The organism is Rhizobium sullae (assembly GCF_900169785.1).
Classification (GTDB): domain Bacteria; phylum Pseudomonadota; class Alphaproteobacteria; order Rhizobiales; family Rhizobiaceae; genus Rhizobium; species Rhizobium sullae.
Map to the genome: position 1 here is coordinate 1 of NZ_FWER01000014.1, position 113,783 is coordinate 113,783.

Consider the following 113,783-nt stretch of genomic DNA (forward strand, 5'->3'; position numbering starts at 1 on the left):
CGAGCGATCCCCGGGCAATGCTGCGGATGTCGGCGCGGTCGATACCGAGGTCCTGCAGTTCACGGCTGGACATGCGGCCAAGTTCGTTAACGGTCTGACGGAACTTGCGCCAGTTGTTGAAAGAGCGTGCGACGTTCATGATAATCCCCTTTCCTGAGGGCTGTCTGACGTCAGCAACCTTGCTTGGCTCCGGCGTCGTTTCGATGATTGGAACATAGGCGTTTCAATCGGTTTAAAAAAGTGACAATCCCTCACTGCACCTATGCACAAGACGCATAGGCATGTCCGTGCCAAGGCGCAAACCTTCCGCATCCCGCCAACAGCGGATGCGCCGGGCAAGTCGCTGTTCGGCGGCAATTGCCCGGGCTACTTGGCCACGGTGGAGGAAACCTCCAAGCGAGTTTGCCGTGAGGGCCTGCTAAGGCCGGTACATGGTTCTGAGAGTATTGTTGCCATAGTTGGCGGCGGAAGCAGAGGTGTGGATGAGACGCCGCCAGATCGCGGTAGACGGAAACAACGTATTCTATTACCAGGACGGGCCCTGCCGACGCGCCGGTGCTGCTGCTGCCGCACGGCTATCCCCGTTTCTCATGACAGTTTCGAAGACTGATGCCCGCGCTCGCCGATCGCTGGTAGACGACAGCGCCGGACAGCTCGATGTTCCGACCGTTGATGGTCTTTACCGGAGCGTATGTTACGGGCGTTCAGCGCCGCATTTTCGTGCGGCCGCGCCGAGCAAGAAGGAAGGATTGCGGATATGTTTCGAATATCACGACGCTCCTTCGCGATAATGGACAATCACTTTGGAAAGAGGAACGTCAGCGCCACGCGGAAGCCGACCCCTTCAGGTCCGTTCGCGGGCGCATCGGCCCAATACCGGACGCCGGCCGTCAGGCTGATCGGATGCTTGTCGATGGTAATCAGCTTGGCGACCGTGAAGTTGATCGGCACCGACCAGTCGTTCGTTTCCCAGTTATAGGTGGACTCCGTGTTCAGCGAGAACGTCCAGGCGTCCTTGGTCGTGTAGGAGATGAACGGCTGGAGGAACGTCGAACTCACATCCTCCCGGTCGCTTTGACCAGCGAACGACCAGATGTGGTTACCGAGCATCCCGAACGTCCACGGGCCGTCCTGCTTGAGGACGACCGCTGTCGGACCCGCACCCCATTTGCCGCTTCCGAGTAATTCGTCCGTCGCCGTCGGAAGCAGGAACACGGGACCGACGCCCCAGACGATGCCGCTCTCGGTCGGCTTCGAAGGCGAGAAGAAGAAGCTTTGCGTTGTGTCGCCGAGACCGAACTGCGTTCCCGATGGCCCGGCGATGTCGTTCTGCCATGTGACTGGCAGGATGGTGCGCGAGATGATGTTCCAGTCCTCGTTTAACTCGAAGGGAATGACAGGCTGGATGTTCAGATTCGCCTTGTCGCCGTCGTTCGGACCATAGCCGTGGTCGTAGTTGAACTGGAACGGCACGCTGATGAGCGAGGCGATCGGATTTGAGAGCTTCTTCGCCAGGTCTTCATTCGACTGGGCGTATGCCAGCCCTGTACCGAGCCCAAGTGCCGTCAGGGTCATCACCGTCCGACCAGCTATGCTATTCATTTGATGCCATCCCCATTGAACATCGAATTTTCATGAGCCGCCGCCTAGAAGTGAAACGCGACGCCGATGATCGGACCCTGCTGGACGACGTCGAATACAAAACCATCGTTGTTATAGTTCACGCCTAACGCTCGGTAGCCGGCGACTGCAGAGATCGTGTCGGTGAACTTGTAGCCGAGCGCCAGGGAGACATCCCAGTCGACATCCGCGCCGCCGCCGCCGACAAGACCCCAGCCGGTGACGTAGATTTCAGGCGTGAAGAAGTAGTTCCCCTTGACACCAGCGAGGGCGTCGACCCAGGTCGCGCCATCGTCCGCTTCGCGGCCACCCAGGATGCCGCCGTTGAATCCGATGGTCGTATCGACCGACCAGACGCGAACGCCCCCGACGATGTCGAGATGACCCGACTGGCTCTCCAGCACCGAATATCCGGCCCCGAGCAGTCCAGCGAAGGTCTTCGAGGTCACATCGACGCTGTCTGCGAGAATGCCGTTTCGCGTGTTCGCGTCCGCTCCGAGCTTGGTGTAAATGATGTCGCCGAAGATACTGAAACGGTCGTACCGGGCTTCGCCTGCCGCCATGAAGGCGAAGTCGAGGTTCTCCAATAGGTCGCTGAAGCTGGAGTCGATATGGACTTCGGGCAGACCGAATTGCGCCACGTCTCCCGACAACCCCGCGGCCCAGAAGTAGGGGGCTGCGGTGTATGACCAGCCGCTTTCGCTTTCGACCACCTTGGCTTCCGGAATGCCAGGCGCGATGTCCGCGGTCCGTCCAGACGAAGCTACTGCAAGGCTCGCACAAAGAACCGCAGCGTGTACCAGAATTACCCTCATGAAAGTCCCCTTGAATTGCAGTCACGTTGGTATTGGCGAATCAAAGTATATCACTGGCCACCGAGGCTGGAATCTCGAATACTAGCGTTTGCAGTTCGGCGTCGGTCGTCCGTCCTCGCAGTGCTTGACCGTTGCTGCGCCCGGCCGCGCGCCATTCGTGCCTGCCACACTGCTGACGTGGCTCGCATAGTTGTCACGTGTGTCCTGATCGATCACGGCAACGGGCGCAGCTAGAACCAGACCCGCGACGTTGCCCGCCGCGGTCGCCGCCCCGCTGGTCGCCACCAAAATCTGGTCGCCAAGTCCGACGTGACTGTCGGTCAGCGTCTGCCCCTCCGAAATGCGCTGGCCTATGAGCTGGACGATCTGGGGAGATTCAGCAAATTTGCCGTGGTTCATGCTGTCGCCGGATTTGATCTTGGTGAGATCGATCACCATGATGTTGTTGTCCTCCAGCTCCTTCTTGTACGGAGCCTGCTCCGGATCGATGGCACCGAGCCGGGAAACGTCCCCCCAGACGCGGCGCGAAAACGCCAGCGCCTTGTCGTCGCGGGATACGAACAGCGTGAACTGCGGATGCTGCTTACCCATGTCGGCGATCTGCTGGCTGAACACATCGACGTCGACGTCGGGGGCCGCGAGCATGACATTCTTGAACTTCTCCGGCAGCCGGCCGTTGCGGATGGCCATTTGGCGCAGCGATTCCAACGCAAGCCAGTTACCCATCGAATGCGCCAGGATCGAGACTTCCTTCACCTCGGGATCCTTTGCCAGATACTGGAAGAGCGTCTCCAGGGCATTGCGGGTATAATTCGTGCTCTCACGGTCGTAGCCATATGCCAGCAGGCTGCCGCGCGAAGGCCATGTCACCAGCACTGGCGCGCTATGGACGCCGGAGTCATGGACGATCTGCGCGAAGCGGTAGACCGCATCCTCGAATCGGTTGTTGAAACCGTGAATGAAGACGAGAACGCTGCCGTCGGGGGTCTTCCTGACGGCAGCGCTCAGCCATCTCTTCGCTTCGTCGACGTCGAGGTCGTCGGCCTTCACGGTGGCGAAGTCCGTCGCAGGATTGGACGGCAGCCTCTTCGGCCAGGCGACCTGGCCTTCCTTGCGGACCTTGCTCGGAGGAATGGATATCGTCATGTCGGCGAAGGCGGGGGCCAGCGCACGTTCTCCGTTGAACATCTCTCCCGGCACGGTCGACCGGGTGCGGGTCGTCGCGATCAGCATGTCGACTTTCGGCGAGCCTGGAGACGTGTCGGCCACGGGGGTCAGCACATCCTTCGGATGGCCGCCACATCCGGGAAGTGCTGCAAGCACGGCACTCACAACAAGCCAACGAAGCCAGCCCTTCTTGGCCGACGCCCACCCAACGCAACAATGACTGCTCACCGATCGCCCTCATTCAACAAATGCTCACTGACAGACCCTCGACTGCCTCGTCCTAACAGTAGTAGACGCCCACCGCGCAGCGCCGGACGGTGCGCCGTGCCACTCCGGCGACGCTGACCGGAGTTAACGGCCGGCCGATCCGGGCTTCGGCCGGGGTCACGATCCCGATCCCGTCTGTCACGGGGATCGAAAGCTGCTCAGCGATCTCAAGACCGGAAATTCCGACGGCCGAGGCAATCAGGAGAACTCGCACGCGTTTGAACAGGGTCATTGCTTCGCTCCTTCTGCGAGGTGGTCGGGAAGCTCGTCGGTGTCCTTGAGCTTCGACAGATCGACCTTCTTGGCGTCCGTGGTGTTTTTGAACGTGTAGTCTGCCGCCGCAACGTCGGTGCCCGTCTTCCAGTCACTGATCTGGATGCTGTATTGCGGCCCCTGATCGACCTGGGTCGCGGTGATCACATACCTGCAGGGGTAGGGATGTTCGCCTTGCGCGATCCAGATCTGCCAGTCGACCTCCTTGGTGCGGAAGGCGAGGTGGTCGCACTCGGTACCGCCGATGACGCCGCTGCCGAGATCCTTCACGTCCGTCACGCCGTCCATCAACGTGCCGTAGACGTCGGGCAACAGAAGGTCGGCACCGGGAACAGGCCGATGCAGCTTGTCTCGCATCTCGTCGATCAGGTGAGCGATCGTTCCGGGCACCTCGGCCTGCGCATAGAGATTGGCGTCCTTGCCGAAGAGCGTCGCCGTCTTGCCATCGAATGTCACCTCGACGTTGGCAAACCCGCCATGCCGGGTGACGCGGAGCTTGTCGGGCCGGCCCATCTCCATCTTGCCGGAGCTTGCAAGCAGGATCTTTTGATGGTCGGGGGTTACGACCTCGAGATTGGTGTCGTAGTCAAATGAGATCGCCTTCTGCGAGGCGAGATAGTCCGACATCGCCTTCACCAGCTTCTTGGCGTCGGCTTCGTCAGCGCGGGTTGCCGACAAGGACCCGGAAACGATCAGGGCGAGGGTACCCGCCGCGAGCGCAGCCGAGAAACGATGCCGAAATTTTCGTGATTGTCTGGCCATCGACGCATGCCCTTCTGTATGGATCGTTGCAATCCGGCGAACTCTACAGTCGGGCGACGGCAAACGCCCGTAACATCTAGTAGCATCTGTACCGAAACGGCTCGGTGCACTGCCGTCCCACGGCGCTACCGTGGCACAAGTACAGCCGATCCTTGAGGCCGCCACAGCATCGCCTGCACCTCGTCGGACGCGGGAAGGCCAGCCTTTCTGATGTCCGCGATCAGTCTTGCCCTGTCGGCGGGTCGGAAGTTTCTCGCCTTGAGTTCGGCCACTACGTTGGGAATGAAATCCGGCTGCATCTCGTTGAAACTGAAAGCCTCGCGGCGCGCGTCGTCCATCATCCCCGCATTCACGTAGATCACCGCGGCGACGGCATGGAAGAGCGGAAACTTCTGGAGATCCGCCTGCTTGATCTCGATGACGGCGGTCTTGTTGTCATGCAGCATGTAGGCGGCGAGCGCTCGGGTGCCATGGTAGTAGCCGGCGCCGCCTGGGTTGAGGGCAAGAGCGCGGTCGAGCAGTTCAGCACCACGTTGCCATTCTCCACTCATCGCGACACGCGTACCAAACTCCCCGAGCAGTTCGGTATCATTTGGGTTGGTCGCCAACGCCTGTTCGCCAACGCGGAGGGCTTCGGAAACCTCCTGATGGAAGAATAACGCCGTCATCAGCGCCTGATGAGCGCGCGTGTTGTCCGGATCCAGTTGCACGGCGCGACGGGCCGCCTGCAAGCTGCGATTAATCGGAGGCGACCCGTTAATGTTCCGATTAAACCGGAACCGGTCCTCGTCGAGATAGATTATGGAGAGCATTGCCCATGCGGTTGCAAAGGATGGATAACGGGCGACGGCGCTTTCGAGGCACTCCCGCACGTCTAAGTGCCGCGTGGCGCTCAATTCCGCACGGTATCCATAGAAGCTCAGCGTGCAGCCATAGACACCGAGATCGTCAGGGGCCTGATTGGAGACGTCCGCCTGAGCCATGATGCCGTAGGGCTGGGCCACTGCGGTCGCCACCTTGTTAGCGACGTCAGACTGAATGCTCAACAGATCACCACTCTTGATGTCGTCGTCGTAGGTCTGCGACCACAGGATTTCGTCATTGTCGGTATCAAGCAGGCGCGCCGTCACGCGAATGCGGTCACCCGAAACACGAACGCCGCCCGCAAGGAGGAAGCTAGCGCCAAGCTCGCCACGCACCTGGGACGCCTCGACGCCGGACGGCAAGGACTTCGATGTCTCGCGACCGAAAACCCTGATTTCCTTGAAGCGAGGAAGGGCAGTCAAAAGCTCCTCGGTCAGGCCCGCGGTGTAAAGGGCTGCCTGCGGCCCGTCCCCGAGATTGGTGAACGGGGCGACGACGAGCGTCGGACCTTCCTTGATGGATCCCTGCGATGTAGAGCCCAACCTTGTGGGTAGCAAGCAGGCAGAAACGGCGAGCGCCACCATGACCACGCCGAGCATGATGCCAGCTCCAAGACCGAATGGCATCAATTTTTGTAATCGTTGACGCAGTGTGGCGGGCTGGTCGTAAGAAGACGCCGGAACCTCTTCGTTCCAGACGAAAGATGGCGCGTAACCGCCTTTGGGGATGTCGATTCTGATCGGATCATTTTGTCCGGCGACCAAGTAGTAGCGCTCCAGCGTGCGCCGCAGCCGACCAGCCTCTATACGGACTACGGGATCGTCCTGCTTAAACCCTTCGCGCCGCTTGAACACTTCGATGGCAATCGAATAGCCCTTGATGCGCTCGGCGCGGCCCGCAAGCGCCTCCTCCGTGACATAGGTGAGAAGGGCGGCGCTTCGGCCCACCTTCGGAAATTCGCAACTGGAAAAGATGCGCTCGAGCTGAGCGCGAATATCGTCCTGGTTCGGTGGAGCGCGTGACAAACACGTCGCAACATCGTGCGCCGCTGGCACTTGGTTCTGCACGGCTTACTCCTCACCCGCTCTTGAGGGTCGCGTATGCAAGAAAACGATTTTATTACCCCTATGGAATGTAACCTACACTAGAAATCGATCGCCGTCCATGACGATAAGATTGCGCCGGCGCAGTTCGTGCACGGCGAATTCAGGCTGGTGCTCTATCTGGAGTACTGCCCGATCAGCCGCACCATATGTCCGAGACGCGCGGCGCGATACTCGTATGTTACGGTTACATACTTGCGCTTTTACAGTGCCCGGTCACGATCGCGGTCGAAGGCAACCCCCTGTCTCCTGATCTGGATAGGGCGGGAAGTGCTGCCGAAGGGGATTTCGATAACTCATCGAATAATACAGGAGTACGGCAGATGTTGACGAAGCGAGATCTACTTCGCTCCGCCGCGGCGATCGCTGCCGGCGCCGCGATTGCAAGGCCAAGCCCGCTGATGGCGCAGAGCTACCCTGACATCATCGAGGCCAAGAACATCGCCGAGGAAGGCTTCATCTACGGCCTGCCGCTCGTGATGAATTATGCGGTCATGCACGAGTTCGCCGTCGACCCGAAGTCCAGCCAGTTCAAGGCGCCGTTCAACAAGATCGACAACCTCAACCACGTGGCGACCTACGAAGACACAGCAGTCGTCACGCCGAACAGCGACACGCCATACTCCATACTGTGGCTGGATCTGCGTGCCGAGCCGATGGTGATCTCCGTGCCGGCGGTGGAGAAGGAGCGCTATTATTCGGTGCAATTGATTGACGGCAACACCTACAACTTTGGCTACATGGGTAGCCGCGCTACGGGCAACGATGCGGGCTCCTATCTCGTTGTCGGACCCGACTGGAAGTCCGAAAAGCCCACGGGCATCAATCAGATCTTTTCCTCGACCACCCCGTTCGTGTTCGCCAACTTCCGGACCCAGCTTATCAACGTCGAAGATATGCCGAACGTGGAGAAGGTGCAGGCCGGCTACGACGTGCGGCCGCTGTCGACCTTCCTCAAGCAACCCGCACCCCCAGCCGCCCCGACGATCGATTTCCTGCCGGCCACGACGCAGGGCATCAAGGAAAACTTCTTCGATTATCTCGATGCCACCCTCGAGTTCGTGCCGCCCACGGAAGAGGACAAGGCCATTCGTGCCAAGCTCGCACGTATCGGTGTGGGTCCGGGTAGATCGTTTGCTTTCAAGGAGCTTCCGATCGCTCACAAGCTGGAAATCGGGCTTGGCATGAAGGATGGCGATGAAAAGGTCACCAAGTTTGCGGCCAGCGGAAACAAAACGATCAACGGTTGGAGCGTCGGTTCGTTCTTTGGCGACCGCACCTTTTACAAGGGAGATTGGCTAAAACGTGCCGCCGCTGCCAAGGCGGGTCTCTACGGAAACGATGCTGTGGAAGCCATGTATCCCTTTACCCGTACGGATGCGGCAGGCGAAACACTCGACGCCAGCAAGCACAACTACACGATCACCTTTCCCGCCGGGCAACTCCCGCCGGTGAACTCCTTCTGGTCGGTGACGATGTACGACGGCAAGAGCCAGCTCCTGATCAAGAACCCGATCAACCGATATCTCATCAACTCGCCGATGTTGCCGGGGATGAAGAAGAACGAGGACGGTTCGCTCACGCTCTATATCCAGAAAGACAGCCCCGGCGCGGACAAGGAGGCAAACTGGCTGCCTGCGCCCAATGACACGATCTATCTCGTGATGCGGCTCTACTGGCCGAAGACCGAAGCACCTTCCATCCTGCCGGCCGGCGAAGGCACTTGGCAGCCGCCCGGTATCAATGTGGCGCAATACTAAATCCACACCATGAATTATCTCGACCAGGGCTGACGCATGGCGTCGGATGCCGATGAGGAGAAAACAATGATACGCACGACGAGACTGCTTTGCGCCACCGTTTCGGTGGTGCTAATGGGCCTTACCCCGGCTTCCGCCGAAGCACCGACGATGAAAATGGCGACGCCAATACCGGATTCGATCGTCACGCCGGAGAGTGTGGACACCAGGATCGGCAAGCTGAATTTTTTCGATGGCTTCCCGGATGACGCCACTTCGGAGAAGATCTACGACAATCTCGATTTCATGCGCGGCGTCGATGCTTTTCTTAACGCCATGCCCGGTGCTTCGGTCGAAGCCCTGCGGGTTGGACTGGCCGGCCAGGGCGCGGACAACAATCAGACCATCCTGATCTTCGAAAATCTCATGGACTCGCGTTCGTTGTTCCTGACCGGCAACACGGAAAGCATCTACAATCTCATGTGGCTCGACACCAAGGCCGGTCCGCTGGTCATCGAGACGCCACCCAACATCCTGGGAATGATCGACAACCACTGGTTCGAATATGTCGGCGATGTCGGCAATGCCGGTCCAGACAAGGGCAAGGGTGGAAAATACCTGCTCTTGCCGCCGGGCTACGAGGGCAAGGTCCCCGAAGGTTATTTCGTGTTGCGCACGTCGACCTACGGAAACCTGTTTTTCTGGCGCGGCTTCCTCGAAAATGGCAGTACTGCAACTGCGGTCGAAAACACCAGGAAATTCGCCAAGGTGTATCGTCTTTCGGAAGCCGACAACCCGCCGCAGATGAAGATCATCAACGTTTCTGGCAAGGAGTTCAACACCATCCATGCCAATGATTTTCACTTCTACGAGGAAGTGAACAACATCGTCCAGTACGAGCCGAACGAGGCCTATCACCCGGAAGTGCTGGGACAGCTCGCCGCCATCGGCATCGAAAAGGGCAAACCCTTCGCACCCGACGAGCGGATGAAGAAGATCCTCACCGACGCCGTGGCCGTCGGCAATGCGACAGCGCGCACCATCACCTTCAAGGCCCGCATGAAAGACGCCTATTATTATCCAGACAGTGCCTGGTTCACCGGCTTTGTCGGCGGCAGCTACGCGTTTCTTCTGCAGCCCGGCGTTCGCTATCTGGATGCCCGTGTCCTGTTCCATTACTACGCGACGGGCATCACGCCGGCCATGGCGATAAAGCGGGTCGGCATCGGTTCGCAATACGCCGGTGCCACGACCGATAAGGACGGCAAGCCGTTCGATGGCAGCAAAACCTATAAGGTGCACCTGCCGCCAAACATTCCGGCAAAGGAATTCTGGTCGTTCGTCGTGTATGACAATCAGACGCGATCGATGCTGCAGACAGACCAGCAATTCCCCAGCATTGGAAGCGACAAGAAAGACATTGTTATAAACGCGGACTCCTCAGTCGATGTCTGGTTCGGCCCGACAGCGCCGGAGGGCCATGAGGCCAACTGGGTCCAGACGGTTCCTGGCAAGGGCTGGAACGTTCTTCTTCGCCTCTACGGCCCGCTGGAATCGTGGTTCGACAAGACCTGGAAGCCGGGCGAGATAGAACTGGTGGAGTGATCACAAAACGCCCGCTTGAGTAGTAGGAAGGTTGATTTTGTCAGCACGCGATGAGACGGGAATTGAAGCAATCAGGGGCTAGCTCGTTGAATGTGACAGTGATCCTGACGTCCATCAGCTGCTCGTGAAGGAGTGGCGTCCGATCGCCTGGCTTGGTCGTCATGCCGTCATGATGGCGACCTACGCGATCGGGGCGATGGCGACGTTCTGGTTCGTCGAGCGCGTGTCGACGTTCTAAGCAGGCGCGTCGGCCACGGGACCGTTGGTTACTGTAACATACGCTCCGAAAGGAGAGATTTGCATCATCATGTCCTGAGATCGCCTGCTGCCAGGCGACACATGCGAATGGATGAAACCGGATGGGGAACGGTGTTGGGTTCGTAAAGAGCTGCTTCCAGCAGCGCGCAAAAGTCATCGAGGAACTCGCCGCACGCAACGAGGAGTTTCGCGACCTCTGCGACGACTTCGAAATTGCGAACAACGAGGAAATGCAATGGGAACAGTCGACCGCTCCTGAGCGTGACGAGCGCGTCGCAGAGTATCAGGAACTCGTCGACAGCCTCCGGACCGAGATCGAGCAGTCCCTCGATAGAGCCTCGGTCGTCCCGTTCAAACCGCCACGATGATAACTGCCAAGCATTCGACGTAAATTCACCACTTCAGAACAATCGCTTCAGGAGGGACAATGATGATAGACAGAGTTGGCATCTTCGCAGGAACGGCGCTCGCCGCCTTCCTCGCCCTAACCGCGGTCGGTCGGGCCGACACGATCAGCTACGCCGATGCGGTAACGACGCTTGCCAAAGAGTGCGGCGCCGACATCAAGAAGTTCTGCAACGGAGAGAACCTCGGAAACGGTCGCATCCAGGCCTGCCTCGAGAAGAACGCGTCAAAGGTCTCCCCGACCTGCACATCGACGCTTGGAAGCGTCATGACATCGGTCGCGCAGCGCCAGGAAGCGCAGGCGTCGGTGTTCAAGGTCTGCCAGCATGACATCTCCCAGTACTGCAACAGCGTGAAGGGCGACGGGAACATTCTCTCCTGCCTCGTCGAGACAAAGCGCGTGGACAACAAGGCTTGCAACCAGGCAATCACCGACGCTGGATGGCGGTAAGCCATGACCGTAAACAGGGGGAACAAGATGATCACTCATGGCCTTCGCATTTCACTGGCAGCACTCGGCCTGCTACTGGCTCCGTGCATCGCTTCAGCCCAGCAGCTCGACAACACGCAGATCATGACCACTCTCGGACAGGTCAAGGCGGCAGCACCCGCCGTCGATGTCGCTCTGCTCGTGGAGGAAGCCAACGCCAATGTCGGGAAGGGCGTCGCGGCGCTCCCCAACTGGAGCAAGTTGTCAGAGCTCTCGCAGTTGATCGTCGAGATCGATTTCGAAAACAACTCGACTGCCATCGCGCCGAAATCCTACCGCACCGTCGGGCTCATCGCGGACGCGCTGCACCATCCGGACCTGTTCCGGTACAAGTTCCTGATCGTCGGACACTCGAGCGCGACGGGAACGGCCAAGCACAATCTCGAACTCAGCCAGAAACGCGCCGACGCGATCAACGAAGCGTTGTCGACCACGTTCGCGGTTTCGCCTGATCGCCTTTTTTCAGTCGGAGCTGGCGAGGAATGGCCGATCGATCCAGGTCACCCGGAGTCGGCAGACAACCGACGTGTTCAGCTGATCAATCTGGGACTGCTGAAATAATGCCACTCAGTGCAAAAACGGGAGGAAGCAGATGCTTAGAATGCCCCCGTCTGGCGTGGCGGATGGTATGCCCATCCTGGCGCATATTACGGAGCGGGCGTCGTTGCGGGGGCGGCAATCGGTGCTGCAGTCGCCGAGGATCGTCGCTATTATCCGCCTCCGGCGTGCGGATATTACCCGTATCCGCCCTGCTACTAGCACCAGGGTATAGCAACATGCCCGTGCTGGTTTCGGCCCGCTGGAAGGCTTGTTACGGGCCTTCCAGCGGTGGTTGCAAGACCGAGGACGTAGCAATTGGACCATCTATCGAATCCTGATCCACTTCTGGAAATACTCGTCGGCACTGTGTTTCTGATCGTGGTCATCTTCGTGCACGGCGCTGGTATCCGGAGCATCAGCCTTCGGTTCAGCAAGTCATGGGCAGGCGTCACGAATGCCACGCCGCATTGGCGGTTGAACCTGATGCTAGCGGTGACGATTGCTGCGCTGGCGATCCTGCATTTCACAGAGACGCTGATCTGGGCGGTACCTCTCTATGTCAGGGCCATCATCCCGTCGATGCGCGACAGCTACTACTACGTCCTGGAAAGCTATACGACGCTGGGGGAGGGCAACGTCACTCTCCCGGACCACTGGCGTCTGCTCGGGCCAATCATTGGGATGTCGGGGTTGTTCACCTTCGGTTGGACGGGGAGCGTCCTGGTCAGCATCATGACCGACTTCGGCAAGTTCGACAGACTGCAGGCGAAACGGGAGCAAAGGGAGGAGGAGAAGGCGGACTCATGAGGATGACCGCCTTCTCGAAGACGACGCCTGGAGATTCGATTGGCTGCAGCCGCCTCGTGGGACGGGGCCGATGACGACGGCACCGTCGACAAGTGGCTGACCAATTTTAACAACATGTTCAAGGAGTTCGGCACGGTGAAGGACCCGCTGCCACCCGCCAGCTACTACGAATCGAAGCTTTTCGCTTCGGCTTGAAGTGTCCGTTCTGCATGTGGTCAAGGATCTGCCGCCAATGAAAAACGCCAACCAAATGGGGCCTGCCGGCCTCCTTGCCGCCGTCATTGTCGAACAGAGCGATGAAAACTGGCACGACACACGTAGCATTTTTAAAGTTTTTATGTGAAAACATCGAGTTAGCTTATATGCATTCGAAGGCGCGACTGGAATTCGTGACGGAAAAGTGGAACGCAAAGTCAATCTCAAAGATGTCGCGCGCGATGCGGATGTGTCCCTGAGCACAGCCTCGCACGCCCTGAACGGAACCGCGCCTCTGACGATCGAGGTGCGCGAGAGGGTTCTGAACTCGGCGAAGCGGCTAGGCTATCTTGAGCGCAGGAGGGAAAAGGCGACGATTGCGGCGTTGCGCGTTTTGCTTCTGGCGATTCCTGACGATGCGGCTCCGCAAAGCGACCTCAACCTGGTGAGCTGGACGATCCTCAACGGTCTTCGAAGAGAGTGCGAGCGGCGCGGGATCAGGATAGTGCCCTTCGTCAGCACCGGCCGGAGAATTGATGGAGCGCAGGTAAGACAGATTGCGCTTTCGGAGCGTGCCGACGGTATTGTGATCTTGAACGACGATCACGCGGAACTCATCCGAAGCGTTGCCTCTGCCGGCATGCCTGTCGTCGTTATAAACGGTGAGGATCCGGCCATGCTTGTCGATACGGTCACGCCCGAAAATCGCTTCGGCGCGCGCTTGGGCATCGAACATTTGCTCGCGCTCGGACATCGCCGCATCCTGCACCTCACCTGGAAGGGCCGAACGACGATCCAGCGCCGATATGACGGCTTTTCCGACGCGTTTCTTGCCGCGCAGCTTCCTGTTCTGGACGACATGATCGTGGAAGCTGAAGGATATGAGCCCAGGCATGGCGAGGCTGCCATCAATGCACTGCTTGATCGGGATCCTTTAATGCGAGGGGCGACCGCCATATTCTGCGCCGCCGACAACTTGGCGCTTGGGTGCCTGAAGGCGTTGGCCGATCGCGACATTCGCGTGCCGGAGGCGATTTCGGTGCTGGGATTCGATGACATCGTGCGCGGCGAGTTCAGCCGTCCGCCGCTGTCGACGGTCAGCGTTCCGGCCGACAGACTCGGCGCTGCTGCCTTGTCCCTCATCGAACAGCGGCTGATTGCCAACGATCCGCAGCGGCCGGCACATCGCCTGGAACTCGGATGCCATCTCGTTTTGCGCGGCAGCGTTGCGCCGCCGCGCTGACCCAGATCACTTCATCCCTGTTCCGGCGATGCCTGTGGTGATGTATCTCTGCAGAAACACGAACACGATCGTGACAGGCAGCAGGCTGAGAAACGTCATCGCCAGGATGTAGTGCCACTGCACCGAGAACTCTCCCTGGAATGCATTCAGGCCGACCTGCAGTGTGAAGTTCTCGCGGCTGTTGAGGACGATAAGCGGCCAGAGGAAATCATTCCAGCGCCAAAGGACGGAGAAGATCGCCAGCACCGCCAAAGCAGGCGCCGTCAGCGGCAGGATGATGCGCCAGAAGATGCAAAATTCGCTTGCCGCATCAACGCGTGCAGCCTCGATGAGCTCATCCGGTATCGTCAGCATATATTGCCGCAACAGGAACACGGCTGTCGGGGAGGCGATCGTCGGCAGGATGACCCCCCAGAGGTTATCGGCAAGGCCAACTCCCACGATGACAAGATATGCCGGGACCATGACGACGGCGAGCGGGATCATCAGGGTTGAAATGATGATCACGAAAACCGTCGTGTCGCCGCGAAACCGGTATTTCGACAGCGCAAAAGCTGCCAGGGCATTTACCAGCAGCGTCAGAATCGTTGCGACGAACGTGACAAACACCGAGTTCTTGAGGAAGGTCAGGAAGTTGAAACGCGTCAACGGATCGGCGTAATTTTGCGTGGCCACGGTCAACCGCTGCACGGGCGTTATGCTCTTCACGTCGACGCCCACGGGCTTTCCCGGATTTGCAGGGTCAACCATCTGGGCTTTGAGGCCGATACGGCGAACCATGGCCATTTCGCGCTTCTCGCCGTCAATGGTGACTTGCCAGAGGCTGAGCGGCTTGTCGAAACCGGACACCGTCTGCTCGACGGCAGCGCGGGGTAGCAGCGTCGGCGGAAACCGGGTGATTTCGGCGGCCGGCTTTAGCGAGGAAAGGCCCGCCCAGACAACAGGAACGAGCACCGCAAGGGTGCCGGCGAACAACCAGACCCATGACAATATGTCGGTTACATCGACGCGTTCGGTCCGTCGCGTGCGCGTCAGAAATCGGATCGGATTCATAAGGCTGTTCATTTTATGACTCCATCCGCCGGCCAAGGCGCAGCTGTATGAGGGTCAGCACCAGGAGCACGGCACCCATCAGAACGGATGCTGCGGATGCAAGGCCGAAGAGGCGAAGATCGCTGCCGAAGGCCATCTGGTAGATGTATTGGACGATAAAGCTGTTGGCTGTGCCCGGGCCGCCGCCGTTCGTCAGAACCCAGGCTTCGTCGAAAATCTGGACGGACCTGATCATCAGAAGGATCAGAACGACCAGCAGGTTCGGCCCGAGGAGCGGCAGCGTGATCCTGAAAAGCGTGCGCCGAGGCGAGGCCGCGTCGATTGAGGCTGCTTCATAAAGCTCCTTCGGGATAGCCTGAAGGCCGGCCAGGAGGATGAGCGTATAAAAGCCCATGTGAAACCAGACGGAGACAACCACGACGAAGAAGCGCGACCAGCCGACATCCAGAAGAAAGATTTCCGGCGGCACGCCGAGCATCTGCAGGAAGGCGTTTAGCAGGCCGTTTCGATCGAGGAACCATTTCCAGATCAGGCCAATGACGACCGGAGACAGCAATACCGGATAGAAAAAGATTGCCCTGAAGAAGCCTCGCGCGGCAATCGCTCGATTGAGTATCAGTGCGGTGATGAGTGCCACGAGCAATGTGGCAACGACGTTGAATGCCACGAACCAAAGGGTATTCCACACAGCCGTCCAGAACAGCGATTCCCGGCACGTTCCGGGCCTCAGATAATCGTCGCAGGCAAGCAGGGTGCGGAAATTGTCGAATCCGACGAACGGCCGGTCCGATACGAAAAGATTCGTCCCGCCGGTAAAGGCGTAGCCGACTGCAATCGCGATGGGAAGGAATGTGAATATGCCGAACAGAACCAGGTTCGGCGTCAGAAACAGCCATGGCATGCGTTTGCGGCCAAGCACTCGCTCCATTGCATTCACGGGGGCCTCGACCACCCTCATGATTGTTTCGCCCGCCTGGTAAAGCAATGCGCCTCCCTTGAGCGTCGCCATGTCAGAGCCCCCCTTTTCCCTGCCGCCGGCCAAAAGCCAGACCGCTTTCGGGATCGAACAGATGAACGCGCTCAGGAGTGGAGTTGATCAGGATGCGATCGCCTGGGGATGGCGCGAAATGGCCTGCCTCATGAATGATGATCTGCGCGTCCTCACCCTCCAAGTGGCCATAGACGTAGGTTTCGGTTCCAAGACCCTCGTGATACTGAACGATGAACGGCAGGCCAGCCTGGCTGGAGCGTGCGAAGTGCGCGGGCCTGACGCCGGCCAGCACCGCCTGCCCGACGTTGAAGCCAGCAGGCTCCACGTCACTGGCGAGCTTGCCGCCGTTGCCGACGTCGATGGAGACGCCGTCTTCGCCGACACTGGCCACCTTGCCTTTCATGATGTTCATGCGCGGAGAGCCGAGAAAGCCGGCCACGAAGAGATTTCGCGGCCGATCGAACAGTTCCAGCGGGGCGCCGACCTGCTCCACCTGCCCGCTGCGCAAGACGACAATCTTGTCGGCCATCGTCATCGCCTCGACCTGGTCGTGCGTGACGTAAACCATCGTGGTCTTGATCTCGCGATGGAGCTTGGTGATTTCGGCTCGCGTCTGAACGCGCAGTGCGGCATCGAGGTTCGAAAGCGGCTCGTCGAAGAGAAAGATATCCGGTTCGCGCACGATCGCCCGGCCGATCGCGACCCGCTGGCGCTGCCCGCCTGAAAGTTGCTTCGGACGCCGGTCCAGATAGGGTTCGATTGCCAGCATTCTGGCCGCTTCGGCAATGCGCGCTTCGATCTCGCTACGCTTGAACTTGAGGTTCTCCAAGCCGAAAGCGAGGTTCTTGCGAACGCTCATATGCGGATAAAGCGCGTAGGACTGGAAGACCATTGCGATTTTGCGCTCGGCCGGCGAGAGCTGGCTTACATCCCGCCCGCCGATCGAGATTGCACCGGATGTTATGTCTTCGAGTCCCGCAATGATGCGCAGCAACGTCGACTTCCCGCATCCCGAGGGACCTACGAAAACGACGAACTCGCCATCTGTGATATCAAGGTCGACATCATGGAGGACTTTGACGGCGCCATACGATTTGTTGATAGTAGAAAGCTTCAGTTCTGCCATGCCCTGCTCCCATCAGGTGTCGCCGTTTCGAAGGCGACGTCTATCTTGTTCCAGCCCTGCGGCAACGGCGCCGGCCTCTTGATCAGCACCTCTTCCATAAAGATCCCGGTAATCCCGGCCAGGTATGCGGCTGGCATTCCTCCTGGATAGCGCTGCAGTCCGATCACCTGTCCGTCCGAACCGCGGGTCCAGGCATTGGCGCGGCCGCCTCCATCGGCCTTCGGCGCCAAATCCGCATTCGTCGGGCGCAGGTCGTAGGATTGCCCGGTGCCCAGCTGCCCCGCCTGCTGATCCAGCTTGATGCGCGCCAACCGGATATTTCGAATGCCGGCGGAAGACGTCGAAATCAACGTGATCGCTCCCTCCATCTCGCCGGTTATGTCCTCGACGATCAGATTCTCGATGGCACCGGCAGTCCGCTCCGCCACACGGTCGACGGCATTGATCGTAAGCGCCTCTCCAGAGCCCCAGAAGCCGTCGAGCGTCTCCCGGCACTCTACTGCAATTCTCGAAAACCTGACGTTCGATATTCGTCCGCCGTCGCGCGAGAAGACGCCCAACGCACGGTTGGAGGCCGAGACGTTGCAATCCTCGAACACGACATTGGTCACGTCGCCATGCGTTTCCGTGCCGATCTTGAGCGCGCAGCTCAGGCTTTGGACCGAGCAGCGGCGGACGAGGATGTTTTGGCACTGCCCTATGGCGGCACCTGCCGGACCAATACTCGTCTTCAGGCATATGCCGTCGTCGGCGGTCGATATCAGGCAATCTTCGATGACGGCGCCGCGGCACGCATCGAGGACGATGCCATCCGTATTGGGGAGACGACGGTCGTTCTCGATCGTCACGCCCCTGACCGCAACATCCGTGCAGTCGATGAAATGCAGCGTCCACATCGGCGAGCGGGAGATATGGATGGAACTGATCTCAACGCCGTCACATGCCTCGAAGACGACAACGCGTGGCCGAAATTCGGCTGGGATGAAGGTCCCCACCGTTTTGTCGTCTCCCACGATGAAGCTGTCGCAACCGGCCTCGATGCGGCCCGAGCCCGTCAGGCTGATCCACCGCGCATTCTTGGCGACGATCATGCCGCGGTTCGACTTCTCGGCAATGACCGAAACGGTCGTATGCGCATATGCGTCATAGTCCGGAACCGGACGCAGGATCGCGCCGGCGGCCAGGTGAAGATCGACGCCGGACTTGAGCTGGAGCCCCCGGCAGACATGGATACCGGCCTCAAGAACAACGCGTCCGCCGCCTGAAGCCGATACCTCGTTGATCGCCGCTTGCAATCGAGCTGTATCGTCGCTGCCGATCGCATCGATCGAGATAGGAGAGGTCGGGCTCATTGCTCGTGACCGCGCTCCAGGAGGACTTCCGTCAGGAGCAACATGGTGAGCGCCTGGCCGTAGGGCGTCGGCACATTCGGTATGCGCCTGTAGAAATCAAGATCATGACCCATCGGCGTACCATCTGAGACGCCGTGTACGACACCTTCCTCATCGATGCGCGCGAGCACCGCCGCAAGCGCACGCTCTGCGTGGGCCCTGTCGCTGTTGTCGAGAATGCCGGCATCCACGGCGCGGAGGATGCCGTAGGCAATTCCGGCGGTGGCTGAGGTCTCCAACGGAGACGACGGGTCGTCCAGCAGGGTCGTGAACATGCCGTCGGGCCTCTGGCACCTCTTCAGCGAGCGCACCTGGCTGGCAAGAACGTTTGAAAGAAAACGGCGGTCTTTCTCCCCAAGGGTCGGAACGAGATCGAATAGTTCCGGGATTGCCACCGTGATCCAGGCATTGCCGCGAGCCCAGAAGGCATTGGCAAAATTGTGCCGCCCATTGAACGTCCAGCCGTGATACCACAGCCCGCTCACCGGATCGGACAGGTAGCGCGTGTGGATCACGAACTGATAGACGGCTTCATCGATCCATTCGCTGCGTTCGCAAAGCACTCCCGCCCGGGCCAGAAAGAGGCAGGCCATGAACAGCGTGTCGTCCCAAAGTTCGCCATCGTTGAGGCGCTCTTTGACAACGTGCTGAAACCCACCGTCTTCCGTTTTGGGCAGCTCTTTGACGAGCCATTCGGCCCAGTCCTCGACAAGCGCGCGAAAATCGGGACGATCGACATGCTGAACGAGGATCGCAAGCGGCAGCATCGGAGCCGTGCTGTTGATCTGGCGTGGCGGGAGGCCGCGCTCGATCTGGCCGCTGTACCAGGCCACAAGCTCCTGAAGCGCTTTTTGATCATTGGTGGAGATTGCGCGTCTCAAGAAGCCATAAAGACCGACGCCAACCTCCCAATCCCATTCGTCGAACTGGATCCCTAAGGCGGGCCCGGCCGTCACCAGACCTTCCTTGATGCCCTTGAGACGGCTGAAAGCCGCCGCGACGCGATCGATCGTCGTCAGAAGGACGGCGTTGTCGACAGATGTTGGGTTCATACTGGCACCTATTTTCAAGAGTAGAACGGCCTGTCAGCGCCAACGTCAGATGCGGCACTGTCGTAGGTGAGGATCGGGTGCGGTTGATCGTGAGTGAACGGTCGGGCCTGCCCATCGATCGAAAGTCCATCGGCGTAAGACAGGCTGATGGCCGGACCACCGCTTGGCGTCAGCACAAGACGCCGAACCTTCCGATCAAACGAGACCTTTGTTTGGCGGATGCGCTCGACGAATGTCATGAACCCGTCGCCATCACCGCATCCGACAATTGCTGCCCAGCCGCAGATCGACCCGTAGGAGCGCACTTCCCGGCCGGCCGTCGGGCCATGCGTGACCAGTTCCAGACCGTTTGATGCGTAGATCGCAGAAAATCCGTTGCCCGAGCGCGCGATGAGCCAATTGTCATCGATGATGACATCGTCCAGACCGTCGCGGCCGATATAGGCGTGCGTCCATGTATGTCGTGCGTCGCGGGTATCCTCAATCAGAAGCGCGACGTCACGATGCTGGGCGACGCGTGGCAGAATGCCGTTACCCGCCCAGTAGGACGGTCTTTGATTACCCCACGGATCGTCCTCGCCGGGATGGTTGATCCAGAGCCTTGCCATGGGATGGCCGGCCAGACGCACATCGATGACATGCTGCTGGTGCCCCTTCCGCCCGGTCTTGTGATCAACGACGGTCGAAAGCTGAGCCGCTTCGTTCTTGAAGAGCACGAGTTTGCCGCTCTCCAGGCCCTGACTGTAACGGGCCTCCACGCTCCTGCCCGGTGCCAGGTTTGCAATCTCAGTGAGATCGGCAGGCGGTTGATAGCTGCCGGCACAGAACAGCGGTAGCGATGCCACCCCACTGTTCAGCCAACCGATCCCGAAAGCGACTTGGGCAAAGGGTGCGAGCTCGGTCAGAGGCCCGGCGCGCAGTTCCTTGTCATAGGCGCGGCCTTGCGATCCGGCCGGAACACCCGAAAGCGTATGCAGAGCGATCATCCGGAAAATGAGATCGAGCAGCGCACGGGCGCGCCTTGCAATAGACGCCTCGGCCCAGCGTTCCAGCGCCAACAGGCCGATGAAATCGACCGGATAATATGCCGCCGAATTCCACTCCGCGAGGCCGTGCGCCTCCACGCTGTCGAACCAGCGTCCCAGGCGCTCGGCGGCAAGCTCTGCCTGCTGTTTTCCTGTCCTGCCGGAAGCTGAAAAGGTCTCCTCTGGCAAGAGGAGTCCTGCCAGCAACTGGCTCGTGTGGAAGCAGAGCACATGGTTCTCGCTCCAGAACCACATGGCATCGTTGCCCGGCTCATCGACCCAATAACGGTAAGAAAGAATGGAATACCGGATTCGCTCGACCACGCCGGCCGGCATCCGCTCGGCACAGGCGCCGAGCAGCCACAATAGCGGCACCATGATAAAATCCGAGCAATCCTCACGCGAATCGATGGAGGTGAGAGTCGCCTCGATGATGCGGTCAAAGCTCTCCTGGTCATAATCGCCGGTTTCCATCATCGCAATGATGCGGGCCACGCGATCGGCGCCGAAGCGGGCACTGTATTCGAGTGCCTGCCGCTTGCGATCCACGAGTGTCGCTTCGGATGGCGGTGGAGAAATGCTGCTCAGAAAGCCGGCATCGATGACACGTTTGACCGAGCCCGGCCCGCTGCCGATCGTCAGATGCACGCCGTGATAACCATCTGCGATGCCGAGCACATCCCCGGCCGTCAGGCGGCTTTGATGGGCACGCAGCGTCAAATGGGATTGCGCAAGAACAGGCCTCTCGTGGCCATGACCGACGATCTTAAGCTCGATCGGCAAGTCGCGCTCAGGCGCCGTATCGAATATCAGCTCCAATGGCTGGTTGACGAACACGTCTCGTGAAGGGCGCACGCCGCGCGAAAGGCCCTCCAGTTCCCGTACTTCGTCCTGATCCAGTGCCACAGGCAGCAGCACGCAGAGCGGCTCCTTATCCAGCACTTCAAGTTCGACGAACCAGGTCGTGTCGCGTTCGGCAAGGTCCTCGGTATGAACGAGAATCTGGTTGTCGCCGGCCTCCAGCGACAGCGTGATGTCCGTTGAACTCTCGACGTTGCGCCTGAACGGCTCGAAGCGCACCGTCTCCTCTCCGTTGACCCATATGCGAACCCCGCCGCAGGTCTTGAGCCTGAGATGCAGCACGCGGGGCAATGCTGTCCGGAAGGTACCCTTCAGCCATCGCCGCAGATGGGTGGGCACGTGCCAGAAACCGGTGAATTCCACGCGGCGATTAGAGCCCGGGAGGTAAAGGCTCGCAGTCGACCACGAAACGTCGGGCACAAGCTCTCGCCCGACCATTGTTGACCAGAAGGCCTTTCGGCAGGGAAGATCCCCGACATCTACAAAACCATTGATAAAGCGATAGTTGACGCGATCTTCCGCCGGCGCAGCGACACCGGGAAAACGGCTGGTGATGAGGTCGGAAACCGCCCATGCCGTCATGGTTTGGCCCTGCCCGATATTATATGCAGGCGCCTCAGGCCCCGGCCGTTCGTTCACAGATCGCCTCCTCCGCAATCGAATGAAAACTTTTTCATTCGACAGTTTTATGCGACCTCTTTCTGAGAATTGCTCAAAAACCTCGCAATTGCCGCAGAAAATAGCTTGACGGGAGGAATGTCAAGTATATGAAATTTGTCTATCGACGATTTATATCGCGATTGATGAAAATATTTTCATGGGAGGATGAAAATGAAAAACGCTCTTTCGGCTGCATTAGCGCTCGCACTGACAGCCGGTTCCTTCGCGTGGTCGAGCACGGCCATGGCGGAAACCAAGACGATTACCTTCCTGTTCACCGACGACGACCAGGCTTACGTCGAAAGAATGGAAGCGCTCAGCAAGGAATTCGAGGCCGCGCATCCAGACGTCAAGGTCAACTTCGTGTCGTCCGGCTACGATGCCGTTGCCAAGCAGCTACCGGTGCAGCTGGCAGTCGGCGAGGGGCCTGATGTCGCCAAGATCGCCGATTGGCAGCTCGCGCCATATTACCTCGACATGCGACCCTACATGAAAGATCCCGAAGGCTTCGCCAAGCTGCACGGCGACAGCCTCAACGTTCTTCGTTTCCCTGGCGTCAACGATGCGCAGTCGATCAACGGCTACCTCGCGTCCCAGACATTCAATCTGCCGTTTGTCAACAAGACACTTTTCGAACAGGCTGGCGAACCACTTCCTAAGCCTGGTGCCACATTGAAGGAAATCGTCGAAGCGTCCGCGCGCGTTGCGAAGGCCACAGGGGCCCAGGTTCCCTTCACGATGGATCGATCGGGCCATCGTTTTTCGGGCGCGGCATTCTCGTATGGTGCCACCTACGTCAAGGACGGCAAGTTCTCGTTTCCGGACGACGCCGCCAAGCGCTACATTTCGGATCTTTACAGCTGGACACAGGACGGGTCTTTTCCGAAGGAAATGTGGGGCGCAGCCGGCGGATCCCAGTACAAGAACATGGGCGACGAATTCGTCAACGGTAACGTCGTGACGTATCTTGCCGGCAACTGGATGGTGAACCCGTTCCAGCAGAAGATCGGCGATGCATTCGACTGGACTGCAATCAGCGCGCCATGCGGCGATGCCGGCTGCTACGCCATGCCGGGCGGTACAGCGATCGTCGGCTTCAAACGCACCAAATACCCTGAGACCGTTGCCTCGTTCATCGAGTTTCTCGGCTCCGAGAAGGTCCAGCGCGAGATCGCCGAGAACTACGTCATTCTGACGGGCGCCGACATCAAGGACCCGCAGTACAAGCTCGGCAGCCAGAATGCCAAGGACGCGATGGCCGTCTTCCTGGCGAGCCGTAAGAGCGTGCCGCAGGCAGCCCGCGACATGGAACGTCTGAAAGGATCCTCAGCCATCTACCAGCTGATTGTCCAGCGCATGAGCCAGCTGATCGTCGGCGAACTCTCGCTTGACGAAACCTTTGCGGCAATGAGCGCCGATGTCGACAAGACCAACCAGGCAATCGCTGCCAAATAGCCGATCATGCTGATCTTCTGCAGTATGCGAATTCATCCACGGCCTCGACCGAAGGCCGTGGATAATAACACAAGCCGCTCGGTGTAGGGCTGCGCGAATAGCTAACGCGACTTCGGGTTAAACGAGACTTTCAAAAACCTGTATTGAATTCATGGTCTTAAATTCTAGAGGATCAGCTTCGTGCTTTTAGACAACACTCGACATTTCAGTCGGCTTGTGGCGCGACGGTCAGGTTTCCAAAAGTTCGACCGCCTGAGTACGAAGCGATGGCCAGAGTCCTCGCTGGCGAAACGCGCTTTTCAAGGTGTCCTAAGCAAGTCGATATTGGAAGGTTCCGCTAGCCGGCGGGTATCAACTATCCGCCGAGCAATCAAAGCAGACTGGACTTCAGGGGAATGAGTTTCGCATGGCGCGCATTCACGTAAGCAGCGAGTACATCAGAACGCCGACAGAACCCCAGAAGACAACCATCACAAGTGCCATCGCAAAAACGAAGATCTTCGCCATAGCAAAAACTCCATAAGCTTTGCGCAGACAAAAACTACTGCAGCTGCCGGCAGATGGTATCGGCACAAAGTCTGGAAACGGGTCGGACTTTGGTCCGATACTCATTTCTTAACACCTGCCCAACTGGGCCTGGCTGTGTTTTGGCGTGGCATTTGACCACACCACCATGCGACAGCCACAACACGAAAGGAAAGGGCCGGGCGACACCTGCACCGGCCCTTCCTGATCAAACGACGGCGGCTGCCAGTCCATCCGTGGTCAGCCGCCAGTGCGTTGATGAAATCATGATAGCGTCTTTGATGTGAATCGCTATTACCCGACAGTAATACATTTGGCGGGCGGACCGGCAGACCCGTGGAGTAGTCCACGTCCAGGTTGAGGCTGCCATCTAATCCGCCGCATCGGTGAATTCCGGCGCGATCCGCTCCCCAGACCGTCGCGCGCCGGTGCACATGAGTTGAATACCCATAGTTTAATTTGCGTCCGCGCATCGTCAGGATCCAGACGTTGCATTGGGACCTATAATACTTGTTCCAGTGACATTCCAAGGAGTTGCTACGATTTCTGCGTCGCAATGGCGTCTCTGACGATACGGCGGCGGACCTGCTTCAACAGGCTGACGCTGTTGACGGCGCTCGGTGTGAGAAACGAGATCGGTCGCGCTAGTCAACTGGTCCTCGCGGGCTGCCCTTCGAACACGTCGATTGAGTTCGAGAAAGCCCCAAAGGAGCTGCTGCCGGAAGGAAGCGTCAGAGCACAGGTCACTTTGCGCCACCGTTCAGAAGCGAATGTAACGCTCTTCCGGCTGGGGCGATTTCAGCGCTTGGCAGCCGCAGGACGTGCCTGAAGGCAGTCGTGCTGCCGTTTCCAGGGCGACGCGCGAGGCGAGCGTGGACAGGCTGGGAAGCACGCCATCCTGGAGCAACGTGCCGCGGCTTCTATCCATGTAATCGTTAAATCCGGCGGTTACGAATGCGCACGGCACGAAGCATGCGCCGATTTCGCGCGATAGCGTCGCTTCGGGCGCAATCGAATGGTTAATCACATCTGCGCCCATGGAGCGAAATGCCAGCGCCTCCGCGGGGGTTGTCAGGCGCGGACCGTAGACGTGCGCCGCAACCAACCCCTGTTCGATCCCATGGACTCGGCAAGACGAGGGCCAGACGCTTCGCGCCGTGTCTGCCAGGACGGCAGCGCAATGAGGGCAGACGATTTGTTTGCCGGAACAATCGAAACGCTGCCGGCCAGGAAGAAGTGAGTATAGGGTCTGTGTCAACTCGATGATGTCGGCATTGATCACCATATCACCCGGCTGAATAGCCTTATTGATCGCGCCGAGCGTCGAGCACGCCAGTACGTGACGCACACCAGATTCCATGAGGACCCAGAAGGCGCGCCGATGGCAGGAATGGTCTATATGATCCCGAGGATTGCCATGGGAATACATGCAGAGCGCACGCTTGGTCTGGCGATCCTGCACGATGCTTGCGTCGAATTCCAGGAGCTTCCAGTTATCTGACACACCGTAAGGGGTATCGAACGACAGGTCGCGGGCAACCACGCGAACGCCTGGCATCGCGACGTCCTCGGGAAAAGCGAGGCCCCAATTGGCTGAACCGGTGATGATCGCCAGATCGGTATTCGGAATGACAGGGGTGATTGCAGGATGGGTCATGAATTATCTTTCACGGCCTCTGACCGCGTTCGCGTAAGTTGAAAAACAGAACTACACCGGAGATCAGGAGAGTCCAGAGGGTGGAAATGGCGGCAATGGTGGGGTCGATCTGGTCCCGCAGGGAAATGAACATGAGCTTCGGCAATGTGCTGCTTGGCCCATTGGCCACGAAGATCGAGATGACCGCCTCATCAAGGGATGTCAGGAACGCCATCAGTGCGGCGGTCGACAAGCTGAGCCCCAGCTGTGGCAGGATGATGCCCCCCATGGTGCGGAACCAGCCCGCACCAAGGCTGCGGGCGGCCTGGGCCTGAGCCCAGTCGAACCGATTGATGGCGGGGTAAAGCACGATCACCGCCACCGGGATTGCCAAGACCACATGTCCCACAAGCACTCCGGTAAGGGTGCCCACGAGCCCGAGCTTTGCAAGGACAAAGAAGAGGCCGATTGCCAGAAGGATGCCGGGTGTTACCGACGGAGACAGGAGCAACCCGTAGACTGTCGCGGCGCTACGCCCGCCCAGCCTGTTGATGGCAAAACATGCAAGAAAGCTGATCGGCACCGCAATCACGGCCGTCATTACTCCCAGGAGCAGGCTGGTCCTCAGAGCAGTCATCCAACTGGGCGACGAGAAGAAAACCTCGTACCAGCGAAGAGACCAGGCCCTCGGTGGAAACTCCAGGAGATCCGAGGCCGAAAAGGACAGCGGCACCACGATCAAGGTGGGGAGCATGAGAAAGACGAGGATCAGTGCGGAGAAGATCCAAAGGAGCGCTTTAGTCAGCTTGCTGTCGTGATAGGCGTCAAGCATCACGTGCCCCCTTCGTTAGAAGCCAGCGGAGGCCGAAGAGCATGCCGCCGGTTATCAGGACCAGAACCAGGAGCAGGACGCCAAGCGCACTGGCCGAACCCCAGTCCTGGAATGTCGAGAGAGTGCGATCGATGCGGATGGAGATCGGGCTCACCTTGCCACCTCCAAGAATGGCAGGCGTGATGAAGAAACCAAGCGTGTAGATGAATACGATGGTTGAGCCTGACAGGATCCCGCCGGCCGATAGCGGCAGGATGACGGTCTGCACGCAGTGCCAGAGGCTCGCACCCATACTGGCGGCAGCGCGGATCACGTTGTTGTCTATGTCGCGCATTGCGGCATAGACCGGCAGGACGAAGAGCGGCAGCATGTAGTGAACCATACCGATCAGCGTGCCGGTGAAATTGTAGACAAGCGGCAAAGGGGTGTCAGTGAGACCGAGGCTCTGCAAGGTGGAATTGACGAGGCCGTCACGACGCAGGAGCACCAGCCATCCGTAGGTGCGAACCAGGATGGAAGTCCAAAGCGGCAGCATGATCAGGATCAGCACCCTGTTTGCGATGCGGGTGCTCGTGCTGGCCAGTGTCAATGCCAAAGGAATGCCGAGGACCATGCAGATGGACAATGTCGCACCAGACAAGGCGAGGGTGGTGCCAAGCCCCGACCAGGTGAGACCACTCGAGAGGATCTTTTCATAATTGGCGGTTGATAAGGCACCCCCCATGGTCAGGAACGACTGGCGCAGGATCCATATGACCGGCAGCATGGCAGCAAGGCCGACAAGCACCAAAGCGGGTGCGGCAAGGGACACAAAGAAACGGCGTTCGCGCCGGACGTCCTGCAAAACAGCCGCAGCGGTCATCTCCTAGCTTCCTCGGGCAGTGTGTGCACGCTCGAAGCGGCCGCATAGGCGGTTATCGCCTGACCGGTTCTCAGCTCGGCGCAACAGGCAGCGCGTGTTGCCGGCACGCTCAACATGACCTGGGCGCCGGCCTCGATTTCTACATTGAGAAGCCAGTTTTCGCCGCGGAAAGCCTTGGCGCACAGACTGCCTGTGATGGCGATCGCGTCAGGTTCCGCATCGGCAGCATCAAGATGGAAGCTTTCTGCCCGGATCATCGCAAATCCCTGGCGGTCTTGAGTTGATCCGTTGATCTGCGTCAGACTTCCGACGGGAAGAATGTTGGCTTCGCCCATAAATTCCGCGACGAAGCGGTTGGTCGGATGATGATAGATTTCGGAAGGTTTGCCGATCTGTTGGATCTCGCCAGCATCCATGACTGCAATCCGGTCGGACATCGTCAGCGCCTCCCGCTGATCATGCGTCACATAAATCGTGGTGACACGCAGATCATCGTGCAGGCGTCGAATTTCGAACTGCATGTGTTCACGCAGGTTCTTGTCCAATGCCGAGAGAGGTTCATCCATCAGCATGACACGCGGCTCGAATACGATGGCCCGCGCCAGCGCGACGCGCTGCCGCTGGCCGCCCGAGAGCGCGGCGATGTTGCGCTCGCCGTATCCGACCAGCTTGACCCTCGCCAATGCGCCTAGCGCCCGCTCGCGAGCCTCGGCCTTTGGCACACGGCGCAGCATCAGCGGATACTGGACGTTGGCAAGCACGCTCATGTGCGGAAAGAGGGCATAGTTCTGGAAGACGATACCGATCTCCCTTTTTTCCGGGGACAGCCGGGTGACATCCCGGCCGCCGATGATCAGAGAGCCGCTATCGGGACGGACAAACCCCGCAAGAGCCATCAAGAGCGTGGTCTTGCCCGATCCTGAAGGGCCGAGCAGGGTCAGGAATTCGCCAGCGGCAACGTCCAGCGAAACATCGTTCAGCGCCACGTAGGAACCGAAGACTTTCCTTACAGTGCCGATGGCGATGGGAAGCGAGGTTATGGCCATCTTGATAGCTGCTCCCTGTCGGTCAACGGTTCATCATCTCGTCGAAGGCGACTTGAGCAGCTTCACCATTCTTCACCCACCAGTCGGCCTTGGAAAAAACGGAGGTTTCGACATTGCCGGGGGCGGTGGCGAGGAGCTGCATGCGTTCTGCCGGGATCAATCCACCCTCATAGGCCTTCGGGTTGACCGGTCCATAGGAGATGAAATCCGTCATCTTCGCGCCTCTTTCCGGCTTAGTCATCGCGGCAATCAGCTTCATGGCGGCATCCTTGTTTGCTGTGCCTTTCGGGACGGCAAGGCAGTCCGTACCGATGACGGAGCCCTTGAAGCTGTAGTCGGCCGCACCGCCGTCTGCTTTCACACTTTGGGCGCGGCCATTCCACGTGACGACGAGGTCGGCCTCGCCATCCTTCAGGATCTGGGCTGATTGCGCACCCGACGTCCACCAGACCGCAACATTTGGCTTTAGTTCTTCGAGACGGGCGATGGCGCGCTCCAGTCCCCCCGATGCGCTCAAGATGTCATAAACTTCACCTGGTGCCACCCCTTGCGAGAGAAGTGCGATCTCAATCAGATCCTGGGCATTGGCGCGCAGCGCGCGGGTTCCGGGAAATGCCTTGACGTCCCAAAACTCGGCCCAGGTCTTGGGCGCACTGCTGACAGTCTTTGCGTTCCACGCCATGACAGTGCCGTAGGAACTGAAGGGATAGCAATACTCTGATTGCGCGCCTGCTGGCAGTGATTTGCCGTCGATGACGGAATAATCCAGCGCCTCCAGGAGGCCTTGAGCGGCAGCCTGTGCACCTTCCGGCGACCCGAGATGGATAACGTCGGTCGTGACTGCACCGGACGTGACTTGCATCTTGAGCGCTGCAAAGCCGTCGCTCTGGGTTTCTTCACGCACGTCGAGGCCAAGCTCAGTGGCCGCAGGCCCCCACATGGCCTGTTTCATGGCGGCACCATACTCGCCGCCGGCAGTCGTGATGGTCAGTGTCTGGGCAGCCAGCGGGCCGGCGGCGGTCATGGCGATAGCAGCCACGGATAGGCGCAGCATACGAAGCATTCGTATATCTCCTTTGTTCACCTCTGAATGACGATTTTTTGGGTCTAGCGCCCGATTTTTTGAAATCGTAACGTTACGATTGCGGAATGTTGGTGCATTCGTCAAGCGGAATCTTGTTCCTCAACCTCTCCACTTCCAATCCGTTGGCGGAACGGGCAGTGTATCGAAGAACCGAACCACGGAAGATTGACAGACGCGATGACAGTGAATTCGAGACCCAATCTGAGGCAGATCGCTACGGAGCTTGGCCTTTCGGTGACAACAGTTTCCAGGGCATTGAAGGACGGACCGGAGGTCCGTCCTGACACCATCAAGCGTGTAAAGGCCGTCGCCAATGCGGCGGGCTATATCCCGAACTTCCATGGCAGGGCCTTGCGCACAGGTCTCACGCGGGCGTTGACAGCCATACTGCCGATGGAAACACGCGACTATCTGTCGGATATCGCGAAACTGCCACTGATCGAAGGGCTCACGCTTGCCGCACGGGAACATGGGTATAGCCTTTCGATTTACTCCACGACGCCTGAGGAAGATCCGCAGGAGAACCTCAGTCGGCTGATCGAAACCGGCGGCGCCGATGGAATCGTGATTACCCGAATGGTCTCGGAAGATCCGCGAATACCGTTCCTCCTGGACCGCAGCATTCCGTTCATTGCGTTCGGCCGCAGCGGCAGCGTGCTCGACTACGCTTTCGTCGACGTCGACAACGAAGGCATAGCTTTCCAGGCCGCCAACATCCTACTCGAACGAGGGTGCCGGCGCATTGCGCTTCAACTGTTGACTCCCGAGGACCAATACAGCACCGCGCGTATGGCCGGTTATGCCCAGGCGATGGCGGGAGCAGGGCTTTCGATCGATCGTCAACTGATCGGCCACGAGGATTTCACCATGGAAGCGAGTGAGCGCTGGATCGCGCGTCTGCTGGATCTCGCGGAGCCGCCGACGGGCCTGGTCTGCGCCAACGAACTCGGCCTTCTCGGAGCGCTGAGCGCCGTCCGTCGAAGAGGCCTGACCGTTGGCCGCGATTTCCACATCGTCGTTCGTGATAACACGCATATGTGTCGCTACCTGTCCGCCCCTCTCATTGCCCATGCAGTCGACATGGTCACCGTCGGGCGCAGCCTCGTCGAGGGGCTGGTGCGCCAGATCGAGCAGCCGGACGCCCCCCGCATGCAGTTGGTCGTGGATGGAGAAGTCGAGTTCATCGCAAACGCGTGACGCACGTGCTTATCGCTCCGCGACGTGGATTGTACAAACGGGCCAGGCTTTCCCCGGCGGCCTGCTCGGTGCCTTGCTTTGGACCGCGAACGGCCGCTGCTCAGCCGAGGGCGGCGGTCAGCGGGTCGTAGGCATAGACCCAGGCGGGATCTTCCGGCTGCTTCAGCCAAGTGTTGGCGTTGGATATGGTCTGCACCCTGGTGGCCCGTTCACGCCGTGTGGCCTCATAAAGCGAGAAGGCGTCACTGTAGTCGGCCATGCCGCTCTCTTCGAGGCAACGTGTGAGGATCGCTGCGTCCTCGATGGCCATACAAGCGCCCTGCGCCATATGCGGACGCATGGGGTGGCACGCGTCGCCCAACATGACGAGACGGCCACGGCTCCAAAGGTTTAAGGGATCGCGGTTCCAGAAGGGCCATTTTGTCACGGTTTCGGTAGCATCGACCAGTGCCTGCACCATCGGATGGGAGCCTCCGAATATTGCTTCCATCTCCTCTCGGGAACTGTCGACGAAACTTGTATCATGCTCCCAGCTGTCCACCGGCACGCCCGTAACATAGTAGTATTCGCTGCCGTCGCCCTTGGTGGCATAGGCCATGATGTGGCGGGAGGCTTCCCACCACCACTTGACGCAGGTCTCGAACGCGAGGCCGGAACCACGCAGCTTGTTCATGTTGACGAGGGCGCGATGGCCGACCCAGCCGGAGAAGCGGGGCTTTTCCGGCCCGAGCAGCATGTCGCGGATCATGGAATTGATGCCGTCGGCGCCGACGACAAGACCGGCAGCAACGCGCCGTCCGTTCTCGAATGTGAGCAGCACGTCGGTCTCGCGCTCCTCGATGTTGGTCAGGCGGTGGCCGAAATGGACCCGGTCCTGCGGCAGCGCGTCTATCTGCACGGCATGCATGTCGCCACGATGGATGGTGATGTAGGAGGCGCCGTATTCCCTGCGGCCATAATCGCCGAGGGGAATGCGGGAAAGATAGTCGCCGGTCATGCCGTCACGGGAGAACCAGAAATCCGGATGGGAGCCAATCTGCTCCAGCTTCTTCTCAATGCCGATGCGGCGGAAGATTTTCATCACGTTCGGGCCAATGTGAATGCCGGCGCCCAAACGCGCGAAGGCCGGGGCCTGTTCGAAGCTGTGCACGGAAAAACCGGCGCCGGCGAGCAGGGCCGCTGCCGCAGCGCCGCCAAGGCCCGCACCAATAACGGCGATTTCGATCCTATCAATGTCCACACTCATGGGTTGTCCTCTTCTATCAGGCGTATTGTTTCAATGCGGATACATACCGGCCTTGCCGTGGCTGGAATGGACGATCGTCTGGTCGAGGCACAGCGCGGGGCCGGGCTCCGGCACTACCAGGGTGGCAGATCGGGAGCGAAGCGCTGCCGCAGATAACCGGCGAGGGCCTGCCGTTCGGTGTCTGTGAATTCGCCGTGGAAGGACGGCATGTCGCGCAGGTCGAGCCCCTCCGGCGCCTTCAGGCCCTCGTCCAGAACGGAGAAGAGGGCATCGGGCACCGGCGCGCGCAGTGCGGCAGACCGGCTGATCGGCGCAAGAGCTGCCGTGACTGTTCCGGCAAGCGCGGGCTCATGGCACACGGCGCAGGCGCTTTCGTAGATCCGGCTCGCCCGTGAGGGTGCAAGTTTGGGCTCTGGAACGGACACAGCGGCTGCGGGAGCCTCGGGGTCCGTCAATGAGGCCAGATACGTGGCCATGGCGCGGATGTCGACATCGGGCAGGGCGGTAAGGCTGGCGGCGACCTCGGCCATCGGGCCGGATGCCGTTGCTGCTTCAGAATGGCCGTGCCGCAGATAGGAAAAGAACGTGTCTTCGTTCCAGCCGCGCGCGGCGGCCTGCGCCCCGGCAAGGGCCGGGGCATACCAGCCCTTGATCATGGTACCGGTCAACTCGGGCATTTCTGCGCCAGCGGTATTGCGCGGGGCATGGCAGGCGGAACAGTGGCCTGCCGCCTCGACCAGATATTTGCCGCGGTTCCATGTCTTGCTGCGGATCGCGTCAGGCGTGAAGGGCCTGGCGTCATGATAGAGCCAGTTCCAGGCGGTGAGGGCCGGGCGCAGGTTGGTCGGCGCGACCATCTGTGACTGCAGCCCTTCCTGGCGCACGGGCGTCAGCGTCTGCATGTAGGCGTAAAGCGAGAGCATGTCCTCGCTGCTGATCCGGGCAAAGGAGGTGTAGGGGAAGGCCGGGTAAAGGTTATGGCCATCGCGGCTGATGCCATGACGCATCGCACGCTCGAACGCCTCGAAACTCCAGCGGCCAAGACCCGTTTCCGGGTCGGGGGTAATATTGGTCGAATAGACCGTGCCGAAGGGGGTGGCCATTGGGCGCCCGCCCGCATTGGGCAGCCCACGGTCGGCGGTGTGACATGTGGCGCAGTTACCGAGGGCAAACACCTGCCGACCACGTTCGAGTGTCGCCTCGGAGAACGTGCCGGGCGCAGGCGTGGTAGAAGGAGCAACGGGCCGATTGAGCGGCAAGGCGACGGTACCCATCACGAGCATGCCGCCAATGACGGTGCCGAGCCCGAGCAGTTTTTTGCGCAGCACGCTCCGGCTCATGAGAGGGCGAGCCTCCGCGACGGAAAGGGCAGGCCCGGTCCCTGAAGCGGCCAGCGCGGCGCGCATCTTCTCCGGTGTAAATGGTACTTCGCGCATGCGCACGCCCGTTGCGTCGAAAATAGCATTGGCGATGGCCGCCGCACTTGGCACCGCCGCGCTTTCGCCGACCCCGAGCGGAGGATGCTCCGGCCGCGCGATCAGCATGGTCTCGATCTCGGGCACGGCCGGAAAAGTCTGGATCGGATAGGCCGCCCAGCTTTGCGGTGTGGGAGAGATTTCGTTGAAGGTGACTTCCTCAAGCAGCACCCGGCTTGCCGTCTGGATGGCATTGCCATGGATCTGCTGGCGCACGCCGTTCGGATTGATGACGAGGCCCTGATCCTGGCCGATGAAGATGCGGGTGAGCGCGACCTCACCGGTTTCCGTGTCCACCGCGACATCCACCACCCAGGCGGCGGAGGCCGCCGCCGTGCCGGGGAAGGTGCCATGCACATAGGTGGCGAAGGCAAAGCCCTGGCCGAAGGCCATGCGGCCTTCGCGGCGCAAGCGCGGGCCGGTGCGCTCTGCCCATCCGGCCTGTTCGGCCGTGCGACGGACAAGGTCGGCCTCCTGCGGATCGTCGAGATGACGCAGCCGGAAGGCAACCGGATCCTCGCCCGCCTCGTAGGCCATTTCATCCACGAAGCTCTCATGGGCAAAGGTGTTGGGCAGGGCGGAGACACCGCGCATCCATGCAGCCCGCACGATTGGCGCCATATCATGCACGGTGATGCGCTTGTTGGGTACACGATAAGGCGGGATAATGGTGCGGTCGCCCATCTCTGAGGGGCGTGTCTCCGGGCTGATACGGCCCGTCAGCAGCAGGGACAGGTTCGGTCCCCGGTTGGACGGATACCAGGTGTCGATAGCATAGGCGTGCAGCGCGCCGGCCTTTAGGCCGCCGTTGACTTCCATGAGCTGCGCCGCCCCTTTGGGCTCCCAAAGGTGCTCCTGCGCGCGGGTGAGCTGGACCCTGACTGGCCGCCCGGTAGCTCGCGACAGAAGCAGTGCGTCGCCGCACACATCATCGGCGCAATTGCGCCCGTAGCAGCCGGCGGCCTGATAACGGCGAATTTCGATCCGCTCGGGCGGCACCCCCACAAGGACAGCCAGATCACCGCGAAGCATGTGCGGGTTTTGCGTGCCAGACCATACGAGCGGCGCACCGCCGTTCCAGTCGGAGACGGCGCAGGAGGGGCCGATGGAGCCGTGTTCGTGATAAGGCCAGACGTAGGTGCGCTGGCGGGCTACGTCGCATTCCGCAACAGCCCGGCCAAAATCGCCGGAACGATCGAGGCTGCGCGGGGTGGAGGGATGATCCTTTAGCGTCTGGCGCAGGTTGGCCATGTCAGGGATTTCAGGAGGCAGGTGCCAATGCGCCGGCAAAGCCTCCGCGATTAGCTGGGCCTGATCGGCCCGTTCTGCCACCACGCCAAGGAAATCGCCGTGGCGAACGACCGCGATGAAACCGGGAAGGCACCGCACGGCGGCCTCGTCGTAACGGATGAGGCTGTGCCCGACGAAGGCTCCGCTGTCGCGTCCGGCATAGGGCGGCCGGATGACGTGGCCATGCACCATACCCGCAATGGCCACATCATGAATGTAGGGATGTGTGCCACGCAGCTTGTCCGAAAGGTCGCGGCGGCCGGTCCTGTGGCCGACGATGCGGTAGTCCGTCGGAGGCTTGACTGGAGTTGTTCGGTCGAGCCTGAGCGAAATCTCCTGTCCGGCAATCAGGTCATCATAACAACAGGACTTGTCTTGCCAGCTGAGGCGACCTTGCTCGATCACGATGCCATCTACCGGAGCATTGAAGCGGCGGGCGGCCTCCGCCACCAGGAAGAGGCGGGCCTGCGCGGCGGCAAGGCGCAGCGGAATGGCAGCGACCTGGATCGTTTCGGACGCGATGGTCGGGCCCTGGTCCGGGGTTGAAGCCGTATCGCCAAGCACCATACGCACCGCGCTCAACGGCACGTCCAGTTCCTCCGCGACAATCTGGGACAGTGCAGTCTCGATACCGGTACCAAGGTCCACGTGGCCGTTGTAACCAGTGGCACCATGCTCGCCCATTCTCAAAAAGACGACCGGACCGGAAGGCAATTCGTCATAGATCGACAGGCTGCCGGGTCGAAGGCTTTCAGTCATGCTGGGCTCCACGCATCAACTCGGCGGCGCGTTCGACAGAAGCGATGATCTCCACATGCGCCCCGCAACGACAGAGGTTGTGACGCAAAGCCAAACGAATATCTTTCCGCGTCGGCGACGGGTTGTTTCGCAGGAGGGCGCTCGCGGTCATCACCATTCCGTTCAGGCAGTATCCGCATTGCGCCCCCTCACATTCGAGAAAGGCATTCTGGACGACGCAAAGAGCTCCCGTCGAGCGATCGGCAAGGCCTTCGAGCGTGGTAATGTCGTGTCCTGCGGCACGTTTTGCCCGCAGCACGCAGGCCCGTGCCGGCGCACCGTCGATGATCACCGTGCACGCGCCGCATTGCCCCTTGCCGCAGCCGTATTTTGCCCCCTTGAGGCCGAGCTCATCTCTCAGAACATCGAGAAGTGTACGATCCCCGGGATGCTGAAGCAGGCGTGCTGTCCCGTTTACGGTCAGTTCGAACGTATTCGTCATGGTTCCCTCGGGCTTTCTTTTTGACCCTTGTCAGGAACACAGCACAAAACTTGTTTGTATGCAAATGAGTTTATCCGATGTTGGGTGATTTTTTGCATAATTGGCAGGCAATAAATATCTTTGTAGGATTTTTAAGCAGTTTTGTCCGTCGCTTATCTGTCGCGCGCCAGGCGCCGTTTTAGCGCAGAGTCGCGTGCGGATCGGGATTCCGCCTTGACGCTAGGCCGCCGGATGTTGCAGTTCGACATTTGTTTCATCAGAAGCTGGAAATCGCCGATGACTGACCCGAGCGAACGTTACGTCCTTGACGACCAGGTCGGCTTCTTGCTGCGTCTCGCCTATCAGAGACATATGGCTCTCTTCATGGAGCGCATGACGGGCGGATTGACACCGACTCAATTCTCGACGCTCTACCGTCTGCGTGAGGCGTCGGAGCCGCTTTCGCAAAATGCCCTCGGCCGTCTCGTCGGGATGGATGCCGCGACCACCAAGGGCGTCGTGTCGCGCCTCCTGGCGAGAGACCTGATCCGTGTGGAGAAGGACGGCGAAGACCGAAGACGCTACACGCTCTTCATCACCGACACCGGCTGTCGGCTGCTCGATGCAGTGCTGCCGGATGTGAAACACAGCAGCGAGGCCACGCTTGCTCCGTTAGCATCCTCGGAAAGAGACCAGCTTCTGCAGTTGCTGAAACGTCTGATATAAAATTATACATATAGATAATAAACAACCCAACCCGTGCCTATAAAAAAGGGGCGCAGGCGCCTGACGAGGACGATCGCGTGGTCGAGCAGAAGCTCAAATCAAAAAGCCGTGGCCCGGGGCGGCCCCCGAAGGCCGGTATTTTGGGGAAGGCCTCGGATCTGCGCGACGGCATTCTGGATCATGCCGAACTGGTGTTTGCGGACGCCGGCTTCGAAGGTGCCAATCTGCGGGAAATCGCTTCCCTTGCGGGCGTCAACCAAGCGCTGATCCGATATTATTTCGGCTCGAAGGCCGATCTCTTCGACGAGTGCTTCAGGAGGCGCGGCGGACTTCTGGCGGGACACAGACATGTCAATCTGGATCGACTCTTAGAGATCACCGAAAATCCGTCGGTCGAGGATCTCATTTATGCCTACCTGAAACCACAGTGGGACATGAAGTACGCGAGCGCCAACGGGGCAGCTTTCGTCGCGATGCAGGCGCGATTGCATGCCGAGCCCGAAGAGCATTCGCTGCGCCTGCGAAGAGAAGTCTACGACGCGTCGGTCAAGCGCTATATTTCGGTCCTCTCACGGGTGTTGCCGCAGGTACCCAAGGACATCGTAAGCGTGCGCATGGCTTTTCTCGTCGGTGCATATCTTTTCATGCTCAATGATTTGGGGCGCATCGGTGATCTTACCGAGGGTCATCTGACGTCCTTCGGAAAGGACGAAATGCTCGACCAGCTCGTCCGTTTTCTCGCAGCCGGGATGCGCGCACCCGTCTAGACAAGACAGAAACCGGCTCGCCGCTGCCTAATCAGTGGGCTCGCCGAAAATTTGTGCTTGTTATTATTCAGATGAATAATTAATGTCCCTCCATCAGATCGATGGAGCCTAGCATGAAAACCTACCGGATCGGCCAGATCGTCCCGAGCTCCAACGTCACGATGGAGACCGAAATCCCGGCGCTGCTGCACGCACGCGAGATGGTCGCGCCTGAGCGCTTCACTTTTCATTCCTCACGCATGAGGATGAAGCACGTGACGAAGGAAGAGCTTGCCGCAATGGATGCAGACAGCGACCGCTGCGCGCTCGAACTTTCCGACGCGCGGGTCGATGTGATGGGTTATGCCTGTCTGGTCGCGATCATGGCGATGGGGCTCGGATATCATTGCCAAAGCCAGGCGCGCCTGCATGGCATCACAGTCACGAACGGCAATCCGGCGCCAGTCGTGACGTCTGCCGGAGCGCTGGTAGAGGGCCTAAAGGCGATCGGCGCCAAGCGGATCGCACTTGTGGCGCCCTACATGAAGCCGCTCACCGAGTTGGTCGTTTCCTACATTCGCAACGAAGAGATCGAAGTCGCAGACTGGTGCGCGCTGGAGATCCCGGACAACCTGGCCGTGGCCGCCCATGATCCGTTGAACCTGCCGGAGATCGTCAAGGGCATGAGAACCGACGACGTCGATGCGGTGGTACTCTCTGCCTGTGTCCAGATGCCGTCACTGCCGGCCGTTTCCGTGGCCGAGGCGATCACGGGCAAGCCGGTTCTGACGGCGGCCATCGCCACCACTTGGCAGATGCTGCGGGCTCTTGATCTCAATACGCGCGTACCGGGCGGCGGCACGCTGCTGTCGGGCGCATATTAAGGAGGGCGGGCACACATGGCAAAGGGATATCATGTTCGCGCAAATGGAATCCGCCAGCACCTCCTCCATTTCCCGGGGCAGGGGCCGACGATGTTGCTGGTTCCCGGCATCACCTCGCCCGCCGTTACCTGGGGTTTTGTGGCCGAGAGGTTGGCCGCCGCCTTCGACGTCCATGTGCTCGACGTACGCGGTCGTGGACTGAGTGAGGCAGGTAACCTTGACTATTCGCTGGATGCCATGGCGGCGGACGTCGTGGCATTGGCGACAACGGCAGGGATCGGCAGACCGATCGTGCTTGGTCATTCAATGGGCGCGCGCACGGCTATCCGCGCGGCCCGTCAGGCTCCCGATGCATTGTCGGGGCTGATCCTTGTTGATCCTCCCGTTTCAGGCCCGGGGCGGCGTGCCTATCCGTCCGCCTGGGACTGGTACGAGGATTCCATCCTGATGGCGCAGAAGGGCTGCTCGGGGCAAGACATGCGCCGTTTTTGTCCCAGTTGGACGGATGAGCAGAATGCCTTGCGTGCCGAATGGCTGCACACGTGCCAGCTCGATGCGATCCGCACGGCCTATGATGGCTTCCATACCGACGATGTCCACGCCGATTTGCCGCATCTGAACCTGCCCATGCGCCTCGTGGTCGCCGGCGGTGCAGCTGTCATCGGCAAGGAGGATATCGATGAAATCAGGGCCCTGGCTCCGACCATCGAGGTCCGGATTGTCGAAAAGGCGGGCCACATGATCCCCTGGGACGATCTCGAGGGATTTCTTGCCGCCACCATGAATTTCCTCCCCTAACGCGACCCGAACCGAAAGGGCCATGAAATGGACCACGCGAGCTTTACCGAGATTTGCCTGCACCAGCTGAAGATGTCTGGCGTGCGTGAAGGCGAAAAACTCATTGTCCTCACCCAAGGCAATGACCGTCTGGATTATGCCGACGCTTTCATGGCCGCGGGTCAGCGCCTTGGCGCTCGGATGTATCATATGCGGCTGCCGGCTCCGTTACCGACTGGCGGCTGGAATGTCGGCATCACTGGCCTTGCGGCCATGCCCGATGCGGTCGAAGCGCTGAAGGCCTGCGATATGCTGATCGACTGCATCTTCCTGTTGTTTTCGCCGGAGCAGATGGCAATCCAGGCGGCCGGTACGCGCATCCTGACCGCCGTCGAGCCACCGGAGCTGCTGGCCCGCATGCTGCCGACGAAGGAGATCCGCGAGAAGGTCGAAATCGCCGGTGCGATGCTCGCCAAGGCCAAGGTCATGCGCATCACGTCGCCGCACGGAACGGACGTCACCTACAAGCTCAATACCTATCCAACGATCACGGAATATGCTTGCACCGACGAGCCCGGCCGTTGGGACCACTGGCCGTCCGGCTTCGTCTTTACGGGTGGTGACGACGACGGCGTGGACGGTCAGATTGTCGTGGCACCCGGCGACATTCTCCTGCCGCAAAACATCTACGTCCGCGATCCGATCTACTACACCATCGAGAAAGGCTGGGTCAGCGACATCCGCGGCGGGCTCGACGCACAACTCGTCAAGTCCTACATGGAAGATTTCAACGATCCGCGCGGCTTGGGCATGAGCCATGTCGGCTGGGGCATGAACCCGCATGCAAAATGGCACAACCTGGTCCCCGGAGCCTTCCCGGGCGGCATGGGCATGGAACCGCGCAGCTTCTATGGCAATGTCATGTTCTCAACAGGTCCCAACAACGAGTTAGGCGGTCCCAACGATACGGCCTGCCACCTCGATATTCCCATGCGCGGGTGCTCGCTTTTCCTCGACGACGAACCAGCCGTCATCGACGGGGACATTGTTGTGAAGGAAATTCAGATGGAGCGAGCCTGACGGCACTCTTTCCAGCGCGAGGGATAGTATATGTCGCAGCAAGAAACCTACAGGACCGCGGGGTTCGGGCAGCCCGTCCCGCGGGGCATCCGCCCGGGGATCGTCGTCGTTGACTTCACCTACGGGTTCACCGACACGACCTACCCCACGGCGGCGGACATGAAGGCCGAGATCGCCGCAACGCGACGTCTCACGGATCTTGCCAGGGCAAGAGATATGCCGGTGATATACACCACCATAGCCTATCATCGCGGAGAGGTGAGAATGCTGCCATGGCTTCGCAAGGCGACCGGGATGGCGGCCCTGATCGAGGGCAGCCGGCTTGTGGAGATCGATGCAGCCACCGGTATCCAGCCCGGAGACTCTGTGATCACCAAGAAGGGCGCGTCTGCATTCCATGGGACGGCTTTAGCCGGGCTTCTTACCGGTGCCAGCGTCGATACGCTGGTGGTCGCCGGCGCGACGACTTCTGGCTGCGTGCGAGCAACCGTCGTGGATGCAGTCCAGTCGGGCTTCAATGTTCTGGTGCCAGCCGACTGCTGCGCGGATCGGGCCCTGGCGCCGCATGAGTCCAATCTTTACGACATGCATCAGAAGTACGCCGACGTTACCGATGCCGACGATATAGAGCGATGGCTGGTCTCTCTCTGATCATTTCGGGATGGTTCCCCAGCCTTCTGATAGGGCCCGTCCACTGCGACTTCCGTTGCTGGTTTCGCAGTTCGAACCGGCTTCAAGGCAGAGGACTAAGCCAGACCAATCGCGCATCGGCGGCTGAAGCGACGCGGTTCCGACCTCGTCTAGCCTATCTGCCGCAATCGATGTCCCTGTAGAGTAGGTATTCGGCTTCGCTGAACCGGATCCCCGAATTGTCGAAGCAGAAGCGCTCGGGCACGATCCTAAAAAGATACCGCTTCCCGCATGCCGCCGGAACGTCCACCGAATATAATCGAGCCATGTTAGACGGCACGGGACCTGTCCATTTTTTATGTCCGGCGAAGGAAACGTGCTTCAGGAGCGTCGCCGATCCCGAGCGGCCTATGCCTCCAGCCGCTGCGACGAAGCTCGTTCCCTTCGCCTCGTCAATCGTCGGATATTCCTGCCGTGTCGGTGGTCCGCGGACCAACGGCACGTCCGACGTCTTGAATGCCACGTTGAACCGCACGTCGTCGCGTGCCGGCACGTCGCCGTAGCCGTTCAGGTACTTCCAGGAAAGGCGCAGGATCTTTTGCGCGCCCTGCGTGGCGGTGGGGTAGAAGTGCACGTCGGCCGAAAAGTCCGTCGGCACGAAGGTGTCGCCGCCTTCGCCCGGGGGTGGGCACTGCGTGAACAGCGGCCTGTATCCACACTCGCTTCCGCCGACGCCCCATGCGCATCGGCTGAGACGCAGCCAGTCGTCGTCATTGAGTACTCGCACGCCTTTCCATAGGCTGCCCCCATGCTCGGGTGTCATCCACGGACTGATCCTGCCCGCTCCAGAAGCGGAGGCCCATTTGGTCCTGTGGTTCTGGACGAGCCCGAGGGCTCCCTTTTGCGCGAAGAGGGCCGCGTTCTGCATCACCGTCGCGTTCGGGATGACGGGCGTCTTCCCAGTGGCATCGGCGGCGAAGCGGCGTCCCGACTCCAGCGTCGTCAGGCTGTGGCAGCCCGAGCACGGATGGCCGTCGATCAAGAAGGACCTAGCGTCGAGCAGCGTGCTGGCATGGGCGGCCGAATATCCCGAACCGATCACGCGGAACGGCGCGTCCGGCCTCGCGATGCCGCCCGGAAGGAAGTTGCCCATCCCGAACGCGGCGCGCGGATCGTGCCTGCCCCCGAAATAGCCGACCCTCGCCTGCTGCATGTGCGGATCGACGACGGTGGGCTTCTTGTTGTCATGACAGAGTACGCAATCGACCTTGGCGCCGCCGTCGTAAAGCTCCACCGCAGCGCGCCGCCCGGCAGAGTCGCCGTAGGACGCTCCGCCGGGGGGCGGGAAGCGCTCCGTCCAGTCGAAGACGGAGCGGTCCTTCCGGCCGTCGAGGAACGCAATTTCGCCCGTGACGTTGTTGAATCCGATCGCGCTGTACCGGGAGAACCGTGGATCCGTCGCCGTCCAGTAGGAATCCGTCTCGAGTTCCAGGCTCTCGGACGACTTCCGGCAGAGGAACAGCCACTGTACATTGTTACGCGTCACCTTGCCGACCCGCGAGTTCATCGCGCAGAAAGTGACGTCGCCCGCGAGCGAAGGCTTGTCGCAGCGCTCGATGGCGGTCGTCCACTTCACCAGGTGGCCTTCGACGTCACGGTGGGCGAATTCGAGCGGCGCGCCTGCCTTGGAGGGGTTTGGTTCCAGTTTTACGACGTTTCCGTCGACCTCGAGACCGACCTGCCGCGAGTTCGGTCCCGTGCAGGCCCCGTCCGGCATGGGGCCGAACACCGATCTAGCCTCGTCGCCGAATTTTGTCACCGGATCTGCGCTTGCCGTCGCCGGAGCCCACAACACGTCGCCGTTCCATTGAAGAAGTAGGTCGTATCGCGAAACCGTTCCGGGGCCGGCCGTTGCAGCTCTTGACTCAGCGACTGAGAAAGATCCCGCTCCCTCGTGAGGCTCGGGGTGCGGCTCCCCGAGAGAGGGGGTCTCCAATCCAATGGGCAGAAAAAGAGCGACCGCCGTCGCTGCGGCGAGATGGACAAGGCGCCCCACGGTTCCTTCCCCCATTTCCTGCCCGCGGGCGGTCAACGCGCGCTGGCCTGGATCCCGGACTGGTAGGGGGCGACCTTGAGGACAATGAACTTCAACAATTCGCCGTCCTGCGTGATCGTCGCGTATAGCTTGGCCGTGTAGTCGAGCTGTACCGCGCTGACCCCGATCGTCTGAATGCTCACTTGGGCCGATAAGGCAACCTCGAAGTTGCCGTCTGTCGTCTTCCCGATCAGGATGCTGCCAAGCTGCCGGGTGGCACTGGAGTTCGTTGCGGCGAGGTTCGCGAACATCGTCTGGAACTGCTTGGCCAGCGACGCTGCCGAAATGCCAAGCGTGGCATTCGGATTGCCCGGGTCGCAATGGTAGTAATGACCGTTGTCCACGAACAGAGCGGCCAGCCCGTTGAAGTCGCGGTTGTCCATCGTCCATGCGTATTGGGAGAGCAGGTCTATCACGTCGCCCCGTTCCTCCGGCGTGGGCGCGGTCAACGACCCGCCGCGGTAGTCCCTCCAGGCCATGTCGTTTGACCCGGGGCATTCGTTGGCCGCGAATGCGGGCGAGGCCGCAAGCAACGAGAAAAGGGCCACAGCCCCGAAAATCCTGGATGCATTCACGTTGACCCCCTCCGTGCTGCCCACCGAGGGTCCGGCCCGCCCTACGCCATTCAATGCACTACCAACGGACCGCACCGACGTTCTCGCAGCACTGCAAGTATACGTGGCCACACCATGTGGACCCCGCTGAGATTAAACTCAAGTTGTTTAATGACCTCGCCTAGTAGAGTAGCCTGTACCGAAGAAATGCGCAAGTTGAGGCGCGGCTCGATTTCAACTGGGCGGATCCGGCGATGAGCGACATCACAACACGGCAGGCCGAAATCGGGTTGCAGCACTTGGCGGACAAATTCGCCGACACGCAGATCGATTTAGACACGCTCGTGCTGCTATCCGAGCAGGATCTGCGCGAACTGGGCGTCCCCTTGGGCCCCCTCGCAGCAGGCTGCTCGCCGCGATCGCTGCGCTCGGCAGGTCGGTGCAACCCCATGGGGGTGACCTGCCGGTTCTGATCTTATGGCATGGTGTGGCGACCCTGGTGTAGACCACGGACAGAAGCTTGATCCTGGTGGCGAGATTTTGGTGCTGAGGGACTTGACGAACAAAGGCCCATTCCAGAAGCACTACTACACGCCCGAGTTGCTTCGTCTACGGGAAAGAACTGCTAAGGCAGACGGACCGGCTCGCTGATGACAAAGGATCGTTGCAGGAGGCCATCTCTTTCGCACGCGATCAGGGGGCGAAGGCATGGGAGGCGAGAGCCAAGCAGTCGCTTTATTTGCTTTCGTCTGATCCGCGCCAAAGACAAAGGATGTACGACCTTGCTACGGCGGTGGCTATATCGTCGGCGAGCGCTCACCTTGAAGCAACCTCAGGCTGCGTGACAACTCAACCCGAGCGGTTCGCTGACAGATCGGTCGATCCCCGTGCCGTCCGAGCGATGGGAGGAGAGTTGCGGGGGTGCCCGACCGACGACCTCTTGGACGACAACGCCCTCGGCTCCACGGACAGCGCTTTCGCCTTGTAATGGGCGGTGAGGTGCGACGGTCTGAGTTGTGGCCGCCGTCGGTGCAGCTAGAACGCGCTGAAGCGCATCCGCTTCACGATCGGCAGGCCTTCGCTGGTCGTGCCGACGATAACGTGGGTAGCGCGCGGGGGAAGCTTGCCGTCGGGTGTGGGCGACACCGCTTCTCCCCGCTCGACGAGTCCCCTGACGAACGCCTTGGATGGCTCGTCATTGGGGACGACGACGTCAGGGTCAAGCGGGATTTCCTTCTGCGTCACTGCAGCGTTTCCTTTCTAGTAGCTGACGCCGCGTGCACAAAGGCCGCAGTTGAAAAGTCGGCGCTCAAGACGCGCGCCCCCGTCGACTTTGACCAGCGCGTGCGTCTTGACCTTGCGGTCGCGCGCCAGCCGGTGTTCCGGGTCGACGACCGCGCCATAGTCGACGCGGCCACGCATGAAGAGGTCGTCGACGAAGGCCTTGGCCGCCGCAGTTCCGCTCGGGGGGGCGACCGGCTCAGCGTTGAAGCCGGCGGCCGTCACGAGAAACTTGCGCGGCTCGGCCGTTGCCTCCACGAAGAGCACGCCGTCGATGCCGTAGTGGGACGCCGACAGCCCCACCATCGGCACGGGCTTTTCCGCGGCCGCGGCCGGTCTCGCCGCCGCGGCGAGGGACTTGACCTGGGATATCATCGGGAGCGAGGATGCGGATTGCAGGGAAAGGATGTTTCTCCCCACGAACACGCCCTTGGCGATCGACGAGTAGGTTGTGTCCGCCTGCGCCGCGATCACCATGCACGCCGCGACGTGGGCGTACCAGTTAGCGACGATCGGCGACCACTTGACTCCCTGCACGAGAAATCCGGCGAGTTCGTCGGCGACGGCATGCAGCTCCGCCTCGGTCGGGGCCCCCGGCTTGGCCGCCTTCGCGGCGAGCGAGGCTCCGAGGATCTCGAAGAAGGCGCCAGTGAAAATACGCGAGAAGGAGTGCGGCTCCGAAGAGAGCTGCGACATGGGGGCCATGCTCGGGAGCGTCGTCGGATCCTGGTAGTTGAACGAGTTGACCGCATTGCGCAGGCAGTCCGCCTCGGCCAGGTCGGGATCCTGGGCGCGGAGAGCGCTTCCGAGCTGCTCCGCGAGCCTCGAGAGACGCGACTTGGTGTACAGGTTCCCGCCCGTGACGGTGAGGATCGCGGTCCGCAGCGACGGGATCTGGATGGCCGACATCAAGGCGCTGATGTCGCCGAAGGACTCGTGAAAGGCCGCAGCCTCCTGGCTGGCGGCGCCCCACAGCCCCGGCTTGAACGCGTCAAGCACGGCGTGTCCCATCTCGTGACAGCTTAAGTCGGGACTCTCGCAGGTGAACACCGTTCCCGTCACCCCCGGACCGTGGAAGAAGTTCAACGCAGCCCGGTCGTAGTTGGCGTCGAGGTCGAATCCCTTGTCGAGCACGACCTTGAGGCTGGGGCCCCCGTACCATTGTGTCAGCGGAACCCGCTTGGCCCAATAGTCGGCGCCGCGCCTCAACGCGGCCGCTGTGGCCCAGTAGCGGAACTGAGACGTCCCGTGGGCGTAGGCGGCGGGCGCCGGGCCCTGCGCTGGGAACGAGAAGGCGAGGGGGGTCTTCGAAAGATCTGGTGTCGGCACGGTCAGGGCCACGGCCGGTTCAGCATCGTCCTCCCACGAGTCCACCGTCCCGGCGGGCGTGGGGGAAGCCACATTCGTCTTTGGGGTCCTGGTCTTCGCGGCGGCGGTTGCCGGCTTCGCCGGAGCTTTTTTGGATTTCACGGGCGCTTGAGTCATGCGAATGCCCTCTCCCAAATGTTGCACTGTTTCACCCTATCATCTCGGAACAAAGGGGCGGCTTCATCGGAATCGGCGGACAGTCCTGGGCAAAAACACCAATGGGACCGCCGAGCGCAACAATAGCGTAAAAAGCGTGCATTTGGCTAAATTGTTCATCGGAGTACCGATCTAAGAACTCCTGACGGGTCTCGATTTGAAAAGCTGTTGGCACAGATGGTATTATTAATCTTTGCCCCAATAAGGATTCGCATCAGCTGCCCGCATCGCGCCGCTGCGGGGGCATTGGGGTCAAAATGCTGAACAACGATCTATTGGATATTCCGCATTCCTACTGTAGCCTTAACGAAACAAAAGCGCAAGTTGAGGTAGCGGGCCTTCACCGGCCGTGAAGGAACCACAATGAGCGACGTCGAAAAATGGCTGGCGGATGCAGGGCTTGCGCATCTTGCGCCGGCTTTCGCGCGAGCCCAGGTCGATTTCGACAGCCTGAGGTTGCTCACGGACAAAGATCTGCGTGAGATGCGAATTCCGGTGGGTCCTCGGCGAAAATTGCTGGCGGCAGTCGCGGCCATGGGCAGACCGCCTGAGGCCAGGGCTTTGAGAAATCAGCCAGAGCGTCGCCGGTTGACAATTTTGTTCTGCGACATGGTCGGTTCCACAGGCTATGCCGCACGTCTGGATCCCGAGGATTTCAGTGATTTTACCCAGAGATACCTTAATCGGTGCGGCGGGCTCGCCAGGTCACACGGCGGCTTTGTTGCAAACTATATCGGCGACGCCTTCCAGGTTCTGTTTGGCTATCCAATCGCCGAAGAGGACGATGCGGAGCGCGCACTTGAGCTCGCATTCGACCTTCTCCTTGCGGTTCCTCAGATCGAAGCACCCGACCATTCCCGGCCGCGTGTGCGGATCGGAATTGCCAGCGGTCTTGTGGTCGTGGGCGACATCGAGGGCGCGCCAGCGGGCGTATCCACTGTAGCCTTCGGACCCGTGCCCAATTTGGCTCAACGGCTTGAGGCGATCGCGGATCCGCAGACGATTCTCCTTGACCAAAGCACATACGCATCCGCGTGCCGCGCATTTGAATTTCAAGATCTCGGCGCGAGGACTTTGAAAGGCTTCGCTGACCCGGTCCGTATTTGGCGTGCCAACAAGGCTCTGTCTCGCGGCAGGAGGTTTAGCAAGACTCGGCTGACACGACTCGTTGGTCGCACGAGTGAGATTGAAAGAGTTCTTGCTCTCTGGCGAAAGGTGGCCGATGAAGATTGCGGGCGATGGCTCCTTCTAAGCGGTGAGCCAGGAATCGGCAAATCGCGAATCCTGTTCGAGGTGGTGCAAAGAGTCCCCGCGGCGAAGACGTTGATTGCGCAGTGTTCCCCTGCATATTCCCACAGTACTCTCTTTCCCTTTCTACAGCTTCTAAGACAAGAAGCCGGCATATCTGCCAGTGAACCCTCGTCCATCGCAACAAGGAAACTTGAGGCGGTCCTGTCGCTCAGTAACGCGCCTCTGTCGGACTCCTTTCCTATCTTTGCCCGGTTATTGACGGTCGAGCAGGTGGATTATCCACCCTCTGAACGCACCTCGACCGAGCAGCAGGCGATCGTCCGCAGGGTCTTCGTGGAGTGGTTGCGCCACGTTGCCAAGTCGGGTCCCTTGTTGCTTGCGATCGAAGACGAGCAGTGGATAGACCCTTCCTCAAGCAGCCTTCTTAATATGCTTCTGCAGGACGTACGAGATTTCCCCGCCCTCGTAGTAATAACCTCGCGGGAGGACGCCTGGAAAATTCCCGATCGGCTACCGAACATCGAGCATATGAAGGTCGGACGGCTTACACGCGATGAGGCCAACGCCCTCATTGAAAACGTGGCCATAGGCGTCAAACTCACCTCAGAGGTCACCCGGTCCTTGCTGAGGAAGTCAGAAGGGGTACCCCTCTATGTGGAGGAGCTTGCAAAGTCTGCTGTTGAGCTGACGGCCTCGTCTGATGGCCGATCACGCAGGGCGAAAGATGGTCCCATAGAGGTTCCCAATACCTTGCAATCGGCGTTGCTTTCCAGACTTGATAAGCTTGGAGAAGGAAAGGTGATCGCGCAGATCGCGGCGGTGATCGGCCGCGAGTTCGACATAAGAATGCTTGCACGGATCGCGGATGTTTCCCTCGACAATTTGAAGCCACAATTGCAGCGCCTGACCGAAGTTGGCCTGGTGTCACCCCAGCCTTTCTCCGAGTGGCCGAGATACACGTTCACTCATGCGCTGCTCCAAGAGGCGGCATGCGGGGCGTTGCTGCGGGATAGGCGACGCCAGCTTCACGCACTTGTCGTCGACGCGATGGAGAAAACGGAGCCGCACATTGGAAATGAGCACCCGGAAGTGCTGGCGCAACATCTCGACGAGGCGGGGGAGTTCGAACGGGCCGCCGATCACTGGTTGGCGGCCGGCATCAAAGTGGGGTCGACGTGGGCAAAAGTGGAGTCGGCCAATATGTTTGCGAAAGGGCTCGAATGCGTCCGCAAGCTTTCACCGTCCAGCCATCGGGACCGAAAGGAGCTTAGGCTGGAACTGGAACGCGGGGACGTGCTGTACGCAGCATATGGTTACATGACCGATGAAGGAAGCACCGCCTACCGCAACGTCATGCGGCTGAGCGAAGCCTTAGGCGACGCGGAGGCGGCAATCCGAGCGCTGGATGGCCTCTTTGGTATAGCGTTCAATTCTGCGCGTTTCACCGACGCTGAGTGGGCAAGCAACCAACTGTTGGACATGGGTCAAAAGCAGGCAAGCACGAGGGCTCTTGTTCTCGGCATGCAGTTCTTGGGCATGTGCTCGTTCTCGCAGGGTCGATTTAAGGAGGCACGCTCCTACCTTGAAGAAGCACTGGCATATAGGCAGGCCGCCGACGAGGTGGGAAGTGACTTCCCGAGCATGGCCATGATTTACCTTTCATGGACGTTGCAGCTTCTTGGTGAGGAGCAATCGGCATTGGCGATGTTCCTGGAGGCTGAAGAGCAGGCCCGTCAGCAAACGGACTACCGCCTGGCGGCCTGTCTTGGGAACGGCTGTATCCTCATGGCCCTTCGGCATGACGCGACAATGTTGGAGAGAATGATCGATGAGTTAATGCCGCTGGCGAGAAAGAACGGCTTCCAACTTTGGCTCAACATGGCTTCTTTCTTCCATGGCTGGATGCTCGTCGTTACTCGTCAGGATGCGTCGGGCCTCGATCAGATGCGCCACATCTGCGACAACATGGGTGAGCAAGAGATCGACAAGACCTGTTACCTCGGGATTCTAGCGGAGAGCTATTTGAGGCTGGGTCGGATTCCGGATGCATCTGCTACGGTGGAGCAGGCTCTAGCTCTCGCGGAAAAGACGGGGGAGCACTACTTTACAGCCGAGCTCCTACGTCTGCAGGGCGAACTGAACGCACAGACTTCCGAGGAGGGCTGGGGGGCCCAAGCAGCGCTTCGGAGGTCAATAGCGTTCGCTCGCAGGCAAGGCTCAAAGACCTGGGAACTCAGAGCAAAGCAAACTCTCGAGGCTTTCGAGGCTTCGAAGGTGCGCCCGGCGATGCGGGCGATTCGAGACGGCACTCAAACGTAGGCGATCTCGGTCCCATCAGTTGCACATCGTCGTAGTTGATCACCGCATCCAAATTGTCGCCCAGGCGTCTCTGATACCGTTTTTGATCTGGCGATGAGCTGGGCCATGCCTTCGGCCTTATGCGGAGTTTGTTTTTTGCATTTGTTTTTTCGCTGGTCATATCTCGCGGTCCAGTCCGGGATCTTTCCTGAGAGCATTGTTCCTGGGGGCAGATCGGTAAATTCGCGCCTTAATTTCCGTGAGTGCTCCCGCTCGGGATCAGTAAGCCGAACCCGGCGCGTCCATCTGCGAGACCCTCGCGCTTGAGGCTTGAAAGCCTGAGGTCAGCCAATTCGCGACACTTCAGTCAGCCACTGACGTCTTGCGGCGCGATGCCAGGATTTCTGCCAATTCGACCGGCCGCAGGCCGTGGGCATCGACACCGACGTCATATTGGTACGGAAGCGGTTTGAGCTTGCCATGCGAATGGCCATGAAGGTTGATTGATTTCCTGCCCATCTTGTTCCAAGTTCTGAAGGGATAATGACAGAGGATCAACAACTGATCGCCGATCGCAAGCTCGACATAGTGCTGCGTGCTTGCCCAGCCGGACGCTTTGATCACTTCCGCTGGATCGCTGTTGCCGATAATCAGATGTTTTTTTCCGTTGAGCACTGACAGCAACTGATCGGCATTCCCTGCGCGTGACGACATGAAATCGCCAAGGTGCCATACCTCGTCGTCTGGCCCGACCGTCGCATTCCAGTAACGGATCAAGGTGACGTCGTGGTCGGCCAGGTCAGGGAAAGGCCGCCTGTCGATGCGAAGGATACGCGGATCACCAAAGTGGGTATCGCTGGTAAAGTAGATCATAAGCTGCACCGAAAGATGTGCGGCGAATTCATCGGTTTGTGTATAAATTGCCAAGGATGAAGCCGGCTATGGCCGCAGCCATGACCGAGGATGTGTTTTCTTTCTCCGACATCGCAGGAATCTTCAGCAGCCTGGCCGCATGCCTGTTGCCTTCGGACGTTGTTGTTTGCCATCGAACCTCCGCGTGTGAATTCGGCTATTGCATCCTCCAGGACCTAATTGATGCCACGGCGTAAAAGTTCCAGGTCCTGACCGCGGAAGAACCCAAGTTGGCAGGCTTTGTCTTACAGTTTGGCGAGCCTGCCATATATTCCATAGGATGAATATCCGGTGGATGCTACCTTGGTACTTAAGGGTTCGGCGGCGAATGCCGCCAATCATCACCTTGCTGTTGATCCTGATTTCCGCTTCGAGTCTCACAGTTTCCGCATTTGCAGCAGAGCGCGTGGCCATAGTTCTGAAGTTAAACGGGGCCGTCGGGCCGGCGACGGCCGACTATGTGAAAAGTGGCCTTCAGCATGCCAGTGAACGGAATGCGAGCCTGATCGTCCTGCAGATGGACACGCCGGGCGGTCTCGACACCTCGATGCGGGACATCATACGCGCGATCATAGCCTCGCCCGTACCCGTGGCTGGTTTCGTGGCGCCGAGCGGCGCACGCGCGGCAAGTGCCGGTACCTATATTCTTTACGCCAGCCACATTGCAGCGATGGCGCCAGGCACCAATCTCGGAGCAGCGACACCGATCGCACTTGGAGGTGGCACTTTCGATGAAGACAGGGAACCCGACAAAGACAATCCGGATGAACCGGGCGGCACGCAACGGCAGTCGCCCCGCAATGCCAGCGAGGCAAAAGCCGTCAATGATGCGGTGGCCTACATCCGCGGCCTTGCGGAATTGCGCAATCGCAATGCGGATTGGGCCGAAAAAGCCGTGCGCGAGGCCGCCAGTCTTTCATCGGCCGCCGCTGCACGCGAGCACGTCATCGATTTCACGGCAGTCACCATCGAGGATCTCCTGAGGCAGGTCCAAGGGCGTACGGTGCGGGTCGGTCAAACGGATGTCCGGCTCGATAGCTCCGGTCTTGTCGTTCAGGAGTTCGAACCGGATTGGCGGACGCGCCTGCTTTCGGTGATTACCGATCCGAACATTGCACTCATTCTCCTGATGGTCGGCATATACGGGCTGATCTTCGAATTTCTCGCCCCAGGCACATTGGTTCCCGGCACGATCGGGGGTATCTGCCTGCTGCTCGGACTCTACGCCCTGGCATTGCTGCCTGTGAGTTATGCAGGCGTCGGACTGATCGCCCTTGGCGCGGGGCTGACAGTAGCCGAGGCGCATGCACCTTCTTTTGGCGCCCTCGGCATCAGCGGAGGGATCGCGCTTGTGCTTGGTGCAGCTCTTCTGTTCGATACTGACATCCCGGACCTTGAGGTTTCCTCGTCCATGCTGGCCGCCATCGCCATCGCCTGTCTCGCGCTCAGTCTCATCGTTGCCCGGCTCGCTATCGTTTCGCACCGGCGTAAAGTCAGCACTGGAACCGAGCAGATGGTCGGTATTTCGGGCAAAGTCGAAAGTTGGACGGGCACTTCAGGCTATGTCATCGCACATGGCGAACGCTGGAAGGCAGTTTCGACCGAGCCGCTCGTCGTCGGTGATGGCGTTAAGGTAACCGGCCGAAACGGGTTGACGTTGGAAGTCGCCCGCTATGCGCAGGAGACTTAGCGGGTTTTCAGAAAGCAGGAGGAAACGTCATGGGCATGTTTGCAGAGTTCGCCTTCTATCTTGTGATCATCCTTATTTTGCTCCTCGTGATCGCATCCGCGATCAAAATCCTACGGGAATACGAGCGGGGTGTCGTTTTCACGCTTGGCCGCTTCACCGGCGTCAAGGGTCCTGGATTGATCCTGCTCATCCCCTATGTCCAGCAAATGGTACGCGTCGATCTGCGCACGCGGGTGCTCGATGTGCCGGGTCAGGACGTCATTTCGCATGACAACGTCTCTGTCCGCGTCAGCGCCGTCATCTATTTCAGGGTCATCGACCCAGAGAGATCGACGATACAGGTCGAGGACTTCATGATGGCGACGAGCCAGCTCGCTCAGACGACACTGCGCTCGGTTCTCGGCAAGCACGATCTTGACGAGATGCTGGCGGAACGCGACAAGCTCAACAGCGACATTCAGGAAATCCTGGACGCCCAGACCGATGCATGGGGCATCAAGGTTGCCAATGTCGAGATCAAGCATGTCGACATCAACGAATCCATGATCCGCGCGATCGCCCGGCAGGCGGAAGCCGAGCGCGAGCGGCGCGCCAAGGTAATCAATGCGGAAGGCGAGCAGCAGGCCGCAGCAAAGCTGCTTGAAGCAGCTGAAATACTCGCCAGGCAGCCGGAGGCGATGCAGCTTCGTTATTTGAGCACGTTGAACGTGATCGCCAGCGAGAAGACATCGACAATCATATTTCCTTTTCCGATGGAAATAGGCAATCTGATGCCGTCCAAATCGGACCAATCTTCGCAACGCGGAAGGGGATGAGCAATGGGTTGGTCCTTCAAAATCGGGACGATCGCCGGTACGGCTCTACGCGTGCACGTTACCTTCGCGCTCCTGCTCGTCTGGATCTGGCTGATGCATTACCGCGTCGGCGGCACATCGGCGGCGTGGGAGGGCATTGCCTTCATCATGGCCGTGTTTGCCTGCGTCGTGCTGCACGAATTCGGCCATATTGCCGTTGCGCGCTATTTCGGGATCAAGACACCCGATATCACGTTACTGCCGATCGGTGGCGTCGCCCGCCTTGAACGCATGCCAGACGAGCCTCATCAGGAATTACTGATTGCCATCGCCGGTCCGCTGGTCAACGTGGCGATCGCGGTGCTGATCGTTCTCCTGCTCGGCGCGTCGATGGGAATCGAGCAAATGGCCGAGGTCGAGGATCCCGAGGCCGGTTTTCTGGCGAGGCTTGCCGGCGTCAACATCTTCCTCGTGCTCTTCAACATGATCCCCGCCTTTCCGATGGACGGAGGCCGGGTGCTGCGTGCCGCTCTGGCCTCCCGCTTCACCTGGTCGCGTGCTACGCAGATCGCAGCGACGATCGGCCAGGGGCTTGCCTTCGTCTTCGGCTTCGTCGGCCTTTTTTACAATCCGCTGCTGATTTTCATCGCCATCTTCGTCTATCTCGCCGCAGCGGCGGAAGCGCAGAACGCGCAGATCCGCGAGGTCTCCGGCAGCGTTCTGATCAGCGACGTGATGATCACAAAATTCGCAAAGCTCGATCGCTCTGCGAGTATCGACGAGGCGATCGAAATGCTGCTTGCGACAACGCAACGCGAGTTCCCGGTGACCGATTCCGCCGGCCGTTTTGAGGGTCTGCTGACGCGCGACGACATGATCCGCGCCTTGAAGGACAAAGGTCCGGACACGCCGGTCGCAAGCGCGATGCGTACCGACATTCCAAGGATCCATCATCGGAAAAGCCTGGAAAACAGCCTACGATTGATGCAGCAGGGAAATGTGCCGGCCATCGCCGTCGTGGACGGTGCTGATCATCTTGTCGGTCTTTTGACGCATGAAACGATCGGGGAAATGATGATGGTTCGGGCAGCGGCGGCAGATAGCTTTCGCTTTGGCCGCCTTCGCAGATATCGATCCCCGCAAGTTTGAGTTCGTGCAAAGAAGACGAACCTCCTAACTGCTGTGCCGATTTCGGGTGCATCTGCCGGGACCTTGCCGGACTTCAATCCGCCAGTTCGATACGTTCGATAGCATACGGCCCTATTTTCAGAAAACTGCCGCTTAAGCCCTTCTGCAGCTGGAACGGGCTGAGATCGATCTGCTGTTCTTCCGCCGTTATGTTGACGAGATGGAGTATCTTTGCAGACGCCGGTTCGGCGATGAAAGCCAGCACCTCCGATGGCGCCGAAGAGGCGCACGCCTGCCATTTGCTTCCGGCAAGTGCCGCCAGTGACTTGACCGTATTGAAGACGGGGCGTTTGCCGCCGTCGGCGACCGGCTCGTCTCTACCGGCGATGAGGCCGAAGGACCCGGTGAGGGCCGACAACGTCAGGCATTCCAAATGAGCACCGAGCAGTTGGATTGCGTAAGCCATGGCGAACGCTTCGCTGAACAACCCATTATGCCGCGGGTCCGTGTTGGCCATCGGAATGCGGCTGCCGGCCGGATTATCCATCGTGCGGCTGCCGTATGGATTTTGCCGCATCGGAATGGTGGATGGGCCGATACGGTAGGGCATGTCGCCGTAGATCGACCGAACGGAGCGGGTGATGAAGGGTAGCGCTTCCAGCGTTTGCATGACGCTCAGGTCGTCGGCCGCGTGGACGATGGGATTGGTGCAGTGGGTGATGAAACCCAGCGCAACTGCCGGAACACGCTTGCGGTTGAGTTCGGTGAAATAGCTCAGCATGCCGCCACCGAGCCGGATGCCGGGGAAGGCCGCGCAGGCGGCGGCATAAATATCCTCGAGCGGCGGGCATTCCGGCCATTTGCTGCCGGGCGGCGTCGATTGCCGGTCAACGGAAGGCGAGATTGCAATCGCATCCGGCCGGAACCCGGCCATCTTAATCTGCTGCGCTATGTCGGCCGCTTCGCTCGCGGGCGATTGCTTGCAGGGCAGGGCTATCTCGAGGGTCGACTTGCCGGCATGCAGCTTCGTGACAGCGGCAAAGCCCTGCAGCGCTTCAATGCCATGCCCGGCAATCGGGTCGAAATGAAAGAGCAGTTCTTGCGGTTTGATGTCCGCAAGGACTGCCCGTGCAGCAAGCGTCGAGGCGGTTTCTTCCGGCGTGACGATCAGACCGATCGAAGGCATGACACCCCGGTTCTGCCCTCTCTCGATCTTTATCGAGCGCCGGTCGTTTCGCGCCCATGAAGTCTCGCCGCAGCGCCTGTCGTCGATCGTCAGCACGATCCGTTGTCTGACTGGTTCACCGGCTGCAATCTCATAGGGCCAGGGAAGGGCAAGTGGGCGGACATAGGTCTTGTAGGAGGCATCCGACCAATTGCGCTGGTCTTCCATCTCGAATGTATCGCCTTCCATCCGGCATTCCGCCATGACCCTCGGCAGGACGGTATGGGTGATGGCCCGCATGTCCTTGAAGGGCTGCCACGGATCGATGAGATCGGGAAAGCGCGTCTCCTCGCGCTGTCCGTCGACATGTTCGACTGTGACCGGCGTTCCGGCCACGCCGACGATCGGATGAAGGATACAGAAACCGCATCGATTGGTCTCAAACCCTGTCTTTGAGATCGCCTCCGCCTCGAAGACGAGATCATGGCGCGACGCGTAAATGCGGACATCAACGGCGAGTTCCGTCGCCTCTGGCCCGTTGCAGCGGGCCCGATACGCAACAGCGAAGCTGCCGTCCTGCTGCTCGATCTTTACGTCTTCGATCGTCGGATGGTAGGTGCCCCAGTCGCGGTCGCGCACCAGATAGGAAACAGCCCGAAGCACCTCCACGCCGTCATAGGCGACCGTGCGAAGATTGCCATGTGCAAGGTGGGCCGACAGCTTGCCCGCCGAAAGGTGAACCGGTGGCTCCTCCGCCTCGCGCGTGCCGTAGAGCAGGAAGGGCTCCGGTTTCATCGAAGCATCGCTCCGATATCGATGGTTTTGCCCGTCGCGGCACTGTCATAGGCGGCTTCCACCAGAGCGAAGGTCTTCAGATTATCGGCGCCCGAGGTCGAGGGCGCCTCGCCGGCGGCCAGCCGATCCGTCCAGTGCTGCTGAATGGCGAAGACACTTTCCTGGATGTTGTGCCAGGGGCGCGACGCCCAGGACAGCAGCCTGGGCGAGACATCGGTGACTTTCGTGCCCTGGGCGTCAGTCACCTCCAGCCGGTAGCCCTGCGAGAGGCGGATCGTTCCGTGCGACCCGTCCAGCTCGATCAATGTCTCGGGGAAAGGCTCGGTCGCAAGCCTGGTCGCGTAGCTGACGTCGACAACCGACGTTGCCCCGCTTTGGTGATCAAGGAGGATAGTTGCAACATCCTCGCCCCTGATGTTCGGATTGACGCGCCTGGTACGCGCGGTCAAAGCCGCGACGTCACCGAGAATGAAGCGAGCAATATCGAGCGTGTGGATTCCGAGGTCTTCGATAATGAAGCGCTCGCCGGCGGCAAGATAGGGCTGGCCGGAAAAGACGTCATAGGCCGAACGGAAGGAGAAACGGCCCCAGAAGGGTTCGCCGATTGCGCCCGCATCGAGAGCCCTCCTGACGGCCTGGATCGGTGTCTGCCAGCGGAAATTCTCGTGCACCATGAGCGGCACGCCGGCATCCCGGCATGCCTTCACCATGGCCTTGGCATCCGCCAGCGTCGTGGCGAACGGCTTCTGGCAAATGACGGGAACCTTGTGGCGGGCCGCCATCTCGACCAGCGGGTGATGGCTCTGCACGGTCGTCGCGATGTCGACGAAATCGAAGCCGCCGTCGGCAAAGAGTTGCGAGGCATCGCAGTAGCGGCGCGTGATGCCGAACTGTTCGCCGACGATCTTCAGCCGTTCGGAATCCCGGTCGCAGATTGCTGCGATCCTCGCGCCCTTTACATCGTTCCACGCATGCATCTGATTGACCGCGAAAAAGCCGCAGCCGATCAGGGCTCCCTTCAATTCCGTCATTCTCAACCTGCCTTTGCCATCTGCATGAGGCTCACGCGCTGCTGCAGGCGGCGCTGCGCCTGATCGACGACGACCGCGATGATGATAACGAGTCCCTTGATGACCATCTGCCAGAAGGAGCTTACGCCCATCATGACAAGGCCGTCGGAGAGAATGCCGATCACGAAAGCGCCGATGATCGTGCCGCCGATCGTGCCGCGGCCGCCTGACATCGAGGTGCCGCCGAGCACGGCTGCGGCAATCGCGTTGAGCTCGAGGTTCGTGCCGGTCGCCGGATGAGAGGCCATCAGCTCCGAGGAGATGACGAGGCCGACCAGTGCTGCGCAGAAGCCGGAGAACATATAGACGAACATCTTCACGCGGTTGACGCGGATGCCCGACATGCGGGCGGCGCGCTCATTTCCGCCGACGGCGAAGATATGCCGGCCGAGCGGCACGTAGCGGGCGAAATAGGCCGCCGCCAGCGCCACGACGATCAGCATCCAGACCGAAACCGGCAGGCCCAGAATGCTGCCTGAACCGAGATAGCTGAAGCCCTGATTGCCAAGTTCCTCCTTGCCGGCGAGATTCGGCAGCGTCTGGCCATCTGAATAAAGAAGCGCCATGCCGCGCGCCACATAGAGTGTGCCGAGGGTGGCAATAAACGGCGCAACGTTCAGCCGGGTAATCAGCAGACCGTTGATGGCGCCGATGACGATGCCGACAGTCATGACGATGATCATCACTTCGAGGATGTTGAAATAGACCGTGTAGCCGATCGGCAGTTCGATCCCGTAAAGGATCAGGCCGCCCGCCACCATGCCGCACAGGCCGACGATCGAGCCGACCGAAAGGTCGATGCCGCCGGTGATGATAACGAAAGTCATGCCGATCGCCAGAAACGCGTTCTGCGTCGCATGCTTCGACATCAGGATCATGTTCGCGGTCGACAGGAAGTTCGGCGCGAAGATCGAAAAGAAGATGATGACCGCAAAAAGCGCGATGAAGGTGCGCAGCTTCATCAACGTAAGCAGGAAGGATCCGCTGTTGGGGTCTTCGGCGGCGGCAATTTGGGTTGCTGTCGTCATCACGCATGGTTCCTTCTTATTTTATGCCCCTCGGCGGAAGCGGCGACAATTGCCTCCTCGGTCGCCTCCTTGCGGTCGAGGATGGTGACGAGACGTCCGTTGCTCATCACTGCGATGCGGTCCGAGAGCGCCATGACTTCTTCGAGATCGGAGGTCGAAAACAGGATTGCGAGCCCTTCGCCGGCGAGCCGCCGCATGGTGCGGAAGACATCGGCTTTGGCACCGACGTCAATGCCGCGCGACGGTTCGTCCATTAACAGGACTTTCGGGCCTGTCATTAGCGCCTTGCCGATGACGACCTTCTGCTGGTTGCCGCCGGACATGGAGGTGACTTCGAAATCGGGATTCCTGGCCTTGATCGAAAGATTGCGGATCGCATCTGCGATCGCTTTCCTCTCGCGGCCGAGATCGATGTGGAAGCCGGCTTTGACGAACTGGCCGAGGCTCGCCATGGTCAGGTTGTCGGCGATCGACATGGACTGCACCAGGCCCTCGCGCTGCCGGTCCTCGGGGATCAGGGCCAGTCCAAGCTGGATGCGGCGGGTCGTATCCCGCGCCTTCAGCTCCTTGCCGTCGAGAAAGATCCTGCCGGTGCAGTGTTCGTGGCGGCCCATGATGCATTCGAAGAACTCGCTGCGGCCGGCCCCCATCAGGCCGTAGATGCCGAGGATCTCGCCTTTCCTAATTGAAAGCGATACGTGATCGACGGCAAAGCCGCCATGCAGGCGCGGCAGGCAGATCTCCTCGGTGCGGAGCACTTCTTCGCCTACGGTGTGGCCGATCTGCTTGGCGAAATCCTTGGCATCTGAGCCGATCATCGAGTGTACGATCCAGCGCGTATCGATATCCTTCACCATGGCGTGCCCGGTGATCTGACCGTCCTTTAGCACCGTGATGTAGTCGCCGATGGTCATCAGCTCCTCAAGCCGGTGCGAAATGTAGACGATCGCCACCCCTTGCGCCTTGAGCTCCCGGATCACCCGGAACAGGATGTCGACTTCGGCGGCGCTCAAGGCCGAGGTCGGCTCGTCCATGATCAGGATACGGGTATTGAGCGAGACGGCGCGGGCGATCTCGACGAGTTGCTGCTGGCCGATCGGCAAGTCTTCCGCAAGCGTGCCGGCGGAGATGCCGGCTTCGACCCGGTTCAGGAATTCATTGGCTTTTGCGACCTGCGCCCGATGGTCGATACCGCGGATGCCGCGCGTCAGTTCGCGGGTCGCAAAGATGTTCTCGGCGACCGACAGGTTGCCGAACAGGTTGAGCTCCTGGAAGACGATGCCGATGCCGTGGCGTACGGCATCTGCCGGGCTGTCGAGATGGATGCGCTCCCCGTCCATCCAGATTTCGCCGAGGGTTGGACGCTCAACACCGGCGATGATGCGCATCAGGGTCGATTTGCCAGCGCCATTCTCGCCGACCAGCACGTTTACTGCACCGCGACGAAGCTTCAAATTCGCCTTCTTGACGGCGACAATGCCGGAATAGGCTTTGGTGATGTCGCGAAGCTCAAGAATGACATCGCCATCGTCGATTTCGGACATTGCTCAGCTCCCGATGGTGATTGTAGCAGGCACGAACTGCGGCAGTTGACCGCCGGTGGGCAGCGGATAGGCGCCGACGGCGGCGAGTTTTTTGCCCCTCAGGCCCTGGCGCGGCAGTTTATCGAGCAGGGTACTGTTGACATGGGTGTTGAACGATTTTCCGTATTGCGCCCATGCGATCTGGTTCTTGAACTCGTTGAAATTTACGAAATTCAGGCTGTCACGCAGCGCAGTGCCGCGGATCGCCGGACCGATCGAGACCCGCACATCAGCCTTAGAATCGCCGTCGACATCGACGTCGACATAGGCAGCCCGCGATTTTGTCTCCTCGGCGACGATCATGCCGTCCACCTTGGCGGCGAAGGTCCAGGGGGCATTGCCCTGCTTTTCCTTATGGCCATATTTCGCGGCTGCCGCGTCGAGGTCACTCCCTGAAAGGGCCGTGACATCCTGGAAGCTGCCGGCACGCTCGTTGAGATAGGGGATGACCTTTGAATCCCAGATTGCGGCCACCATGCTGTCCGGATCGAAGGCTTGCTTGGCGGCTTGCTGCTGCTCGTCAGCGGTTTTCACGAATTTGCAGCCGGACATCGCCAGCGTACAGGCAAGCAAAATTGTGGCGGCTCGCATCTGCAGCATTAAACGCACTCCATCATTGAATATTGCTGCAGGGCAGGGATGGTGTCCCTGCCCTGCGCATTGAGCCCTTGGGAGAATTATTGGGTCAGGGCGAAGGTCTCGAGCTTGGGGGCGTTGTCGGACGTGATCAGCACGCAGTCCATCAATTGCTTTTCCTCAGCCGGTTTTTTGCCGGTCTTGATGTAGGCGTCGGCCTGGACGACGGCCATCTGCGCCTGGGCATAGGCCGGCTGCATGACAGTCGCCTTGATGCCGTCTGTCTTGATCGAGTCGCGCACGTCGTTCGAACCGTCGAAGCCGACCACGATCACATCCTTTCGACCGGCAGCCTGCAGAGCGGCGATCGCACCCATGGCCATCGTGTCGTTGCCGGCGATCACGCCCTGGATGTCAGGATTGGCCTGCAGGATGGTTTCCATCTTGGAGTAGCCCTCCGTCTGGCTCCAATTTGCGGACTGCTGGGCAAGCATCTTCATGTCGGGATATTCGTCGATGACGTCGTGATAGCCCTTCGAGCGGATACCGGCATTGAGGTCGGCTTCGCGCCCGAGAAGCTCGACGTAGTTACCCTTTTCGCCCATCAGGCGGACGAACTCTTCGGCGCCGAGCTGCGCGCCCTGATAATTGTTGGAGACGATCTGTGAGACGGCGATGCCGGTGGCGTTGATTTCGCGGTCGATCAAGAAAGAAGGAACGCCTGCATCCTTGGCTTTCTGGACCGCAGCGATCGATGCTTCCGAGCCGGCATTGTCGAGGATGATCGCCTTGGCCCCGCGGCCGATTGCGGTATCGACCAGCTGCGACTGCTTGTTGGCGTCGTCGTCATGGACGAGAACTAGCGTGTCGTAGCCGAGTTCCTTGGCCTTGGCTTCTGCGCCGACGGCTTCCGCCTTGAAAAACGGATTGTCGTGGGACGGGGTGATGATGGCGATCAAATCAGCGGAATAGGCCGGAATCGCCGCGCCCAATGCAAGGACGCCGGCAAAGGCTGCAAGTGTCAGTCTGCGAGTAAATTTCATGTTATCCTCCCGATTATCAATGAAGCCCTATTTCCCATTAGGGCGGTGAGGGGACGGCTCGCCGTCCCGGGGTCGATCAAGTGATGCGTCGAATGCTCTCGGCGATCTCCTGAGGTTCGAAGACGTTCTTCCAGTCGTCGCGCATGAGCGCGGGGATGCCGAACTCGATGGCCTTGTTGCAGGCGTCCGAAAACACACCATCGACTTCCTTGAAAATGACGGCGCCCAGCACGTTCATGTGGCCTAGCAGGAAGTCGCGTGCGGCTTCTGCCGGAACGCCACGGGCGATGCACTCGTCCATCGCCTGGCGCATGACGACGAGCAGAGAGGCGCAGACGGTTTCCGAAAGACCGGGCTCCAGCATTGCCATCTGCTCGACGGTCACGCGATGCGAGCGCATGACCGGCGCCCAGATGACCTTGGCTATCTCCTCGCCGAGCGCATAGGCGCTTTCCGGACCTTGCATGAGGGCGGAGACAATATGCTGCTTGGCGAAAAGACCGCCGAAATGGTCCTTCTTCGCCTTCATGTCGGTCTCGTCGTTGAAGATCGGCGGATGGCAGGGATGGGTGACGAAAAAGGTAAGGTCGTCCCGCCTTGGCAGGTGGCCAGCGAAAGGTGCGGCCGCATCGAGCGCAACGACCATCGTTCCCGGCTTCAGCTTGCCCGCGATACCGGCTGCGACCTTTCCGATCGCCGTATCCGGAACTGCAAGAATGACAACCTCTGCAACATCGAGAGCTTCATCGGCTGAGACGCAATCGACACCGAGGTCGTTTTTCAGGCGTGCCTTGCCCGCGTCGCTAACCTCGACATGACGGACGCCAAAACGCGAATCTTTGAGATTCTTGGCAAGCCGGTATCCCATTTTTCCGCCGGCGCCGAAAAGGGCAATTACAGTCATGTTTTCTCACCTCATGGGATTTTCAGCATTGATATCGCAACTGGTATGATGAGTCAATCACTCTACCACTGCGGCGAGGTGTCCGGCAAAGCTCAGCGCCTCGCCGAGCGTCTTGGTCATCTTGAAGCTGGTCCCGACCCGATAGGTCATCTCAGGCCCTCCTTCCGTCGCGGATCTGCGGGAAGTAGCCGTCACTTCCGACCTGGCCGCCCTTCAGCGCGATCTGCAGTCCGTTGGTCGGCGAATAGCCGCCATGAGCGACGCAGAGCGGCGACCCGGGCGTCTGGGGAAGGGGCAGAAGGGTCGTCAGTGCTTCCACACGCAGCTCCTTGAGCGCGTGGCTGGACGTATCGCCGCCGGCGATGACGGCGCGGGTTAGCCCCTCACTTTCGACGAGGCGGCGCAGGATCGTACCCAGCGCCTGCCCGAGCCGGTGACGGGCGCCGGGGACGCGATCTATATCAGTTCCGCGATCTGCGGACGGACCAAGCGCGGTGTGGAGAAGGACGCTCCGGCCCGCCTTCAATTTTTCGATGCCGGCTGCCACCGCCACTTCGATCGCGCGCTCGGCGCTTTCTCCGGCAAGGGAAAGGGGATCAAGGTCGATGCCCTCGAAGCCGTCGGAAAGGGCAGTCCGGATTTGCCGTTCGGTGGTGGGAGAGACGCTGCCGGAAACGACGGCGAGACGATCGACCTTGCCCGGCGATGCGAATTCCGTGTTTTCGCCGACCAGGCCTGTTGCCCGCCAGGCGCTCAGCAATGCGTATTCGACGCCGGATGAGCCGGCGACGAAAAAGCCGCCTTTGTTCTTGAGACGCCACAGCTGCTCGCCGGCCGCCGCCTGGGATTCTGCGGAGTCGACATCGAGCAGCAGGATGCCGGCGTTTCCGCTCACCAGATCGTCGATCCGCGCGCTCGCATCCGGCGCGGTGATCATCGCAAGGTCCGCAAGTGCGACGGGCAGGCTGGTCTGCCTGCCGAGATGAAGGGCAAGATCGGACTCGCCCATCGGCGTGACGGGGTGCAGGCTCATCACGGGATGCCGGTCGATGCGAAAGACACGGCCCTGATAGGCTGCGAACAGATGGCCGAAGGCGGTGTAACGTTTGAGCTGCGGTGCCCCGACGATGAGGGGCGCGAAAGGCTGGGCAAACACCGCCTTACCGATCTCGATCGCCTTGCCAATGCTGCCGGTGCGCGGGCTGGAATCGAACGTGGAGCAGACCTTATAATGACAGATTGCCGCGTTGAGCCCCTTCAACCATTCGAAGGCCGGAGCAAGATGTTGCTGCATCCATTCCGGGCTTTCGCTGCGGCTCGTTCCGGCGATGCCGATCGCCAGGCAATCCGAAAAACGCTCGAGCATCTCCGGCCGCGGGATGCCGAGGAACAGCACCGTGGGAATTCCATTCGAGGCAAGGGCTTCCATCACGTCGGTGGAGCCCGTGAAATCATCGCCGTAGTAGCTGACGAGAAGGTCATTCATTGCCGTCACGCCGCCTTGCCGTTGCTGAACTTGGCGATCGAAGCGGCGAGCTCCGGATGATCCTTGGCATATTCGTCCAGAGGAATGCCGGCGACGGCGGCCTGCCAGGCCTGCTGGACGGCGCGCACGCCCGCCGCTGGCCCGCCCGGATGGCTGACGATGCCGCCGCCGCAGAGGTAGAGAAGGTCGGTCGTCTGTCCGGTCCGCCGATAGGTCTCCGGTGCCTGTCCGCCCCATTGACCTGACCCGGCGACGGGAAGCGGACGGTCGGATGGATCGAAAAGCGGCGCGCTGACTGCCTTGAAGGATTCGACGAAACTGTCGTCCGGTTCCCAGTATTTCACCCGGATGCCGTTGATCTGGAACTGGTCAACGCCAAGCAGCCGCCAGAACTGCTGGTAGACCTTGAAATCCATTCCCGCGCCTGGATGGCGGGTGAGGATGTCCCAGCCGTTGCGATGGGCGTGCAGCACGAGCCGCGACCGCTTGCGCAGGAAACTCATGCCGCCGAAACCGATCGAATTGATATTGACGACGGCGCAGTTTCCGCCGGCCCTCAGGACAAGATCGTGGTTGCGCATCATCTCGTCGGGATCGGCATGCGAGATGCCGAAGGCATACATCACCTTCTTGCCGGTCTTCTGTTCGCGATCGAGGATCAGCGGCATGATCGCCGCTATGCGGTCCTTGAGCGGCGAGTAGGCCGGACTCATCAGCTTCTCGTCGTCCTTGATGAAATCGACGCCGGACTCGATAAGTTCACCGGTCAGCTCCGCCGTTTCGTGCGGCCGCAGGCCGAGGGCCGGCTTCACGATCGTGCCGATGATCGGGCGCCCCTCGACGCCAGTCAGGCGCCGGCTGCCGGCAATCCCGAATTGCGGGCCGGGATGCGCATCCTTGAACGCCTCCGGCAACTTCATGCCGACGACGCGGATGCCAGTCATGCCCTTGATCGAATAGACGCCGCCGATGGCAATCGTCATCAGCGCGGAAAGATCGGTGCCGATCGCATCGAGCGGAAAGGCGATATCGACATCGGCGCGCTTTAGCCGCGCTACGCCGGTTGCGACTTCCGGCCAAGTCGGGCGCTCAGCATCCTCCAGCGGCTGTATCGCCAGAACGCGTGCCGCGACGCGCGCCTTAAGTTCCTCCGTCTCACCCGGGACTGGAACGAATGTGCCGGTGGACTGGTCGCTGGCGATCTTGTTCGCCATTGCCTCAATGCTGCCCGGCGTCTCGATGCGGTAGGTGAGGGTGATCATGAATCGCAGTCTCCTTTCCGCCAGCGAGATTATCATGGCGTCAACTCATTTGCTGGTATAATGAGTACTCCGCATTCTGCAACGAAAATCTTCCCGATATGATTTTCACCGGCGTGCTTTGTTGTCGGAGTGTAAAGATGTTAAGGGAGGGGAGATTTGAGTCAGCGAGACGCCATGACCCCAGCAATCGAGCAAATTGTCCGTCGGAAACTCTCTGACGAGGTGTTTGATCGATTAGAGCGGATGATCACGTCGGGCGAGTTGAAGCCGGGCGACGAAATGCCGTCCGAACGCGTGCTCATGGAGCGCTTCGGCGTCGGGCGCCCTGCAATACGCGAAGCGATGCAATCACTTGCCAACAAGGGGCTCGTGAATATCTCCCACGGCGAACGAGCCAAGGTGCTGCAACTGACGGCGCAGTCGATCTTCCGTCAGGTCGATCTGACGGCGAAGATCATGCTGTCCCAATCAGCCGATTCTCTGGAATACCTGAAGAGCGCCCGGATTTTCTTCGAGCGGGGCATGGCGCGGGAGGCCGCCCAGCGCGCAAGGCAAAATGACATCGACGATCTTCGCGCGATCATCGCGCGCCAGCGCCGCTCGCTAGGACATGCAGAAGACTTCATCGCTGCGGATATGCAATTTCATACGCGGATTGCGCAGATTTCCGGCAATCCGATATTCGCCGCAGTCAGCGAGGCAATGCTCGCATGGCTGAAGGAATATCACACGGAAATGCTCATCTGGACCGGCAAGGAGAAGTTTACGCTGGTGGAGCACGAGGAGATCGTCGAACGGCTCGCAGCCAACGACGCCGATGGCGCCGAGGCGGCAGTCCTGAAGCATCTCGAACGCTCCAGGGCGCTTTACACGAAGTAAAGCACCAAGCGCGGGAAGGGCCGATTGTGCTGACAAAATGCTCTTTCGGCTTTCGCGAAACGTGTTCAATAGCAGGCTATTAATATTCTCGGGTTTCTGCGGCGGTCCAGGCGGGCTCAAAACCCGTATCAAAAGCCGGTTGCGACCTGTCTCATGCCGAATCGCAGGCTATCCGAAGAGGCGCTCGGCGTTCATGAGCCGTTAATCGTAAACCTGGCATTTGGGTATTCCGCAGGGGTTGGGCTCTAATCTCGACGGAGACAGAATGAAAAAGCTAATCATGTCCACGCTCATCGTCGCTATGGCGGCAACCAGCGTCCTTGCGGTGACAGGCGCTGCGTCAGCACAGGAATGGCGCCGGCGGCCGCACTACGACTATCCGCCACCGCCTCCGCCGCGCAGGCGCCACCATCATGACAATGGCGCAGCTATTGCGGGCGGTTTGGCTGCCGGAGTGATCGGTGGCCTCATTGGCGGAGCGATCGTCAACAACAGCGGGCCGCGTTACATCGATCCACCGGCGCCACCTCCCCCACGCTGCTGGTTCGAGGATCGTCGAGTGCGCAACGCCTACGATGGCGGTTGGCACATGGAAAGCATCCGCGTCTGCCGATAGACAGCCTGCAAGTCATGGAAAAAGGCCGGCCGGACGAAACTCGCACCGACCTTCTCCGATTGTCTCCCGGAAGGCATCGTGCCGGTGAGCCCGATGCCGTTTACCGAGACCAAGTATCGACACTGGACGCATAACGAAAGCTCCGGCAGGGTCATGTGTGCCTTGACGGGTGTCGTCAACGAGATCCGGTTTAGCCATCGGCAACGACTTCACGAGCAGCCCCGGCCTCTCGCGCGCCTCGCCGTACAGGCCTCCCTCGGCCGCATGGTGGAGAACGTGGAGCGTGATCAGTCCGGAAAGCCATTCCTGATGTTCCATTTCGCGCCTTAAAACCCGCTCTCAAAAATCGCTATTGGGAACCGAGGGTAGAGATATCGAGTTAGACAGACCTGGAACGCGCTAACGTGATGCGGTGGGTGTGAAATTCAACCACAGGAGAATTCCAATGATCAGCCAAATAGATCGTGACCCGCGTCACCACACGCAGAAGATGCGGCAACGCTTGCAGGAAATCATGGATCACCTGCGCGAGGACGTCGAGAAGGTTGAGGAGCCGCAGCTGAAAGCCATGTTCGAAACCGCTGCCGAGGTGCTTGGTGGCCTGAAGAAGGCATTCAGCGACTACGAACAGAAGAATGAGAAGGCGTGGCGATGAAGACGGCACGGTCACGCCTTTGCCGCCCGGCGTCCCAGCCGGCATGAACTTCCAACGGCCCAAGCGTGACCGGCATCCACATCTGTTTCCTAATCATCGCGAGCCCTTGAGCAAGGCCCTGGCAAAACCCGATTGGGCGACCTCGATTGTTCCTTCCGGCAGCTTCAGCACACGGTCGACGGCAATGCCATAGAGCCTGAGGCGGTCATCGAGCATCCGGACAGCCTGCTCGACGTTGCCCTGTCTGCTCAAAAGCAGGGCATTGTGCATCACGTCGCCGAGCGAAAGGCGAAACTGCAGAAGCATTTCTGCGAAGGCTCTCGGATCCGGCGCGTCGAAGACGCCTTCCTCGGTTCCCCGCCGCAGGATATCGGCCAAAAGCGGCGCGACGATGCGGGTGACGGCCTGATCGATCCGGTGGAACAAGACAATATTTTCCGGACGGAAAATGACGTCGAAGATTGCGCGCAGTTGCGGTGCCAGTTCGACCTTCAGACGCCGCGACCCGGCAAAGAGCGTGTTCAGCCGGCCCACGGCGTCGAGCGCAGGGTCGTCGAGGATCGGTTGAAGTTCCTCCAGACTTTCGCGTGCGAGCCGGGCGGCGAAGGCCTCAAGCAGCGCCTCCTTCGAGGAAAAATAATGATAGAAGGCGCCCTTCGACACCCCCGCTTCACGGATGATGTCGTTGACAGTCGTATTTTCGTAGCCATGTGCAAAGAAGAGCCGCTGAGCACAATCCAGCAGTTCGGCGGAGCGGATTTCTGGTTGTTTTTTGACCCGCATCAAGGCGTTCGTTTCTTTCCTTGGGACGATCGTGACTGGCAGAAGATCGATGCGACGTGCACCGATAGCGCTTTTATTATTCCTTTATAGACCGACGGTCGGTCTAATGCTATATCGAACTTCGAAATGAGATCGATGTCGAGGCAGAAAAGCGTGAAACCGCTGCGTATGGTTCCCGTTGTTGCGGTTCTGGCTGCGGTCGCCGGTCTTGCGGCCTGGTATGTGTGGCGGCCCGTTCCGGTATCCGTGGTCGCTCCCTCACGCGGGAATGCGGCCGAAATCGTCTACGCAAGCGGGGTCGTTGAACCCGTCACCTGGGCAAAGGTGACGCCGCTGGTGCGTGAACGGATCGTCGAGCAGTGCAATTGCGAGGGCTCTTCCGTCGAGAAGGGCGACATTCTCGCCCGCCTCGACGACAGCGAGGCGAGAGCGGCGCTTGCCGAGCTCGAGGCACGGCTTTCCCTGGCGGAGCAGGAATTGCGGCGCTACAATCTGATGGTGGAGAAGAACACCGCCGCGCAGCAGTCGGTCGACCGGGCGAGCAGCGAGGTCGACCAGTTGAAAGCTCTGGCGGTTGGTCAAAGGGCGCGGCTCGACAGCTATATCATTCGCGCGCCCATCAATGGTTTCGTGCTTCGTCAGGACGGTGAGGTCGGAGAAGTCGCAGATCTCGGAACAGCCCTCTTCTGGGTAGGGGAGCAGAAACCCCTGCTCGTGGTTGCGGACGTCAATGAGGAAGACATCCCAAGGCTCCGGTTGGGGCAAAAGGCCCTGCTCAAATCCGACGCCTTCAGGGATAGGACTCTCGATGCGACTGTCAGCAACATCACGCCGAAGGGCGATCCGGTGACGAAGACCTATCGCGTAAAGCTGCTGCTGCCGGACGATACGCCGCTCATGATCGGCATGTCGACGGATGTGAACGTCGTCGTCCGCGTGTCGGAAAATACCCTGCTGCTCCCCTCCGTTGCCGCCGAGGCAAACAAGGTCTTCACGATCGAGGAGGATAGGGCGCGGCTTCGAGAGATCAGAACCGGTATCCGCGGCCCGAACGGCATCGAGATACTGTCCGGGCTCGATGAAAAGGCGCATGTGGTCTCGCCTTTTCCGCAGGATATCAAGGATGGTGCCCGCGTTGCGATAACCGGTGCTGTAAAGTGAGGCCAGGATGCGGCTGATCCTCGAAATCGCTTTTACCCATATTGCCGGGCGTGGCCGGCAGACGCTCGTCGCGGTATTTGGCGTCGCCGTCGGCGTCGGCTTTTCCATTGCCATGGCCGCACTCATGCAGGGTGGCCAAGATGATTTCGTGGAACAGCTCGTCAACACCATGCCGCACATTGAGATCACCGACGAGCAGCGAACGGCTCGCCAGCAACCAGCCGAATCCGTGTTCGACACAACGGAGATCTTCGGGCTCAGGCCGCGCGAAGACCGTCGCGGTATCATCAATCCGACAGCGGCACTTTCCTGGCTGGAGGCATGGGTTCCTGGCCGGCTCGCGCCGGACCTGAAGTTGCAGGGTGTCATTCATTACTCCAGCCGCGAAGTCGGGGCATCGGTGATCGGCATCGAGCCGGCTGCCGAACGCGGCGTTTCGCCGATCATCGGCGATTTCGTCGAGGGAAGCTTCGCGGCTCTTTCGGCAGGCGGCAACAATATCGTCATTGGCGATACGATGGCCAACCGCCTGGGTGCCGGCCTGAACGATACGATTACAGCCGTTTCCTCCGAAGGGCTCACCCGCAATTTCAAGATCGTCGGCCTCTTCCATACCGGTACGACAGCCCGTGATGAGGGCGAGGCCTACGTGTTGCTCAAGAATGCGCAGATCCTGAGCGCCCGCGCAAATGCGATCAACGAGATCCGCGTCAAGCTCGCCAATCCCGACGATGCGCCTGCAGCCGCACGACGGATCGAGGCGGAGCTCGGCTACAGGGCGGAAGCCTGGCAGGAGGCCAATGAATCGCTCCTCGAAGCACTCGTGATCCGCAATGTCATTATGTACACCGTGGTTGCGGCAATCATGCTGGTCGCGGGTTTCGGCATCTTCAACATCATCTCGACGATCACCCACGAAAAGGCGCGCGATATTGCCATCATGAAGTCGCTCGGCTTCGGAGAGGCCGATATGCGGCGCCTGTTCCTGCTCGAAGGTGTGGTGATCGGGGCCGCGGGGTCGGCGCTCGGTTGGCTGCTGGGCTTTGCGCTTGTCTATGCCCTGTCGCTGGTACGCTTCGAGCTTGCCGCGACCGGGCAAGAAATGACGCATCTGCCGATCGCCTGGAGTATCCTGCATTATCTGATAGCCTCCGGCTTCGCGCTCGGTTCGGCGGCATTCGCCGGCTATCTTCCCGCCCGGCGCGCAGCGCGTCTCAACCCCGTCGACATCATAAGGGGTGCCACATGAGTGCGCTGATCGAGGCGAGGAACCTGACGCGCATTCTCAAGGAGACTGTTCCCGTTACGCTGGTCCAGGATATTTCCCTGACGCTTGCCGAGCAGGAATTCGTTGCGATCACCGGCCCGTCCGGTTCCGGAAAATCGTCATTGCTGTATTTGCTGGGGCTGCTCGACGAGCCGACGAGCGGCACGCTTTCGATCGGCGGCAGAGACACGGCACCGATGGACGAACAGGAGCGTGCCGAGACCCGCCTCTCCATGTTGGGTTTCGTCTTCCAGTTCCATTTCCTGCTGCCGGAATTCACGGCTCGCGAGAACATCGAGATCCCGATGCGCAAGCTCGGACGGCTGAACCGGTCCGCCATGCGCAGGCGGGGCGAGGAACTCCTGACGTCGCTCGGCCTGGCCGATCATATGGACAAGAGACCGGATCAGCTCTCGGGCGGGCAACGCCAGCGGGTTGCCGTCGCCCGCGCCCTCGCAAACGACCCACCGATCGTCCTCGCCGACGAACCGACCGGAAGCCTCGACAGCCAGAATTCCGAGCAGGTCTTCTCGATCCTTGAGGCGCTCGTGCGCGAACGCGGCAAGACCGTTGTCGCCGTCACCCATGATCTCGACATGGCTGCTCGTATGGATCGGCGCATCCATCTCATGGATGGCAAGATCGAGGATGGCGCAACGGCAAGCGCCGAATAGTGTGTCGAGCTATTTTCAGCGGATGCTTAACTGTTCTTTCCTGCAATCTTTGCTTGGGGCTGATTGAGGAGTATTATCTAAAGTTAAGATAAGATTGCGAGCGGGATGCGGGCGGAAAACTGCATCCCTTTCCTCATCCCGCTCCATTAAGGGCGAGAAAGCCCATGCTTTCGGGAGGAAGAGATGAAACGCGGAATCCGTGTCAGGGAACAAACGTCGCGTCGCAAATTCCTAAGCGGCGCTGCCATGGCCGGCGCGGCGATGATCGCGGCACCAAACGTCGTCAAGGCGCAGGGGCCGGTCAACATGCGCTGGCAGAGCACTTGGCCCTCCAAGGATATATTTCACGAATTCGCGCTCGATTTCGCCAAGAAGGTCAACGACATGACCGGTGGGGACCTCAAGATCGAGGTGCTGCCTGCGGGCGCCGTGGTGCCGGCATTCGGTCTGCTCGACGCGGTCTCTCAAGGAACGCTCGACGGCGGTCACGGCGTGCTCGTCTACCATTATGGAAAGCAAACCGCGCTGGCGCTGTGGGGCTCCGGCCCTGGCTTCGCGATGGATGCCAACATGCTGCTCGCATGGCACAAATATGGTGGTGGCAAGGAGCTGCTTGCCAAGCTTTACGAGTCGATCGGCGCGAATGTCGTTTCGTTTCCTTATGGGCCGATGCCGACGCAACCGCTCGGCTGGTTCAAGAAGCCGGTCGCCAAGGTCGAGGATATCCAAGGCCTGAAGTTCCGCACCGTCGGCATTTCCATCGACGTGTTCACCGCTCTCGGTGCAGCGGTCAATGCGCTGCCGGCTGGCGAGATCGTTGCGGCGTTGGATCGTGGCCTGCTTGACGCGGCCGAGTTCAATAATGCCTCGTCCGACCGAGTGCTCGGCTTCCCGGATGTCTCGAAGATCTGCATGCTGCAGGGCTATCACCAGAATGCCGAGCAGTTCGAGATCCTGTTCAACAAGACAAAATATGACGGCCTGCCCGACCAGATGAAGGCGATCATCGCCAATGCGGTCGAGGCGGCGTCTCAGGATATGGCCTGGAAAGCGATCGACCGCTATTCGAAAGACTATGCCGAGATGCAGACGGTCGACAAGGTGAAGTTCTACAAGACGCCGGAGGCGATCCTCAAAAGGCAATTGGAGGTTTACGACGAGGTCGTAAAGAAGAAGGCCGGCGAAAACCCGCTGTTCAAGGAAATCCTCGAATCGCAAATCGCCTTTGCGGAGCGGGCAACGAGATGGGAGCAGGACACTGTCGTCGGCCGGCGGCTGGTCTTTGATCATTACTTCGGGAAGGACGGCGTGGCGAAGGAACTCTGACGCGTGAATTCGGGCATCGCCGGGCAGAAGACCCGGTGATGCTTGCGGTGAAGATAGGCGCTTCCGGAGGCACGCGTGAACGTTCAACATTTTCTGCTCAGGGTGGATGCCATCAGCGTGTGGGTTGGAAAGGCTTCGGCCTGGCTCATCATCGGCCTGATGATGCTCGTTTGCGTCGAGGTCTTCAAGCGCTACATCATGAACATGCCGACGGCGTGGATCTTCGACGCCAGCAACATGTTCTACGGCACGCTCTTCATGCTCGCTGGAGCCTATGCGCTGGCACAGAATGCCCATGTGCGCGGCGATTTTCTCTACAGCTCGCTAAAGCCCCGGACCCAGGCTGCACTCGATCTCGTCCTGTACATCGTCTTCTTCCTGCCGGGCGTCGCCGCTCTCGTTTATGCGGGTTATGACTACGCCGCACTTTCCTGGCGGATCGGCGAGCATTCGACCGTGACGGCGGAAGGGCCGCCGATCTATTACTTCAAGACCGTCATTCCGGTGGCCGGTGCGCTCGTCATGCTGCAAGGTCTTGCCGAGATCGCGCGCTGCATCGTCTGCCTGAGGACCGGAGCATGGCCGGCCCGGCTCAAGGATGTAGAGGAAATCGATGTTGTTGCCGAGCAGCTTGCGCAGAGCGAACACGTAGATGCGGAGACGCGCCAGGCGGCGATCGAGCGCGCCCAGAACATCGACCGCGCGGCGCGGCAACGGGGGCTTGGGGGAGACAGCGAGACATGAGCGATCCGTTCCTCGGAATGACGATGCTGATGCTCATCGTGATCGTCATCATGATGGGGTTCCCGACGGCTTTCACGCTGATGGGCCTCGGAATGCTCTTCGGCTTCTACGCCTTCTATAATCCGGCCGAGCACTGGATCGACAATCGCGTCTTCGACCTGATGGTTCAGCGCACATACGGCGCAATGACCAACGACGTGCTGATCTCCATCCCGCTCTTCGTACTCATGGGCTATGTGATGGAGCGGGGAGCGCTGGTCGACAAAATGTTCTACAGCATCCAGCTTTCGTTCCGGCGGGTGCCGGCGTCGCTTGCCGTGGCGACACTGATCGTTTGCACCTTCTGGGGGATTGCGAGCGGCCTCGTCGGCGCCGTTGTCGTGCTGATGGGGGTGATCGCCATGAACCCGATGCTGCGGGCAGGCTACGACGTGAAACTCGCGTCCGGCGTCATCACCGCTGGCGGCACACTGGGCATTCTCATCCCGCCCTCGGTGATGATCATCGTCTATGCGGCGGTCGCGGGGCAATCCGTGGTCAAGCTCTATGCCGCCGCGATGTTTCCCGGCTTCTTCCTCGCGTTCCTCTATCTGGCCTATATTCTAGGCTGGGCGACGATCAACCCGAAGATCGCGCCGTCCCTGCCCGAGGAGCAGACACGGGTTCCGGTTGCAGGCTGGATGCGCAGTCTTCAGGCGGCCTACTCGCAAAACATGCTTGTCGGACTTCTGCGCGCATTGGTGTCGCCGTCGAAGGCGATGACGATGGAGACGGATGAGGGACGGCTTACTTACTGGAAGCTCCTCAAGAACTTCGGCGCAGCGCTCGTGCCCTTTTCCTTGACAGCATTCATGTTGCTCCTGGTGTGGTGGTACGTCGTCATCTATCAGCGGGCGTCCTCTGAGGCGGAGGCCCCGGAAGGGCTGGAGCAACTCGGCGCGCCTACTGCGGATGCGGGGCAGGCGGTGGCCAATGGCCCGACGACGAGCTTTTACGTGTCGTTCGCGCTCGTCGCCGCAATCGCTGCAGCGGTACTTGTCCGCTACTATCGCAACATGGGTGCTGAGAGGCTTCAGGTCGTGAAACTTCTGGTTTCCTCCGTCATGCCGCTTGCGATTCTCACCGTCGTCGTGCTCGCCGTCATTCTGTTCGGGATCACGACTGCGACGGAGTCCGCCGCAGTCGGTGCGGCTGGCGCCTTCCTGCTGGCGTTCCAGGCGCGAACGCTCAACTGGAAGCGCACCAAGGAAGCGGTGTTCCTGACTGCGAAGACGACGGCGATGGTGTGCTGGCTCTTTGTCGGCTCGGCGCTCTTCTCCGCCGTTTTCGCCATTCTCGGCGGTCAAGCGCTGATCGAAGAATGGGTGCTGGCGCTTAGTCTGACGCCGGTGCAGTTCATGATCCTGTCTCAGGCAATCATCTTCATTCTCGGCTGGCCGCTTGAATGGACGGAGATCATCATCATCTTCGTGCCGATCTTTCTGCCGATGCTGCGGCATTTCGATATCGACCCGATCCTTTGGGGCGTCCTCGTCTTCGTCAATCTGCAAGCAGCGTTCCTGTCGCCGCCGGTGGCGATGTCGGCTTATTATCTCAAGGGGGTCTCACCGCCGCACGTCACCCTCAACCAGATCTTTGCGGGGATGATGCCCTACATGCTGATCGTTATCCTCTGCATGATCATCATGTATATTTGGCCGGGCATGATCCTCTGGCTTCCGAACTATCTGTACGGCTAAAACAAATTGGCCCGCCGCTCGGCAGCAGCGGGCTTTTGCAATATCAGGCTCCGCGTCTGCGCTTAAGCGTGAGCTTGGGGATGGTGAACATCCCAGACTGCCCATAGCGATACGGCGGCGATGAGCACTCCCATAACGACGGCCGTCCACATCGCGCTCGCATTGGCCGCAAAACCGAGCAGCCAGGGAGACACGACCATCCAGAGGCCGATCACCAGATTTGCCCATTCCTCCCATTCAGCGAATACCGAAAGCGCTGCGACCGTCAGCGCGCCGAGGATAACTGCGGCGATCCATGCGTTCCAGCTCGGCATGGTTTCAGCTGAAAAGCCGATGACCCACGGCGAGATGAACAAGCATACCGCCAGGACCAGATTCGCCCAATCCTGACTCTTCTTTCCTTCCATCCAAGTGTTTGCCATGACAACCTCCACTATGAGGCTCCACCAGCCCCATCTCGCGTGAACCTCACGCTTAAGTATATAAGTAATTTCTCAAATACTTAGTTCAAGAGGTCGCGCGGAAGACGCTCCAGCCATGAGTCAGAATTACAGCCACATAAACAGATCGTTTCAAACGAACGGGATTGCGTCGCTGGCAGGTTTTGCAGCGCAGGCGAACTTGCATTTTCTTTCACGCATTTCAGATTCAAAAAGAGGTATTGACGGAGGTGGTCATGACGGATGATCGCAAGGCAACACTCGTGCACATATCGGGAAGGGTGCAGGGCGTCAGCTTCCGCATCTGGACGAAGGCCCAGGCACAGGGGCTCGGCCTGACCGGTTGGGTGCGCAACGAGTACGACGGCACTGTGACCGCTTTGATCTCCGGGCCGGATGCGGCGATCGGAGAGATGTTAAGGCAGTTTTGGAACGGCCCGATCGGCGCGTCGGTTTCCAGCGTCATGACAGAGCCGGCTTCTCCGGACGAGGCGCCATCGGACTTCCGGATTACACACTGACGCTGGGCTGGCTCCGGACGGGCACGTTGCCATCGCCGGATGTTGATGCCGGTTCACCCAGACTGCCGTTATCGCGTGGCGCACCTCCTGCGCCACGCCGATGGATAGCATACTGAGCCAGATGCCGGCGGGTCCGGAACCGGCTAGTGCTTTGCCGAATGCTGCTTGGCAATCGTGAGAATATAGTCATCAGCGATATCGGCGATCGCCATGGCGATCTCCGCTGGTGTAAACTCAACCAGCCTCTCGCTGAAAATGATCTGGTGAACGGCTTCTTCGATCTTCTGCCGGCAGGCAAAAAGACGATCGGCATGATTGACCTGTATAATAGGTAACTCCATGGCACTCATAGCTCCGATCTTTTGGCGGCAGTCATTGCACGCCTTGTAGCTGGACATTAATGATACAGTGCTTGCTATGTGTCGACGCATCGGTTGGCGATGACGAAACCGTCAATAACTTCATCCAATTGCCTCGACTGAGCAGCAGGATAAGCTGACGCAACGGCTGGTCGCGCGTCGGCCCTTGGCCGCAACGCTCCAAACATTGACGCTGGAAACATAGTTGCAAAAGCCGAGTTCGTGCGTGAAATCGGCGTGACACAATCTTAAATAGCATGCAGTATTGTTGCGCGTAGAAATAAAGCTCATCCTGAGACCTGCCGCGCGCAATTATCTCGGCAGCCCGATATCGGGACTGAAACAGGCAACACTTGCAGCAAAAAACATAACAAAGATCTGTGAAGGAAAAGCAAGAATATCGTGCAAAATAAATTCGCCTTTAGTTGCATTTTCCCCGAAATGCACCATGATGCACTTAACATGCGCCATGAGGGGCACCATGAAGGCCAAATCACCAAATGCCATTGATGTATATGTGGGTGGCCGCGTCCGGCTCCGGCGCAAGGTTCTTGGCTTGAGCCAAGGTAGTTTAGCGGATGCCTTGGGTATTACGTTTCAGCAGATACAAAAATACGAGAAAGGCGCGAACCGAATAGGTGCCAGCAGACTCCAGCGGATAGCGGAGATTCTTTGTGTCCCCGTCGGTTTCTTTTTCGAGAACGATGCGGCCGTCTCAGCCGATGTCGACGCAAGGCGTGAGACGAATGAGGTCGCGCTGTTCATAACGTCGAAGGAAGGTCTGGCGCTCAGCAAGGCATTCCTTGCGATCGAGGACGCTAACATCCGTCAAAAATTGCTTGCCCTTACCAGAAGCCTTGGCTCTACAAGCGTGGTCGAGAACGATGGCGACGGTTCCAATCAGGTAGAAACCACGTGAGGATAGTCTGTGCTGTATCTGCAGACATTTGGTGATCTGCGACTGACCGACGCGAACGGCAATTCTATTCGATACCCGGCCAAGGGCCTGGTGATGGTCGCCTATTTGTTCACCCGAAAGACCCGCGAGCTAAGCCGTCACGAGGTGGCGGAGTTTCTGTGGACCGAAGCAGAAACTGAGCTGTCGGGGCTTAATCTGCGCAAGCTGATTTCACGCATTCGCCAGATAGACGAGAGCACGAACGAGCCGCTACTTCATATCGCGGCCAGTTCGATCCGGCTCCGCACGGAGGCCGTTGCCGTCGATCTCCAGGCTCTCGATAGCGCCAAGCCTCCGTTGGAACAATTGAGGGCGATCAGCGGGCTGCTTCAGCGGGATTTTATGGGAAGCGTAAAGCCTGCAACCAGATCGATCGACAGCTGGATTACGGGAGAGCGCCGGAACCATCGATTGAAGCTACGGGAAGCGCTCTTCGGCGCCTTGCCGCATGCTCAAAGCAACGACGACTTCCGGGCGATATCCGGCGCCGGCCTTTATCTCCTTGAGAAGGACCCGGACGATGAAGAAACCAGGGAAATGCTTCGCCGGCTACCTGGAGCCAGTTTGGCTGACGGGGACAGGAGTGAAAGGGTAAGCGGGCCAAAGATCCACGCTCTGCCATTGAGCGAGCAAGACAAGCTTGTTCGCTTGGAGCCTGGCAAATCTTCGCCTTCGGTCCTTCCTCGAGTTGTGCTGCTTCCGCCAATCCCGCAGGGGCATGTCGCCGGGCTCGCCATTGCCAACGCCTTGATCGAAGACGTCACCATCGAGCTTTGCGCGCTTCGCAATATCTCTATCGTCGCACCGCACACGGCCGAGCAGATTCGCCGCGATTCCGACAAAGCCCAGGTCGTTGCCCGGCATTCGATCTCCTATCTCCTTGAAACGCGGCTTTCGGTTGAAGGCCTTTATGCCCAGCTTATCTATTTTCCCACCGACGAGGTCATCTGGGCAATGCGCTTTACGATGACATCGGATGCCTTGCCGACGCAAAGGCGGCTCATCGCGCAGCGGCTGACCTCTTCGCTGGTGCAAGAGCTGGCGAAGAACGAGCAGGCCAGATTGAACATTGAGGCCGATCCGCAGGCATACCATTCCTATCTCGTCGGCGCGAGCTTGGTGGGCAAGCTGACGTTGCCTCATATCCGCAGGGCACGCACGGCGTTCAAGGAGGCCCTTCGGCACAATCCCAACTTCTCGCCCGCATTTGCTGCTCTTGCCCGCACTTATACGAGTGAGTGGCTCGTGACCGCGCAGGGGAACGAGGAACTGCTGCGTCTGGCGGAAACGAATGCGGTCAAGGCCATAGAGGGGGATTCGGAATTCGCCGGCGGACATCGAGAATTGGGGGTCGCCAAGCTTTATCTCGGTGACGTTGACCACAGCGTTTCCGCCCTCAGCTTGGCGGAGGAATTGAGCCCCCATTTTGCCGACGTCATATACAGCCACGCTGACACGCTCGTGCACGCGTCGCGCCCTGGTGAGGCATTGTCGAAAATAACGAGAGCGATCTCGCTCAATCCTATATCGCCCGATGCCTACTTTTGGTGCGCAGCGGGAGCGAGTTACTTCCTTGAGCAATATGAAGACGCAATCGGTTATGTGGAGCTGATGAAGGACAAAGCGCCGGCTCACCGGATTGCTGCGGCAAGCTGTGCGATGATGGGTGACCGAAAGCGAGCGCAGTTTTACCGACAGCGTGCAGCAATGCTGAATCCTGTGTTTGACGTGGAGAAATGGCTCTCTGTCGTTCCTTTCAAGGAACAGTGGCAGAAGGACCTTTATCGTGAAGGCCTTTTGAAAGCTGGATTTTAGAAATAAACCTAAGGAGAAAAATTCATGGAAATGACTGAAAAAGCTGTCGTTTTTGCTGTTACGGGAGAAGCGGATCTCTGGATTGCCGATCTCGACAACGGCACGGTAAAGCGGCTCGGCGCGCCGACCGGCGAATTGGCGCAAGTTGCCGATCTGCGGAAGAATGGCGGAACCTTCGTCAAAAAGGTGGATTTTGCCATCGCCGTTTCGTCGGCGGCGGCAGTCTTTTCCGGTCACGTCGACGGTTGAGATGCTGCCCTGACAGCTTTTCAAGCCGTTTCACATTCCGATCGGGCCATCTCGCCGTCGGAGACGCTCACTCGCGTCGAGCCGTTTCTGGCTGATTTCGGCATTACCCGTGTCGCACGTCACACGGGTCTCGATCGCATCGGAATACCGGTCTGGTGTGCCTATACGCCCAATGCGCGCTCGATCGTCGTCGCTCAAGGCAAGGGCCTGAGCGACGACGATGCGAAGGTGTCGGCCGTCATGGAGGGCTTGGAACGGGCCATTGCCGGCAATCCTTCCGTCGATACTGTCCAAACAAGCGCGCGTCGCCTTCAGGAATCCGGCTACAGATTCGAGAAGCTGAACTGCCTCATCGGTCTCCACCAGAACGATATCGGCGACGACGAAGAGATTGAGTGGGCGCTTGGCAGGGAACTCCTGTCAGGGACGGAGATCTATGTCCCTTTCGAGGCCGCGGTCCTCGACCGGACACGCGATTGCCGCTTCTGGATGTCTTCCGATGGCTTGGCGTCCGGAAACACGCTCAAGGAGGCAATGCTACATGGCATTCTCGAGCGCATCGAACGGGACGCCCATGTCCTTTGGCAGGTAGGCAATGACAGAGACCGCTATTTGCGCTGCATCGATCCACGCGGTTTCCAGGATCCTGCGCTGGATCAGTTGATCGAAAAGATCGAAACGGCCGGGCTGGTACTTCGGCTTTTTGACATGACGAGCGATATCGCCATTCCATGTTTCACCGCAATTTTGGGGCCCCATGGTGTCCGTGACGACGCAAATGTCCGGTTTGTCGAAGTGACCGCCGGAAGCGGGGCTCACCCATCGCCCGTTCGGGCAACCATACGGGCTCTAACAGAAGCGGCTCAATCCCGATTGACCTATATCAGCGGTGCACGGGACGACATATCGCCCGAGACGTTTCTTAAACCTCTCCCATTGCAGACGCGCCGTGCCTTCCAGGCTGTTCCGGCCACGCCGGCAACGATCGCGCCAACGCAGCCGCAATCTCTGTCTCAACATCTCGACCACACGCTGAATGCCTTGCGGGAAAGGCAGATAGATAACGTCATTGTCCTGGCGCTCAGCGACCCTGCGCTTCCCTTCAGCGTCGCGAAAATCTTCATCCCCGCGCTTGAAAATCCGGACGGTGGCGGCCGCGCACGCCGCTTTGGAAACCGGGCAGTTTCAAAGGCAATCATGTCATGAAGATCGTCTTCGTCGGTCCGAGCCTTCCAGACGCCGCATCCTTCGCCGGAGATGGGGTCCTCATCTACCCCCCGGCAGTTCAGGGCGATGTTCTTGCGGCCGTGCGTCGTGGTGCCGGCGTCATTGGAATAATTGATGGCGGCTTCGAGTATACGGCGCCGGTATGGCATAAGGAGATACTTTCAGCGCTTTCACAGAACGTGGCCGTGCTGGGTGCGGCCAGTATGGGAGCACTGCGCGCTGCGGAATGCCAAGTCTTTGGAATGATTGGCAGCGGCCGTATCTTCCATGAATACGAAAGCGGCGCGACTGTCGACGATGCGGATGTCGCTCTGCTGCACGGCCCCATGGAATACGGATACAAGCCTTTGACCGTGCCGCTCGTCAATGTCAGGGCAACCCTCGATAAACTTGAAAACCAGAAGCAGCTTGCGTACGATCTGCGGGTAAGACTCGAGGACAGCGCAGCTCGAATCTTCTTCAAGGAGCGGACATGGCAATCGCTAGTCGCCCATTGTGATGCAGTCAGCCCGCAGGAGCGGCGGGATCTCATTTCACTGCTTGTCTCAAATGCTGTCGATCAAAAACGAATGGACGCTCTGGCTCTTCTCGAAGCCGTTCGCGCGACGAGCAACGCCGATATGCATCGAGAGAATTCCTGGCAGATGAACGAGACATTTGTTTCGCTAGTTTAAGAGGAACACAGCATCAAATCAATTCAGGCACTAGTTGTGTCACGCGCTTTTCACGGGCTCTTTGCAGCTGTCCCCAATATGTTCGCCTTGGAATGGGAGACCGAGATGAGCACCACCTCTGCAAGCAAACCTGCCGGCTTTAGCCACAGCGCAAGATCCGTTGATGAATTGGATGAGCTTATCGGGCTCGCCCGAATGATCACGTACGCAAAATCCGCGGCACAAGATATCGAGCTCGTCAGTGCGACGCATTGGCTCGAGCTTGCACTGAAGGCAATCGCTCACGAGATCGGGGATGCTGCGGACACAGGATTGCTCGATCTGACACTGTCCATGGACGCTATAAATCTGCGAAAGCATTAAAGCTGACCTCCTTATAGATCGGCAAGAATTCGCTTGCTGGATGACAAAGTCTTCCGATCGGAAATGATTTTACGTGCTGAGCCGGCGGCCTGGCCGCTGCGACAATTTTCATCATCCGGCGTCACCGCCGGGGCGAGATAGGCTTCTCCTCTGCCGCTTCGTGCGGCGAAGATGGGTTGCGATGGAAGAAGCGTCCGAAACGGGCGATTATGTCATGAAGCCGGCGGGAGTTCGCCGGACTTGGCGGGTCGAGCGAGGCATTGAATGCCACCGGTCGCATCTGGCTCTGAAGGTCCTCAGATACCACACTACATCTTTGGGAGTAGTTGTCTCAATTCAAACGATCCCCATATGCTCCTTCGACCTTATACGTTGGGGCAAATGACCAGAAAACGGTAAGGTTAGGGCTCTCACCTTGTTGGCAGCCGGGGAGAGCTCTCACTTGCCTCAATTGCAACCGGGCGCCTAGGGCATGAGGCAGTCCCACCGGCCTTGACTAAGTGCTTCTTGGCCGTCTTATCGGTGGCCCCTGTTTTCTCTAGAGTCGATGCCTGCGTGCAGACGGTTCGGGTCTGTCGCCGATCTTGTATCGTTCGAATGGCTTAGTGACTTCGACCCTTACCCTACTCATAGGTGTTCCTTTCCATTGCCTCGGTATTCGATAATACTCGCGTCGAGCAGATCGCCGGGGTAATGAATGGACGAGTTCGGGCCTGTTACCGTCAAAAACGTCCCTTATTCGGATTTGGAGGCGCTATCCAGGTCCGTGAAGAAGTACGGTGGCATTTTCATACTCAAGGCGCCAAGCGGCGGCCCGGGAACGCCTGCGGTGGATGCTCACTGCTGGTTCCCGTCACTGGAAGACAGTATCCAATTCAAGCTTCAATGGACAAATCCCGATGATGACTAATAATGCGCGGGGCTTTCCTTGGGCAAATGCCGCCGAAGCGCGCCCTTCGGAATATGGTTATTCCGCACAACAAGCGCAATTTGCCATTGAGCTCTCGCAAAGGCTGTTTTTCTTGCGGCTCGAGCGCCAGCCTTCCTCGGTTTCAGACGGCCGATCTTCAGGTACTTTCTTGAACACCTCCGGGCTCGAACACCTAGCTGCCCTAGAGCACTTGCCCTGCTACCTGTCGGTTGCATCATCATTGCAGTTAGCCAGGCCGTTTGAGATAAACGCGAAGCCTCCTCGACGGCTCATATCCATTGCCCGTGTAGTAATTCGCGATGCGGCCGCTCTGCTGGGATACAAGCCAGATCTGCAGATAACCCATATTCCTGGCTTCGATTTCGAGGCGGCTCAGCAGGCTCGACCCAATTCCTTTTCTCTGATGGTTGGGTAATACGGCTATCTCAGCAAGATGCAGGCCGCGGCCGATCACTGATGTGTGGGGAAGGGCAAAGGCAAAGCCGATAGGCTCCTCGGCCTCGAATGCTGCCAAGCCAAGGCAGCCGGGCGTTGTTGCGAGTTCATTCAGACGCGAGGCCGCGTTCTCGAGCGACCATTCTTCATGCCAAGGAGGCTCGGCGTAAGCCTGCACGATAATCACCGCACTGCGGGCTGCCTCGACAGGGGTTATTCTTCTGAATTCGATTGGCATTCACACCTGCTACTAAAATCTCTGCTTTGTGCGACCGGACCCTGCTCCAAACAACGTGGGCTCCAGCACAAGCTTACTTCCGCGGCGTCGCCCAAACCGGGACACCGGCATCGGCGGCCCTATTTTCGTCGGACTCGCTCCACGGCACCACGGAAGCAACTAAGCACGGGCTTGAGCAAAGATGTCGTGACTTTATCGTGACACCCGTTTTGCGTGAATCGGCGGCGCCCAGAAGCGTAAGGACATGCGAGAAGATCGGAACGCGGCTGTAGCACGGCGGCTGGATCAGACGAGGTGACCCTCAAGGAGCCGTTGAAGCAAAATCACAACCGGGAAATCCGCGGCGTCCATTGTGCGAGGCAATCGGCAAGCCGGTCCCTGCCAGGGGCGCCGATGCGCCCGCCGAATACCTGGCATTTAAGAGCCGCTGCCGCCGAAGAGATGCATATGGCATCCTCGACCTGCAATTGCTGTGCAACTGCAAGTGCAAACGCGCCATGGAAGACATCACCGGCTGCGAGCGTGTCGACTGTTTTGGTAGGCATTGCCGTCATATGCATGACGCAGCTACCGTGATCGTCGTGCCAATAGGCCCCGTTCTCGCCGGCCGTGACGCTGACAAACGCCGTTGGGAAGCGCTGCTTGAGCACCGCAACGGCGGCAGCGCAATCTTCCGTCCTTGCCAGCCGGCTTGCTGCGGGCTCGGAAAAAATGATGTGGCTTGCTGCCGGTGCCAGGAACTCGATAATCCCGTCGGCAGCAACGTCGCCATCCAGGATCGCCGGCTTGCCGAGGCTTCGCGCCATCTCAAGCACCTTGAGAGCAAGTTCCGGCCACCGAACGTCAACGAGAACAGCGTCAAAGGCGGCGATGTCGGCTGACGAAACGTGTTTGACGGATCGATGCAGTTCGAGATCGTAAAAGGGGACAATAAGACGCTCACCATTGTCGTCGACAAGAATGGTCGAAACGGCAGATCTTGCGCCTTGCACTGTATGCATTCCGCTTGTGTCGATGCCGGCGGCAGAGAGATCGCCGATGATGCGCCTGCCCGTTTCGTCATCACCGACGGCACCCCAGAGGCTTGCTTTCCCACCAAGCCTGCTCACAGCGTAAGCCGCACTCGAGGCCATCCCTTCGGCGATCTGCAGCATCTCATATGGCAGGATCTTGCCTTGTCCCGTCGGCATTTCGCGAATGCGGAACAAAGTATCCAGCACGGCCGCCCCAACGCACAGCACGTGACGCTGTCGGTCGGTTGCCTTTAAAAATCTATCCGTCGTCAAAACCGCGTTGCCCGCCACTCAGCTGCCCTTGACGGCGCCGGCCGTCAGGCCTGCAACGATCTGCTTTTGGGCGAACATCGTCAGCACGAGCACCGGCAGCGTAACGATCAATGCCGCTGCAGCAAGCGGTCCCCAACTGACCTGCTCGAAGGAGAGCATGTTGTAGACTGCCACCGGCAGTGTGCGGGTTTCACGGCTGGCAAGCACGATGCCGAATACGAAATTGTTCCACGAGAAGATGACGGACAGAATGAAGGCGACAACGATGCCGGGCCTGGCGATCGGAAGAGCGACCAGCCGGAACACCTGCCATGGCGTTGCTCCGTCGATGCTTGCCGCCTCTTCGAGCTCCATCGGCGTCGTTTCGAAATAGCCAATCATGATCCAGACGACGACTGGCACGGTCACCACTAGATGAATGATGATCTGCGGCCAGAGTGTGCCGAGCAGATTGAGCCATTGGAACAGCAAGAAGAGAGGGATCAGAAAGGAAAGCCCCGGTGTCATCCGCGCGATCATAATGACCATTGCTGAACGCTCTGCCTTGAGCCGGGCGATACCATATCCCGCCGGCACGCCAATCAAAAGCGCCAGCAATGTTGCAGCCCCGGTCACGAGGATGGAATTCCAGAAATACAGGAAGAAATTGTTTTCCTCGAAGACCTTGATGTAGTTCGACCAGGCAAAGCGCTCGGGAATGAAGATCGGCGGGTAAGCGCCATTGTCGATCTCGTATTTCAGGGATAGCGAGATCATCCATAGGAAAAAGAGGATGACGGGCGAAACCATCACCAGGGCGGCAAAGAGAAGACCGATGCGGTCGAGCGTCTTGCGCTTCATCAGCGTGCCTCCGTATCCGACCAGTTCGCTCGCGCGCGCACCATCATCAGAACGAAGGAGAGCGCGACGATGACGACAAAGAAGACGACGGCCATCGCCGATCCGTAGCCGATGTCGTAGTAGGAAAAGGCGGTATTGTAGAGATAGATGTTGATGGTCTCCGACGCCGTTCCCGGTCCGCCCTGCGTCATCGCATAGATGATGTCGAAGCTTTTCACCGCATCGATGCTGCGGATGATGACGCCGATCATAAGGAAGGGCGCAATCATGGGCAAAGTGAGATAACGGAACTTCTGCCAGGCATTGGCTCCGTCGATTTCCGCACTTTCATAAGGCTCGCGCGGCAAGGCGGCGAGGCCGCCAAGCACGATCAGCATGATCAGCGGCGTCCACTGCCAGGTCTCTACCAGAACGAGCGACGGAATGACGCTTTTCTGGTTGTAGATCCATTCCTGAGGCCCAATTCCGATCAATGAGAGAAGATAGTTGAGGACGCCGAGCTGCGGATGAAACATCATTGTCCAGACGAGCGCGATGGCGACCGGGGTCGCCATCATCGGCATGACAAATATGCCACGCAGCAGTCCGCGCAGCGGGAAATGCGCGTCGAAGATAAGGGCGGCGAGCGTTCCCAGAAACAGGGGTCCGATCACCGCAAGTGCCGTATAGAGAACGGTATGCCAGAGAGATTCCCAGAAGCGCACGTCGACCGCCAGACGCAGATAATTATCCCAGCCTGAAAAGACCTGAGCCTGGCCGAGCGTCCAGCTGTTCACGCTCATCCACAGGGTGAAGACCCATGGGAAGACGATGACTGCCGCGATCACGATCAAGGCGGGAACGACGAAGGGCCAGTAGTTCGGAGCAAGCCGGCTAGGCTTGCTCCGTGCACTGGTTGGCTTCGCTTTCGCGGCTTCAATGCTTACCGAAGACATTATCCCTCGCTTCGAGCGAGTACGGGCTCGAACTGGGCCGTCGCGGACTTGAGTTCTGCGGCCGGATCTGCGCCGCCGATCATGTTCGTCAGGCCGACACCATAGATGTCCCGGAACTCGGTGACCGGGATGATGACCGGCAGGGCGAGCTGCGAAATCTTGCCGGAGCCGACAACTGCGTCGACCCATGTGCTCGGCATGGTGACGCCTTCGCGGACCTTGGCATCTTCAAGGATGGACTGACGGAACGGAACGCCAGCACCGGCCTGAAGGAGCCGGGCGCCCATGTCATGGGAAATCACCCATTGGCAGAAGAGGTAGGCGGCCTCCTTGTTCTTGCTCGCGGCCGTTACGCCGATGCCGTCGCCAAACGTGGCGGCTGCCTGTGCCTTCGGGCCCTTCGGCATGATCCCGTAGCCGACCTTGCCGACGACACGGGATTTATCCGGATTCTCGATTGGCGGTGCAAAGCCGACGCCATCGAGCCACATGCCGATCTTGCCCTGCAGGAATGCCGATTGCGCTTCGGCCCAGTTAAAGCCGGAAACACCGACGGGGGCTGCTTTCGTCATCAGGCGCTGGTAGAGCGCTGCGGCCTCCACGGCTTCATCGGATGTGGTGCGCAGTTTGCCGTCCGGTCCGAGGGGCGTCATGCCGTAACCGAGCATGAGGGCCGTCCAGACCGGGACGTTTGCGTTTTTCAGGCCGCGGGCAACGAAACCATAAGTGCTGCTCGACGCATCGGTCAGCGCCTCGGCGGCGTTTGCCATCTCGTCAAATGTCGTCGGGTAGGACAGCCCTTTCTTCTCGAAGAGCTCTTTGTTCCAGTAGACAATCCAGTAGTCGACGGAGAAGGGCAGGGAGCGCAGGACCCCGTCGGCACCCTTGGCGAACTGCAGCCCGGCTTCGGCGAAATCGCCCTCGGCCAGAGACGGATCGGTCAGCGACGGATCCTTGAGAAAGCCGCTTATATCGGCAAGCCAACCGCCCTTTTCGAACTGCCGCTTCTGAACATGGTAGCTTAAATGAACGACGTCGAAACTCGGTTTACCCGAACTGAGTTCGATCGTTGTCTTCTGGCGCTGCTGCTGTTCCGGCGTCGCCTCGGCATTGACCTTTATACCGGTCAGTTCCTCGAACTCGGCGAGATATTTGATGATGATCTCGCTGCGCGGGCTCTTGACGAGATTGACTTCCAGCGTCGTGCCGGAAAAGCGCTTCCAATCGACCGCCGCCGATGCCGGCCGCATGCCGACAAGACCTGCGGCGCCGATGGCAGCAGAACCTGCCAGAAAGCGCCGGCGGGTTGGATTCCAAAATGCAGATGACATGCCACTCCTCCTTTTTTGCCGGAGATCTCCTCATCGCCGGCTTGCTTGCTTTACCTATAATCTGAGAGCGCGGTCCCTCGCGTGGTTGATGTGCGCGACGAGCGCACTGACCGCGTCTTCCGGGGAACGCCGCTCGATGGCTTCGAGAACTTTCAGGTGCTCACCCATGACCGGTCCGACACGGCCATCGATGCGAAAACGCTCCTGGCTGATGAGGCGCATCTTGATCGAATTCACTCGGTAGACATTCGAAATGATGGTGTTGCCGAGCGCATCGATGAAGGCGTCGTGCATTCCCCAGTCCACGGCCTGGGCGTGGAGCTCCAGTTCATGCGAATTGTTTCCGCTGTTGATCGCTTCGGCGATATCCCGATGCCGCTTGAGAAGGCTGGCGATCGTCTCGTCCGAGGCCGAGCGCGTGAAGAGTGCGACCGCTTCCTTTTCCAGGAAAACGCGAAGCTGAAAGGCTTCCCGGATCAGGTTGAGGTCGATATGGGCAATCTGCAGGCCACGCTGCGGCACGGTCTTGATCAGGCCCTCGGCTTCGAGCCTTGGAATGAGTTCACGGATTGCCCCGAGCGTCAGCCCCGTCAATTCAACGAGACGGCGCTGAGAGACAAACTGTCCGGGGCGGACGTCGCGGGCCAGAAGGTGCCGGGTAAAGCTCTGGTAGGCCTTTTCCCGCAACGTCGGCTGTTCGTCCAGTCCATCCATGCGTCCCCCCTCGTACATCGTCGCTAAGCTACCTTTGTGCGAAACAGGGCGTCAAAGGCAAGCGCAAGCTGATTGCGTCCTTCGCCGGATATTGAAACGAGTGGAGGACGAACCGCAAGCCACATTTCATCGTCAGTCAGGCGCGCGACCATTGCCTTTACGGCGGGGGTTACGGGATATTTCAGGAGCTCGACCACAAAATCTTCCACGCGCGGATCATCTTGTCCCTCCTCGGCCATCCGCCTGATCTCAGGCGCAACAAAATTCGCCATGCCGGAGATCGCACCCTGGCCGCCCAGGCGCGTGCCTTTTGCCAGATGGCGCTCGTCACCGATCAGAATGACAAGATCACGATGTGCCGCGAGCAGCTTTTCGGTATAGGGCCAATCGCCGGACGAATCCTTGACGCCTGTCACAATACCGGGAAAGGCCTGACGCAGGCGGCTGATCAGCGCGACGCTAAGCGGCACCATCGTGACGGAGGGGATATTATAGACGATGATGTCGCGGGCCTGGTCTCCGAGAATGCTGAATACGGCCGAAAACCAACGGAAAATGCCTTCGTCGCTGACATTCTTGAAATAGCAGGGCGGAGCCAGGAGAATGTTGCGCACGCCTTTGGACAAGGCATGAGAAGCTTGGGCCGCTGCGTCCTCGGCGGCAGCAACCAGGACGCCGACGACGATTTGAGAGGGCTGGATGCCGGCCTCAATGAAGGCCGCGAGCACGCTTTGGCGCTCGTCGCTGCCGATCGACGATCCTTCGCCCGTCGTCCCGAACAGCGTGACGCTGGAGCAGCCCGCAGCGAGGCTACGCATCGCCTGCGCGATCATCGCATCCACTGCAATATTAGCCGCACCATCGAAAGGTGTCGCCAGCGCGACCGATAATCCAAAACGCCCCACGACGCTGCATCCTTAGCCTGACCATTCAGTAACGTTGAACTAACATGTCAGTTATGGCGCGGCAAGCGAATTCCTCAACGCAGAACAGCTTTACCAAGCCTTCTGTTACTTCGAGGTCAGCATAACGCATCACGCGCGGGCTATTTCCAGAACCAGGATTCCGATGCTTCTGCCCGTGCCTCCTCCGGCGAGACGCCGATGTCGTTCAATTGCTCGGCTGTTAGATCCAGAAGGTCGCGCCGCGTTCTGCGCTTCTCGAAATAGCGGATTATGGTCGTCTGCCATGCGTAATGGCAGCGATGCGCGACTATCTTGGTTGCTGTAGGCGGGCTCCTACTGTCTGCCTGATTCCCCAGGCTGTTCTCGGCTCTCATGTGGTTGCTCCTGACAATGGCCGAGCTTTGCGCTGGAATAGCCGCTAAAGGAAGCTTATGCTTCTGATGCAATGCATAAGGAATTCTTTGTATGCCGCTCAATCTGGAGCATCTCGCATCGTTCATCGACGTTGTCGATCTCGGAAGTTTCACGGCTGCTGCAGAGAAGGCAGGTCTTACGCAGCCGGCGGTGAGCCTTCAGATCAAGCTCCTCGAGCAACGGCTGGGCGTGAAGCTGATCGAGCGCGTCGGACGGCGCGCACGGCCGACGGCGGCTGGAAGCGGTTTGATTGCCTATGCTCGCCGGATGATGGATGAGTCGCGGGCGGCTGAAGAAGCAATGATGCCGTACCGTGACGGCACCTCAGGCCGGATACGTATCGGGAGCGGAGGCACGGCATCCATCCATCTGCTGCCGAGGGCGATCACGGCTGTAAAGAAGCGGATGCCGGGTCTCGATATCACCGTTCGCATTGGCAACACCGACGACATTCTGCGCGACCTCGAAGCGAACCTGCTCGATCTTGCGGTTGTAACGCTACCCGCTTCCGGTCGTGCTTTCGAGGTCGAGCCGTTTTATCGGGATGAACTGCTCGCCGTTGCTCCAAAGGGGAGCGAATTGCCTGATGGCGGTCCAGATGCCGCGTTCCTGCAGGAGAAGACGCTGCTTCTTTACGAAGGCGGTAACACGCGCCGCGCGACGGACGGCTGGATGGCAGCAGCAGGGCACAAGGCACGGCCGGCCATGGAATTCGGAAGCGTGGAAGCGATCAAGGAACTGGTCGCCGCCGGCCTTGGATGGTCGATCCTTCCAGGGCTCGCCTTGGAACGCGATCGCACGGATCGGATCATCACGTCACCTCTAAACCCCAGGCTCGAACGCGAGCTCGGAATAGTTCTGCGTCGGGACAAGCACCTGACGCGCGGCCTCCGGGAGATGATGAAGTGCCTCCTGGACTCCAAGGCATAGTTGAGCAAGCTTCGTCGCTGATACCATCGAGGCTGTGGACTGAGGCGCATCGTTCCGCGCGATATCTCACGATCGGGCCGAAAGCTACAGGGCTGGTCATGCTGCATTCGAGGATGCGGCTTCCCGCGATTGAGTAAGCTTCAAATCATTTCATTGTTCAGGAGTTTCATGGCGCGGATTGGACGGTATAGTCAAAATCCTCATGAGCGTTCAGCGCAAGTGAAACGCTCAAGCCGCTCGCCGGCCGCAGCAGATCCTATAAGATCTGACAACGCAGCAAATGAGCTTCGACGAAACGTAAGGTGGATTGGCCAGACAAATGTCGATTGTTCCTCAGGAATACGGCCCGCTTATTGGTGCAGGCAAAGAGGCGGAAGTCTACGGGGTCGGAGACTTGGTCCTTAAATTGTACAGGCAGTCTGCTTCCAAAGCGTCTGCATTCCGTGAAGCAGCGGCATTGTCCATAATCGAGGGGTTGGACCTGCCGGCCCCAAAAGTCCAAGGGGTTTGTCAGTTGCACGGCCGTTGGGGTCTAGTGATGACCCGGGCAGAGGGCCAGACATTTGGTGAGACCATAATGTTGCGGCCAGAAGAGTTGGCCAACCACCTTCTCATGTTGGCAAAATTGCAGGCGCAAATCCATGTGCACAGCGGCAAGGGGCTATCAAGCCTGAAAGCCCGTCTGCGATCAGACATCGAAGGCGGCATCAAATTACCAGGCACGACAAAAAGATCTCTATTGAACCGGCTTGAAGGGTTGCCGGACGGTGACCGGCTTTGCCATGGAGATTTCCATCCCTGGAACGTACTTGGATCAGTTGACGGAACCATGGTCATTGACTGGTTGGATGCCAGCCGCGGAGAACCCGCAGCCGACGTCTGCAGGACCTATGTCCTTTTGCATCACAAATTTCCCATGATCGCGGAGGCCTATCTCGAGGTGTACACCGAAGTCAGCGCGTTGGAGAAGCGGGCCGTTCTGGCATGGTTGCCCCTCGTTGCCGCCGCGCGCCTCGCCGAAGGTGTCCTGGACGAAGTGGAAAGCCTCCTGGAATTGGTTGAAGCCGCCGAAGCAAACTAACATTTTTCAGAACCAAGCATCTTAATCATCGAAATGTGCCATCGCGCATCAGTGGACGCTGCTATCCACCATTGTTGGTCCGGAGTACGCTTCGTGGCGTAATGCCAAACCGTCTTTTGAACGCCGTGGAGAAGTTTGCCGGACTGTTGTAGCCGCCAAGCGCACTGGCTTCCTGGATATTCATGGCACCGGTGGTCACGGCGGCATGAGCGTTGTCCAGACGGCAGTCGGTGACGAGACTGCACTGCCGCAATCGCAAGAATGCTTGAACACCTCTCCCCGCATGCGCGTGGAGGAGCCATTATCGAGGTGGCTAACGGGATGAGATCATCCCGTCCCGGTGCGAAGCTGCCATCGAGATCGAGTGGCTCTGTCGCAGCGAAAATCCCTCAAGCTGTCCGACGCAGTTGTGCCAAAAGGTGTTCATCACTTCGGCCGCGCACTGCCCTCATACATGTACGTCATGGGCTTCGGACCGGGCATGTAACCGGTCTGCAGCCGATCGAGGCGAAAGCCGCCCGCCTCGATCATCGCGCGGATCGGACGGTTGAGGTGGCAGCCACCGCTAATGCGCCGCCAGGCCGGCGTCAGCCAGTTTTGCCATCGGCGCACGCTCTCGTCGGGCGCGAGGCCATGTTCGACGAAGAGCAGTCGGCCGCTAGGACGGAGCACTCGCCGCATTTCGCAGAGTGCCGCACCAGCCTGCGGGATCGTGCACAGGGTCCAGGTCGTCACGACAGTGTCAACGCTCTGGTCTTCGAGCGGTATGTCCTCTGCGGAAGCCGCAAGGAAACGGACTGGGAGTTCACGTCGGTATGGCGCCTCGCGGGCCATGTCGATGAGCTGGGAGGCCGGATCGAGGGCCAGGATTTCGTGTACGCCGTATCCATAGAAGGGCAGGTTCATGCCCGATCCAACGCCGATCTCGAGAACGCAGCCCTGCGCGCCGCCGATCACACGTTCGCGATAAGGTACCAGGCGTTTGTTGCGCATCGAAAGTTGGCATAGCCTTGGCAGGATCACATCATTGTAGAAGCCCATCGCAAACCTCCCCGGCCGTCGTGATGCCTTGCTCTTCCGTTCCCGGCGCGCGACAGTCCTCAGACATCGGCATCCCCCGACCTTGCAAGGGAATGCGCGCGGATCAGGACCTTGTCGAATCCGCCTGCACCCGCCGGTGACGGCCGCAGCGGAGGCGCGTGCGTCGGATCTATCCATCGGCTATTGTTAGCTCTTCTGCTTGTCCGGCGGAAGTCCAAGGAAGGAGAGCCGGTCTCCGGGGATGCCGGCGATTGTCTAAGCATCTCGAGACGCCACACTGTGGCCTGGCCGGGCAGGCTTCTTCAACGGGTATCGCCGATCATGCGTCGGATTCCCTTGGAGGAGAGCCAAGGATTATCCCGGCGTGTCGATCCCCGACCTTGGATTTCAACCGCCATCAGGATAGCGTCGGCCCGAAACAGACAGCGAGGCCTGATGGCAGCCAAGACGACCCTCAATGCAAAAAACCTGGAAGCACTTGGCGCACAGCGCCTTGCTGAGCTGCTCCTTGAGATCAGCACTGGCAGTGCAGCGCATAAGCGACGGCTCCGTATGGAACTGGCCGGCAATCACAGTAGCGCAGAGGTCGGACGCGAGGTGCGCAAACGGCTCGCCAGCATTGCCCGTGCCCGCACCTTTATCGACTGGCGCAAGGTCAAAGCGCTGAAGACGGATTTGGAGACGCAGAAGAAGACGATAGTCGACATCGTCGCCGCTGACGACCCAAATGAGGCCTTCGAACTCATCTGGCAATTCCTTTCCCTTGCCGATTCAATCTTTGAGAGATCCAACGACGGCAGCGGCTCGCTCATTCAGATTTTTCATCAGGCTTGCGCTGACGCCGGCATCATCGCCAAGTCGGCGGGTATGGACACAGGAGTTCTTGCCAGCAAGATCTGCGCAGCGGTGCAGGATAATGGCTACGGCCAGTATGACCGGCTGATCACGGCGATGGCACCGGCGCTGGGTAAAGATGGGTTGGAACGACTGAAGACCGTATTGATGCAGTGGTCGAGGGAGCCGCAGGAAAAGCCAGTCGAGCGCGATCGCCAGGTCATCGGCTGGAGCAGCAAAGGGCCGATCTACGAGGACGAGATCTTCGGCAATCACCGGGAACTGACGGTGCGCATCGCCCTCCAGGAAATCGCCGATGCCCTTGGTGACGTTGACGCCTATATCGCCCAGCAGCCGGAGAAGAGCCGTAAAGCGCCAATGGTCGCAGCCGACATTGCCAGCCGTCTGCTTTCGGCAGGACGAGCCGAAGAGGCTCTCCAAACGCTGGACAAGGTCGACACGCTGGGCCGGTCCGACGTTCCGTTCGAGTGGCAGCTCGCCTACGTCGAAACGCTGGAGGCCCTGGAACGCGGCGACGAGGCACAAGCTTATCGATTGCAGAGCTTCGAAGCGTCGCTGAACGACGAGCACCTGCGCGCTTATCTACGCCGTCTTCCGGACTTCGATGACATGGAGGCAGAAGAAAAGGCATTCGCCTATGTCCATGCCTTTCCGGACGCTCACGAGGCTCTCGCGTTTTTCCTTCGCTGGCCAGCGCCCTCCGAGGCGGCAAAGCTGGTCATAAAGCGAAGGATGGAGCTCGACGGCGACCTGTACGGGTTGATGACGTCGGCAGCAGGAGTCCTAGCGGAGAAGTATCCGCTCGCGGCCACCGTCGTGCTGCGCTCCATGATCGACTTCACCCTCGATAGCGCACGATCCAGTCGCTATAAGCACGCGGCGCGCCATCTTGCGGAATGCGCATCCTTGGCGCGGTATATTGATGATTTCGGCAGCGCCGGATCCCACGACGCCTATCTTGCAGACTTGAAACATCGACATGGAAAAAAGCATGGCTTCTGGAACCTGTCGGCCTAAGTCCGTCCGACCTGCGAGAGATTGAGCAGGAACAGCATGACAGGACACCTTCCGGCACGCCGATCCGCTTACCTGGGGAACAGGACCGCGCATCTTCGAGGTCTTTCTCGATCCGACCTGCCCATTCTCGGTGAGGGCCTTCAACATATCGGCTTCATGGCGCGCGTCTGCCGGGCCGACCGGATATAGTGCTTTCTTCAAGGGGATGGCTATTTTCGTCCACGGATGTTTCTGGCATCGCCACTCAGGTTGCCGCTGGTGCAGCCCTCCCGCATCAAATCCGGAGTTCTGGACTGTGAAGTTCGACCGGAATGTGGCTCGAGATCAGGAGGTGCTGTCGTGGGCGCGGTCGCGAGCTGTGATTTCGACAACGATCTTGTTCGCCCGCATTCGCGTCGAGGCCCGAAATCTCGAAGGAGGGTTTCGTCAGCTTAATCGAGCACGCGCTCGGCCTTACTTGTGGAAAATGGAACAAAACGCGAATATGTTCTGGCGCGAACCCTGGCATTGCCTTATCAATCGGGCGCAATGGATGAGGTTCGGATTTGGCCTATCGCTTCCTGCATACTGCGGACATTCACCTCGACTCGCCGTTGAGGACGCTTGCCTTGCGGAATCCCGAACTGTCCGAGTTTATTGGGTTGGCTACCAGACGCGCCTTCGTCCGAGTAATAGATCTCTGCCTTGAAGAGCAGGTTGACGCTCTCATACTTGCCGGCGACCTCTACGACCGGGATCAGACCTCGATGAAGACCGCCCGCTTCCTGGCCGAACAGCTCCAACGCCTGCATACGGCCGGAATCCGCGCCTTCATCATTCGTGGCAATCACGACGCCCTGTCTAAAATAACAGCGGAGCTGATAATGCCGGACAGCGTCAAGGTTTTCGGCGCGGCCTCGGAAGTCGTTTCAATCGACCGCGCTCCAGGCGGCTTCCCGGTCGCAATCCACGGCCTCAGTTTCGCCAAGCCACACGCTCCCGAAAGTTTGCTGAAACACTATTCTCTTCCCGTTCCCGACGCGGTCAACATTGGCGTGATGCATACAAGCCTGGGCGGTTCTGAAAAGCATGACCTTTATGCGCCCTGCAGCGTCGCCGACCTTCAGCAGAGTGGTTTCCGCTATTGGGCGCTCGGCCACATCCACAAGCGGTCGATAATCGAGCACCCGTCGTCCACCATAGTCATGCCTGGCATGCCCCAGGGACGCGACATCAACGAGGACGGCCGTAAATCCGTATCCCTTGTCACGGTTAGGGACGACCGCTCGATCTTGATCGAGGAACGGCAAACGAGCGTGGCTCAATTCGATAGACTGGTCGTCGACGTCTCTAGGGCAGACGACTGGAAGGATCTGATCGGCGACATCGCCTCGAAACTCGAAGAGCTCCGGTCAAATACGGCTTCCGATCATCTTGTTGCCCGCATTCAGATAACCGGCAGAAGCAAACTGGCTTGGCGAATCCGTCGTGACCTGGACCTTCTTCGCACCGAAATGGAAACGCGTGGTTCGATCATCGGGAAGACGTGGATCGACAAGGTGCAGAGCACGTGCTCTGCACCAGAGCAAGCCGGCGTCCAATCTGGAGCACTGGAAGAGCTCGCGACCATCATGGACGGCGAGGTCAGTGGCTCGCCAGCCTATCGTAATGAGCTTCGCAACGTCGCCGACGAGCTGCGCGGCCAGCTTCCCGCCGAACTGCGGGACATTTTCGGTGCCGATGAGCAGGCGTTCGAGAGCATTCTGTCGAGCTTCACTCGGGAGGGATCCGCGAACGTGCTTGCGCGCCTCAGGGGCGGCGAGGGAGAATAGATGCGCCTGAACCGTCTCGACCTCACCCGGTACGGCAAGTTCACCGATAGCGTGATCGACTTTGGCGGGCGGCCTGCGACGTCGCCGGATCTGCACATCATCTACGGCCCCAACGAGGCGGGGAAGTCGACGACCTTGGACGCGATCCTGGACCTGATATTCGGGATCGGCAGCTCCAGCAGATATGGCTTCCTTCATCCCTATACGACGATGAGGATAGGCGCCAGCATCGAGGTCGCCGGTCAGGACCGTGAATTCGTCCGTATCAAGCGACAGCAGAACAGCCTCCTCGACGGTGGGGATCGGCCGTTGGCCGAGGGCTTGATCAAAGCCGATCTCGGCGGCATCGACCGGGACGCCTTCACGACGATGTTCTCGCTCGACGATGAGACGCTCGAAAACGGAGGCGAGGGCATCCTCGCGAGCAAAGGCGACCTTGGAGAGCTGCTGTTTTCGGCCAGCGCGGGGCTTTCCGAGCTGAGCCGGCAACTGTTGTCGATTAGAGCCGAAGCAGACGGGTTCTATAAGTATCGTGCGCGCAGCGGCCTTCTGGCCGACCTCAAGTCAAAGCTCGCTGCGCTCAAGGCGGAACGCGAGGCGCTCGACGTCCAGGCGAGCGACCATGAACGTCTGATTGGTGAGCGAGATCGCTTAAGCCGCCTCTACGACGAAGTAATCGCCGAACGGGCGGGAACGCAGCGGCGCATCGATGAAATCAGGCACATCCTTCATGCCATGCCTACGATGGCCAGACTTCTGAGTTCGAGGGAGCGGCTTGCAGCCTTGTTAGAAGTCCCGGAGCCGCCGGAAAACTGGAGGCAGGAGCTTCCGGGCCTCAGAAAGGCGGAAATCGAGCACCTCGTCAAGCGGAGGGACATCTCTAGATCGAAGTCTTTGATCGAGGACGAGGCGACCGGCATAGCGCCGGATTCCGTAGCATTGCGTTTGGCCTCGCGCATGGACGAGCTTGCGGAACTCAAGGCTCGCTACACGACGGCGCAGAAAGACATTCCGAAAATTACCGCAAGGGCCGCTGAGCTTTCTATCGAGAGCATTCTTCTGCGGCTCGGGAAACCGGGAGAGGCATCGCCGACCAGGTTGGTGCTCGACGCAGCGACGGTCGGGAAATTACGAGAGCTCATAGGGGCCAAATCGGGCGTTGATGCGCGGGCGGCGGCCGCAGCTGATGAACTCGCCAAGATCGAACGGCTGCTCGCCGAGGAGCATTCAAGCGCGCCGCAGATCGAGACTGCAACCGCGGACAAGGTGAAGGCCTTCGAATACCTCGCAGCGACGATGAAATCTGTACCGCGGTCGGATGACGTCGTTGCGCTCCGATCGATCGCACGAAGGCGCGACGGGTCCGCCAGCGCTCTTACCGAAGCGCTGGCGCGACTGCTCCCATGGCGGGACACTGCCGACCGACTTGCTGCGATGACATGTCCTTCCGCAGTCAAACTGGAAAACTGGAAGGTCCTGTTTAAGCGCGGCGAAGAGCTGCTATGGACAACCCGGGGCGAGCTGGAACGGCTGGAGGCCGAGTCCAAACGACTGGACGCCGAGATAGAAGTCGTGCGCGGGCAGGTGGGAGAGGTCGATGAAGCGAATGCCGTGATAGTCCGCGCCGACCGGGAGAGGGCTTGGGCGGCGCACCGGGAAAGAATGGACGCCGGCACCGCCGATTCCTTTGAAGCGGCGATGAGAGCGGACGATCATCTCGCTTCCCAGCGGCTCGCGCACTTCTCCGAGATTGGCAAGCTCAACCAGCTTCTTCAACGGCAAGCTTCGGTCCGCTCGGAGATCGAAACCGGCCGGGACCGTGAGCGGCGGGCGCTCGCGGACATAGAGGAAGTAAAGTCGGCGATATCGGAGCAGGCCCAGAAGTTTGCGCCAGGCGTCTCCTTCAGCCTTGATCCATCCGAGCTTGCAGATTGGTTGCGCAGGCGCGAGGAGGCGCTCAGGTCGAGAGACGAATTGTTAAGTGTCGAACAAGAGCTCGGCGATGCCGAAGATCGGGTGAGCCGAGCAAAACGAACGCTGATGGAGGCGATGAGCCGGGTCGGGGTGCCATTTCATCAGGATGCCGAAATCGCCAGCCTGATCGCAAAAGCTGAAGAGGCGCTCGATGCTTTCAATGCTGCGGTGAGCAGCGCCCAGCGAATACAGCGGCTGCAAAAGGAATATGTCGAGCGTCAGGACGCCGCGGAGAGAGCCGATCGCGATTCGAGGAGCTGGAAAACCGAGTGGGAAGAGGTTTGCGGCGGATGCTGGCTTGGCGAGCTCGGGGCCATTCCCAACACCGGTTCCGTCACGGAAATCCTGTCGACGCTCGAGAATCTCGCCTCGGCGATCGACGCGAAAGAAGGCCTGACCGACCGGATCCAGAAGATGGAAAAGGACAAGGCCCATTTCGAAAAGGAAGTGCTCGAAATCTGCGGGTTGCTCTCGATTGTTCCGGATCGCTCCGCGAACGAACTCGCGCAGGAGATAGCCGAACGGGTCAGGGACGCCGGCTTGAATGAAGAGCGTCGCGAAAAGCTTTACGGCGACCTGGATTCGCTTCGCGTGGATGAGCGGCAACTGCAGTTGTCTGAAGAGATGTTCGATGCACGGCTGAGGGTGATGCTCGACTATTTCGGCGTGACCACGCTTGCCGAGGTCGAATCCCATGTGGAGATTGCGAAGCAGCGACGTGAGCTGTCGAATACGATCCTCGACCTGGAGCATGAACTTCTTCAGACGACTGGTGGGCCTGCTATTTCGCTGGTCGAAGAGCTGGTGGCCGCGGCCGACAGGCAGGAGCTGGAAAACGAGCTCGCACGACTGACGCCGGTTCTTGAGGATCAGGATGCCAGGTGCCGGGATGTGTTTCATGCTCGATCCAACGCCGAGGATGCGTTAGATGCGATCGGCGGTGATTCAAAGGTCGCCGAAATCGAGGAGCAACGTCGGACTCTGCTGCTCGAGATAGGAGAGAGCGCGAAGCGCTACATGGAGCTTCGGGCAGGCGTCGCCGCCGCGGAGCATGGCTTGAAGATCTACAGGGACCGGCATCGCAGCGGCATGATGGCCCGGGCGTCGGCAGCCTTCAAGACGATAAGCCGCGGCGCCTATCAAGGGGTGGCCGCGCAGCCGGGCAAGGACGGCGAAGTGCTGATCGCGGTCTCGGCGGCCGGCGGCTCCAAGGCCGCTAACGAGCTGTCGAAAGGCGCTCGCTTCCAGTTGTACCTGGCGCTGCGCGTGGCCGGTTATCACGAGTTTGTCGGCAGCCGAGGGCCTGTTCCCTTCATAGCCGATGACATCATGGAGACCTTCGACGATTTCCGGGCCGAGGAGGCCTTCAAATTGTTCGCGGAGATGGCGCAGCACGGCCAGGTGATCTACCTGACGCACCACCGGCACCTCACGGATATCGCACGTAAGGTCTGCCCCGCTGTTCGGCTGCACGATTTGGATGTGATCGGAGCGCAAAGACAGTTCGACGTTGTCGCTGCGGAATAGCTGGTCATGAATTACGCGCTATGCGGCCGACACCACTGCGCGGCATGTTCGGAGCAAAGCGGAGTTTCACCCAAGGGACGCGCCATTGAGCCAGGCGTTGGCGTAGCGCTCGGAATTAACTACTGATCTGTCTTCTGTGCGGATGGCGCGCTGGCCGCGGCGCTGCGGAAATAATGCTCTGCATGCTGGTAGTAGTTTTCGGCTTCGACCCGATCGCCGGACAGGGCTTTTTCGCGGGCAAGAGCGAGATAATGCTCATAACGCTGCTTTGCGTTTCGGACCGTATGGGATGATCCTTGAGAGCCGATGTTTGCAGGTCTTCTTTTCAGACGGATGTTGGGGGATTGCGGATTGTTCATGCGGTGTTTCAAGCCATCAATGTGGCTTGCTCCTTGGTTATGGATATGAGCGAGGCAATGGGAAACCTGAGCGCCGCCGGTCGATCTGGCCGGCGACAATCCCGAAGTTTTCGCGGCAACGCCGACGATGACCGGTTCCCGTGAACCTTTGCCGGAGGGGCCTTTATCCCGGCCTCGCGAGCGGAAGGGGCAATGGTGCGACTAATGGTTCCAGGTCAAGGACGTACCCATGTAGCTCGTAAGCGACAGGCGGCACCTTGCGGCATTCCGGGATTTTGAAATCACGAGCGGCCCAGGGGATGGTGGTGAATAAATGCCCACACATCAAACAAGTGCCCCTTTGAAGCACCGAAGCCAAACTCTAACATTCAGGTTAACAAATATATAAAACTGCACTGTGGCCATTTCAAGCCGCTGGCCGTCCTTGAACTCGCACCCATGATCGATGAGGCCGTCGTGGGATATGAACACACGGTTTGACAGCCAGTTGTCACGCCAGCCAGGCCCGATTGACGATCAGAACTCCTGACGCAGTAGCTGACAGCCTAGTGGCCGAACCGCCGCCCAGCTGCTGGTGATTGGGCCGATGGCCACGTTCATTCGTGGTTGACCCAATCACCTGACGCTGGCAGTCAATTCCATATAAGCTAAGAGGATGCTGCAAACGATGGACCGAACTCTCTTCAACAGCCTGTGCAAGGCCGGCAAATTCAAGGAGGCGCTTAGCCTCGCCGTCCAAGGCCGTGAGCACGAAAAATATGCGCCAAGCCGGTTTTCGATGGACAAGAGGACCGGTCTGCCAATCTTCTACCGGGGCAACAAGCGTGTGGAAGCCGATGCGACAGGTGAGTGGCAATTGGCAAAAAATTCGAAACCATAGGGGTAGCTGGTAACGGTGGAGACACCGAGGATCCAGCAAAGGCGTCCATGATTGGTGATGACGACAGACGTCACAAGAGGTGGCTCAGTGTCTCGTATGCGCGAGACATAGAACTTCTCGGTACTCACATAGCTCATTGAGCAGCGTCTTTTCGACGGCAAGGATTTTAACCTTCTCCGCCTCGCCGACGAGCTGGATGATGTAGCTCTGTTGATCAATGCCCTGCCTATCGATGAACGGGTTCAAGAGGCTTGCGGGATTGCCAAGGTCGGGGAGGGCGCCGATGTCTTCATTCGTGACGTTGGGGGCATAGAACATAAAATGCGGCATGGTCATGGTGTGCACGTCCATGTCCGGCGGTCCAACGGTGCGCATGATCGGAGACACCATATAGGAGAGGCCTGGTCCCTCGGGAATGCCGTAGGTTTTGTCGGCATATCGCTTTTCGATTTCGGATTTCAGGGCCGTCGGAGACATCCCTTGAGCGCGGAGTTCGGCCACATCCAAGATGACCTTAAAGTGAGCATTTGTGCCGGCCGCATCGTAGCAAAGCGGAATGTAGATATCGTTTCGAAAGTCAGCGAGTTCCCACGCCGTCCTCTCGACAAGACAGGCCAATCCGCTGCTTCCTTGTTTGGCCAACGCGTATCCCTTGGCGGGATTGAGAACATAGACTGCAGCCTTGCCTCGTAAGGCCGGTGGAAGCGCGCTTAAAGCGTACCGGATTTCGAGGTCGGGTGTCATCTTGTCGAGGGTTGTGTCGTATGCTTGGCTCCTGCCGGGCAGAGCGATGCCGATGCCGAGCGTGATGGGAACGGCAAGCAGCGGCTTTGTGGCTCGCCTGACGATACCGGCTGCCCGTTGAAGGGCCGCAGCAATTGCTCTGGGGGCATTCCTATGTGTATTTGCTTGCCTGATTGAAGACATAGTTTTCCTCCTGCCGGGTTCTGCGATGTTCGAGCATCGCCGGATCGGCCAAACCAAACGATAGTGAGACCGTTGAGCGGACGGAGCCGCGAGCCGCCGGAGCAACCCGGCGGGCCTGGCCATTTTCGCGAGCCCTCAGGCGATGGCTTCTTCGAAATTGTTCAGGATCGCGTTCCATCCGCCGATGTGACCGAGACGCGCCTCCTCGCTTCGGAACTTGACCTGCCTCAAGGTGATCTCGGTCGTGTTCGCGTCAATGGCGGCGAGGTCTATCGTCACGACGCTGTCGTCAACGGAATAAGGAGATTCCCACGTAAAGGACAGGCGCGAATAGGGATCGATTTCCAGATAGGTGCCCGCGTGCGGTATCTCGCGATCGTTTGCCAGCATGACAATCGAGAACCGACCGCCCTTGACGGCATCCGCGCTCACCCTCGACGGTTCATTGCCGCCTGTCGGCGTGCGCATAAATTTGGCAAGCGTTTCCGCCGAAAGCCATGCGGCGAAAACCTTCTCGCGCGGCGCGGCGATCTTGCGGTTGATAGTCAATTCAAGTTCACTCATGTCCTTCATCCTTTGCATTTAGCATGTCGTCGAGCGCTTGCAGGCGCAGTTCCCAGACGGACTTCAGTTCCGTGAACCAGGCCTCAGTCAACCGCAGGGGTTCAAGTTCCGCAGCAATGAGATGCTCGCGGCCCAAAGTCCGGCGGGTGACCAGTCCCGCCTCCTCAAGAACTTTGATGTGCTTGGAAACGGAGTTCAGGGACATGTCAAAATGAGCAGCAAGCGTCGTCACCCTCAAGGCGCCCTCCTGAACGAGGAGCGTGAGAATCTTGCGCCGCGTGGTGTCCCCTGCGGCCTTGAGAATATGTGACAGAGCGTCTTCGTTCATTTATTCACCCGTATGGTTGAATATAACCATCGGCGAACATTAGTCAACCATTTGGGTGAATGTTTTTTTCAAATTTGTTTGGACGCAGGAGATCTCAACTCTTTTTCGGCGAGGCTCTCAGGACGAAGCATTCCGACCGATTCGCAGTCGTTTACGCCGTGCCAATGCGGGCTGGGTGCCTGGCACTGCTGCCGGGGCGCCTCCTTTGTCGTCTACCGGCCTCTTCCGCACTCTCCGCCGAGGTTGCGAGACGTTGTGCGTTTTTCACCCGCACCCGACATTGAAGCAGCCCCACGCAAGAGCGGGCCGCCATTTTCGCGAGAGATGAAGGCGGCCCTGCTACATACGGAGAGGACACGTCCAACGGGGCTCCGACAGAAAATCTAGGCGAGATCGCCGCCGTCAATCCCGATAACGTGTCCGCTTATATAGGAACTGGCATCACTGGCGAGGAAAACGACCAGGGACGCAACCTCCTCCGGCGTGCCGACGCGCCGCATAGGGTAGGGGCTAACGAGCTGTTCGGTCGTCACTTTCCAGTCGCGCCGCACCCGTCCGAGCATCGGCGTCTCGATCGCTCCGGGCGCGATGGCGTTAATGCGCACGTGCCGCCCGTACTCCTGTGCGGCGGCGCGAGTCATGTGGATGACGGCGGCCTTTGAAGCTCCGTAGGCAACGATGTTCGGAAAGGCGTGCCGGCCGCCGATCGAGGCCATGTTGATCATCACACCTTCGGAACGGACAAGATGCGGCAGCTCGTATTTCATTGCGACGAAGACGCCGCGCAGGTTCGTCGCAATCTGATCATCGAAGCCGGCAATGTCGGTGTCGGCGATTGGTGCTGGCGGCAGGTCGATGCCAGCATTGTTGAAGGCAATGTCGAGGCGGCCAAAACGCTCCACTGCCTCAGCCACGAAACGCTCGACCTGATGGGCGTCGCGCACGTCCGATTTGATATAGACGACCTCGCCGCCAGTGGCCCGAAGCCGTCCTTCCACTTCGCGCCCGAGTGCCTCCCGCCGGCCGTTGAACGCAACCCTGGCTCCAGCCTTTGCAAGGACGCCGGCGGTTACCGCGCCGATGCCAGACGTTCCGCCGGTAACGATTGCAACCTTGCCCTCAAGGACACCAGGGGCTTGCGCCGATGCCGGTTTAGCGGCGAGCCCCGCGCCAACCGTTGCGCCAGCAACAAGCATGCCAGTGAGAATGTCCCGGCGCGGCAGAATCATTGTGTCGGATGTAATTGCCTCAGTCATGTTCTGTCTCCTCCACCATCTCGTCTATGGGCAGAGGTTAACCGAGGGAATTCCCTGGAAAAACCCCGATCTTCTTTCAGCATTTAAAAGCCTGGGTTAATAATCGGCGCATGAGCTTGCGACCGGATCCATTCTACGGCCTCTCAGCCTTCCTTGCGGCGGCGCAGGCGGGCAGCTTCACCGCTGCGGCTGCGCGACTGGGTGTGTCGCCAGCTGCCGTGAGCCAGGCGGTGAAGTCCCTCGAAGAAAAGCTCGGGACGCCTTTGTTCATCCGAACGACACGGCGCGTCGGCCTGACTGAGGCCGGCGCGGCTCTGCTGGCGCGCACCGCTCCTGCGGCCGCCGAGATCATCGCCGCTGTCGAGGACGTTGCGTCAGCGCACGAACCGTCGGGATTGTTGCGCCTCACAGTGCCACGCATGGCGGTGCCGCTGGTTATGGAGCCTATCATTCCCGCGCTGAGGCGCGCGTATCCGAGGGTCGCGGTCGAGGTGGCGGTCGAGGATGCGGCAGTCGATCTGTCCATACGCAGTTTTGATGCCGGCATCCGCATCGGCGAGTATGTCGAGCGCGATATGATCGCGGTGCGTCTTACCCGCGACATTACCTGGGCGGTCGTGGCAAGTCCCGCTTATCTCGCCGCTCGCGGCCGGCCGGATGCACCACAGGACCTGGCGCGCCATGAGGCAATTCGGTATCGCTTTCCGAATTCGGGCGCGCTCTACAGATGGGAATTCGAACGCGACGGCCGGAGCTTTTCCGTCGATCCGCCGGGTGACCTGATCGTCAATGACGGTGCGCTGCTCGTCACATGGGCGCGGGCCGGCCTTGGCCTCGCCTATGTCGCCGATATCGCCGTAGAAGCTGAATTGCACGCTGGCCAACTTATCCGCGTGCTTGAGCAGTTCCTGCCGACGACGCCTGGTCTTTTTCTTTACTTTCCGCGGCGCGCTCAAGCCCAGCCGAAGCTGCGCGCCTTCATCGACCTGGCAAAGCAGGTTTTGCGGGCAACCCGTTGAACGCGCTGTCATGGTTGGCCTAGCGACGTCATACTGGCGCCGATGTTGGTTGCACCCGATGTTGAGAAAAGACTGCCCATATGGCATGCCCTGTCGAACTTTGTTTAGCGGGGGAAGCGGAACGCTTCTGCCGCCCTATGCTGTCAGAACGGCGGCCCTGGGTGACTGGCGTAATACTTCCCGACGTTTCCAATTTCCACCCGCGTGTCGGTCCTGGGCAGGCAGTCGGCTTCGGACTCCCAAAATTCCAACAGGTTGACGTTGGAGGAACCTTCGAGCCGACAGGGGCCCTTCCATGCCCGGCGTCCAGGGCAGGGCAGGGGCTGCCCTGGCGCTGGAGCGAAAAGTGTAACGACGACTTTTCGCGCTCCCTGCCGCCCGTTGCGCCGGCGAGGTTCGTGCGGACCCGGGTCTAGAGGAAGCGAAACGCCAAGGGGTCGAGCGACGGTCTGCCGTGCGGCATCCATCTGGAACAGCCTCACGATCCCGTCGCGCGTGCCATCGTCGGCCGGATCACGCCAGTTTTGCAAGCAGACCTGTGGCCAGGTAGCGGAAGGCCTCGACGGCTTTCGGGAAGACATCTTTAGGATCTTCGCTGGCCGCAATCCAGAGCGCAGCATTGAGCGCGGCGCCATTCAGAAGCCGGGCGGCCGCCTCTGCGTCCACTGGCTTCAAAATACCCAGCGCGATCAACCGCTCCACCGTCTGCTTTGTCGCCTGCAGGCAACTGTTCTGACTAGGCCATTGCGATGGATCTCCGAGGACGGCTGGTCCGTCGAGCAGAACGACACGCTGCACTTCGGGATCGAGCGCCATTTCGATATAAGCCGTGCCCTCCGCCAGCAGCCCTTCCCAGTCGTCTTCAGCTCGGGCACCGATCTCCTGCGCTCGCGACGCCATTTCAGCGTCGATCTGGTTGACCACGGCAGCCATAAGGCCACGCTTGTCGCCGAAGTTGTGGTAAAGCGCCCCCCGCGTCAGGCCGACGTCCGCGGTCAACTCGTCCATTGAGGCGGCAGCGTAGCCCTTTTCGGCAAAGGCCTTTCGCGCGGCCGCAACCAGCTTTGCGCGGGTCTCTTCCATCATCTCGACGCGTCGATTTGCCATCATCGTAACCCCTGCTTTCAGATACGCGGCGTATATGTGTTGACATACGCTACGTATGTGATACTTGACATACGTAGCGTATATCAACGATGCGACGGCGTGTGAAGCTCTTCGAGCAGCGTTTCGCTTGTCGAGTGCCGCCCAGCAACGATAAAGAGAGATCAAAAGATGACACAGCGCGACGCTATTTTTCCCGCCAGCAGACATGCACTCTACGAAGCGCACGGCTATTCAGCCGCGATTCGCTCCGGCGACCTCCTCTTCGTCTCCGGGCAGGTGGGCAGCCGCTCCGATGGGACTCCAGAACCTGATTTCCGGCGTCAGGTCCAACTAGCCTTCGACAACCTTAGGGCAACGCTGAAAGCGGCAGGCTGCACCTTCGATGATATCGTCGATGTGACCACGTTTCATACAGATCCCGAAAACCAGTTCGAGACCATCATGGCCGTCAAGAACCAGATCTTCAGTAGTCCGCCCTATCCCAACTGGACCGCAATCGGTGTGAACTGGCTTGCCGGTTTCGATTTCGAGATCAAGGTCATCGCGCGCATTCCTGAAGAGGTGTAAGTATCTTCGTACCGGAGCGGTTGGCTCCGCTTCACAGGACGCGCGCGCCAGGCCGACCGGCGCTTTCGCTGGCGGCGGCATTTGGCCGTGTGAGCCGAGCAGAAACCGCCGGGGTTGCATCCAACTGCACATGATGAAATCAGCCGCCATGCGCCAAGGGTGCGGATGTCTTCCCCCCCCGAGACAAGCCTGCGACAACAGTTCGAGGCGGCGGCGGACAAAGCGAGTGTTCGCGCAGCCCAGCCGGCGACCATCGGCGCAAAGGCTCGACTGGGTGAGTGCACGATGCCCAATGGGGGGGCGCCGATTTCCTCGCACACCGCGTCATATGCTACAACCGACGGTATTGGGCTGGAGGCTTAACGCCTTGGGGCACGGTGGGCATCGGCTGAATGACGTTGGGCGACCGGTTCTGCGGCGTTGTCTTTTGTTGGGTTCTATTGAATCGGTCAGTGGCGGCGTACGCCTCGTCCTCAACAGATTTCCAGTTTCTCAAATACCGTATAGAAAAATTATGTGTTCCCCAGTCGCGAAACTGCTGAACGTGCTTAAGCTCATGAACCCATAGCCCAGGATCATTTGCTGCAGCTTCGTCTTTGAAAATAACGGTGTCGATCAATGTAACCGCATCTGCGTCGCCATACCGAAAGGCCAGGTTTGCGAGATTCAGTGACTCGCCATCACCAATTTTGAAGGCCACCATGTCGTAGATCTGTTGGTCATAAAAGTTTCCGAGTATTTGACGAAGCGCCGCTGGCATGGGCATCACCCCGGCCGAACGGGCGGAATTCCGCGATACGATAAGCCATTGCTCCAATGCCACTGCACCGATCAAGGCTTGGGCTTCCATCCGAATGCGGCCAAACTCTCTTCCAATATGCGCCATTTCCCAGCCGATGCGGCCAGAAGTGTGCGGCACATTGATAATTGCATTGTCCGCCTGTGGCTGGACATTGCGCATAAATCGCTCGGGATGGCCGACGTCGCCGAGCCGAGCCCACGCGACAGCAAACGACACAGTGAGTAGCAAAACCGTCATTGTCATCATGACGCGAGTTCCCGTGACTTTGTCCCCTCACAGCAGCCCGGCACAATATCACAATCATCTAATGTTATAACTTACGCACTAAAATCTCGTCGCTATGTCAATTTTCACTCAATCACTCGGCCGGTCGCGCCGATTCCACTGGAGCTTCGTATCCAGATGGCTAGGGCTGCAGGGGCAGTCGTTTCTCGCCTTTCTGCAGTAGGTTTTGGCGGCGTATCCTGTCGCCCGAAGATTGACAGGATGGGCCGATACCGTTGCCATGCACCTGTACTGGCCGAATTCTTTGAACAAGCGAGCGATGGGTGACTGATGCGAAGGCGAGTGTCCCAGCCGCCCTTCGTTAGCCCGAAAGGCGGCTGTTTTCTTTTCAGGCCAGGAAATTTCTTAGCAAATGTCCAGTTTTAGCGGCAACGGGCCTCGTAACGGCGACCATAGCGATCGCGATAGATGCAATAGCCGCGGTGCTCCGTCGAGCGTCCGATCAACGCGCCGACCAGCCCGCCTGCCACAGCACCAACAGCGGCGCCGCCCCAACTATTGGTGACGACACCACCAATTATAGCGCCCGACCCGGCCCCGATCGCAGTTCCTTGTTCCGTCGCCGTGCAGGATGCCAAGGTGGCTACCAACGCACTGGCAAGAACGATATTTTTCATCATATGGTTGTTTCCTAATTTCAATTTTTGCAACAAAGGGGGCAGATCGCCCAGCATCTATGCCCCCAGCATCTAGGGAAGTCCAGAATTCGATTTAATGCGAGCCAGGAGATGGCCAGCGTCCTCACCAATAGGGGCTTTCCCGGTGGCGGACCGGGAAAGCCCCTAACCTTTCGCGCGGTTTACCGAACCGTGCGCGTCAGGCCGGCCACAACATGGATCATGCTTACGGCAAAAAACATTGGACCGAAGCCTGAAGGTGGCTGGACTTTGGTCTTAGCCAATCATTCAATTCCATCAGAAGTGAGCATAGTTCGCGTTCTGCGCCCATGAGAATTGTCTCTCGGCCTTTTTTTGGGAAGGGTTGGCCGTGAGCGAAATCGGCTCTCTCTCATCGCCCTTTTAACGGGGCGTGATGATCTGTCTACGGATCATTCACATGGCATGTGATATGCAAACGGATCATTCATGGTTGATCTTGCTCTCGATGTGAGATACCTTTGCGTATCATCCTCACCAATAGTGAATCGTATAGGTATCGCAATGGGTTCGGAATCAGAAACACTGCTTGAAATCGGGAGACTTCTCAGACGAGCGAGGCTTAGCTCTGCTTTGACGCAGGAGCAGGTCGCTGATCTGGCGGGCATATCCCGTCCCCGCTATCGCGACATTGAAACGGGAACCGCCGCGGCACGCGTGACGACGCTTATCAATATCGCGCGCGCGCTCGGTCTGGAAATGATGCTTGTTCCACAAGCCATGATTCCTGCTGTTCAGGCGCTGTTGCGCCCGCATGATGACGACGATCTGCCCGCCTTTGTTTCTCAACCTGACGATGATGATCATGGCTCCAATCTTCCACGCACCTAAGACGATCCCGTCGTTGGACGTACTCCTGAATATGCTGAAGGTCGGTACGATCGTCAGGACGCCAGGTGATTTCAATGCTTTCAACTTTGATGAGGCCTACCGCAAAACGGGTGGGTTTCCGGTTCTTAGCCTGTCGTTCCAGGCGGCGACGGGCGGATTGCGGAAAGATCCCAAGCCCCTGGCCGGCGCTTTACCAGCCTTCTTCGCGAACCTCCTGCCGGAGGAAAAGCTACGTGAGGCGATGGAAAGACACCATGAAGGCAATGTGCGGCCAGGCAACGATTTCGATCTGCTAGCTGCTCTTGGCACCGATCTGCCGGGGGCCGTGCGAGTAGTGCCCAGCGACGGCGCGACAGCGGTTCAGCAAGATCCATCAAAGGAAAAGACCAAAGCTCGTTTCTCACTTGCCGGCGTGCAGATGAAGCTCTCGGTGATGAAGAACACTGGAAAAGGCGGTGGCCTGACCTTGCCGATGGACGACGAGCAGGGCCAATATATTGCCAAGTTTCCTTCGACAGCATTTCCCGGCGTTTCCGAGAACGAATTCGCGAACCTTGCACTGGCCGCCGCGATCGGCATGGAGGTGCCCGAACGCGAGCTTGTCGAGAAGTCCGACTTCGACCGCATTCCCGAGGAGTTCAACACGTTGTCGGAGGGCAAGGTCCTTCTCGTCAAACGCTTCGATCGTGAAGCCAAGGGTGGGCGGATTCACATCGAGGATTTCGCTCAGGTCTTCGGTGTCTATCCTTCGCGCAAGTATGAGGGCGCTGCCTATCACGATATCGCCTCGGCCATTAGCGTGGCCGTCTCGCCTGCGATGGCTCTCGAATTCGTCCGCCGACTTGCGCTTACTGTCATCACCGGCAACGGCGACATGCACTTGAAGAACTGGTCGCTGATCTACCCCGGCGAAGGCAACAAGCCGACCCTTGCCCCAATCTACGACGTTCTGTCGACGGTGCCCTATATTCCCGCAGACGCCATGGCGCTTTCGCTCGGAGGGGAGCGGTCGTTCAAGGCTCTAGCCGCACCGCGATGGAAGGCATTTGCCAATCGCGCAAAGCTTCCGGAACCAGCTGTGCTGAAGGCAGTGGTCGAAACCGTCGAACGCGTCAATGAGCACTGGTGGCATCTGCCCGAGCGCGGCGTTATTCCGGAGAAAGTGCTCGAGCGCATAGACATACATGTGAAGGCGCTAACGCCAATATTGAGCACCTGCGCCGAGAAGTGAGCCAACCCATTGTTTGGCGAGCGCGCGAATAGCCGCTGTGATCTGGCCCAACGACCCGACATTCCCGATGGAGCATCAATCCCTCCGTGCAGAGCCGGCGATTTGCGGCCGATGACGTTTTTCATCGTCCCAGCCTTGGCTGCGGTTCTGCTACGTAGGTGACGGTACTTTTTATCGCTAATGTGATTGCGGTGGCCCCCCGGCTTCTAACCGCGGGCGGATGAAAGTTCAATGGCAGGTCACCCGGCTTCAGATACCGTACGGTTGCTCGCGACCCATGCTGTCAGCGGCGTCCGGTGCGGTAACAGTGCCGACGATGAGCTAACGTTCGTAGCGCGGACAACGCGTCAACTACTCTGTCCCCTGTGAGCATTAATAATCCACGCGCGCGAGTCAAAGAGTACGCCCTCCATGGTCATATGCGCCTCCAGTAAATCGTGCAGCCGCTGCAATGCCTTGTCGGGTGCCTCATCGGTTTGCGCGAGCGCGTCCTTCACAAGATAGAGGTCGATGAGCGCGTCAAACGCCCTATCGACGTCTGGCCCATAGAAAACCGGTTCTCGCACGTCGGTAAAATCGATCGAAACAAAGCCGGCCGTGCTCAGAAGTTCTGTAGCGATGGTAGGATCGCCAAGTGAAAACGGTGTGAGAACATCTGCGGAAACCGCAGTTCCCGGGGCCAAGGTTCGCCGAATGGCACCAGACCACTCGTTACGCTCCTGGCTCTGCCACACCATCCATACAAGGCGCGCGCCCGGACGCATCGCGCGGGCGACATTGGCAAAGGCCGCCGCCGGATCAGCAAAGAACATGACGCCAAACCGGCTGATGCAGAGGTCGAAGCTGGCAGTGGGAAAGGCGTGGTGCTGGGCATCGCCCTGCTCAAACGCAACATTTCGCAACCCTTCTTCGTCGGAACGTCGCCGCGCAACCTCGAGCATCTCCAAGGACGTATCCACGCCGATCGCGTCGCCTTCCACTGCGACACGGGCGGCCTCACGAGTCGATTGTCCTGCCCCGCAACCGATATCGAGCACGCGGTCACGTACTCCAACGCTCGCGGCGGCGCGCAAATGCCCATTGTGCCGCTTTAATTCTGCGTCATAGAAGTTAGCACGATCCAACATCTCCACCCTCGCTTGGTTTTGTCTCGGTCATGTGACGGAAGTTCGCTTTTCGTCGCTTTCGCGACGGCGTCATAGGCTTGCGTCAGTTTTTGCAGCACTGAAAATTCGCTCTTGGGTGAAGCCCCGAGGTGCAGCACGCGCAACTTGTCCATGAATTCTTCCCGTAACTCCGGTCCGCCCTCTTCGAGCAATTGTGCCCAAATGCTGAGCTCCCCGGTCGCGGGCAGATGCCGGCGCCCCATGCGCCTATCGTAGCCATGCCCCCTTCTCATCGTCCACGGCACGGCAGACCCAATCTTCCCGCTCAAGCACGGCGAATTACTGGCAGAAACCGTCGAAGGCGCAGAACTCTCCGTCTTGAGGGCGGCGGCGATGAAGTTCATCCCGAGGATTGGGATGAAATCACTTCGGCCATCGACCCTCACATCGGTGCATCGCATCCCTCGAAGCTGCCTTAGGCCAAGGGCGCGGATCTCTTCCTTTCCTATTTGTCGGATGAGGGAATAGCACGGCAAGAATTGCACAGCAGAAAAAACTCGAAATGGCACGTTACCATCCCAGCACACGCCGGCAACGTCAAAGGCGAAGCTTCCGCGCTGACGTTTCCTACCATAGGTGCAGGAGGACTCCGGCATAAGCTACGGCACCATGCGCCAGAGAGGCCAGCGAATGCCATCTACCGCCGATCAGCGATTGCCAGCCGCCGCAATCTGAACGGCGGACCTAGCCTCCTCGGCGGAAAGTCGACCTTCGTGAGCCGCGTTGCAGGTGCGCCACGCGTGACGCCATTTTTCGCTGTTCTGATTGGGCTCGTGAATAAGCCAATTCATAGCCTCCTCAGCCGAACCGACAACTATCCGGATACGGCCGTCGCCCAAGATGAGGGGCTTCTTCCAACGTTGTATCAGCATGATTGCACTCCAAGCTTAGGTCCATCGATCGAGGATCGTTCCCTACGATCACAGATAGGTGCCGCCGCCGCTAGATGCCAGTTCGGACTGCGTCGCGCGGGGCAGCGAATGGACGTTCCATGGCGAGGCGGCGCTCTTGGCCAGGAACAGCCGCAAACCCACCTTACATCTTAAGGTGAAGGACACGCCGCCCTGACACTTTCCTCCAGCAGAGGTGGTTTCATTCTCGACAATCTCGCAGATGAGATCAAGCCATGCCACGCGGCACCGTACAAATTTCTGAAACGCCAAGGCCACCAAAACCCGATCGATGGGTAAGTATCCACGGCGAACGTTTGGAGGCGCCTGCACGGTGAATGTCCCGGTGAAAGCCGACAGGAGCCATTTCAATGGGCGACGCACGTCTCGAAGATGCTCGAGACTGGCGTTTCATCTACTTCTAACCAGGTGCACGGCAGAGGGCCCAGCCAGTGGATCACGGCTCGTCGGCAGTCAGACACTTTCTTCTCACAATTGTGCTGATGAACGCCTCGGCTCTCTCTGCCCGAATGTACGGCGCGAAGATGGTCGAGATGGTCTGTCAGGGTCACTGCCGCGTCGAAGCCTTAGATGGGAATCGCATCCATCGTAGCGGCTCATCGAATGTTGCCCATCTAAACGCTTTACGCGCATGCTTTGTTGATTACAATCAGATGTCGGCCAGGAAAAGCATGAAGCTTCCGGGTTCGGCGAATGGATGGTGGTGCGCCGGTAAAGC

At 59.5% G+C, this 113,783-nt stretch carries 107 protein-coding genes and 3 pseudogenes; 51 read left to right on the plus strand and 59 right to left on the minus strand.

Going from position 1 to position 113,783, the window contains the following annotated elements; translation table 11 throughout:
• The 7 genes from BN1800_RS14155 to BN1800_RS14185 all read right to left on the minus strand — a co-directional run.
• Positions 1–139: DUF1127 domain-containing protein (locus tag BN1800_RS14155; protein WP_086998458.1), on the minus strand; the 139-nt coding region annotated here is incomplete at its 3' end.
• Between the two features lie 659 nt (positions 140–798).
• A complete protein-coding gene (locus tag BN1800_RS14160) occupies positions 799–1,602 on the minus strand; it encodes a hypothetical protein (RefSeq protein WP_086998462.1) in 804 nt (267 codons plus the stop codon).
• A gap of 44 nt (positions 1,603–1,646) precedes the next feature.
• Entirely contained in the window at positions 1,647–2,435 is a 789-nt protein-coding gene (locus BN1800_RS14165) for a hypothetical protein (RefSeq protein WP_086998465.1), read from the minus strand.
• An 81-nt stretch (positions 2,436–2,516) separates the two neighbouring features.
• On the minus strand, positions 2,517–3,758 hold the full coding sequence (locus BN1800_RS14170) for an alpha/beta hydrolase (RefSeq protein WP_086998700.1): 1,242 nt from the start codon (positions 3,756–3,758) through the stop codon (positions 2,517–2,519).
• A 124-nt stretch (positions 3,759–3,882) separates the two neighbouring features.
• Positions 3,883–4,101 carry a hypothetical protein gene (locus BN1800_RS14175; RefSeq protein WP_086998468.1) on the minus strand — a complete coding sequence of 73 codons (219 nt, stop codon included), beginning with the start codon at positions 4,099–4,101 and terminating at the stop codon, positions 3,883–3,885.
• Entirely contained in the window at positions 4,098–4,904 is an 807-nt protein-coding gene (locus BN1800_RS14180; protein ID WP_086998471.1) for a DUF2092 domain-containing protein, read from the minus strand. Before BN1800_RS14180 ends, BN1800_RS14175 begins: the two co-directional genes overlap by 4 nt.
• Positions 4,905–5,029: 125 nt before the next feature.
• On the minus strand, positions 5,030–6,835 hold the full coding sequence (locus BN1800_RS14185; RefSeq protein WP_086998475.1) for an adenylate cyclase: 1,806 nt from the start codon (positions 6,833–6,835) through the stop codon (positions 5,030–5,032).
• A gap of 359 nt (positions 6,836–7,194) precedes the next feature.
• On the opposite strand from BN1800_RS14185, the gene BN1800_RS14190 reads away from it, so the two are divergent.
• The 8 genes and pseudogenes from BN1800_RS14190 to BN1800_RS14225 all read left to right on the plus strand — a co-directional run bounded on the left by BN1800_RS14190 (position 7,195) and on the right by BN1800_RS14225 (position 14,153).
• Entirely contained in the window at positions 7,195–8,631 is a 1,437-nt protein-coding gene (locus tag BN1800_RS14190) for a DUF1254 domain-containing protein (protein WP_086998478.1), read from the plus strand.
• Positions 8,632–8,697: 66 nt separating this feature from the next.
• Positions 8,698–10,215 carry a DUF1254 domain-containing protein gene (locus BN1800_RS14195; protein ID WP_086998481.1) on the plus strand — a complete coding sequence of 506 codons (1,518 nt, stop codon included), beginning with the start codon at positions 8,698–8,700 and terminating at the stop codon, positions 10,213–10,215.
• 359 nt (positions 10,216–10,574) lie between these two features.
• Complete coding sequence (locus tag BN1800_RS14200; protein WP_086998484.1) at positions 10,575–10,841, plus strand: hypothetical protein; 267 nt, start codon at positions 10,575–10,577, stop codon at positions 10,839–10,841.
• A 59-nt stretch (positions 10,842–10,900) separates the two neighbouring features.
• On the plus strand, positions 10,901–11,329 hold the full coding sequence (locus tag BN1800_RS14205) for a cysteine rich repeat-containing protein (RefSeq protein WP_086998487.1): 429 nt from the start codon (positions 10,901–10,903) through the stop codon (positions 11,327–11,329).
• 27 nt (positions 11,330–11,356) lie between these two features.
• On the plus strand, positions 11,357–11,929 hold the full coding sequence (locus BN1800_RS14210) for an OmpA family protein (protein ID WP_086998490.1): 573 nt from the start codon (positions 11,357–11,359) through the stop codon (positions 11,927–11,929).
• Positions 11,930–12,223: 294 nt separating this feature from the next.
• A pseudogene (locus BN1800_RS14220) lies at positions 12,224–12,815 on the plus strand (ion channel).
• Positions 12,755–12,910 carry a hypothetical protein gene (locus BN1800_RS41390; protein ID WP_179213790.1) on the plus strand — a complete coding sequence of 52 codons (156 nt, stop codon included), beginning with the start codon at positions 12,755–12,757 and terminating at the stop codon, positions 12,908–12,910. The pseudogene BN1800_RS14220 and the gene BN1800_RS41390 overlap by 61 nt, the downstream one beginning before the upstream one ends.
• 205 nt (positions 12,911–13,115) lie before the next feature.
• Positions 13,116–14,153, plus strand: coding sequence for a LacI family DNA-binding transcriptional regulator (locus BN1800_RS14225; RefSeq protein WP_027511438.1), 1,038 nt, complete (start codon positions 13,116–13,118; stop codon positions 14,151–14,153).
• 6 nt (positions 14,154–14,159) lie between these two features.
• On the opposite strand, the gene BN1800_RS14230 is transcribed toward BN1800_RS14225, so the two are convergent.
• From BN1800_RS14230 to BN1800_RS14255, 6 genes are read right to left on the minus strand one after another with little or no spacing between them, the layout of a single operon-like run.
• A complete protein-coding gene (locus tag BN1800_RS14230; protein ID WP_179213795.1) occupies positions 14,160–15,206 on the minus strand; it encodes a carbohydrate ABC transporter permease in 1,047 nt (348 codons plus the stop codon).
• Positions 15,207–15,219: 13 nt separating this feature from the next.
• Positions 15,220–16,215, minus strand: coding sequence for a carbohydrate ABC transporter permease (locus BN1800_RS14235; RefSeq protein WP_027511436.1), 996 nt, complete (start codon positions 16,213–16,215; stop codon positions 15,220–15,222).
• Position 16,216: 1 nt separating this feature from the next.
• Complete coding sequence (locus BN1800_RS14240; RefSeq protein ID WP_086998502.1) at positions 16,217–17,323, minus strand: ABC transporter ATP-binding protein; 1,107 nt, start codon at positions 17,321–17,323, stop codon at positions 16,217–16,219.
• Positions 17,311–18,675, minus strand: a complete 1,365-nt coding sequence (pglB, locus tag BN1800_RS14245) for a polygalacturonase PglB (protein WP_086998505.1) — start codon at positions 18,673–18,675, stop codon at positions 17,311–17,313. The genes BN1800_RS14240 and pglB overlap by 13 nt, the downstream gene beginning before the upstream one ends.
• Positions 18,672–19,766: a beta-galactosidase BglB gene (bglB, locus tag BN1800_RS14250; RefSeq protein ID WP_086998508.1), complete on the minus strand. Its 1,095-nt coding sequence runs from the start codon at positions 19,764–19,766 to the stop codon at positions 18,672–18,674. Before bglB ends, pglB begins: the two co-directional genes overlap by 4 nt.
• Positions 19,767–19,780: 14 nt before the next feature.
• Positions 19,781–22,234: a hypothetical protein gene (locus BN1800_RS14255; RefSeq protein ID WP_244564500.1), complete on the minus strand. Its 2,454-nt coding sequence runs from the start codon at positions 22,232–22,234 to the stop codon at positions 19,781–19,783.
• Positions 22,235–22,477: 243 nt separating this feature from the next.
• Here BN1800_RS14255 and BN1800_RS14260 point away from each other — a divergent pair, with 243 nt between their 5' ends.
• The gene (locus BN1800_RS14260; protein ID WP_100770382.1) at positions 22,478–23,767 is read left to right on the plus strand and encodes an ABC transporter substrate-binding protein; all 1,290 of its coding nucleotides are present in this window, start codon (positions 22,478–22,480) and stop codon (positions 23,765–23,767) included.
• 1,285 nt (positions 23,768–25,052) lie between these two features.
• Here BN1800_RS14260 and BN1800_RS14265 read toward each other — a convergent pair.
• Genes BN1800_RS14265 through BN1800_RS14285 form a run of 5 tightly spaced genes read right to left on the minus strand, consistent with a single transcriptional unit; the run spans position 25,053 to position 29,731 of the window.
• Positions 25,053–25,949 carry a phosphorylase family protein gene (locus tag BN1800_RS14265; RefSeq protein WP_086998514.1) on the minus strand — a complete coding sequence of 299 codons (897 nt, stop codon included), beginning with the start codon at positions 25,947–25,949 and terminating at the stop codon, positions 25,053–25,055.
• 10 nt (positions 25,950–25,959) lie between these two features.
• Positions 25,960–26,760, minus strand: coding sequence for an ABC transporter permease (locus tag BN1800_RS14270; protein WP_086998517.1), 801 nt, complete (start codon positions 26,758–26,760; stop codon positions 25,960–25,962).
• Positions 26,753–27,622 (minus strand): ABC transporter permease, encoded by an 870-nt coding sequence (locus BN1800_RS14275; protein ID WP_086998520.1) that lies wholly within the window; start codon positions 27,620–27,622, stop codon positions 26,753–26,755. The genes BN1800_RS14270 and BN1800_RS14275 overlap by 8 nt, the downstream gene beginning before the upstream one ends.
• A complete protein-coding gene (locus tag BN1800_RS14280; protein ID WP_086998523.1) occupies positions 27,619–28,668 on the minus strand; it encodes an ABC transporter ATP-binding protein in 1,050 nt (349 codons plus the stop codon). The genes BN1800_RS14275 and BN1800_RS14280 overlap by 4 nt, the downstream gene beginning before the upstream one ends.
• Positions 28,669–28,690: 22 nt before the next feature.
• The gene (locus BN1800_RS14285) at positions 28,691–29,731 is read right to left on the minus strand and encodes an ABC transporter substrate-binding protein (protein ID WP_086998526.1); all 1,041 of its coding nucleotides are present in this window, start codon (positions 29,729–29,731) and stop codon (positions 28,691–28,693) included.
• 198 nt (positions 29,732–29,929) lie between these two features.
• On the opposite strand from BN1800_RS14285, the gene BN1800_RS14290 reads away from it, so the two are divergent.
• Positions 29,930–30,949, plus strand: a complete 1,020-nt coding sequence (locus BN1800_RS14290; protein WP_086998529.1) for a LacI family DNA-binding transcriptional regulator — start codon at positions 29,930–29,932, stop codon at positions 30,947–30,949.
• Between the two features lie 100 nt (positions 30,950–31,049).
• On the opposite strand, the gene BN1800_RS14295 is transcribed toward BN1800_RS14290, so the two are convergent.
• The 3 genes from BN1800_RS14295 to BN1800_RS14305 form a co-directional block, all read right to left on the minus strand.
• Positions 31,050–32,195 carry an FAD-dependent monooxygenase gene (locus BN1800_RS14295; RefSeq protein WP_086998533.1) on the minus strand — a complete coding sequence of 382 codons (1,146 nt, stop codon included), beginning with the start codon at positions 32,193–32,195 and terminating at the stop codon, positions 31,050–31,052.
• A 113-nt stretch (positions 32,196–32,308) separates the two neighbouring features.
• Positions 32,309–35,719, minus strand: coding sequence for a molybdopterin cofactor-binding domain-containing protein (locus BN1800_RS14300; protein WP_086998537.1), 3,411 nt, complete (start codon positions 35,717–35,719; stop codon positions 32,309–32,311).
• Positions 35,712–36,200 carry a (2Fe-2S)-binding protein gene (locus tag BN1800_RS14305; RefSeq protein WP_086998539.1) on the minus strand — a complete coding sequence of 163 codons (489 nt, stop codon included), beginning with the start codon at positions 36,198–36,200 and terminating at the stop codon, positions 35,712–35,714. The genes BN1800_RS14300 and BN1800_RS14305 overlap by 8 nt, the downstream gene beginning before the upstream one ends.
• 276 nt (positions 36,201–36,476) lie before the next feature.
• On the opposite strand from BN1800_RS14305, the gene BN1800_RS14310 reads away from it, so the two are divergent.
• From BN1800_RS14310 to BN1800_RS14335, 6 genes are all read left to right on the plus strand, one after another.
• A complete protein-coding gene (locus BN1800_RS14310) occupies positions 36,477–36,905 on the plus strand; it encodes a MarR family winged helix-turn-helix transcriptional regulator (protein ID WP_086998706.1) in 429 nt (142 codons plus the stop codon).
• A 77-nt stretch (positions 36,906–36,982) separates the two neighbouring features.
• Positions 36,983–37,672 (plus strand): TetR/AcrR family transcriptional regulator, encoded by a 690-nt coding sequence (locus tag BN1800_RS14315; RefSeq protein ID WP_027511423.1) that lies wholly within the window; start codon positions 36,983–36,985, stop codon positions 37,670–37,672.
• 113 nt (positions 37,673–37,785) lie between these two features.
• Positions 37,786–38,535 (plus strand): aspartate racemase/maleate isomerase family protein, encoded by a 750-nt coding sequence (locus tag BN1800_RS14320; RefSeq protein WP_086998542.1) that lies wholly within the window; start codon positions 37,786–37,788, stop codon positions 38,533–38,535.
• Between the two features lie 15 nt (positions 38,536–38,550).
• Entirely contained in the window at positions 38,551–39,333 is a 783-nt protein-coding gene (locus BN1800_RS14325) for an alpha/beta fold hydrolase (protein ID WP_086998545.1), read from the plus strand.
• A gap of 27 nt (positions 39,334–39,360) precedes the next feature.
• Positions 39,361–40,392, plus strand: a complete 1,032-nt coding sequence (locus BN1800_RS14330; protein ID WP_086998548.1) for a 2,5-dihydroxypyridine 5,6-dioxygenase NicX family protein — start codon at positions 39,361–39,363, stop codon at positions 40,390–40,392.
• Positions 40,393–40,422: 30 nt separating this feature from the next.
• Positions 40,423–41,043 (plus strand): isochorismatase family protein, encoded by a 621-nt coding sequence (locus BN1800_RS14335; RefSeq protein ID WP_086998551.1) that lies wholly within the window; start codon positions 40,423–40,425, stop codon positions 41,041–41,043.
• A gap of 154 nt (positions 41,044–41,197) precedes the next feature.
• Here the strand turns inward: BN1800_RS14335 and BN1800_RS14340 are convergent, their stop codons facing one another.
• Both BN1800_RS14340 and BN1800_RS14345 read right to left on the minus strand, forming a co-directional pair.
• Complete coding sequence (locus tag BN1800_RS14340) at positions 41,198–42,877, minus strand: hypothetical protein (protein WP_244564496.1); 1,680 nt, start codon at positions 42,875–42,877, stop codon at positions 41,198–41,200.
• A 233-nt stretch (positions 42,878–43,110) separates the two neighbouring features.
• Positions 43,111–43,716, minus strand: coding sequence for a nuclear transport factor 2 family protein (locus BN1800_RS14345; RefSeq protein ID WP_244564497.1), 606 nt, complete (start codon positions 43,714–43,716; stop codon positions 43,111–43,113).
• 209 nt (positions 43,717–43,925) lie between these two features.
• Between BN1800_RS14345 and BN1800_RS14350 the strand changes: the two genes are divergently transcribed.
• The gene (locus tag BN1800_RS14350) at positions 43,926–44,144 is read left to right on the plus strand and encodes an SAM domain-containing protein (protein ID WP_086998559.1); all 219 of its coding nucleotides are present in this window, start codon (positions 43,926–43,928) and stop codon (positions 44,142–44,144) included.
• A 562-nt stretch (positions 44,145–44,706) separates the two neighbouring features.
• On the opposite strand, the gene BN1800_RS14360 is transcribed toward BN1800_RS14350, so the two are convergent.
• Together BN1800_RS14360 and BN1800_RS14365 are read right to left on the minus strand one after the other, a co-directional pair.
• Positions 44,707–44,916 (minus strand): hypothetical protein, encoded by a 210-nt coding sequence (locus BN1800_RS14360; protein WP_086998566.1) that lies wholly within the window; start codon positions 44,914–44,916, stop codon positions 44,707–44,709.
• Positions 44,917–44,931: 15 nt separating this feature from the next.
• Positions 44,932–46,437 (minus strand): gluzincin family metallopeptidase, encoded by a 1,506-nt coding sequence (locus BN1800_RS14365; RefSeq protein ID WP_086998569.1) that lies wholly within the window; start codon positions 46,435–46,437, stop codon positions 44,932–44,934.
• Positions 46,438–46,839: 402 nt separating this feature from the next.
• On the opposite strand from BN1800_RS14365, the gene BN1800_RS14370 reads away from it, so the two are divergent.
• Entirely contained in the window at positions 46,840–50,046 is a 3,207-nt protein-coding gene (locus BN1800_RS14370; RefSeq protein WP_086998572.1) for an ATP-binding protein, read from the plus strand.
• A 342-nt stretch (positions 50,047–50,388) separates the two neighbouring features.
• Here BN1800_RS14370 and BN1800_RS14375 read toward each other — a convergent pair whose 3' ends face one another.
• Positions 50,389–50,898, minus strand: coding sequence for a hydrolase (locus tag BN1800_RS14375; protein WP_086998710.1), 510 nt, complete (start codon positions 50,896–50,898; stop codon positions 50,389–50,391).
• A gap of 68 nt (positions 50,899–50,966) precedes the next feature.
• Between BN1800_RS14375 and BN1800_RS41395 the strand changes: the two genes are divergently transcribed.
• The 4 genes from BN1800_RS41395 to BN1800_RS14395 all read left to right on the plus strand — a co-directional run bounded on the left by BN1800_RS41395 (position 50,967) and on the right by BN1800_RS14395 (position 54,570).
• A complete protein-coding gene (locus BN1800_RS41395; protein WP_179213791.1) occupies positions 50,967–51,134 on the plus strand; it encodes a hypothetical protein in 168 nt (55 codons plus the stop codon).
• A 131-nt stretch (positions 51,135–51,265) separates the two neighbouring features.
• Positions 51,266–52,627: an NfeD family protein gene (locus tag BN1800_RS14385; protein WP_086998577.1), complete on the plus strand. Its 1,362-nt coding sequence runs from the start codon at positions 51,266–51,268 to the stop codon at positions 52,625–52,627.
• Between the two features lie 29 nt (positions 52,628–52,656).
• On the plus strand, positions 52,657–53,442 hold the full coding sequence (locus tag BN1800_RS14390; protein WP_027511416.1) for a slipin family protein: 786 nt from the start codon (positions 52,657–52,659) through the stop codon (positions 53,440–53,442).
• Between the two features lie 3 nt (positions 53,443–53,445).
• A complete protein-coding gene (locus BN1800_RS14395) occupies positions 53,446–54,570 on the plus strand; it encodes a site-2 protease family protein (RefSeq protein WP_086998580.1) in 1,125 nt (374 codons plus the stop codon).
• Positions 54,571–54,643: 73 nt separating this feature from the next.
• Here the strand turns inward: BN1800_RS14395 and apnL are convergent, their stop codons facing one another.
• From apnL to oiaX, 9 genes are all read right to left on the minus strand, one after another.
• Positions 54,644–56,509 carry a D-apionate lactonase gene (gene apnL / locus BN1800_RS14400; RefSeq protein WP_086998583.1) on the minus strand — a complete coding sequence of 622 codons (1,866 nt, stop codon included), beginning with the start codon at positions 56,507–56,509 and terminating at the stop codon, positions 54,644–54,646.
• Positions 56,506–57,540 carry a Gfo/Idh/MocA family protein gene (locus tag BN1800_RS14405; RefSeq protein ID WP_086998586.1) on the minus strand — a complete coding sequence of 345 codons (1,035 nt, stop codon included), beginning with the start codon at positions 57,538–57,540 and terminating at the stop codon, positions 56,506–56,508. The genes apnL and BN1800_RS14405 overlap by 4 nt, the downstream gene beginning before the upstream one ends.
• Positions 57,541–57,542: 2 nt before the next feature.
• Positions 57,543–58,607: an ABC transporter permease gene (locus tag BN1800_RS14410; RefSeq protein WP_086998590.1), complete on the minus strand. Its 1,065-nt coding sequence runs from the start codon at positions 58,605–58,607 to the stop codon at positions 57,543–57,545.
• Positions 58,607–60,151: a sugar ABC transporter ATP-binding protein gene (locus BN1800_RS14415; RefSeq protein WP_086998593.1), complete on the minus strand. Its 1,545-nt coding sequence runs from the start codon at positions 60,149–60,151 to the stop codon at positions 58,607–58,609. Before BN1800_RS14415 ends, BN1800_RS14410 begins: the two co-directional genes overlap by 1 nt.
• A gap of 3 nt (positions 60,152–60,154) precedes the next feature.
• The gene (locus tag BN1800_RS14420) at positions 60,155–60,790 is read right to left on the minus strand and encodes a DUF2291 family protein (protein WP_086998596.1); all 636 of its coding nucleotides are present in this window, start codon (positions 60,788–60,790) and stop codon (positions 60,155–60,157) included.
• 77 nt (positions 60,791–60,867) lie between these two features.
• Entirely contained in the window at positions 60,868–61,809 is a 942-nt protein-coding gene (locus tag BN1800_RS14425; protein WP_086998599.1) for a D-ribose ABC transporter substrate-binding protein, read from the minus strand.
• Between the two features lie 76 nt (positions 61,810–61,885).
• Positions 61,886–62,713, minus strand: coding sequence for a phosphogluconate dehydrogenase C-terminal domain-containing protein (locus BN1800_RS14430; RefSeq protein ID WP_027511408.1), 828 nt, complete (start codon positions 62,711–62,713; stop codon positions 61,886–61,888).
• A 151-nt stretch (positions 62,714–62,864) separates the two neighbouring features.
• Positions 62,865–64,199, minus strand: a complete 1,335-nt coding sequence (locus BN1800_RS14435; RefSeq protein ID WP_086998713.1) for a four-carbon acid sugar kinase family protein — start codon at positions 64,197–64,199, stop codon at positions 62,865–62,867.
• A gap of 5 nt (positions 64,200–64,204) precedes the next feature.
• On the minus strand, positions 64,205–65,461 hold the full coding sequence (gene oiaX, locus BN1800_RS14440; protein WP_425299006.1) for a 3-oxo-isoapionate-4-phosphate decarboxylase OiaX: 1,257 nt from the start codon (positions 65,459–65,461) through the stop codon (positions 64,205–64,207).
• A gap of 174 nt (positions 65,462–65,635) precedes the next feature.
• On the opposite strand from oiaX, the gene BN1800_RS14445 reads away from it, so the two are divergent.
• From BN1800_RS14445 to BN1800_RS14460, 4 genes are all read left to right on the plus strand, one after another.
• Positions 65,636–66,340, plus strand: coding sequence for a transcriptional regulator NanR (locus BN1800_RS14445; RefSeq protein ID WP_027511405.1), 705 nt, complete (start codon positions 65,636–65,638; stop codon positions 66,338–66,340).
• 265 nt (positions 66,341–66,605) lie between these two features.
• Positions 66,606–66,956: a hypothetical protein gene (locus tag BN1800_RS14450; RefSeq protein WP_086998605.1), complete on the plus strand. Its 351-nt coding sequence runs from the start codon at positions 66,606–66,608 to the stop codon at positions 66,954–66,956.
• A 78-nt stretch (positions 66,957–67,034) separates the two neighbouring features.
• Positions 67,035–67,286 (plus strand): hypothetical protein, encoded by a 252-nt coding sequence (locus BN1800_RS41400; RefSeq protein WP_179213792.1) that lies wholly within the window; start codon positions 67,035–67,037, stop codon positions 67,284–67,286.
• A 115-nt stretch (positions 67,287–67,401) separates the two neighbouring features.
• Entirely contained in the window at positions 67,402–67,611 is a 210-nt protein-coding gene (locus tag BN1800_RS14460) for a hypothetical protein (RefSeq protein ID WP_027511402.1), read from the plus strand.
• Positions 67,612–67,704: 93 nt separating this feature from the next.
• Here BN1800_RS14460 and BN1800_RS14465 read toward each other — a convergent pair whose 3' ends face one another.
• Positions 67,705–68,394 (minus strand): TetR/AcrR family transcriptional regulator, encoded by a 690-nt coding sequence (locus tag BN1800_RS14465; protein WP_244564498.1) that lies wholly within the window; start codon positions 68,392–68,394, stop codon positions 67,705–67,707.
• A gap of 126 nt (positions 68,395–68,520) precedes the next feature.
• Between BN1800_RS14465 and BN1800_RS14470 the strand changes: the two genes are divergently transcribed.
• The 6 genes from BN1800_RS14470 (at position 68,521) to BN1800_RS14495 (ending at position 75,305) form a co-directional block, all read left to right on the plus strand.
• Positions 68,521–69,555, plus strand: coding sequence for an efflux RND transporter periplasmic adaptor subunit (locus tag BN1800_RS14470; protein WP_027511400.1), 1,035 nt, complete (start codon positions 68,521–68,523; stop codon positions 69,553–69,555).
• A gap of 7 nt (positions 69,556–69,562) precedes the next feature.
• Complete coding sequence (locus BN1800_RS14475) at positions 69,563–70,804, plus strand: ABC transporter permease (protein WP_086998614.1); 1,242 nt, start codon at positions 69,563–69,565, stop codon at positions 70,802–70,804.
• Complete coding sequence (locus BN1800_RS14480; protein ID WP_086998617.1) at positions 70,801–71,496, plus strand: ABC transporter ATP-binding protein; 696 nt, start codon at positions 70,801–70,803, stop codon at positions 71,494–71,496. Before BN1800_RS14475 ends, BN1800_RS14480 begins: the two co-directional genes overlap by 4 nt.
• A 183-nt stretch (positions 71,497–71,679) precedes the next feature.
• A complete protein-coding gene (locus BN1800_RS14485) occupies positions 71,680–72,822 on the plus strand; it encodes a TRAP transporter substrate-binding protein (RefSeq protein WP_027511397.1) in 1,143 nt (380 codons plus the stop codon).
• A gap of 75 nt (positions 72,823–72,897) precedes the next feature.
• The gene (locus BN1800_RS14490; RefSeq protein ID WP_027511396.1) at positions 72,898–73,566 is read left to right on the plus strand and encodes a TRAP transporter small permease subunit; all 669 of its coding nucleotides are present in this window, start codon (positions 72,898–72,900) and stop codon (positions 73,564–73,566) included.
• Positions 73,563–75,305 (plus strand): TRAP transporter large permease, encoded by a 1,743-nt coding sequence (locus BN1800_RS14495; RefSeq protein WP_086998620.1) that lies wholly within the window; start codon positions 73,563–73,565, stop codon positions 75,303–75,305. The genes BN1800_RS14490 and BN1800_RS14495 overlap by 4 nt, the downstream gene beginning before the upstream one ends.
• Before the next feature lie 62 nt (positions 75,306–75,367).
• Here BN1800_RS14495 and BN1800_RS14500 read toward each other — a convergent pair whose 3' ends face one another.
• A complete protein-coding gene (locus BN1800_RS14500) occupies positions 75,368–75,727 on the minus strand; it encodes an SPW repeat protein (protein WP_027511394.1) in 360 nt (119 codons plus the stop codon).
• A 254-nt stretch (positions 75,728–75,981) separates the two neighbouring features.
• On the opposite strand from BN1800_RS14500, the gene BN1800_RS14505 reads away from it, so the two are divergent.
• Positions 75,982–76,266 carry an acylphosphatase gene (locus tag BN1800_RS14505; protein WP_027511393.1) on the plus strand — a complete coding sequence of 95 codons (285 nt, stop codon included), beginning with the start codon at positions 75,982–75,984 and terminating at the stop codon, positions 76,264–76,266.
• Between the two features lie 143 nt (positions 76,267–76,409).
• On the opposite strand, the gene BN1800_RS14510 is transcribed toward BN1800_RS14505, so the two are convergent.
• The gene (locus BN1800_RS14510) at positions 76,410–76,616 is read right to left on the minus strand and encodes a hypothetical protein (RefSeq protein WP_342210303.1); all 207 of its coding nucleotides are present in this window, start codon (positions 76,614–76,616) and stop codon (positions 76,410–76,412) included.
• A 490-nt stretch (positions 76,617–77,106) separates the two neighbouring features.
• Between BN1800_RS14510 and BN1800_RS14515 the strand changes: the two genes are divergently transcribed.
• The 6 genes from BN1800_RS14515 (at position 77,107) to BN1800_RS14540 (ending at position 81,911) form a co-directional block, all read left to right on the plus strand.
• The gene (locus BN1800_RS14515) at positions 77,107–77,544 is read left to right on the plus strand and encodes a helix-turn-helix domain-containing protein (RefSeq protein ID WP_086998719.1); all 438 of its coding nucleotides are present in this window, start codon (positions 77,107–77,109) and stop codon (positions 77,542–77,544) included.
• 9 nt (positions 77,545–77,553) lie between these two features.
• Positions 77,554–79,398, plus strand: a complete 1,845-nt coding sequence (locus tag BN1800_RS14520; protein ID WP_086998626.1) for a peptide antibiotic resistance protein — start codon at positions 77,554–77,556, stop codon at positions 79,396–79,398.
• 24 nt (positions 79,399–79,422) lie between these two features.
• Complete coding sequence (locus BN1800_RS14525) at positions 79,423–79,647, plus strand: hypothetical protein (protein ID WP_425299007.1); 225 nt, start codon at positions 79,423–79,425, stop codon at positions 79,645–79,647.
• Positions 79,648–79,695: 48 nt separating this feature from the next.
• Complete coding sequence (locus BN1800_RS14530; protein WP_086998628.1) at positions 79,696–80,853, plus strand: YcaO-like family protein; 1,158 nt, start codon at positions 79,696–79,698, stop codon at positions 80,851–80,853.
• A complete protein-coding gene (locus tag BN1800_RS14535) occupies positions 80,850–81,548 on the plus strand; it encodes a TfuA-like protein (protein ID WP_086998631.1) in 699 nt (232 codons plus the stop codon). The genes BN1800_RS14530 and BN1800_RS14535 overlap by 4 nt, the downstream gene beginning before the upstream one ends.
• 105 nt (positions 81,549–81,653) lie before the next feature.
• The gene (locus BN1800_RS14540; protein WP_179213793.1) at positions 81,654–81,911 is read left to right on the plus strand and encodes a hypothetical protein; all 258 of its coding nucleotides are present in this window, start codon (positions 81,654–81,656) and stop codon (positions 81,909–81,911) included.
• A gap of 1,157 nt (positions 81,912–83,068) precedes the next feature.
• Here BN1800_RS14540 and BN1800_RS14550 read toward each other — a convergent pair.
• The 8 genes from BN1800_RS14550 to BN1800_RS14585 form a co-directional block, all read right to left on the minus strand.
• The gene (locus BN1800_RS14550; RefSeq protein WP_027511384.1) at positions 83,069–83,515 is read right to left on the minus strand and encodes a GNAT family N-acetyltransferase; all 447 of its coding nucleotides are present in this window, start codon (positions 83,513–83,515) and stop codon (positions 83,069–83,071) included.
• A gap of 323 nt (positions 83,516–83,838) precedes the next feature.
• Positions 83,839–84,801, minus strand: coding sequence for a sugar kinase (locus BN1800_RS14555; protein ID WP_086998726.1), 963 nt, complete (start codon positions 84,799–84,801; stop codon positions 83,839–83,841).
• 18 nt (positions 84,802–84,819) lie between these two features.
• Positions 84,820–85,641, minus strand: coding sequence for a carbohydrate ABC transporter permease (locus BN1800_RS14560; RefSeq protein ID WP_027511382.1), 822 nt, complete (start codon positions 85,639–85,641; stop codon positions 84,820–84,822).
• Positions 85,641–86,576 carry a carbohydrate ABC transporter permease gene (locus BN1800_RS14565; protein WP_086998637.1) on the minus strand — a complete coding sequence of 312 codons (936 nt, stop codon included), beginning with the start codon at positions 86,574–86,576 and terminating at the stop codon, positions 85,641–85,643. Before BN1800_RS14565 ends, BN1800_RS14560 begins: the two co-directional genes overlap by 1 nt.
• Positions 86,576–87,907, minus strand: a complete 1,332-nt coding sequence (locus BN1800_RS14570) for an ABC transporter substrate-binding protein (RefSeq protein ID WP_086998639.1) — start codon at positions 87,905–87,907, stop codon at positions 86,576–86,578. Before BN1800_RS14570 ends, BN1800_RS14565 begins: the two co-directional genes overlap by 1 nt.
• A gap of 54 nt (positions 87,908–87,961) precedes the next feature.
• Complete coding sequence (locus BN1800_RS14575; RefSeq protein WP_086998642.1) at positions 87,962–88,621, minus strand: GntR family transcriptional regulator; 660 nt, start codon at positions 88,619–88,621, stop codon at positions 87,962–87,964.
• Positions 88,622–88,644: 23 nt separating this feature from the next.
• Positions 88,645–89,526, minus strand: a complete 882-nt coding sequence (locus BN1800_RS14580) for a dihydrodipicolinate synthase family protein (protein WP_086998645.1) — start codon at positions 89,524–89,526, stop codon at positions 88,645–88,647.
• 140 nt (positions 89,527–89,666) lie between these two features.
• Positions 89,667–89,900, minus strand: coding sequence for a DUF1127 domain-containing protein (locus BN1800_RS14585; protein WP_086998648.1), 234 nt, complete (start codon positions 89,898–89,900; stop codon positions 89,667–89,669).
• A gap of 91 nt (positions 89,901–89,991) precedes the next feature.
• Here BN1800_RS14585 and BN1800_RS14590 point away from each other — a divergent pair, with 91 nt between their 5' ends.
• Both BN1800_RS14590 and BN1800_RS14595 read left to right on the plus strand, forming a co-directional pair.
• Positions 89,992–90,870: a LysR family transcriptional regulator gene (locus tag BN1800_RS14590; protein WP_086998650.1), complete on the plus strand. Its 879-nt coding sequence runs from the start codon at positions 89,992–89,994 to the stop codon at positions 90,868–90,870.
• A gap of 319 nt (positions 90,871–91,189) precedes the next feature.
• Positions 91,190–91,951, plus strand: a complete 762-nt coding sequence (locus BN1800_RS14595) for a phosphotransferase family protein (RefSeq protein WP_086998652.1) — start codon at positions 91,190–91,192, stop codon at positions 91,949–91,951.
• A gap of 61 nt (positions 91,952–92,012) precedes the next feature.
• Here BN1800_RS14595 and BN1800_RS43895 read toward each other — a convergent pair whose 3' ends face one another.
• The gene (locus BN1800_RS43895; protein WP_086998655.1) at positions 92,013–92,210 is read right to left on the minus strand and encodes a helix-turn-helix domain-containing protein; all 198 of its coding nucleotides are present in this window, start codon (positions 92,208–92,210) and stop codon (positions 92,013–92,015) included.
• 167 nt (positions 92,211–92,377) lie between these two features.
• A complete protein-coding gene (locus tag BN1800_RS14605; RefSeq protein ID WP_086998658.1) occupies positions 92,378–92,992 on the minus strand; it encodes a class I SAM-dependent methyltransferase in 615 nt (204 codons plus the stop codon).
• Between the two features lie 435 nt (positions 92,993–93,427).
• Here BN1800_RS14605 and BN1800_RS14610 point away from each other — a divergent pair, with 435 nt between their 5' ends.
• From BN1800_RS14610 to BN1800_RS14620, 4 genes and pseudogenes are all read left to right on the plus strand, one after another.
• Positions 93,428–94,864, plus strand: coding sequence for a DUF6880 family protein (locus tag BN1800_RS14610; RefSeq protein WP_086998661.1), 1,437 nt, complete (start codon positions 93,428–93,430; stop codon positions 94,862–94,864).
• A 55-nt stretch (positions 94,865–94,919) separates the two neighbouring features.
• A pseudogene (locus tag BN1800_RS42345) lies at positions 94,920–95,013 on the plus strand (thioredoxin); the annotation flags it as partial.
• Positions 95,014–95,409: 396 nt separating this feature from the next.
• A complete protein-coding gene (locus BN1800_RS14615) occupies positions 95,410–96,675 on the plus strand; it encodes a metallophosphoesterase family protein (RefSeq protein WP_086998664.1) in 1,266 nt (421 codons plus the stop codon).
• Complete coding sequence (locus tag BN1800_RS14620; protein ID WP_086998666.1) at positions 96,676–100,176, plus strand: AAA family ATPase; 3,501 nt, start codon at positions 96,676–96,678, stop codon at positions 100,174–100,176.
• A 119-nt stretch (positions 100,177–100,295) separates the two neighbouring features.
• On the opposite strand, the gene BN1800_RS14625 is transcribed toward BN1800_RS14620, so the two are convergent.
• Positions 100,296–100,535, minus strand: a complete 240-nt coding sequence (locus tag BN1800_RS14625; RefSeq protein ID WP_086998668.1) for a DUF4167 domain-containing protein — start codon at positions 100,533–100,535, stop codon at positions 100,296–100,298.
• A gap of 667 nt (positions 100,536–101,202) precedes the next feature.
• Here BN1800_RS14625 and BN1800_RS14630 point away from each other — a divergent pair.
• Positions 101,203–101,415, plus strand: coding sequence for a hypothetical protein (locus BN1800_RS14630; RefSeq protein WP_027511369.1), 213 nt, complete (start codon positions 101,203–101,205; stop codon positions 101,413–101,415).
• Positions 101,416–101,499: 84 nt separating this feature from the next.
• Here the strand turns inward: BN1800_RS14630 and BN1800_RS14635 are convergent, their stop codons facing one another.
• The 4 genes from BN1800_RS14635 to BN1800_RS14650 all read right to left on the minus strand — a co-directional run bounded on the left by BN1800_RS14635 (position 101,500) and on the right by BN1800_RS14650 (position 104,490).
• Positions 101,500–102,342 carry a hypothetical protein gene (locus BN1800_RS14635; RefSeq protein ID WP_086998671.1) on the minus strand — a complete coding sequence of 281 codons (843 nt, stop codon included), beginning with the start codon at positions 102,340–102,342 and terminating at the stop codon, positions 101,500–101,502.
• Positions 102,343–102,477: 135 nt separating this feature from the next.
• The gene (locus BN1800_RS14640) at positions 102,478–102,906 is read right to left on the minus strand and encodes an SRPBCC family protein (RefSeq protein WP_027511367.1); all 429 of its coding nucleotides are present in this window, start codon (positions 102,904–102,906) and stop codon (positions 102,478–102,480) included.
• Complete coding sequence (locus tag BN1800_RS14645) at positions 102,899–103,234, minus strand: ArsR/SmtB family transcription factor (RefSeq protein WP_086998675.1); 336 nt, start codon at positions 103,232–103,234, stop codon at positions 102,899–102,901. Before BN1800_RS14645 ends, BN1800_RS14640 begins: the two co-directional genes overlap by 8 nt.
• 383 nt (positions 103,235–103,617) lie before the next feature.
• A complete protein-coding gene (locus BN1800_RS14650; protein ID WP_086998678.1) occupies positions 103,618–104,490 on the minus strand; it encodes an SDR family NAD(P)-dependent oxidoreductase in 873 nt (290 codons plus the stop codon).
• Between the two features lie 110 nt (positions 104,491–104,600).
• Here BN1800_RS14650 and BN1800_RS14655 point away from each other — a divergent pair, with 110 nt between their 5' ends.
• Complete coding sequence (locus BN1800_RS14655) at positions 104,601–105,509, plus strand: LysR family transcriptional regulator (protein WP_086998681.1); 909 nt, start codon at positions 104,601–104,603, stop codon at positions 105,507–105,509.
• Between the two features lie 513 nt (positions 105,510–106,022).
• Here BN1800_RS14655 and BN1800_RS14660 read toward each other — a convergent pair.
• Positions 106,023–106,616, minus strand: coding sequence for a TetR/AcrR family transcriptional regulator (locus tag BN1800_RS14660; RefSeq protein ID WP_179213796.1), 594 nt, complete (start codon positions 106,614–106,616; stop codon positions 106,023–106,025).
• A gap of 168 nt (positions 106,617–106,784) precedes the next feature.
• On the opposite strand from BN1800_RS14660, the gene BN1800_RS14665 reads away from it, so the two are divergent.
• A complete protein-coding gene (locus BN1800_RS14665; protein WP_179213794.1) occupies positions 106,785–107,183 on the plus strand; it encodes a RidA family protein in 399 nt (132 codons plus the stop codon).
• A gap of 331 nt (positions 107,184–107,514) precedes the next feature.
• On the opposite strand, the gene BN1800_RS14670 is transcribed toward BN1800_RS14665, so the two are convergent.
• A complete protein-coding gene (locus BN1800_RS14670) occupies positions 107,515–108,231 on the minus strand; it encodes an eCIS core domain-containing protein (protein ID WP_086998687.1) in 717 nt (238 codons plus the stop codon).
• A gap of 401 nt (positions 108,232–108,632) precedes the next feature.
• Positions 108,633–108,890, minus strand: a complete 258-nt coding sequence (locus tag BN1800_RS14675; protein WP_027511361.1) for a YMGG-like glycine zipper-containing protein — start codon at positions 108,888–108,890, stop codon at positions 108,633–108,635.
• Between the two features lie 540 nt (positions 108,891–109,430).
• Here BN1800_RS14675 and BN1800_RS14680 point away from each other — a divergent pair.
• Together BN1800_RS14680 and BN1800_RS14685 are read left to right on the plus strand one after the other, a co-directional pair.
• Complete coding sequence (locus BN1800_RS14680) at positions 109,431–109,757, plus strand: helix-turn-helix domain-containing protein (RefSeq protein WP_027511360.1); 327 nt, start codon at positions 109,431–109,433, stop codon at positions 109,755–109,757.
• The gene (locus BN1800_RS14685) at positions 109,732–110,988 is read left to right on the plus strand and encodes a type II toxin-antitoxin system HipA family toxin (RefSeq protein WP_086998692.1); all 1,257 of its coding nucleotides are present in this window, start codon (positions 109,732–109,734) and stop codon (positions 110,986–110,988) included. Before BN1800_RS14680 ends, BN1800_RS14685 begins: the two co-directional genes overlap by 26 nt.
• A 347-nt stretch (positions 110,989–111,335) precedes the next feature.
• Here BN1800_RS14685 and BN1800_RS14690 read toward each other — a convergent pair whose 3' ends face one another.
• The gene (locus BN1800_RS14690; RefSeq protein ID WP_086998695.1) at positions 111,336–112,115 is read right to left on the minus strand and encodes a class I SAM-dependent methyltransferase; all 780 of its coding nucleotides are present in this window, start codon (positions 112,113–112,115) and stop codon (positions 111,336–111,338) included.
• A gap of 261 nt (positions 112,116–112,376) precedes the next feature.
• Between BN1800_RS14690 and BN1800_RS42355 the strand changes: the two are divergent.
• A pseudogene (locus BN1800_RS42355) lies at positions 112,377–112,573 on the plus strand (alpha/beta fold hydrolase); the annotation flags it as partial.
• Between the two features lie 228 nt (positions 112,574–112,801).
• On the opposite strand, the gene BN1800_RS43415 reads toward BN1800_RS42355, so the two are convergent.
• Positions 112,802–113,026: a DUF982 domain-containing protein gene (locus BN1800_RS43415; RefSeq protein WP_027511356.1), complete on the minus strand. Its 225-nt coding sequence runs from the start codon at positions 113,024–113,026 to the stop codon at positions 112,802–112,804.
• A 48-nt stretch (positions 113,027–113,074) separates the two neighbouring features.
• Positions 113,075–113,416 (minus strand): hypothetical protein, encoded by a 342-nt coding sequence (locus BN1800_RS43900; protein WP_425299010.1) that lies wholly within the window; start codon positions 113,414–113,416, stop codon positions 113,075–113,077.
• Between the last annotated feature and the right edge of the window lie 367 nt (positions 113,417–113,783).

What these genes read in the sequence shown, in the direction of transcription:
- BN1800_RS14500 (WP_027511394.1), bottom strand. Translation starts at nt 75,727, where the DNA reads ATGGCAAACACTTGGATGGAAGGAAAGAAGAGTCAGGATTGGGCGAAT.
- BN1800_RS14540 (WP_179213793.1), top strand. Translation starts at nt 81,654, where the DNA reads ATGAGCACCACCTCTGCAAGCAAACCTGCCGGCTTTAGCCACAGCGCA.
- BN1800_RS14525 (WP_425299007.1), top strand. Translation starts at nt 79,423, where the DNA reads ATGGAAATGACTGAAAAAGCTGTCGTTTTTGCTGTTACGGGAGAAGCG.
- BN1800_RS14685 (WP_086998692.1), top strand. Translation starts at nt 109,732, where the DNA reads ATGGCTCCAATCTTCCACGCACCTAAGACGATCCCGTCGTTGGACGTA.
- BN1800_RS14460 (WP_027511402.1), top strand. Translation starts at nt 67,402, where the DNA reads ATGATCAGCCAAATAGATCGTGACCCGCGTCACCACACGCAGAAGATG.
- BN1800_RS14645 (WP_086998675.1), bottom strand. Translation starts at nt 103,234, where the DNA reads ATGAACGAAGACGCTCTGTCACATATTCTCAAGGCCGCAGGGGACACC.
- BN1800_RS14295 (WP_086998533.1), bottom strand. Translation starts at nt 32,195, where the DNA reads ATGAGTGTGGACATTGATAGGATCGAAATCGCCGTTATTGGTGCGGGC.
- BN1800_RS14335 (WP_086998551.1), top strand. Translation starts at nt 40,423, where the DNA reads ATGTCGCAGCAAGAAACCTACAGGACCGCGGGGTTCGGGCAGCCCGTC.
- BN1800_RS14420 (WP_086998596.1), bottom strand. Translation starts at nt 60,790, where the DNA reads ATGCTGCAGATGCGAGCCGCCACAATTTTGCTTGCCTGTACGCTGGCG.
- oiaX (WP_425299006.1), bottom strand. Translation starts at nt 65,461, where the DNA reads ATGATCACCCTCACCTACCGCATCGAGACGCCGGGCAGCATTGAGGCA.
- BN1800_RS14565 (WP_086998637.1), bottom strand. Translation starts at nt 86,576, where the DNA reads ATGTCTTCGGTAAGCATTGAAGCCGCGAAAGCGAAGCCAACCAGTGCA.
- BN1800_RS14655 (WP_086998681.1), top strand. Translation starts at nt 104,601, where the DNA reads ATGAGCTTGCGACCGGATCCATTCTACGGCCTCTCAGCCTTCCTTGCG.
- BN1800_RS14480 (WP_086998617.1), top strand. Translation starts at nt 70,801, where the DNA reads ATGAGTGCGCTGATCGAGGCGAGGAACCTGACGCGCATTCTCAAGGAG.
- BN1800_RS14470 (WP_027511400.1), top strand. Translation starts at nt 68,521, where the DNA reads ATGAGATCGATGTCGAGGCAGAAAAGCGTGAAACCGCTGCGTATGGTT.
- BN1800_RS14435 (WP_086998713.1), bottom strand. Translation starts at nt 64,199, where the DNA reads ATGAATGACCTTCTCGTCAGCTACTACGGCGATGATTTCACGGGCTCC.
- BN1800_RS14390 (WP_027511416.1), top strand. Translation starts at nt 52,657, where the DNA reads ATGGGCATGTTTGCAGAGTTCGCCTTCTATCTTGTGATCATCCTTATT.
- BN1800_RS14410 (WP_086998590.1), bottom strand. Translation starts at nt 58,607, where the DNA reads ATGACGACAGCAACCCAAATTGCCGCCGCCGAAGACCCCAACAGCGGA.
- BN1800_RS14450 (WP_086998605.1), top strand. Translation starts at nt 66,606, where the DNA reads ATGAAAAAGCTAATCATGTCCACGCTCATCGTCGCTATGGCGGCAACC.
- BN1800_RS14415 (WP_086998593.1), bottom strand. Translation starts at nt 60,151, where the DNA reads ATGTCCGAAATCGACGATGGCGATGTCATTCTTGAGCTTCGCGACATC.
- BN1800_RS14650 (WP_086998678.1), bottom strand. Translation starts at nt 104,490, where the DNA reads ATGACTGAGGCAATTACATCCGACACAATGATTCTGCCGCGCCGGGAC.
- BN1800_RS14405 (WP_086998586.1), bottom strand. Translation starts at nt 57,540, where the DNA reads ATGACGGAATTGAAGGGAGCCCTGATCGGCTGCGGCTTTTTCGCGGTC.
- BN1800_RS14280 (WP_086998523.1), bottom strand. Translation starts at nt 28,668, where the DNA reads ATGGCCATAACCTCGCTTCCCATCGCCATCGGCACTGTAAGGAAAGTC.
- BN1800_RS14665 (WP_179213794.1), top strand. Translation starts at nt 106,785, where the DNA reads ATGACACAGCGCGACGCTATTTTTCCCGCCAGCAGACATGCACTCTAC.
- BN1800_RS14445 (WP_027511405.1), top strand. Translation starts at nt 65,636, where the DNA reads ATGACCCCAGCAATCGAGCAAATTGTCCGTCGGAAACTCTCTGACGAG.
- BN1800_RS14165 (WP_086998465.1), bottom strand. Translation starts at nt 2,435, where the DNA reads ATGAGGGTAATTCTGGTACACGCTGCGGTTCTTTGTGCGAGCCTTGCA.
- BN1800_RS14180 (WP_086998471.1), bottom strand. Translation starts at nt 4,904, where the DNA reads ATGGCCAGACAATCACGAAAATTTCGGCATCGTTTCTCGGCTGCGCTC.
- BN1800_RS14640 (WP_027511367.1), bottom strand. Translation starts at nt 102,906, where the DNA reads ATGAGTGAACTTGAATTGACTATCAACCGCAAGATCGCCGCGCCGCGC.
- BN1800_RS14285 (WP_086998526.1), bottom strand. Translation starts at nt 29,731, where the DNA reads ATGCTTCGTATGCTGCGCCTATCCGTGGCTGCTATCGCCATGACCGCC.
- BN1800_RS14605 (WP_086998658.1), bottom strand. Translation starts at nt 92,992, where the DNA reads ATGGGCTTCTACAATGATGTGATCCTGCCAAGGCTATGCCAACTTTCG.
- BN1800_RS14310 (WP_086998706.1), top strand. Translation starts at nt 36,477, where the DNA reads ATGACTGACCCGAGCGAACGTTACGTCCTTGACGACCAGGTCGGCTTC.
- BN1800_RS14475 (WP_086998614.1), top strand. Translation starts at nt 69,563, where the DNA reads ATGCGGCTGATCCTCGAAATCGCTTTTACCCATATTGCCGGGCGTGGC.
- BN1800_RS14375 (WP_086998710.1), bottom strand. Translation starts at nt 50,898, where the DNA reads ATGATCTACTTTACCAGCGATACCCACTTTGGTGATCCGCGTATCCTT.
- BN1800_RS14635 (WP_086998671.1), bottom strand. Translation starts at nt 102,342, where the DNA reads ATGTCTTCAATCAGGCAAGCAAATACACATAGGAATGCCCCCAGAGCA.
- BN1800_RS14560 (WP_027511382.1), bottom strand. Translation starts at nt 85,641, where the DNA reads ATGAAGCGCAAGACGCTCGACCGCATCGGTCTTCTCTTTGCCGCCCTG.
- BN1800_RS14550 (WP_027511384.1), bottom strand. Translation starts at nt 83,515, where the DNA reads ATGCCAATCGAATTCAGAAGAATAACCCCTGTCGAGGCAGCCCGCAGT.
- BN1800_RS43415 (WP_027511356.1), bottom strand. Translation starts at nt 113,026, where the DNA reads ATGCTGATACAACGTTGGAAGAAGCCCCTCATCTTGGGCGACGGCCGT.
- BN1800_RS14195 (WP_086998481.1), top strand. Translation starts at nt 8,698, where the DNA reads ATGATACGCACGACGAGACTGCTTTGCGCCACCGTTTCGGTGGTGCTA.
- BN1800_RS14270 (WP_086998517.1), bottom strand. Translation starts at nt 26,760, where the DNA reads ATGCTTGACGCCTATCACGACAGCAAGCTGACTAAAGCGCTCCTTTGG.
- BN1800_RS14610 (WP_086998661.1), top strand. Translation starts at nt 93,428, where the DNA reads ATGGCAGCCAAGACGACCCTCAATGCAAAAAACCTGGAAGCACTTGGC.
- BN1800_RS14230 (WP_179213795.1), bottom strand. Translation starts at nt 15,206, where the DNA reads ATGAATCCGATCCGATTTCTGACGCGCACGCGACGGACCGAACGCGTC.
- BN1800_RS14465 (WP_244564498.1), bottom strand. Translation starts at nt 68,394, where the DNA reads ATGCGGGTCAAAAAACAACCAGAAATCCGCTCCGCCGAACTGCTGGAT.
- BN1800_RS14630 (WP_027511369.1), top strand. Translation starts at nt 101,203, where the DNA reads ATGGACCGAACTCTCTTCAACAGCCTGTGCAAGGCCGGCAAATTCAAG.
- BN1800_RS14395 (WP_086998580.1), top strand. Translation starts at nt 53,446, where the DNA reads ATGGGTTGGTCCTTCAAAATCGGGACGATCGCCGGTACGGCTCTACGC.
- BN1800_RS14495 (WP_086998620.1), top strand. Translation starts at nt 73,563, where the DNA reads ATGAGCGATCCGTTCCTCGGAATGACGATGCTGATGCTCATCGTGATC.
- BN1800_RS14300 (WP_086998537.1), bottom strand. Translation starts at nt 35,719, where the DNA reads ATGACTGAAAGCCTTCGACCCGGCAGCCTGTCGATCTATGACGAATTG.
- BN1800_RS14505 (WP_027511393.1), top strand. Translation starts at nt 75,982, where the DNA reads ATGACGGATGATCGCAAGGCAACACTCGTGCACATATCGGGAAGGGTG.
- BN1800_RS14485 (WP_027511397.1), top strand. Translation starts at nt 71,680, where the DNA reads ATGAAACGCGGAATCCGTGTCAGGGAACAAACGTCGCGTCGCAAATTC.
- BN1800_RS14260 (WP_100770382.1), top strand. Translation starts at nt 22,478, where the DNA reads ATGAAAATGAAAAACGCTCTTTCGGCTGCATTAGCGCTCGCACTGACA.
- BN1800_RS14350 (WP_086998559.1), top strand. Translation starts at nt 43,926, where the DNA reads ATGAGCGACATCACAACACGGCAGGCCGAAATCGGGTTGCAGCACTTG.
- BN1800_RS14370 (WP_086998572.1), top strand. Translation starts at nt 46,840, where the DNA reads ATGAGCGACGTCGAAAAATGGCTGGCGGATGCAGGGCTTGCGCATCTT.
- BN1800_RS14320 (WP_086998542.1), top strand. Translation starts at nt 37,786, where the DNA reads ATGAAAACCTACCGGATCGGCCAGATCGTCCCGAGCTCCAACGTCACG.
- BN1800_RS14235 (WP_027511436.1), bottom strand. Translation starts at nt 16,215, where the DNA reads ATGGCGACGCTCAAGGGAGGCGCATTGCTTTACCAGGCGGGCGAAACA.
- BN1800_RS14205 (WP_086998487.1), top strand. Translation starts at nt 10,901, where the DNA reads ATGATGATAGACAGAGTTGGCATCTTCGCAGGAACGGCGCTCGCCGCC.
- BN1800_RS14690 (WP_086998695.1), bottom strand. Translation starts at nt 112,115, where the DNA reads ATGTTGGATCGTGCTAACTTCTATGACGCAGAATTAAAGCGGCACAAT.
- BN1800_RS14590 (WP_086998650.1), top strand. Translation starts at nt 89,992, where the DNA reads ATGCCGCTCAATCTGGAGCATCTCGCATCGTTCATCGACGTTGTCGAT.
- BN1800_RS14510 (WP_342210303.1), bottom strand. Translation starts at nt 76,616, where the DNA reads ATGAGTGCCATGGAGTTACCTATTATACAGGTCAATCATGCCGATCGT.
- apnL (WP_086998583.1), bottom strand. Translation starts at nt 56,509, where the DNA reads ATGAAACCGGAGCCCTTCCTGCTCTACGGCACGCGCGAGGCGGAGGAG.
- BN1800_RS14670 (WP_086998687.1), bottom strand. Translation starts at nt 108,231, where the DNA reads ATGATGACAATGACGGTTTTGCTACTCACTGTGTCGTTTGCTGTCGCG.
- BN1800_RS14515 (WP_086998719.1), top strand. Translation starts at nt 77,107, where the DNA reads ATGAAGGCCAAATCACCAAATGCCATTGATGTATATGTGGGTGGCCGC.
- BN1800_RS14430 (WP_027511408.1), bottom strand. Translation starts at nt 62,713, where the DNA reads ATGACTGTAATTGCCCTTTTCGGCGCCGGCGGAAAAATGGGATACCGG.
- BN1800_RS41395 (WP_179213791.1), top strand. Translation starts at nt 50,967, where the DNA reads ATGGCCGCAGCCATGACCGAGGATGTGTTTTCTTTCTCCGACATCGCA.
- BN1800_RS14660 (WP_179213796.1), bottom strand. Translation starts at nt 106,616, where the DNA reads ATGGCAAATCGACGCGTCGAGATGATGGAAGAGACCCGCGCAAAGCTG.
- pglB (WP_086998505.1), bottom strand. Translation starts at nt 18,675, where the DNA reads ATGAGCCCGACCTCTCCTATCTCGATCGATGCGATCGGCAGCGACGAT.
- BN1800_RS14240 (WP_086998502.1), bottom strand. Translation starts at nt 17,323, where the DNA reads ATGGCAGAACTGAAGCTTTCTACTATCAACAAATCGTATGGCGCCGTC.
- BN1800_RS14680 (WP_027511360.1), top strand. Translation starts at nt 109,431, where the DNA reads ATGGGTTCGGAATCAGAAACACTGCTTGAAATCGGGAGACTTCTCAGA.
- BN1800_RS14330 (WP_086998548.1), top strand. Translation starts at nt 39,361, where the DNA reads ATGGACCACGCGAGCTTTACCGAGATTTGCCTGCACCAGCTGAAGATG.
- BN1800_RS14675 (WP_027511361.1), bottom strand. Translation starts at nt 108,890, where the DNA reads ATGATGAAAAATATCGTTCTTGCCAGTGCGTTGGTAGCCACCTTGGCA.
- BN1800_RS14585 (WP_086998648.1), bottom strand. Translation starts at nt 89,900, where the DNA reads ATGAGAGCCGAGAACAGCCTGGGGAATCAGGCAGACAGTAGGAGCCCG.
- BN1800_RS14290 (WP_086998529.1), top strand. Translation starts at nt 29,930, where the DNA reads ATGACAGTGAATTCGAGACCCAATCTGAGGCAGATCGCTACGGAGCTT.
- BN1800_RS14625 (WP_086998668.1), bottom strand. Translation starts at nt 100,535, where the DNA reads ATGAACAATCCGCAATCCCCCAACATCCGTCTGAAAAGAAGACCTGCA.
- BN1800_RS14200 (WP_086998484.1), top strand. Translation starts at nt 10,575, where the DNA reads ATGGGGAACGGTGTTGGGTTCGTAAAGAGCTGCTTCCAGCAGCGCGCA.
- BN1800_RS14275 (WP_086998520.1), bottom strand. Translation starts at nt 27,622, where the DNA reads ATGACCGCTGCGGCTGTTTTGCAGGACGTCCGGCGCGAACGCCGTTTC.
- BN1800_RS14305 (WP_086998539.1), bottom strand. Translation starts at nt 36,200, where the DNA reads ATGACGAATACGTTCGAACTGACCGTAAACGGGACAGCACGCCTGCTT.
- bglB (WP_086998508.1), bottom strand. Translation starts at nt 19,766, where the DNA reads ATGAACCCAACATCTGTCGACAACGCCGTCCTTCTGACGACGATCGAT.
- BN1800_RS14570 (WP_086998639.1), bottom strand. Translation starts at nt 87,907, where the DNA reads ATGTCATCTGCATTTTGGAATCCAACCCGCCGGCGCTTTCTGGCAGGT.
- BN1800_RS14160 (WP_086998462.1), bottom strand. Translation starts at nt 1,602, where the DNA reads ATGAATAGCATAGCTGGTCGGACGGTGATGACCCTGACGGCACTTGGG.
- BN1800_RS14620 (WP_086998666.1), top strand. Translation starts at nt 96,676, where the DNA reads ATGCGCCTGAACCGTCTCGACCTCACCCGGTACGGCAAGTTCACCGAT.
- BN1800_RS14325 (WP_086998545.1), top strand. Translation starts at nt 38,551, where the DNA reads ATGGCAAAGGGATATCATGTTCGCGCAAATGGAATCCGCCAGCACCTC.
- BN1800_RS14265 (WP_086998514.1), bottom strand. Translation starts at nt 25,949, where the DNA reads ATGACCCATCCTGCAATCACCCCTGTCATTCCGAATACCGATCTGGCG.
- BN1800_RS14175 (WP_086998468.1), bottom strand. Translation starts at nt 4,101, where the DNA reads ATGACCCTGTTCAAACGCGTGCGAGTTCTCCTGATTGCCTCGGCCGTC.
- BN1800_RS14385 (WP_086998577.1), top strand. Translation starts at nt 51,266, where the DNA reads ATGCCGCCAATCATCACCTTGCTGTTGATCCTGATTTCCGCTTCGAGT.
- BN1800_RS14425 (WP_086998599.1), bottom strand. Translation starts at nt 61,809, where the DNA reads ATGAAATTTACTCGCAGACTGACACTTGCAGCCTTTGCCGGCGTCCTT.
- BN1800_RS14535 (WP_086998631.1), top strand. Translation starts at nt 80,850, where the DNA reads ATGAAGATCGTCTTCGTCGGTCCGAGCCTTCCAGACGCCGCATCCTTC.
- BN1800_RS14575 (WP_086998642.1), bottom strand. Translation starts at nt 88,621, where the DNA reads ATGGATGGACTGGACGAACAGCCGACGTTGCGGGAAAAGGCCTACCAG.
- BN1800_RS14190 (WP_086998478.1), top strand. Translation starts at nt 7,195, where the DNA reads ATGTTGACGAAGCGAGATCTACTTCGCTCCGCCGCGGCGATCGCTGCC.
- BN1800_RS14210 (WP_086998490.1), top strand. Translation starts at nt 11,357, where the DNA reads ATGATCACTCATGGCCTTCGCATTTCACTGGCAGCACTCGGCCTGCTA.
- BN1800_RS14365 (WP_086998569.1), bottom strand. Translation starts at nt 46,437, where the DNA reads ATGACTCAAGCGCCCGTGAAATCCAAAAAAGCTCCGGCGAAGCCGGCA.
- BN1800_RS14595 (WP_086998652.1), top strand. Translation starts at nt 91,190, where the DNA reads ATGTCGATTGTTCCTCAGGAATACGGCCCGCTTATTGGTGCAGGCAAA.
- BN1800_RS14255 (WP_244564500.1), bottom strand. Translation starts at nt 22,234, where the DNA reads ATGACGGCATGGGCGGTTTCCGACCTCATCACCAGCCGTTTTCCCGGT.